General features: G+C 70.6%; 99 protein-coding genes, 1 tRNA gene and 1 pseudogene (1 of these 101 running past the window's edge). 45 read left to right on the top strand and 56 right to left on the bottom strand.

Features of this window, described 5'->3' with window-relative positions; translation table 11 throughout:
* The 7 genes from ACWGKJ_RS16955 to ACWGKJ_RS16925 all read right to left on the bottom strand — a co-directional run.
* Positions 1 to 568: the 5' portion of a class-II aminoacyl-tRNA synthetase family protein gene (locus tag ACWGKJ_RS16955; protein WP_385018186.1), read on the bottom strand. Its footprint begins 371 nt before the window's first position; 568 of the gene's 939 nt are visible here — the first part of the coding sequence; the start codon lies at positions 566 to 568; the stop codon falls past the left edge of the window.
* Complete coding sequence (locus ACWGKJ_RS16950) at positions 555 to 1,487, bottom strand: diiron oxygenase (RefSeq protein WP_385018184.1); 933 nt, start codon at positions 1,485 to 1,487, stop codon at positions 555 to 557. The genes ACWGKJ_RS16955 and ACWGKJ_RS16950 overlap by 14 nt, the downstream gene beginning before the upstream one ends.
* 136 nt (positions 1,488 to 1,623) lie before the next feature.
* Positions 1,624 to 2,982 carry an aspartate aminotransferase family protein gene (locus tag ACWGKJ_RS16945; RefSeq protein ID WP_385018182.1) on the bottom strand — a complete coding sequence of 453 codons (1,359 nt, stop codon included), beginning with the start codon at positions 2,980 to 2,982 and terminating at the stop codon, positions 1,624 to 1,626.
* Between the two features lie 102 nt (positions 2,983 to 3,084).
* Entirely contained in the window at positions 3,085 to 3,612 is a 528-nt protein-coding gene (locus ACWGKJ_RS16940) for a dioxygenase family protein (RefSeq protein WP_385018180.1), read from the bottom strand.
* A gap of 232 nt (positions 3,613 to 3,844) precedes the next feature.
* Positions 3,845 to 4,846 (bottom strand): phosphotransferase family protein, encoded by a 1,002-nt coding sequence (locus ACWGKJ_RS16935; protein ID WP_453315757.1) that lies wholly within the window; start codon positions 4,844 to 4,846, stop codon positions 3,845 to 3,847.
* 31 nt (positions 4,847 to 4,877) lie between these two features.
* Complete coding sequence (locus ACWGKJ_RS16930) at positions 4,878 to 5,822, bottom strand: ROK family protein (protein WP_385018176.1); 945 nt, start codon at positions 5,820 to 5,822, stop codon at positions 4,878 to 4,880.
* Positions 5,819 to 6,946: a zinc-dependent alcohol dehydrogenase gene (locus ACWGKJ_RS16925; RefSeq protein WP_385018174.1), complete on the bottom strand. Its 1,128-nt coding sequence runs from the start codon at positions 6,944 to 6,946 to the stop codon at positions 5,819 to 5,821. The genes ACWGKJ_RS16930 and ACWGKJ_RS16925 overlap by 4 nt, the downstream gene beginning before the upstream one ends.
* A gap of 354 nt (positions 6,947 to 7,300) precedes the next feature.
* Between ACWGKJ_RS16925 and ACWGKJ_RS16920 the strand changes: the two genes are divergently transcribed.
* Positions 7,301 to 8,167 (top strand): DUF899 family protein, encoded by an 867-nt coding sequence (locus ACWGKJ_RS16920; RefSeq protein ID WP_385018172.1) that lies wholly within the window; start codon positions 7,301 to 7,303, stop codon positions 8,165 to 8,167.
* Positions 8,168 to 8,269: 102 nt separating this feature from the next.
* Here ACWGKJ_RS16920 and ACWGKJ_RS16915 read toward each other — a convergent pair whose 3' ends face one another.
* Together ACWGKJ_RS16915 and ACWGKJ_RS16910 are read right to left on the bottom strand one after the other, a co-directional pair.
* Positions 8,270 to 9,175 carry a hypothetical protein gene (locus tag ACWGKJ_RS16915; RefSeq protein ID WP_385018170.1) on the bottom strand — a complete coding sequence of 302 codons (906 nt, stop codon included), beginning with the start codon at positions 9,173 to 9,175 and terminating at the stop codon, positions 8,270 to 8,272.
* Between the two features lie 210 nt (positions 9,176 to 9,385).
* Positions 9,386 to 10,141, bottom strand: a complete 756-nt coding sequence (locus ACWGKJ_RS16910) for a TetR/AcrR family transcriptional regulator (protein WP_385018168.1) — start codon at positions 10,139 to 10,141, stop codon at positions 9,386 to 9,388.
* Between the two features lie 88 nt (positions 10,142 to 10,229).
* Here ACWGKJ_RS16910 and ACWGKJ_RS16905 point away from each other — a divergent pair, with 88 nt between their 5' ends.
* On the top strand, positions 10,230 to 11,102 hold the full coding sequence (locus ACWGKJ_RS16905; RefSeq protein WP_385018167.1) for an SDR family oxidoreductase: 873 nt from the start codon (positions 10,230 to 10,232) through the stop codon (positions 11,100 to 11,102).
* 155 nt (positions 11,103 to 11,257) lie between these two features.
* On the opposite strand, the gene ACWGKJ_RS16900 is transcribed toward ACWGKJ_RS16905, so the two are convergent.
* The 7 genes from ACWGKJ_RS16900 to ACWGKJ_RS16870 form a co-directional block, all read right to left on the bottom strand.
* A complete protein-coding gene (locus ACWGKJ_RS16900) occupies positions 11,258 to 12,622 on the bottom strand; it encodes an NtaA/DmoA family FMN-dependent monooxygenase (RefSeq protein ID WP_385018165.1) in 1,365 nt (454 codons plus the stop codon).
* Positions 12,619 to 13,899 (bottom strand): LLM class flavin-dependent oxidoreductase, encoded by a 1,281-nt coding sequence (locus tag ACWGKJ_RS16895; RefSeq protein WP_385018163.1) that lies wholly within the window; start codon positions 13,897 to 13,899, stop codon positions 12,619 to 12,621. Before ACWGKJ_RS16895 ends, ACWGKJ_RS16900 begins: the two co-directional genes overlap by 4 nt.
* Before the next feature lie 51 nt (positions 13,900 to 13,950).
* The gene (locus ACWGKJ_RS16890) at positions 13,951 to 14,730 is read right to left on the bottom strand and encodes a GNAT family N-acetyltransferase (protein ID WP_385018161.1); all 780 of its coding nucleotides are present in this window, start codon (positions 14,728 to 14,730) and stop codon (positions 13,951 to 13,953) included.
* A gap of 53 nt (positions 14,731 to 14,783) precedes the next feature.
* Positions 14,784 to 15,806 carry a transporter substrate-binding domain-containing protein gene (locus ACWGKJ_RS16885; RefSeq protein WP_385018159.1) on the bottom strand — a complete coding sequence of 341 codons (1,023 nt, stop codon included), beginning with the start codon at positions 15,804 to 15,806 and terminating at the stop codon, positions 14,784 to 14,786.
* 92 nt (positions 15,807 to 15,898) lie between these two features.
* A complete protein-coding gene (locus ACWGKJ_RS16880) occupies positions 15,899 to 16,705 on the bottom strand; it encodes an amino acid ABC transporter ATP-binding protein (RefSeq protein WP_385018157.1) in 807 nt (268 codons plus the stop codon).
* The gene (locus tag ACWGKJ_RS16875; protein WP_385018337.1) at positions 16,702 to 17,802 is read right to left on the bottom strand and encodes an amino acid ABC transporter permease; all 1,101 of its coding nucleotides are present in this window, start codon (positions 17,800 to 17,802) and stop codon (positions 16,702 to 16,704) included. The genes ACWGKJ_RS16880 and ACWGKJ_RS16875 overlap by 4 nt, the downstream gene beginning before the upstream one ends.
* 740 nt (positions 17,803 to 18,542) lie before the next feature.
* Positions 18,543 to 19,004: a Rieske 2Fe-2S domain-containing protein gene (locus ACWGKJ_RS16870; RefSeq protein WP_385018155.1), complete on the bottom strand. Its 462-nt coding sequence runs from the start codon at positions 19,002 to 19,004 to the stop codon at positions 18,543 to 18,545.
* A 192-nt stretch (positions 19,005 to 19,196) separates the two neighbouring features.
* Here ACWGKJ_RS16870 and ACWGKJ_RS16865 point away from each other — a divergent pair, with 192 nt between their 5' ends.
* Positions 19,197 to 20,732 (top strand): flavin-containing monooxygenase, encoded by a 1,536-nt coding sequence (locus ACWGKJ_RS16865; protein ID WP_385018153.1) that lies wholly within the window; start codon positions 19,197 to 19,199, stop codon positions 20,730 to 20,732.
* Positions 20,733 to 20,875: 143 nt separating this feature from the next.
* Here the strand turns inward: ACWGKJ_RS16865 and ACWGKJ_RS16860 are convergent, their stop codons facing one another.
* Positions 20,876 to 22,354, bottom strand: a complete 1,479-nt coding sequence (locus ACWGKJ_RS16860) for an MFS transporter (RefSeq protein WP_385018151.1) — start codon at positions 22,352 to 22,354, stop codon at positions 20,876 to 20,878.
* 608 nt (positions 22,355 to 22,962) lie between these two features.
* Positions 22,963 to 23,475: a MarR family winged helix-turn-helix transcriptional regulator gene (locus ACWGKJ_RS16855; protein WP_385018149.1), complete on the bottom strand. Its 513-nt coding sequence runs from the start codon at positions 23,473 to 23,475 to the stop codon at positions 22,963 to 22,965.
* Between the two features lie 144 nt (positions 23,476 to 23,619).
* Here ACWGKJ_RS16855 and ACWGKJ_RS16850 point away from each other — a divergent pair, with 144 nt between their 5' ends.
* From ACWGKJ_RS16850 to ACWGKJ_RS16825, 6 genes are all read left to right on the top strand, one after another.
* Entirely contained in the window at positions 23,620 to 24,819 is a 1,200-nt protein-coding gene (locus tag ACWGKJ_RS16850; protein WP_385018335.1) for an FAD-dependent monooxygenase, read from the top strand.
* Between the two features lie 196 nt (positions 24,820 to 25,015).
* The gene (locus ACWGKJ_RS16845) at positions 25,016 to 27,040 is read left to right on the top strand and encodes a CocE/NonD family hydrolase (RefSeq protein ID WP_385018147.1); all 2,025 of its coding nucleotides are present in this window, start codon (positions 25,016 to 25,018) and stop codon (positions 27,038 to 27,040) included.
* On the top strand, positions 27,037 to 28,011 hold the full coding sequence (locus ACWGKJ_RS16840; protein WP_385018146.1) for an ABC transporter substrate-binding protein: 975 nt from the start codon (positions 27,037 to 27,039) through the stop codon (positions 28,009 to 28,011). The genes ACWGKJ_RS16845 and ACWGKJ_RS16840 overlap by 4 nt, the downstream gene beginning before the upstream one ends.
* An 88-nt stretch (positions 28,012 to 28,099) precedes the next feature.
* Positions 28,100 to 29,086 (top strand): ABC transporter ATP-binding protein, encoded by a 987-nt coding sequence (locus ACWGKJ_RS16835; protein ID WP_385018144.1) that lies wholly within the window; start codon positions 28,100 to 28,102, stop codon positions 29,084 to 29,086.
* A complete protein-coding gene (locus ACWGKJ_RS16830; RefSeq protein ID WP_385018142.1) occupies positions 29,083 to 29,793 on the top strand; it encodes an ABC transporter permease in 711 nt (236 codons plus the stop codon). Before ACWGKJ_RS16835 ends, ACWGKJ_RS16830 begins: the two co-directional genes overlap by 4 nt.
* Entirely contained in the window at positions 29,794 to 30,447 is a 654-nt protein-coding gene (locus ACWGKJ_RS16825; RefSeq protein WP_385018140.1) for an ABC transporter permease, read from the top strand.
* A gap of 127 nt (positions 30,448 to 30,574) precedes the next feature.
* Here the strand turns inward: ACWGKJ_RS16825 and ACWGKJ_RS16820 are convergent, their stop codons facing one another.
* From ACWGKJ_RS16820 to ACWGKJ_RS16810, 3 genes are all read right to left on the bottom strand, one after another.
* Complete coding sequence (locus ACWGKJ_RS16820) at positions 30,575 to 30,829, bottom strand: hypothetical protein (RefSeq protein ID WP_385027187.1); 255 nt, start codon at positions 30,827 to 30,829, stop codon at positions 30,575 to 30,577.
* A gap of 246 nt (positions 30,830 to 31,075) precedes the next feature.
* Complete coding sequence (locus tag ACWGKJ_RS16815) at positions 31,076 to 31,672, bottom strand: hypothetical protein (protein ID WP_385027184.1); 597 nt, start codon at positions 31,670 to 31,672, stop codon at positions 31,076 to 31,078.
* Between the two features lie 163 nt (positions 31,673 to 31,835).
* Positions 31,836 to 32,762: an SGNH/GDSL hydrolase family protein gene (locus tag ACWGKJ_RS16810; RefSeq protein WP_385027181.1), complete on the bottom strand. Its 927-nt coding sequence runs from the start codon at positions 32,760 to 32,762 to the stop codon at positions 31,836 to 31,838.
* A 254-nt stretch (positions 32,763 to 33,016) separates the two neighbouring features.
* Between ACWGKJ_RS16810 and ACWGKJ_RS16805 the strand changes: the two genes are divergently transcribed.
* The gene (locus ACWGKJ_RS16805) at positions 33,017 to 35,083 is read left to right on the top strand and encodes an ATP-binding protein (RefSeq protein WP_385027178.1); all 2,067 of its coding nucleotides are present in this window, start codon (positions 33,017 to 33,019) and stop codon (positions 35,081 to 35,083) included.
* 15 nt (positions 35,084 to 35,098) lie between these two features.
* Here ACWGKJ_RS16805 and ACWGKJ_RS16800 read toward each other — a convergent pair whose 3' ends face one another.
* Entirely contained in the window at positions 35,099 to 35,839 is a 741-nt protein-coding gene (locus tag ACWGKJ_RS16800; RefSeq protein WP_385027175.1) for a TetR/AcrR family transcriptional regulator, read from the bottom strand.
* A 199-nt stretch (positions 35,840 to 36,038) separates the two neighbouring features.
* Between ACWGKJ_RS16800 and ACWGKJ_RS16795 the strand changes: the two genes are divergently transcribed.
* Entirely contained in the window at positions 36,039 to 36,761 is a 723-nt protein-coding gene (locus ACWGKJ_RS16795) for a CDP-alcohol phosphatidyltransferase family protein (protein WP_385027172.1), read from the top strand.
* On the opposite strand, the gene ACWGKJ_RS16790 is transcribed toward ACWGKJ_RS16795, so the two are convergent.
* The gene (locus ACWGKJ_RS16790) at positions 36,721 to 37,206 is read right to left on the bottom strand and encodes an adenylyltransferase/cytidyltransferase family protein (RefSeq protein ID WP_385027168.1); all 486 of its coding nucleotides are present in this window, start codon (positions 37,204 to 37,206) and stop codon (positions 36,721 to 36,723) included. The two genes, ACWGKJ_RS16795 and ACWGKJ_RS16790, sit on opposite strands and share 41 nt — an antisense overlap.
* Before the next feature lie 187 nt (positions 37,207 to 37,393).
* Here ACWGKJ_RS16790 and ACWGKJ_RS16785 point away from each other — a divergent pair, with 187 nt between their 5' ends.
* From ACWGKJ_RS16785 to ACWGKJ_RS16775, 3 genes are read left to right on the top strand one after another with little or no spacing between them, the layout of a single operon-like run.
* The gene (locus ACWGKJ_RS16785) at positions 37,394 to 38,599 is read left to right on the top strand and encodes a glycosyltransferase family 4 protein (protein WP_385027193.1); all 1,206 of its coding nucleotides are present in this window, start codon (positions 37,394 to 37,396) and stop codon (positions 38,597 to 38,599) included.
* The gene (locus ACWGKJ_RS16780; RefSeq protein WP_385027165.1) at positions 38,596 to 40,308 is read left to right on the top strand and encodes a lipopolysaccharide biosynthesis protein; all 1,713 of its coding nucleotides are present in this window, start codon (positions 38,596 to 38,598) and stop codon (positions 40,306 to 40,308) included. Before ACWGKJ_RS16785 ends, ACWGKJ_RS16780 begins: the two co-directional genes overlap by 4 nt.
* Positions 40,305 to 41,549, top strand: a complete 1,245-nt coding sequence (locus ACWGKJ_RS16775) for an MATE family efflux transporter (RefSeq protein WP_385027162.1) — start codon at positions 40,305 to 40,307, stop codon at positions 41,547 to 41,549. Before ACWGKJ_RS16780 ends, ACWGKJ_RS16775 begins: the two co-directional genes overlap by 4 nt.
* On the opposite strand, the gene ACWGKJ_RS16770 is transcribed toward ACWGKJ_RS16775, so the two are convergent.
* Positions 41,522 to 43,060, bottom strand: a complete 1,539-nt coding sequence (locus ACWGKJ_RS16770; RefSeq protein ID WP_385027159.1) for a hypothetical protein — start codon at positions 43,058 to 43,060, stop codon at positions 41,522 to 41,524. The genes ACWGKJ_RS16775 and ACWGKJ_RS16770 overlap by 28 nt on opposite strands.
* Before the next feature lie 277 nt (positions 43,061 to 43,337).
* Here ACWGKJ_RS16770 and ACWGKJ_RS16765 point away from each other — a divergent pair, with 277 nt between their 5' ends.
* Positions 43,338 to 43,874, top strand: coding sequence for a WcaF family extracellular polysaccharide biosynthesis acetyltransferase (locus ACWGKJ_RS16765; protein ID WP_385027157.1), 537 nt, complete (start codon positions 43,338 to 43,340; stop codon positions 43,872 to 43,874).
* Positions 43,871 to 45,007 carry a glycosyltransferase gene (locus ACWGKJ_RS16760; RefSeq protein ID WP_385027154.1) on the top strand — a complete coding sequence of 379 codons (1,137 nt, stop codon included), beginning with the start codon at positions 43,871 to 43,873 and terminating at the stop codon, positions 45,005 to 45,007. The genes ACWGKJ_RS16765 and ACWGKJ_RS16760 overlap by 4 nt, the downstream gene beginning before the upstream one ends.
* A 9-nt stretch (positions 45,008 to 45,016) precedes the next feature.
* On the opposite strand, the gene ACWGKJ_RS16755 is transcribed toward ACWGKJ_RS16760, so the two are convergent.
* The 3 genes from ACWGKJ_RS16755 to gmd all read right to left on the bottom strand — a co-directional run bounded on the left by ACWGKJ_RS16755 (position 45,017) and on the right by gmd (position 49,582).
* Entirely contained in the window at positions 45,017 to 45,691 is a 675-nt protein-coding gene (locus ACWGKJ_RS16755) for a hypothetical protein (protein WP_385027151.1), read from the bottom strand.
* Between the two features lie 83 nt (positions 45,692 to 45,774).
* Positions 45,775 to 48,516: a CBM96 family carbohydrate-binding protein gene (locus ACWGKJ_RS16750; RefSeq protein WP_385027148.1), complete on the bottom strand. Its 2,742-nt coding sequence runs from the start codon at positions 48,514 to 48,516 to the stop codon at positions 45,775 to 45,777.
* A 52-nt stretch (positions 48,517 to 48,568) separates the two neighbouring features.
* Positions 48,569 to 49,582 carry a GDP-mannose 4,6-dehydratase gene (gene gmd, locus ACWGKJ_RS16745; RefSeq protein WP_385027145.1) on the bottom strand — a complete coding sequence of 338 codons (1,014 nt, stop codon included), beginning with the start codon at positions 49,580 to 49,582 and terminating at the stop codon, positions 48,569 to 48,571.
* A 125-nt stretch (positions 49,583 to 49,707) separates the two neighbouring features.
* On the opposite strand from gmd, the gene ACWGKJ_RS16740 reads away from it, so the two are divergent.
* Positions 49,708 to 50,646: a GDP-L-fucose synthase family protein gene (locus ACWGKJ_RS16740; RefSeq protein WP_385027142.1), complete on the top strand. Its 939-nt coding sequence runs from the start codon at positions 49,708 to 49,710 to the stop codon at positions 50,644 to 50,646.
* 43 nt (positions 50,647 to 50,689) lie between these two features.
* Here the strand turns inward: ACWGKJ_RS16740 and ACWGKJ_RS16735 are convergent, their stop codons facing one another.
* Entirely contained in the window at positions 50,690 to 52,093 is a 1,404-nt protein-coding gene (locus ACWGKJ_RS16735) for a sugar transferase (RefSeq protein WP_385027139.1), read from the bottom strand.
* 552 nt (positions 52,094 to 52,645) lie between these two features.
* Between ACWGKJ_RS16735 and ACWGKJ_RS16730 the strand changes: the two genes are divergently transcribed.
* Positions 52,646 to 54,253 carry a glycoside hydrolase family 71 protein gene (locus ACWGKJ_RS16730; protein WP_385027137.1) on the top strand — a complete coding sequence of 536 codons (1,608 nt, stop codon included), beginning with the start codon at positions 52,646 to 52,648 and terminating at the stop codon, positions 54,251 to 54,253.
* A 127-nt stretch (positions 54,254 to 54,380) separates the two neighbouring features.
* Here ACWGKJ_RS16730 and ACWGKJ_RS16725 read toward each other — a convergent pair whose 3' ends face one another.
* Positions 54,381 to 56,135, bottom strand: coding sequence for a coagulation factor 5/8 type domain-containing protein (locus ACWGKJ_RS16725; protein ID WP_385027133.1), 1,755 nt, complete (start codon positions 56,133 to 56,135; stop codon positions 54,381 to 54,383).
* 386 nt (positions 56,136 to 56,521) lie between these two features.
* On the opposite strand from ACWGKJ_RS16725, the gene ACWGKJ_RS16720 reads away from it, so the two are divergent.
* The gene (locus ACWGKJ_RS16720) at positions 56,522 to 59,191 is read left to right on the top strand and encodes a glycoside hydrolase family 31 protein (RefSeq protein ID WP_385027130.1); all 2,670 of its coding nucleotides are present in this window, start codon (positions 56,522 to 56,524) and stop codon (positions 59,189 to 59,191) included.
* A 126-nt stretch (positions 59,192 to 59,317) separates the two neighbouring features.
* Positions 59,318 to 60,217, top strand: a complete 900-nt coding sequence (locus ACWGKJ_RS16715; protein ID WP_385027127.1) for a sulfite exporter TauE/SafE family protein — start codon at positions 59,318 to 59,320, stop codon at positions 60,215 to 60,217.
* Here ACWGKJ_RS16715 and ACWGKJ_RS16710 read toward each other — a convergent pair.
* The 5 genes from ACWGKJ_RS16710 to ACWGKJ_RS16690 all read right to left on the bottom strand — a co-directional run bounded on the left by ACWGKJ_RS16710 (position 60,199) and on the right by ACWGKJ_RS16690 (position 63,926).
* Positions 60,199 to 60,858 (bottom strand): GNAT family N-acetyltransferase, encoded by a 660-nt coding sequence (locus ACWGKJ_RS16710; RefSeq protein WP_385027124.1) that lies wholly within the window; start codon positions 60,856 to 60,858, stop codon positions 60,199 to 60,201. The genes ACWGKJ_RS16715 and ACWGKJ_RS16710 overlap by 19 nt on opposite strands.
* A 37-nt stretch (positions 60,859 to 60,895) precedes the next feature.
* A complete protein-coding gene (locus ACWGKJ_RS16705) occupies positions 60,896 to 61,549 on the bottom strand; it encodes a GNAT family N-acetyltransferase (RefSeq protein ID WP_385027121.1) in 654 nt (217 codons plus the stop codon).
* A gap of 75 nt (positions 61,550 to 61,624) precedes the next feature.
* On the bottom strand, positions 61,625 to 62,182 hold the full coding sequence (locus tag ACWGKJ_RS16700; RefSeq protein WP_385027118.1) for a hypothetical protein: 558 nt from the start codon (positions 62,180 to 62,182) through the stop codon (positions 61,625 to 61,627).
* Between the two features lie 105 nt (positions 62,183 to 62,287).
* Positions 62,288 to 63,223 carry a glycosyltransferase family 39 protein gene (locus ACWGKJ_RS16695; RefSeq protein WP_385027115.1) on the bottom strand — a complete coding sequence of 312 codons (936 nt, stop codon included), beginning with the start codon at positions 63,221 to 63,223 and terminating at the stop codon, positions 62,288 to 62,290.
* Positions 63,224 to 63,407: 184 nt separating this feature from the next.
* A complete protein-coding gene (locus ACWGKJ_RS16690; protein ID WP_385027112.1) occupies positions 63,408 to 63,926 on the bottom strand; it encodes a GNAT family N-acetyltransferase in 519 nt (172 codons plus the stop codon).
* A gap of 177 nt (positions 63,927 to 64,103) precedes the next feature.
* Between ACWGKJ_RS16690 and ACWGKJ_RS16685 the strand changes: the two genes are divergently transcribed.
* The gene (locus ACWGKJ_RS16685) at positions 64,104 to 65,288 is read left to right on the top strand and encodes a winged helix DNA-binding domain-containing protein (protein ID WP_385027190.1); all 1,185 of its coding nucleotides are present in this window, start codon (positions 64,104 to 64,106) and stop codon (positions 65,286 to 65,288) included.
* A 40-nt stretch (positions 65,289 to 65,328) separates the two neighbouring features.
* Here the strand turns inward: ACWGKJ_RS16685 and ACWGKJ_RS16680 are convergent, their stop codons facing one another.
* A complete protein-coding gene (locus ACWGKJ_RS16680) occupies positions 65,329 to 65,919 on the bottom strand; it encodes a TetR/AcrR family transcriptional regulator (protein WP_385027109.1) in 591 nt (196 codons plus the stop codon).
* Between the two features lie 83 nt (positions 65,920 to 66,002).
* Here ACWGKJ_RS16680 and ACWGKJ_RS16675 point away from each other — a divergent pair, with 83 nt between their 5' ends.
* Positions 66,003 to 66,923 carry an NADP-dependent oxidoreductase gene (locus tag ACWGKJ_RS16675; protein ID WP_385027106.1) on the top strand — a complete coding sequence of 307 codons (921 nt, stop codon included), beginning with the start codon at positions 66,003 to 66,005 and terminating at the stop codon, positions 66,921 to 66,923.
* Between the two features lie 51 nt (positions 66,924 to 66,974).
* Positions 66,975 to 67,289, top strand: coding sequence for a hypothetical protein (locus tag ACWGKJ_RS16670; protein WP_385027103.1), 315 nt, complete (start codon positions 66,975 to 66,977; stop codon positions 67,287 to 67,289).
* A 75-nt stretch (positions 67,290 to 67,364) separates the two neighbouring features.
* Here ACWGKJ_RS16670 and ACWGKJ_RS16665 read toward each other — a convergent pair whose 3' ends face one another.
* The 5 genes from ACWGKJ_RS16665 to ACWGKJ_RS16645 all read right to left on the bottom strand — a co-directional run bounded on the left by ACWGKJ_RS16665 (position 67,365) and on the right by ACWGKJ_RS16645 (position 72,784).
* Positions 67,365 to 68,327 (bottom strand): DUF2510 domain-containing protein, encoded by a 963-nt coding sequence (locus tag ACWGKJ_RS16665; RefSeq protein WP_385027100.1) that lies wholly within the window; start codon positions 68,325 to 68,327, stop codon positions 67,365 to 67,367.
* Between the two features lie 113 nt (positions 68,328 to 68,440).
* Positions 68,441 to 68,971, bottom strand: a complete 531-nt coding sequence (locus tag ACWGKJ_RS16660) for a PadR family transcriptional regulator (protein ID WP_385027097.1) — start codon at positions 68,969 to 68,971, stop codon at positions 68,441 to 68,443.
* Positions 68,972 to 69,045: 74 nt separating this feature from the next.
* Positions 69,046 to 71,067 carry an oxidoreductase gene (locus ACWGKJ_RS16655; protein WP_385027094.1) on the bottom strand — a complete coding sequence of 674 codons (2,022 nt, stop codon included), beginning with the start codon at positions 71,065 to 71,067 and terminating at the stop codon, positions 69,046 to 69,048.
* A 242-nt stretch (positions 71,068 to 71,309) separates the two neighbouring features.
* The gene (gene cobF / locus ACWGKJ_RS16650; RefSeq protein ID WP_385027091.1) at positions 71,310 to 72,086 is read right to left on the bottom strand and encodes a precorrin-6A synthase (deacetylating); all 777 of its coding nucleotides are present in this window, start codon (positions 72,084 to 72,086) and stop codon (positions 71,310 to 71,312) included.
* Positions 72,087 to 72,283: 197 nt separating this feature from the next.
* The gene (locus tag ACWGKJ_RS16645) at positions 72,284 to 72,784 is read right to left on the bottom strand and encodes a DUF309 domain-containing protein (protein WP_385027088.1); all 501 of its coding nucleotides are present in this window, start codon (positions 72,782 to 72,784) and stop codon (positions 72,284 to 72,286) included.
* Between the two features lie 113 nt (positions 72,785 to 72,897).
* Here ACWGKJ_RS16645 and ACWGKJ_RS16640 point away from each other — a divergent pair.
* Positions 72,898 to 72,971: transfer RNA gene (locus ACWGKJ_RS16640), tRNA-Pro, on the top strand.
* Positions 72,972 to 73,067: 96 nt separating this feature from the next.
* Here the strand turns inward: ACWGKJ_RS16640 and ACWGKJ_RS16635 are convergent.
* A complete protein-coding gene (locus tag ACWGKJ_RS16635; protein WP_385027086.1) occupies positions 73,068 to 73,547 on the bottom strand; it encodes a tyrosine-type recombinase/integrase in 480 nt (159 codons plus the stop codon).
* Between ACWGKJ_RS16635 and ACWGKJ_RS16630 the strand changes: the two genes are divergently transcribed.
* Complete coding sequence (locus ACWGKJ_RS16630; RefSeq protein WP_385027083.1) at positions 73,542 to 74,072, top strand: hypothetical protein; 531 nt, start codon at positions 73,542 to 73,544, stop codon at positions 74,070 to 74,072. The two genes, ACWGKJ_RS16635 and ACWGKJ_RS16630, sit on opposite strands and share 6 nt — an antisense overlap.
* Positions 74,073 to 74,186: 114 nt before the next feature.
* Entirely contained in the window at positions 74,187 to 74,630 is a 444-nt protein-coding gene (locus tag ACWGKJ_RS16625; RefSeq protein WP_385027080.1) for a hypothetical protein, read from the top strand.
* 18 nt (positions 74,631 to 74,648) lie between these two features.
* Here the strand turns inward: ACWGKJ_RS16625 and ACWGKJ_RS16620 are convergent, their stop codons facing one another.
* Positions 74,649 to 75,899: a helix-turn-helix domain-containing protein gene (locus tag ACWGKJ_RS16620; protein WP_385027077.1), complete on the bottom strand. Its 1,251-nt coding sequence runs from the start codon at positions 75,897 to 75,899 to the stop codon at positions 74,649 to 74,651.
* Between the two features lie 151 nt (positions 75,900 to 76,050).
* On the opposite strand from ACWGKJ_RS16620, the gene ACWGKJ_RS16615 reads away from it, so the two are divergent.
* From ACWGKJ_RS16615 to ACWGKJ_RS16565, 11 genes are all read left to right on the top strand, one after another.
* Entirely contained in the window at positions 76,051 to 76,467 is a 417-nt protein-coding gene (locus ACWGKJ_RS16615; RefSeq protein WP_385027074.1) for an ATP-binding protein, read from the top strand.
* The gene (locus ACWGKJ_RS16610) at positions 76,464 to 76,625 is read left to right on the top strand and encodes a hypothetical protein (RefSeq protein ID WP_385027071.1); all 162 of its coding nucleotides are present in this window, start codon (positions 76,464 to 76,466) and stop codon (positions 76,623 to 76,625) included. Before ACWGKJ_RS16615 ends, ACWGKJ_RS16610 begins: the two co-directional genes overlap by 4 nt.
* Before the next feature lie 786 nt (positions 76,626 to 77,411).
* Entirely contained in the window at positions 77,412 to 78,887 is a 1,476-nt protein-coding gene (locus tag ACWGKJ_RS16605; protein ID WP_385029344.1) for an amidohydrolase family protein, read from the top strand.
* The gene (locus tag ACWGKJ_RS16600) at positions 78,884 to 79,996 is read left to right on the top strand and encodes a M20 family metallopeptidase (RefSeq protein WP_385029348.1); all 1,113 of its coding nucleotides are present in this window, start codon (positions 78,884 to 78,886) and stop codon (positions 79,994 to 79,996) included. Before ACWGKJ_RS16605 ends, ACWGKJ_RS16600 begins: the two co-directional genes overlap by 4 nt.
* An 85-nt stretch (positions 79,997 to 80,081) precedes the next feature.
* Positions 80,082 to 80,978, top strand: coding sequence for a GNAT family N-acetyltransferase (locus ACWGKJ_RS16595; RefSeq protein WP_385029351.1), 897 nt, complete (start codon positions 80,082 to 80,084; stop codon positions 80,976 to 80,978).
* On the top strand, positions 80,975 to 82,081 hold the full coding sequence (gene menC / locus ACWGKJ_RS16590) for an o-succinylbenzoate synthase (protein ID WP_385029354.1): 1,107 nt from the start codon (positions 80,975 to 80,977) through the stop codon (positions 82,079 to 82,081). The genes ACWGKJ_RS16595 and menC overlap by 4 nt, the downstream gene beginning before the upstream one ends.
* 76 nt (positions 82,082 to 82,157) lie before the next feature.
* Positions 82,158 to 83,813 carry a PucR family transcriptional regulator gene (locus ACWGKJ_RS16585; RefSeq protein ID WP_385029357.1) on the top strand — a complete coding sequence of 552 codons (1,656 nt, stop codon included), beginning with the start codon at positions 82,158 to 82,160 and terminating at the stop codon, positions 83,811 to 83,813.
* A 140-nt stretch (positions 83,814 to 83,953) separates the two neighbouring features.
* Entirely contained in the window at positions 83,954 to 85,228 is a 1,275-nt protein-coding gene (locus ACWGKJ_RS16580) for an MFS transporter (RefSeq protein WP_385029360.1), read from the top strand.
* 69 nt (positions 85,229 to 85,297) lie between these two features.
* A complete protein-coding gene (locus tag ACWGKJ_RS16575) occupies positions 85,298 to 86,191 on the top strand; it encodes a serine hydrolase (RefSeq protein WP_385029363.1) in 894 nt (297 codons plus the stop codon).
* Positions 86,192 to 86,382: 191 nt separating this feature from the next.
* Complete coding sequence (locus ACWGKJ_RS16570; protein ID WP_385029366.1) at positions 86,383 to 86,619, top strand: serine hydrolase; 237 nt, start codon at positions 86,383 to 86,385, stop codon at positions 86,617 to 86,619.
* Complete coding sequence (locus tag ACWGKJ_RS16565) at positions 86,616 to 89,969, top strand: serine hydrolase (protein ID WP_385029369.1); 3,354 nt, start codon at positions 86,616 to 86,618, stop codon at positions 89,967 to 89,969. The genes ACWGKJ_RS16570 and ACWGKJ_RS16565 overlap by 4 nt, the downstream gene beginning before the upstream one ends.
* Positions 89,970 to 90,137: 168 nt before the next feature.
* Here ACWGKJ_RS16565 and dacB read toward each other — a convergent pair whose 3' ends face one another.
* The 3 genes from dacB to ACWGKJ_RS16550 all read right to left on the bottom strand — a co-directional run bounded on the left by dacB (position 90,138) and on the right by ACWGKJ_RS16550 (position 93,944).
* On the bottom strand, positions 90,138 to 91,916 hold the full coding sequence (dacB, locus tag ACWGKJ_RS16560; RefSeq protein ID WP_385029372.1) for a D-alanyl-D-alanine carboxypeptidase/D-alanyl-D-alanine endopeptidase: 1,779 nt from the start codon (positions 91,914 to 91,916) through the stop codon (positions 90,138 to 90,140).
* Positions 91,917 to 91,923: 7 nt separating this feature from the next.
* On the bottom strand, positions 91,924 to 93,111 hold the full coding sequence (locus ACWGKJ_RS16555) for an FtsX-like permease family protein (RefSeq protein ID WP_385029375.1): 1,188 nt from the start codon (positions 93,109 to 93,111) through the stop codon (positions 91,924 to 91,926).
* 149 nt (positions 93,112 to 93,260) lie between these two features.
* A complete protein-coding gene (locus ACWGKJ_RS16550; RefSeq protein ID WP_385029379.1) occupies positions 93,261 to 93,944 on the bottom strand; it encodes an ABC transporter ATP-binding protein in 684 nt (227 codons plus the stop codon).
* 196 nt (positions 93,945 to 94,140) lie between these two features.
* On the opposite strand from ACWGKJ_RS16550, the gene ACWGKJ_RS16545 reads away from it, so the two are divergent.
* Both ACWGKJ_RS16545 and ACWGKJ_RS16540 read left to right on the top strand, forming a co-directional pair.
* A complete protein-coding gene (locus ACWGKJ_RS16545; protein WP_385029382.1) occupies positions 94,141 to 95,301 on the top strand; it encodes a sensor histidine kinase in 1,161 nt (386 codons plus the stop codon).
* Between the two features lie 34 nt (positions 95,302 to 95,335).
* Complete coding sequence (locus ACWGKJ_RS16540) at positions 95,336 to 96,001, top strand: LuxR C-terminal-related transcriptional regulator (protein ID WP_385029385.1); 666 nt, start codon at positions 95,336 to 95,338, stop codon at positions 95,999 to 96,001.
* A gap of 255 nt (positions 96,002 to 96,256) precedes the next feature.
* Here ACWGKJ_RS16540 and ACWGKJ_RS16535 read toward each other — a convergent pair whose 3' ends face one another.
* Complete coding sequence (locus tag ACWGKJ_RS16535; RefSeq protein ID WP_385029388.1) at positions 96,257 to 97,252, bottom strand: phospholipase D-like domain-containing protein; 996 nt, start codon at positions 97,250 to 97,252, stop codon at positions 96,257 to 96,259.
* 448 nt (positions 97,253 to 97,700) lie between these two features.
* On the opposite strand from ACWGKJ_RS16535, the pseudogene ACWGKJ_RS16530 reads away from it, so the two are divergent.
* A pseudogene (locus ACWGKJ_RS16530) lies at positions 97,701 to 97,982 on the top strand (helix-turn-helix domain-containing protein); the annotation flags it as partial.
* Positions 97,954 to 98,199 carry an ATP-binding protein gene (locus ACWGKJ_RS16525; RefSeq protein WP_453315756.1) on the top strand — a complete coding sequence of 82 codons (246 nt, stop codon included), beginning with the start codon at positions 97,954 to 97,956 and terminating at the stop codon, positions 98,197 to 98,199. The pseudogene ACWGKJ_RS16530 and the gene ACWGKJ_RS16525, both read left to right, overlap by 29 nt.
* A gap of 215 nt (positions 98,200 to 98,414) precedes the next feature.
* Here ACWGKJ_RS16525 and ACWGKJ_RS16520 read toward each other — a convergent pair whose 3' ends face one another.
* Together ACWGKJ_RS16520 and ACWGKJ_RS16515 are read right to left on the bottom strand one after the other, a co-directional pair.
* On the bottom strand, positions 98,415 to 98,915 hold the full coding sequence (locus tag ACWGKJ_RS16520) for a hypothetical protein (protein WP_385029394.1): 501 nt from the start codon (positions 98,913 to 98,915) through the stop codon (positions 98,415 to 98,417).
* A gap of 189 nt (positions 98,916 to 99,104) precedes the next feature.
* The gene (locus ACWGKJ_RS16515; RefSeq protein WP_385029397.1) at positions 99,105 to 100,037 is read right to left on the bottom strand and encodes a LysR family transcriptional regulator; all 933 of its coding nucleotides are present in this window, start codon (positions 100,035 to 100,037) and stop codon (positions 99,105 to 99,107) included.
* Between the two features lie 113 nt (positions 100,038 to 100,150).
* Here ACWGKJ_RS16515 and ACWGKJ_RS16510 point away from each other — a divergent pair, with 113 nt between their 5' ends.
* Entirely contained in the window at positions 100,151 to 100,999 is an 849-nt protein-coding gene (locus ACWGKJ_RS16510; RefSeq protein WP_385029400.1) for an alpha/beta hydrolase, read from the top strand.
* A 57-nt stretch (positions 101,000 to 101,056) separates the two neighbouring features.
* On the opposite strand, the gene ACWGKJ_RS16505 is transcribed toward ACWGKJ_RS16510, so the two are convergent.
* The 5 genes from ACWGKJ_RS16505 to ACWGKJ_RS16485 all read right to left on the bottom strand — a co-directional run bounded on the left by ACWGKJ_RS16505 (position 101,057) and on the right by ACWGKJ_RS16485 (position 106,971).
* Positions 101,057 to 103,018: an acyl-CoA dehydrogenase family protein gene (locus tag ACWGKJ_RS16505; protein WP_385029403.1), complete on the bottom strand. Its 1,962-nt coding sequence runs from the start codon at positions 103,016 to 103,018 to the stop codon at positions 101,057 to 101,059.
* Positions 103,019 to 103,134: 116 nt separating this feature from the next.
* Entirely contained in the window at positions 103,135 to 104,046 is a 912-nt protein-coding gene (locus tag ACWGKJ_RS16500; RefSeq protein WP_385029406.1) for a S1 family peptidase, read from the bottom strand.
* A 306-nt stretch (positions 104,047 to 104,352) separates the two neighbouring features.
* Positions 104,353 to 104,799, bottom strand: coding sequence for a nitroreductase family deazaflavin-dependent oxidoreductase (locus tag ACWGKJ_RS16495; protein WP_385029409.1), 447 nt, complete (start codon positions 104,797 to 104,799; stop codon positions 104,353 to 104,355).
* Between the two features lie 157 nt (positions 104,800 to 104,956).
* Positions 104,957 to 105,991, bottom strand: a complete 1,035-nt coding sequence (locus ACWGKJ_RS16490; protein ID WP_385029412.1) for an ABC transporter permease — start codon at positions 105,989 to 105,991, stop codon at positions 104,957 to 104,959.
* Positions 105,988 to 106,971 carry an ABC transporter ATP-binding protein gene (locus ACWGKJ_RS16485; protein WP_385029415.1) on the bottom strand — a complete coding sequence of 328 codons (984 nt, stop codon included), beginning with the start codon at positions 106,969 to 106,971 and terminating at the stop codon, positions 105,988 to 105,990. The genes ACWGKJ_RS16490 and ACWGKJ_RS16485 overlap by 4 nt, the downstream gene beginning before the upstream one ends.
* Positions 106,972 to 107,162: 191 nt before the next feature.
* Here ACWGKJ_RS16485 and ACWGKJ_RS16480 point away from each other — a divergent pair, with 191 nt between their 5' ends.
* Both ACWGKJ_RS16480 and ACWGKJ_RS16475 read left to right on the top strand, forming a co-directional pair.
* Positions 107,163 to 108,368: a sensor histidine kinase gene (locus tag ACWGKJ_RS16480; protein ID WP_385029418.1), complete on the top strand. Its 1,206-nt coding sequence runs from the start codon at positions 107,163 to 107,165 to the stop codon at positions 108,366 to 108,368.
* Positions 108,365 to 109,021, top strand: a complete 657-nt coding sequence (locus ACWGKJ_RS16475) for a response regulator (RefSeq protein WP_385029421.1) — start codon at positions 108,365 to 108,367, stop codon at positions 109,019 to 109,021. The genes ACWGKJ_RS16480 and ACWGKJ_RS16475 overlap by 4 nt, the downstream gene beginning before the upstream one ends.
* A gap of 139 nt (positions 109,022 to 109,160) precedes the next feature.
* Here ACWGKJ_RS16475 and ACWGKJ_RS16470 read toward each other — a convergent pair whose 3' ends face one another.
* Both ACWGKJ_RS16470 and ACWGKJ_RS16465 read right to left on the bottom strand, forming a co-directional pair.
* The gene (locus ACWGKJ_RS16470; protein ID WP_385029430.1) at positions 109,161 to 110,345 is read right to left on the bottom strand and encodes an RNA polymerase sigma factor; all 1,185 of its coding nucleotides are present in this window, start codon (positions 110,343 to 110,345) and stop codon (positions 109,161 to 109,163) included.
* 8 nt (positions 110,346 to 110,353) lie between these two features.
* Complete coding sequence (locus ACWGKJ_RS16465) at positions 110,354 to 110,761, bottom strand: YciI family protein (protein WP_385029424.1); 408 nt, start codon at positions 110,759 to 110,761, stop codon at positions 110,354 to 110,356.
* 382 nt (positions 110,762 to 111,143) lie between these two features.
* On the opposite strand from ACWGKJ_RS16465, the gene ACWGKJ_RS16460 reads away from it, so the two are divergent.
* Positions 111,144 to 112,046 carry a DUF3048 domain-containing protein gene (locus ACWGKJ_RS16460; RefSeq protein ID WP_385029427.1) on the top strand — a complete coding sequence of 301 codons (903 nt, stop codon included), beginning with the start codon at positions 111,144 to 111,146 and terminating at the stop codon, positions 112,044 to 112,046.
* A 12-nt stretch (positions 112,047 to 112,058) separates the two neighbouring features.
* On the opposite strand, the gene ACWGKJ_RS16455 is transcribed toward ACWGKJ_RS16460, so the two are convergent.
* Positions 112,059 to 112,622, bottom strand: coding sequence for a TetR/AcrR family transcriptional regulator (locus ACWGKJ_RS16455; RefSeq protein WP_385029433.1), 564 nt, complete (start codon positions 112,620 to 112,622; stop codon positions 112,059 to 112,061).
* Positions 112,623 to 112,898: the final 276 nt, after the last annotated feature.

Below are 112,898 nucleotides of genomic sequence, written 5' to 3'. Positions count from 1 at the left end.
CGGCGGAGCCGGCGCACACGATCTCCCGCATGGTGAACCCCCAGAGCCGGCGCAGTCCGTCGTGGTGGTCCTCGTTGCGGTAGCACTGCGCGACGGTGGTGATCAGGACGGGGGCGTCCGCGCTGGTGCCGGTGAGGTGCAGGAAGCAGCCGTAGCAGGCCGCCGACGGCAGCAGATGGGTGGCGTCGGCCAGGTCGGCCGCCGGGATGTGGGGGGCGTCGGCGAGGCCGTCCCCCGGGATGTGCGTGGCGCCGGGCAGCGCGGTGGCTCCGTCGGGGGCCGCTGCGTGGGCGGCCAGCCGGTCGGGGCGGATGCGGCTGACCGGGCTGCCCAGGTGCGGGAAGTTGCGGAAGTAGTCGAGGGTCCCCAGCTCCCCGGCCCGTAACAGCGGTGGGTAGCTCTGCTGCCGGGCCCCTGCCTCGGTGCCCCAGCGGGTGAACACCGCGTCGAGTGCGTCTTTCAGCAGCACCGCGGGTTCGTCGAGGGTGGCCAGTCCGTCCCGGACCGACCAGGCGGCCGCGGTCTCTCCGGCGGCCGCGGGGCCGGCCGCGGGGTCAGTGACGCGCATCGGGCACCCCGATCCGGTTGAGGAAGCCGTTGGTCTTGTGCAGGACCTTGGCGTGGGCGGCCTGCCTGGCGGGATGGGCGAGCAGCCGCCGGCGCAGCGCGAAGCCGTCCTGAAGTCCCGCGTCGCGGTAGACGGAAGGGTTGTAGAAGGACTCGACACTGGTGGTGAGGTAGCGTCCGAGATAGTCGCCCAGTTCCTGCCGGGCCGCCTCGTCCAGGCCGTTCCGCAGGAGCCGTTCCCACAGCAGCTGCACCAGGCGGCAGCCGAACGCGATGTGGCGGGATTCGTCCTGGTGGTGCAGACGGTTGATGTGCCGGATCGTCGGGTGCAGGCGCTGGTCGGCGGCCAGTTGGACGTTGTAGTGGTCCACGATCTGCTCGAAGACCAGGATCCGGGCGAAGACCAGGAAGTTCTCGATGTCCGGATCGCGCGGGGCCTCGGGCAGCTTGACCGACTTGTCGGGGTAGATCTTGCCGGCGTACTTGAGACAGAAGGTCGCGAAGAACCACATGTGGTCGTTCTCCTCACCGATGAAGTGGTGGAAGAACTCGGAGGGGAGCTCGAAGCCCGGCATGTGGACGCGGCGGGTGACCTCGATGAGCAGTTCGCGGATGCCGTGCACGTTGAGGCTGTAGAAGTTGACGCTCTCCCACCGGCTCAGGGCCTGGACCTGGGCCGGGCTCAGCCGCTCCATCTGCTCCGTGCCGTGGCAGGAGAGGAGTTCGGGGGACATCCAGAGCCCGTCGGCGGGTATCTCCGACGGCCAGTCGAAGGTGGTGAACGGGTTGTAGTAGTCCGAAGTCGCCTTGTCGGAGAGCCGGTCGAGGAGGGCCCGGAACTCGGTCTCGTCCGTTGTCGCGGGTGCGGGTGCGGGTGCGGGTGCGGGTGCGGGTGCTTGCTGGGTGTTCGGGGGACGCATGGGTGCTACTCCTCCCATCGAATGGCCGGCAGCGGGGCTCGGCCGAGTCCGGGGGTGGTTGCTCCGGGGGTGGCTGCCGCCGCGCGGGACTGTCGTACGGCGACGGCGCCCGGGTGCCCGCCGTGCTCGGGGCGGGTCATGCGGCGGCCTCGGCGGCGAAGAGGTCTTCGAGCCGGTCGCAGAGCAGATCGGCCTCGGCACGGGTGATGATCAGCGGCGGGCGGATCTTGATCACATTGCCCCGGCCGTAGCGGGAGGTACGCAGGATCAGGCCGTGGTCCATGCCGCGCCGCGCGAGAGCCTGGGCCCGTTCGCTGTGCGGCCGGCCCTGGTCGTCGCCGATCTCGATCCCGATCATCAGGCCGAGACCGCGCACATCCACGATGCCGGGGCGGCGGGCGGCCAGCGCGCGCAGCCGTTCCATGATGTGGGCGCCGACCTCCCGTACGTTCTCCAGGAAGCCGGGGCGGCCGATCACGTCGAGTGTGGTGGCCGCAGCGGCGGCGGCGAGGACGTTGCCGCCGTAGGTGAAGGAGTGGTGGTCGCTGCTGAGCCCGGACATCCGCTCGTCGGCGACGATGGCCGCGATCTGCGCCCCGGAGCCGCCGAGGCCCTTGGCGGTGGTCAGGATGTCGGGCCTGACCCCGTAGTGCTCGGCGGCGAACATCCGGCCGACACGGCCGATGCCGGTCTGTATCTCGTCGAAGACGAGGACGATGCCCCGTTCGTCGCACAGGGCGCGCAGCGCCGCCAAATAGCCGTCGGGAGGCACGATGTTGCCGCCGCTGCCGGAGACCGGTTCGACGACCACACAGGCCACACTGCCCGAACTGGCCTGGTCGATGAAGTCGTTGATGCGTTCGACACAGAGCATCCCGCAGCTGTCGGGGCCCGCCTGACGGTAGAAACAGCGCAGGCAGTACGGGTCCGGGACGTGGAGCACACCGGGCATGAGGTGGGGGAAGGGTGCCTTGCGGAACGACTCGCCCGACATCGTGGTCGTCATCATGGTCTGGCCGTGGTGACTGCGGAACAGGGTGATGACATCGCGTCGGCCGGTGGCCAGTTGGGCCATCTTGACGGCGCCCTCGTTCGCGGTGGAGCCGCCCGACACCTTGAGGTGCACCTTGGTCAGGTTCGGCGGGGTGACGTCGACCAGCCGCCTGACCAGTTCGTTGACGGGGGCGGTCTGGAAGGTCGAGGTGGTGTGCACCAGTCGCTCGGCCTGGTCACGCATGGCCTTGACCACTTCGGGGTGCCCGTAGCCGAGGCTCAGGTTGAAGGTGCCGGAGGCGCAGTCGAGGTACTCGTTGCCGTCGGTGTCGTACAGGTGGACGCCCTCGCCGTGGTCCATCTCGTACGCGCTGACCGGGTAGTACAGATGGTTCTGCGCGTAGCTCAGGGCGTCGTCGCGGACGTCGCCGCGGGAATCCCCCCGCGCATCGCTCCGTGCGTCACTCCGGGCACCGTGCTGGGCGCGCATGAGGTCGGCCATATGACTCCTGTCGACTTCCGTCCGCAGACACGGCGGACGGCGAATATCACTGCTTCCGGGCTGCGGAAGAAAAATTCACCGCAGTTCTGTGAGAACGGGAGTTCATAGGTCAAGGACAAAGGTGAACGCCGCGTCCCAGCCCTCGGACGTCTGCCGTACGTCCATCAGGCATTCTGGCCTGAAATACTTGTCGAGGTGGTTTCGGCGTTCGCCGGGGAAATAAAGCATCGTGGTCAGTACGGATCCGCCGGGGGGCTGCACCTTCACATGCACATGCCGCGTACGGCCCGGGTACATGGCGGGCAGTACCGTTTCGAGCCGCCACCGCCCATCGGCGTCCGCGAACTGATGGCCGCGCAGCCGAAATCCGTCGTCGTCGTAGACTCCGGCGTCCCCCACCTGCCAGAAGTCCAGCAGAGTACCGCCGATCGGCTTGCCGTCGGGGGTGCGCACGGCGCCGTGCAGCACCATCGGTGCGCCACCGTCCTCGTCGCCCCGGAAGCTGTTCTTGAGGGGGGTGTCGGGCTTGTAGTACGGACCTTCGCGCAGGGCGGGCGTCGGCGGTGTTCCGTTGCAGCGAACGGTTGGCGTGAGCGTCTTCAGGACATCTTCCGGACTTCCGTTCTCCATGGCGGAATTCTCCTTCGGTCAAGGATCTTTCGCTTCGGTCCAGGCAGCGTAACCGTAATTATTCGCACTGAGAAGAACGTCGTCCGGTCACCTCTCGGCCATTCCATTGTCATTTGGAGACAGGAATTCAGCGGGGTGCGGGACGGTAGATCATATGCGGGAATGGAGTGGTGCGCGGGCCGGCTGGGGGAGCGGGGGCACCTGTGACGGGCGGGGCCAACGCCGGTACCCCTCAGTGCCAGTCGGTGGCGGAGCGGTGGAGTGCGGCGTGTGCGCGGGCGAAGTAGGGCGGGTCGGTCGGGGAGGTGAGGATGTCGGCGAGCGCGAAGAGGTCCAGGGTCCGGCAGTGCCGCAGCCAGTGGGCGGGCAGCCGGCCGTTGCCGTCCCGGAAGCCCTCGACGAAGCCCGTGGTGAAGGCGGGTGGGTACTCGTGGGCGAATCGCAGCATGTTCCCCACGTCGAAGAGCGGTGAGCCGCTGAAGGCGAGCTCCCAGTCGAGTACGGCGGCCACCGCCCACTGCCCGGCGTGCCGTCGCACCAGCAGGTTCTTCGGGTTGAAGTCGCCGTGTACCAGGCTCCGTTCCCCGGCCACGGCGCTGAGCGCCCGGGGCCCGCGGCGGGCCAGAGCGCGCAGTACGGCCGAGTCCGCCGGGCTCAGCGGTCCGTCCCCGGTCGCCGTGTCCAGACAGCGGTCGACGAATGAGGCCAGGTCGCCCAGCGGGGCCGCGCCGTCCGGAGCCGGTACCAGCGACGTGTCGCCGAAGACGCCGGGGCGGTCCAGCCCGACCCGGCCGATTCGCGCCAGCACCCCGCCCACGGCCCGGCCCAGGCCCCGCGCTTCACCGTCGGGCGGGCCGTCCGCCAGCACCTGGCTGAGAGGGGACCCCTCCACGAACCGGTAGATCAGAGTGGGGCGCCCGGTGATGCGACCCTGCGGATCGGCCGCGATCACCGTGGTCACCGGCACCGCCCCGGCCGCCGCCCGGTCCAGTACGGCGATCTCCACCGCACAGGTGTTGCGCGGGAAGCGGCTGCCGCCGGGCCGGTGGCGGCGCAGCACATAGCGCTCACCGTCCGCCGCGGCCGGACGCCGGACGGTGAGCACGGCCATGTCGTTGGTGAAGCCGCCGGGCAGCGGATCCACCTTGTGCAGCCGGGCCCCCGGGAGGGCGCGCCAGGTCAGCCAGGCACGGGTCGCCGGGTCCAGACGTTCCCTCGGTTGCGGGCGGGTCACACCGGTCAGCCTGCCCGGCGCGAGGACCGCCTCATGCACGCGTTCCCTCCAATGGGTCAGTGCCGGCCCGCGGTTGTACGGCGGCGGCAGCCCCGGCCGCCAGGGCCAGCCCGCCCGCCGGCCCGGCGAGCCTGCCGAGCCGTGCCGGGACCACGAAGTCATCGGCCGCATGCTCCGGCAGCCCGGGGTACCCGGCCAGAGCCGCCGTCAGTTCGGCGCGGAGCAGCGGGAAGAGCCCCGGGAGTTCCGCGACACCGCCACCGATCACGATGCGCTGGGGCGCGGCCGTGTAGACGATGTTGCGCACCCCCGCGGCCAGATACCCCGCCTCCAGCCGCAGCGCCTCGGCCAGCGCCTGCCCGGTCAGTTCCTCGGCGGGGGCGCCCCAGCGGGCACCCATAGCCTCGCCGCCCGCCAGCCCCTCCCAGCAGTCGCCGTGGAAGGGGCAGGAGCCGGGAAAGTCGTCACCCGCGATCCGGCGCACCGCGAGATGGCCCATCTCGGTATGGACCAGGCCGCTGACCACGTCGCCGTTGATCACCGCACCGCCGCCGATCCCGGTGCCCACGGTGAGATAGACGTAGGTGTCCAGCCCGCGCGCGGCGCCCCAGCGGCCCTCGCCGAGTGCCGCACCGTTGACGTCGGTGTTGATGCCCACCGGTACTCCGAGCGCGGCAGCGAACGGGCCGGCGACGTCCACACCCGACCAGCCGGGTTTGGGGGTGGCGGCGAGATGGCCGAACCGGTCATGTCCTGGGCGCAGTTCGAGAGGGCCGAAGGAGGCGATGCCGATCGCATCCAGCTGTCCGGTCTCCGCGGCCTTCTCGCGGAAGAAGTCGACGGCCCGGTTCAGGGTGGGGCCCGGCGGGCCGGTCGGGAACCTGATCTCGGCCTCGATCCGGTCGGGGGCCGAGCCGACCAGACAGACGAACTTGGTCCCGCCCGATTCGACCGAGCCGTACCTCGGGGCCCTCACGCGCCCACCGGCCAGCCGTCGTCGCCGACCGGGCCGGAGTGCGAGCGGATGACGACCTTGAGTGCGTCGTAGCGCGGTGGCCGTACGGTGCTGCCGTCCCCGTCGTCCAGGGTGAGGCCGCCGAGCGTGGTGAACGCCTCCGCATACCGTTCGAGCGGGAACTCGTGCGTCACCAGCTGCCCCAGGACCGGTCCGGCGCCGCTCCCCGGACGCCGCGGGGTGTCGAGTTCGGCCGCCAGGTCCACGGCGACCGGGAAGGTGTCGGCCCGGAAGTCCCCGGCGCCGATCAGCCGGATGCCCCGGTTGGTGAGCTGGAGCGGGCGCAGCGGCACGGTGTAGGTGTCGTCGAAGCCCATCACCACCACCCGGCCGCCGTCGTCGATCAGCCGCAACGCCGCGTCGAGGCCGGTGCCCGTGGTCTCGAAGACGACGGAGGGACGCTCACCGGCCGCCGCTTTCACGACGGCTTCGGCCGGGTCCGTTCCGGCCACGTCCACGACGTGCGGGAACCGTTCACGGGCCTGCTCCAGGCGGTAGCCGTCCGGTTCGGCGACGACGACCCGGCGCGCCTGGCGGGAGGCGACCAGCGCGGTCAGCATGCCGATGGGGCCCGCGCCGAGCACCACGACCGTGTCGTCGAAGGTGACGGACGCCGCCTCGACGTTGTTGAGGGTGCAGGCGAGCGGCTCGATCAGGACCGCGCTGTGGAAGGGCAGCCCGGCGGGAAGCCGTTCGACGAAACGTTCCGGCAGAACCACGGTCTCCGCGTAGGTGCCGTCCCGGTCGACGCCGACCTCGGTCCCGGCCTTGTGGCGGCAGAAGTTGGTCGCGCCCCGCCGGCACGGGACGCACCAGCCGCAGTACAGCGTCGGGTTGACCACCACCCGGTCCCCGGCCCCGACCGCGCGCACCTGCGGGCCGGTCTCCCGCACCACACCCACCGACTCGTGTCCGAGTACCACGCCCGGCCGTGCCGGAAACCGGCCGAGCAGAATCTTGCGGTCGGTTCCGCAGATTCCCGTACCAACGATCTCCACCACGACGTCATCACTGTTCACGACCCGTGCTGCGGGCCGGTCCTGCAGTTCGGCCGAGCCTGGACCCACATAGACGAGAGCACGCATGTGACCTCCCCATCGGCGTTGGGAAGGCGACGCTAACGCAACCGGACACGGGCGGACACGGCGCCTCTGAGCCAATTCGCGGCTGCTGGGGCGGCCCGATCCCACGGGGACGGGCGGGATCCGTGACGGTCCCGTACGCCGGGTCCGGCTGCGGCGGACCGGGCCTGCCCGAAGGCGGGCCGTCCTGCCCGAAGAACGCCCGGCCCGGTCGGAGCCGGGGAGAACCGGTCGGAGGCGGTCAGGTCCGGTCGGCGGCGCGCCCTGCGATGAGTTACGGCCGGATGTGAAGTCTGCAGGAGGAACACCCCAGCGGGCCGTACGGCATCGCCTGCACAGGAGACCACGGAGGACACCATGACCACGTCCGGCAACACCAACACCAACACCAACACCAACACCAACACCAACACCAACACCAACACCAACACCAGCGACGGCCTTCCCGGCAAGCCGCCGGTCGTCGGCCTGGCCACCTGGCAGGCCGCGCGTGACGAACTGCTGGCCCGCGAGAAGGCCCACACCCATGAGGGGGACGCGATCGCCGCTGCCCGGCGGCGGCTTCCGATGGTCGAGTTCGACGGCACGGTCGAGGTCACCGGCGCCGACGGGCCGGTGCCGTTCCTCGATCTGTTCCAGGGGCGCGACGAACTCATGGTCTACCAGCACATGTGGTGGGACGGCGCGCCGCACCAGGGGCAGTGCGAGGGCTGCACCATGGTGGCCTGGCACCTGAGGGACGCCGTCTACCTCAACGCCCGGGGCGTCTCGTTCGCCGTCCTGACCACGGGCCCGTGGGAGGAGGTGGCCCCCTACACCGAGTTCATGGGGTACACCCAGCCCTGGTACTCGGTACGGGGTGTGGAGGCGCCGGTCGGCGGGGAGATGGGGAACCTCACCTGTTTCCTGCGCGACGGCGACCGGACGTTCCTCACGTACTCCACGACGGGCCGCGGCAATGAGGCGGCTGCCCCGTCCTTCGCCCTGCTCGACATGACGCCGTACGGCCGCTGTGAGGAGTGGGAGGACAGCCCCGAGGGGCGGCTCGTGACCGGCGACGGGGGCGAGGGGCATCCGGCCGGGGGCCGTCCGGCCTGCTGGTACTGGCGCTCGGACGCCGAGGCCGCCCCCACCTGGGGCCCGACCAGCCGGCCTGTGCCGCAGTGGACCCGCCCCGGCGCGACCCCGGTGGAGACCCTGGGACGGCAGGGGCACCACCACTGACACGGTGTATCCGCCGGTGTACGGGGCGGCGACCGGCCGGCCCGGCTGCGGCACTCCCTCCGTGTCGGCCGGGCTGCCCGGCCTGGCCGGGGGCGGCCGGTGTCAGTCCTTGCAGAGGGGCGCGGTGCGCAGATATCCGCCGAGGTTCTCGTCGTCGGTGCCGAGCAGGGCACTGGTGGATCCGTGCCGGCACTCCACTCCCTCGATCTTGTGCCCGGGGAACGTACCGAGGACGGTGGGGGATGCCGCGAGCGCGACCCGTACCCGGCCGCCGGACGTCAGGGTGACCCGGCCCGCGTCGCTCACCGCGGAGTCGAAGGGGCCGTCGTCGCCCGCGTCCGCCGCCGAACTGACGATGAGGCGGCCGGAGTCGGCCACCGAGATGTCGGAGATGTGCCGCGTCGCCTTGCCCGCCGGGTATGTGGCGCGGTAGGCGCGGTGGGTCACGCTGCCGAACTGCGGCTGCCCCCACTGGTCGAAGGTGAGCGGCGCCGCGTACAGCGTGGCGGGCCGGTCGCCGCCCTCTCCCCGGTCTGCCCACAGGGCGGCGAGATGCTTGTTCCGGGATACGAGGGCGATGCTCTCGAAGTTGTCGCCCGGTCCGATGGCCGGGAGCGGCGCGTAGTCGAGGACCTTCGCCGCGGAACCGGTGACCTCGATGTGGTAGACGATGCCCCGGCTGGCGAGCGCCAGGTACTCCGAGGGCTTGTGGGGTATGGCCTCGATGGCCTCCAGGTCGACGGGTTCCGCTCCGTCCCAGGCGATCGGGGAGACGCGGTCGTGGCCGTTCTGCCGGGTGATACGGGACAGCCGCCGCTGACCGGGCTCCTTGTTGTCGTGCACGACCAGCGCACGCAGCCCGGCTCCGTGGGAGGCGCCGCCCTCGGATGCGACACCGCTGACACCGCTGAGGATGTCGCCGCCCACCTTCTGCCATCCGTCGGCCGCTCCGGCCGGGCCGGCGCCGAGGGCCGTCAGCAGTGCGGTCGCCGCGCCGAGCCAGGCCATACGCTGCAACATCGGTTGTTTCACTGGGGTCGCTCGCCCTTCTCTCCGCCGGACGCGAGGTCACGCGTCCGGCGTCAGGGTATTGATCATGGCGGGCGAAGCCCAGGGCCCGGACGGACCGTAGCGTCCGGCGGGACGGCGGGAATGTGCGGGGGCGCCTCGTCCCGGTGGCCGGGCTCCGGCAGTCCCTCGCCCCCGTCACCGATCTGCTCAGCCGTCGGCCGCGAGGCGGGCCAGCCATTCCTTCAGCAGACGCTGCTCCGCGCCGCTGAGCGCGGTCCGGTCGGGGAGCGCGGCCCGCAGAGCGCGGGCGGCGCCCGCCGGGCCCGCGGTCCGTACGGCCGGCTCCTCGTTGGTCACGGCGGTGACCATGGACTCCCGCAGTGTGGTCAGCAGCGCCGGGTCGCGCCGGTCCTCGGGCAGTGACAGCCAGGTGAGCACCGCGCCGCGCGCCGTGGCGTGGATGACCGCGGCCGCGAGCTCCTCGTCGACGCGGAGCCAGCCGTCGGCGGCGAGCCGCCGGACCCGGCCCATCAGGATCTTCAGCCCGGCCTGGAAGGCGGCCGACGTGGCCCTGGTGGGCTCGCTGTACATCAGGGTGAAGAGGGCCGGGTTGGCCAGGCCGAACTCGACCGCGAGATCCCACCCGGCCCGCAGGCTCTCGACGGCGTCCTGCGCTTCGGGCTCGGTATGCCTGGCCTGCTTGGCCGCGAGGAACGAGGCGAAGCCGTACTCCGACACCGCGTCGAGCAGCCCTGCCTTGTCGCCGAACAGCCGGTAGATGGCCGGGGGTTGCAGCCCTGCGGCGACGGCGACCGCACGGGTGGTGACCGCGTCGCGGCCCTCGCGTGCCAGCAGATCGGCCGCTGCCTCGATGACCCGCTGCCGGGGCTCTCCCCGGTCTGCGGCCGTGGTGTCGGACTCGACGGCGTTCTCGCCGTCCCTGACGGAGGGGCGTGGTGACATGTATCAACGATACCGCTCACGCCGTTCCACCGATGCTACCAGTGATACGCTTAAAATGATTCCATTGGAACCACTGTTGGGGAGAACCATGATCATCGTTACCGGGGCCACCGGAAAGCTCGGACGCCGGATCGTCGAGAGGCTGCTGACGCGGGTACCGGCCGGCCAGGTCGGCGTGAGCGTCCGCGACCCGCGGAAGGCCCAGGCGCTGGCCGACCGGGGCGTACGGGTGCGGCGCGGCGACTTCGCTGACGTGGCCGGACTCGCCCACGCCTTCGAGGGCGCCACCCAGGTGCTGATCGTGTCCGTCGACAAGATGGGCGAGGAGACCGTACGGGACCACCGCGCCGCGATCGAGGGAGCCGTCGCCGCGGGCGCCCGCCGCATCCTCTACACCAGCCAGATGGGCGCGGGCGCCTCATCGCACTTCCAGGCCTGCCGCGACCATGCCGCAACCGAGGACGCCCTGCGCGCGTCCGGTGTGCCCTTCACCTCGCTGCGCAACGGCTTCTACGCCGCCAGCGCACTCCAACTGGCGGGCCCCGGACTGGAGTCAGGCGAGGTCGCGCTCCCCGTCGACGGTCCCGTCACCTGGACCGCGCATGCCGACCTCGCCGAGGCCACCGCCGTCATCCTGGCCGACGAGGGCCGTTTCGAGGGGCCGACGCCGCCGCTCACCGGCGGGCAGGCGCTGACCTTCACCGACATCGCACGCCTCGCCACCGAGGTCACGGGCCGCGCCGTCACCAGGACCACCGTCCCCGACGGCCAGTACCGTGAGCAGCTGGTGGGCCATGGCGTTCCCGCGGAGTCGGCGCAGCAGCTGCTGGGCATCTTCGAGGCGAGCCGCGCGGGCGAATTCACCGCGGTCGACCCGACGCTGGCCACCCTGCTCGGCCGCGAGCCCCTCGGCCTGCGCACGTTCCTGCGCGAAGAGCTGACGCCCGGCGCCATGGGCTGACCGGCCGTCCGGCGGCTGTCCGCTCTCCGGAGCGGATGCCGCCGGTCCGGCCCGAGCCGCTTCCGGCCCGAGCCGCTTCCGGCCCGAGCCGCTTCCGGCCCGAGCCGCTTCCGGTCCGGCTCCGGCTGCTTCTGTGGTCCGGCCCCTGCCGGACCTCAGCCCGTCCGGGGCCGGTGCTCCGGTGTACGCAGCCCCAGATGGTCCCGGAGCGTCACCCCTTCGTACTCCGTACGGAAGACCCCTCGCTCCTGGAGCAGCGGCACCACCGTGTCCGCGAACTCGTCCAGGCCGCCGGGGACCAGATGCGGGGCCAGGATGAAGCCGTCGGACGCCTCGCTCTGCACGGCGGCGTTCACCGCGGCGGCGACCGTGGCGGGCGAACCGATGAAGGTCTGCCGGGCCCTGGTCTCGATCACCAGCTCCCGGATGGAGAGCCCCTCCTCCTTCGCCCGCTGCCGCCACTGCGCCGCCGTGGCCAGCGGATCGCGCACCATCCGTACGCTCGCCCGGCCCCGGGTCACCGTGTGCTCGCCCGTGTCGGGGTCGATCTCGGGCAGCGGCCCGTCCGGGTCGTATCCGGACAGGTCCCGGTTCCAGACGTGCTCCAGGAACTTGATCGCCGTCCGGCCGCTGACCTGGCTGCGCCGCACCTCGTGGGCGCGCTCCTCCGCCTCGGCGTCGGTGTCGCCCAGGACGAAGGTGGCCGCGGGCAGGATCAGCAGCTCGTCGGGGCTCCGCCCGTACCGTCCCAGCCGCCCCTTCACATCGCGGTAGAAGACCCGGCCCGCCTCCGGCTCCGAGTGCCTGCTGAAGATCGCGTCAGCCGTCGCCGCCGCGAACTCCCGCCCCTGGTCGGAGTCGCCCGCCTGGAAGATCACCGGACGGCCCTGCGGGGAGCGCGGCACATTGAACCGGCCCGCGATGTCGAAGTGCTGGTCACGGTGGGCGAACGTACCGGCGTCCGGGGTACGCAGGAACCGGCCGCTCTCCCGGTCGGCCGGCACATCGCCGTCCGCCCAGGAGTCGAAGAGCTCCCAGGCGGTACGGAGGAACTGCTCGGCCCGGGTGTAGCGGTCCGCCTCCGGGAGGAAGCCGCCGCGCCGGAAGTTCTCCCCGGTGAAGGCGTCCCAGGAGGTGACGACGTTCCACGCGGCCCGGCCGGCCGACAGATGGTCGAGCGACGCGAACTGCCGTGCCACCTCGTACGGTTCGTTGAAGGTGGAGTTGATGGTGCCGGCCAGCCCGATCCGCTCCGTCACGGCGGCGAGCGCGGCCAGCACCGTGAACGTGTCCGGGCGTCCGACCACGTCCAGGTCGTAGATCTCGCCGCCCTGCTCCCGCAGCCGCAGTCCTTCGGCCAGGAACAGGAAGTCGAACCTGGCCCGTTCGGCGGTGCGCGCGAAGTGGCTGAAGGACGCGAAGTCGATCTGGCTGCCCGCCTCCGGGTCGCTCCAGACCGTGGTGTTGTTGACCCCGGGGAAGTGCGCCGCGAGATGGATCTGCTTCTGGGTGCCGCTCATGACTGTCCTCCGGCCCGGACCCGGGCGTAACGGTTGGCGGGGCGGCCCAGACCGAGCAGCCCGCGCAGCGAATCGGCCTCGTAGGCACGGCGGAAGGCGCCCCGGCTCTGGAGTTCGGGGACCAGCCCACGGGTGATCGCGGGCAGGTCGTGGCCCGTCACCGCGGGGCGCAGCCGGTATCCGGTCAGCCCCGCGCGCCGCCAGTCGAGCAGCAGATCTGCGAGCCCGGCCGGGGTACCGGTGAACACCTCGGCGTCGCTGGTCAGCGGGGCGCCCGCGGTCTCGTCGAGCCGCTGCCTGCGGTCTTTCGCCGCCGCTTCGCTCTCGTCGAGGAAGACCACCAGATCCCCGAAGACGTGGCGGGGGCCGGTGTCCCCGCCCCGCCCGGCGGCCTCCCGGGCGGCCAGGACCGCGTCGGTGGCGGCTCGCGCGCCGGAGGCGTCGTGCGGGGTGACGAACCCGACGTCCGCCGAGCTGCCCACGAGTCCGTACGGGACGGGCCCATGGGCGAGCGCGGTGACCAGCGGCTGCCCCTGCGGCGAACGCGGGGTGATGGAAGGGCCCTTGACGCTGAAGTGCTCGCCCTCGAAGTCGATGTAGTGCAGCTTCGTACGGTCGATGAACCGCCCGGTGGCGGTGTCACGTATCTCGGCGTCGTCCTCCCAGCTGTCCCAGAGCCTGCGCAGCACCTCCACGTAGTCGGCGGCCTCGCCGAACAGTTCATGGATCAGCTGCCGAGCCGCCGGGTGCCCGGAGTCCCGCGGCCGGAACTCCGGCAGCTCCCGGCGGCCGAAGTGCGCCGCCTCGTGCGCCGAGGCGGAGATCCGGACCCGCACGCCCGCGCGTCCCCTGCTCACGTGGTCCAGCGTGGCGATGGCCTTCGCGAGGTGGAAGGGCTCGGTGTGGGTGACCACCGCCGTCGGTACCAGCCCGATGTGCCGGGTCAGTGGTGCCACCGCGGCCGCGGTCAGCACCGCGTCCAGCCGGCCGCGTACCTGATCGGTGCGTTGGTCGTCCCCGGCCGGGTCGGTGGACTGGAGCGAGAGCGCGTCCTCGAAGGTCACGAAGTCGATGAGCCCGTGTTCAGCCTCCTGTACGGCGTCCAGCCAGTAACCGGCGGTGAAGAGCCCGTCCGGCCTTGACCGGGGATCGCGCCAGGCCGTGGGATGCCAGCCCGCGCCGTCCAGCGCCACGGCGAGATGAAGCGGCGCGGAGGCCGGGGGAACGGAGGAGGAGAGAGGGGCGGGGGCGGAACGGGGAGGCGGGGATGCAGACATGTCCGCTGGGGGTGCCTTTCCTGAGGGGGCGGGAGGAGTACGGGAAGGACGTCAGGTCCGGGGGAGCCGGTCCTCCGGTACGGCAGGGGAGCCGCCCGGGACGCGGACCACGACGAACAGATTGCGCCGGCGCAGCACGAAGCCCATCGAGAGATAGAGCCGGACGGCGTTCTCGTTCTCGGCCGCCGCATGCAGGAACGGGGTGTCCCCGCGCTCCCGGACGCCGTGGGCCACATGACGCACCAGCCGGCCGGCGAGCCCCTGGCCCCGGTGCCCGGCATCGGTGCAGACGGCGCTGATCTCGGTGTGGCCCGGCGGGCGCAGCCGCTCGCCGGCCATCGCCACCAGCCGCCCGCCGCGCCGGATCCCCCAGTAGGCGCCCAGTTCGATCGTGCGGGGCAGGAACGGGCCCGGTCGGGTCCGGTTCACCAGGTCCAGCATCTCCGGCACGTCCGCCGGGGTGAGCCGGACGGCCTCAGGATCGCGGGCGGTACGCAGCGTGTCGGCGACGAGCTGGACCCCCGTACCGCTGCGTACCGTCTCCCAGTGGGCCGGCACGGCCGTGACCCCGCTGACGGCGGTCTGCTCACCGGGGCCGACCAGCACGGCCAGATCGTCCCAGGCCGCGGGGGACGCCGGATCCGCCAGTGCGACGAAGGGCGCGACATCCGTGTGGTAGCGCGCCGCGCGGCCGACCGTCTCGGCGAAGCGGCGGTGCGGACCGGCGAGCGCCGCCCAGGCCGGGTTGTCCAGCAGATGCGGTGCGGGTCCTGTGGACTGTGGGACGGCGGGCAGCGGGAGGGGCCGCGGTGGCTGGAGTTCGGTGGACATGCTGCGCCTTCTCTTCTCTCTGCAGGTCTCTACAGGGCTCGTCTCTACGGGGCTCAGGAGTTGCTGACCGGCAGACCGGGCGGGTTGACCTCGGCTGACTTCACCGCCTCGTTCCCGAGGTGCCACGCCTTCAGCCACTTGGCGTACTGACCGTTCCTGATCAGGTAGTTGACGGCTTCGGCCAGGGGCTTCGCGAGGCCGCTGTCCTTCTTGGCGGTCGCGCAGATCAGCCCCTGCAACGAGGCCCCGGCGCCCGAGAACGTGCCCGCGCTCCGGGTCGCCTGCGGGGTCCGCGCGGTGCGGGTGATGTGGTACGAGAGGCTCGGGTTCGGGCCGAAGTACGCGTCGATCTTCTTCGAGTTCAGCGCCAGATAGGTGCTGTTGCTGTCCTGGTAGTACTTGACCGTCAGCTTCTTGCCCTCGGCGGCCAGCTTGGCGCGCCATTCGAGCAGCAGCTTCTCCTGGTTCGTGCCCGCGCCGACCGCGACGGTCCGGCCCGCCAGGCTCCGGTACGTGCCGTCGAAGTTCCAGTGCGAGTCCTTGCGCACCTCGAAGCCGAGGTTGTCCTCGCGGTAGCAGGCGAACTCGTACTTCTTCTTCCGCTCCTCCGTGTCCGTGATGTTGGAGAAGCCCGCCTCGGTGCGCCCGCTGTCGATGCCGACGAACAGGTTCTCCCAGGTCGCGTTCTTCACCTCGGGACGAAGACCGAGGACGGCGGCGACCAGCCGGCCGAGATCGGGCTCGGAGCCGGTCACCGTCTTCTGGTCGTCGCCGACGTATCCGAGGGGCGCCGAACCGGCCGGGAGCATGCCCAGGCCGATGGTCAGCTTCCCGTCGGCGGTTACCGACTTGGGCAGCTGAGACCTGATGGCCGCCACCTCGGGGACGCGCAGGGTGGTCCGCTCGGCCGCCCCGTTCGAGACGGCGCCGATGACCACCGACCCCTTGGCGGCGGCCTCCGGTGAACCGGGCCCGTCCTTGGCGCTGCCGCTTCCGCAGGCGCTGAGACCGGCGGCCAGGGCGAGGACGGTGCCGGTGGCGGCGAGGGCGGACAGAGGTGTTCTGCGGCGGGGCATGTCGGTTCCTTGGGAGTGGATGCGGTGGTGGCGGGCGGCGGGGGAGAGAGGCCCGCCGCCGGCCTGGGCCGGTGGCGGGGAGTGACGGCCTGTCAGGGGACCCTTCCGAGGAACTCCCTCGTGCGGGTCTCGCGGGGGTGGTCCAGCACCTGGCCCGGCGGCCCCTGCTCGACGATGCGGCCCCGGTCGAGGAAGACCACCTGGTCGGCGATCTCGCGTGCGAAGCCGATCTCGTGGGTCACCACGATCAGCGTGGTTCCCCCGTCCGCCAACTCACGTATGACAGACAGGACTTCACCGACGAGCTCCGGGTCGAGCGCCGATGTGGGCTCGTCGAAGAGGATCACCCCCGGTTCCAGGGCCAGTGCTCGGGCGATGGCCACCCGCTGCTGCTGCCCGCCGGACAACTGCCGGGGATACGCACCGGCCTTGTCCGACAGCCCCACCCGTTCCAGCAGCGCGCGGGCCAGGGCCCGGCCGCCCTCCCGGTCGGTGCGGCCGGTGGCGGTCGGCGCGGCGGCGATGTTCTCCAGCACCGTCAGATTCGGGAACAGGTTGAAGTGCTGGAAGACAAAGCCGATACGGCTGCGCTGGGCCCGGATCGTACGCTCGGTCAACTCCTTGAGCCGGCCGCGGAAATGCCGTACGCCGACGGGCTCACCACCGACCGTCACATGGCCGGTGTCCAGCTTCTCCAGATGGTTCACGGCACGCAGCAGCGTCGACTTGCCGGACCCGGAAGGGCCGATGACGACCGTGACCGAACCGGGCTCGACCGTCAGATCGATGCCGCGCAGCACCTGGTGGTCGCCGAACCACTTGTGCGCCCGGTGGATCTCCACGGCCACCGGAGTGGCGCGGACGGCGGACTCCTTGCTCTCCGGCGCGCCGACACTCATATGCCCGCTCCGATCGCGATACGGGCGCGGGCGCCGCGGACCGCCGAACGGACCCGCTGCAGCGGTGTGGGCGGTACGGTGCGCAGCGCACCCCGTGCGGAGCGGCGCTCCACATAGAACTGGACCACCGAGACCGCGCTCGTCAGGACGATGTACCAGAAGGTGGCCACCAGCAGCAGCGGTACGACGTCCCCCGGGTAGGTGCTGCCCAGGCTCTGCACGGTGCCGAAGAGGTCGAGCAGCGAGACGTAGAAGACCAGGGATGTGCTCTTGACCAGGCCGATCAGCTGGTTGACATAGGCGGGCACGGTCACCCGCAGGGCCTGCGGGAAGACGATGCGGCGGAACTGGAAGCCGCGCGGCAGTCCCAGGGCCGAGGCCGCCTCGTGCTGCCCCTGGTCGACGGAGAGCACACCGGCCCTGACCACCTCGGCCGCGTACGCGGCCTCGTTGAGGCTGAGGCCGACGACGGCGACCACCAGGTCCGTGGCGAGATGGGACTCGTCGAACCGGAAGAAGGCGGGCCCGAACGGGACGCCCAGGCTCAGAGTCCGGTACAGCGCGCTGAAGTTGTACAGGAACAGCAGGACGACGATCAGCGGTACGGAGCGCAGCAGCCAGATGTAGACCCAGGAGACCGACCTGAGCACCGGGTTGGGCGAGAGCCTGCAGAGCGCGAGGACCACTCCGCCGATGAGCCCGGCCACGGCGCTGAGCGCGGCGACTTCGAGGGTGATCACCAGTCCGTCGAGCACCACGGGTCGGACGAACCAGTACGAGAACCGGCTCCACTGGTAGAACGGGTTGCTCACCAGCCCGTGGAGGAACTGGGCGACGAGCACCACGACCACCGCGGTCAGTACCCAGCGCCAGGGGTGACGCAGCGGCAGCACCCGCTCGGCGGCGATACGGGGATCGCGCTCCGGACCGCGGGGACCACCGGGACCGTCGGCACCGGCGCCCGAAGCGGCGTCAGGGCCGGCGTCAGGGCCGGCGGCCGGACCTGCTTGCGGCTGTCCGGCAGGCGCGCTCGGTGCGCTCGGTGCCCCGGCGGGCGGCGAGCCGGCGGTCACCGGCTCGTCCGGGGGCGCGGACATCTCGGGCATGGGTACTCCAGGGATCAAGAGATGGCCGGACGGCGGGAGCCGGCACGGCTGGGCGACCCGGGCAGGGCGCCGGGAAACGGCGGTCCGGGGAAGGCCTGGGCCTGGGGGCGGGGGAGCGGGCCGGATTCCGGCCGGGCCGTCAGCGGCGGCGGTGCGGCACGCCGGCCGGCAGCCCGCCGGTACATGAACGGCGGCCGGTGTACGAACGGCGACCGGTGTACGAACGGCGACCGGCGTACGCATGACGACCGGTGTACGAACGGGGACCCGTGCACGACCGGCAACGGGTGCACGGACAACGGCGGCCGGCCGCGGGCGACGGTGTACGCGTGGAGCCGGGGCGCGGCACGGCGCGGCGCAGGCGGCCGACGGCCGCCGTCCTCTCCGGTGCGCTCTCCATGCCGGTCACCCTGGTTCTCTCTGGCCGTTCCGGGCGCGGCCGGGGACGCGCTCGGTGCGAGGGGCGGCGCACGGGAGTCGCGGCCGCTGGACCTGCGGGGGATCACCGGGCCGGTCCGGGCGTCAGTAACCCATGCGGGGAAGCCCGCGTCAATGCGCGTCCAGGGTGTGTGAACAGGTTTGCGCAGCGGCCCGGCCGGGGCCGGGGGAGTACCGGATCCACCGCTCTGAACTGGGCTTTCGCCCCGGTGATGTGGACGGTGCGCGGCTACGGCCCCGGCAGGGTTGCGGTCGGCGCGCGCCGTTCTTTTCGCGCCGCCGTAACACGGGCTTCATCCCCGAAATCCCACGTCCCGGCATGCGGACGTCCGGCCGGAGGACCCGGGTTCCGGAAGCGCCGCGTTCTCAAGCCACCTTCGCCGGAGCGCGCGGCCGTACTCGCTCCGGGACCTGGGCTTTCTCTCCGGGGATGCGGGGGCCACTTCCAGAGGCGCCGTGCCGAAGGCGAAGCGGTGGAAGGGGCACACGAGGTTCTGGCCCTCGACGGTGCCGCCGGCGCCGAAGTGGGCGCCGAGGTGGGGGCAGTACGGATGTACCGCGCGGGGACGGCCATCACGGGTGCGGTAGAGGACGATGTCCTCGTCCATGAAACGGCGGGTCAGGACCTTGCCAGGGGGCAGTTCTCGCGAGCGCGCCAGGCAGAACCAGCCACTGGGGTAGGGCAGATGCCATGCGGGCTCGTCTGCGGCGGCGTGGGGACCACGAGTTCCGGGAAGTTCGTCCCTCAACGTCATGGGCGGCATCCAAACACCGGAGAACGCACTGCATTGAGATTTTCCCGGCAAGATCACCCTGACGAGGTATCTGCCGGCCATATCACTGCGAGTGAGCATGGGTGACTCTAGGATCGTCCCTCTGAGCAAGCGGTCGGGGTGGCTCGGCATCAGCGCCGGGATGCTCACGACGCAGACAGGGGGCGCGCGCCGGTGGCCGACGACAACATCGAACGACATCATGAAGCGGAAGTCGTCGTCATCGGGGCCGGCCTCTCCGGCGTGGCCACCGTGATCGCGCTGCGCCGGGCCGGCTTCCACGACGTCGTCGTGTTGGAGAAGTCCGGTCGTCTGGGAGGAACGTGGCGCGACAACACCTACCCCGGCTGCGGCTGTGACGTACCGGCGATGCTGTACGAATACTCCTTCGCACCCCACACGTGGAGCCGGGGCTTCGCCGACCGGTCCGAGATCCTCGACTATCTGGACACCACCGCGGCAACCCACGGTGCGCACACGGCGATCCGCTACCACACCGAGGTGCTGAGCGTCCGCTGGGAGCCGGCAGCGCACCGCTGGAACCTGCGGACCACTTCGGGCCTGTACACCGCCCGAGCCGTGATCGTCGCCACCGGCCCCTGGACCCAGCCCCGCCATCCCGACATCCCCGGCCTCGACACCTTCACCGGCACCGCCTTCCACTCCGCCCGCTGGAACCACGAAGTCGACCTGACCGGACGGCGTGTGGCCGTGGTGGGCACCGGTGCGTCCACCGTCCAGTTCCTGCCCGAGATCCAGCCGAAGGCGGCTCATGTCGACGTCTTCCAAAGCACACCGCAGTGGGTCCTTCCGAAGCCCGACTACCCCCTCCCTCCAGGGCTCCACCGGTACTTCGCACACCACCCGCAAGCGCGCCGCACCCTACGCGGCCTGCACCACCGGACCCAGGAAGCCATCGGATTCCCCCTGCGCCACCCCCGCCTGCTGGGGCCCCTGGAGGCCCTGGCCCGCTTCCATCTGCGCTCCTCGGTACGGAACCGCGCCCTGCGCCGGGCCCTTACCCCTGACTACCCCTTCGGCGGCCGCCGCCTGATCACCTCCAGCACCTACTACACCGCCCTCACCCGGCCCAACGTACGGCTGCGTCCCACCCGCGTGACCGCCGTGGAGGGCTCCGACGTCATCGGCGCGGACGGCACCCGCACCCGCGCCGACGTCCTCGTCCTGGCGACCGGATTCCACATCGGCGACATCCCGCTGGCCCCCCATCTGCACGGCGCGGAGGGCACCTTGGCCCAGAGCTGGGCCAAAAGCCGCCGTGCCTACCTGGGCACCAGCGTCAGCGGATATCCCAACCTCTTCCTGCTCATCGGCCCGAATCTGCTCACCGGCACCACCGCCGTTCCCACCGTCCTCGAAGCTCAACTCCGCTACATCACCGCTGCCCTCAACCATCTGCGCGCCAGCGGGGCGTCTGCTCTGGATGTCAAGCCTGAGGCCGAAGCAGCCCATCAGCGTTCTCTCCACGAGGCGCTGCGCGACACCGCCTACAACGCCGGTGGCAGCACCGGCTACTACTTCGGCCTCCCGGGCATCAACACCTTCTGCTGGCCCTGGTCGACCGCCAGGCTCGTCAAGCGCCTGCACGCCTTCGACCCGGACGTCTACACCTGGTGGCTGCCGCTGCCCGCCCAGGCTGGTGCCGGGCGCGATGGTGTGCCCGCCCGCCCTTCGGACCGCCTCGGGTAGGCCGCTGCCTGTTCAACATCAGCGCCAGTGGCCCGGCCAGGGCCTGCGCCCCTTTCAACCCGGACGACGCCGAAGACGGCGAGGACGAGGAAGGCTGAGGGCCCGTGCCCCGGTCGATGTCATGGCCGGGGCACGGGCGGGGCTCAGTCCGCCTGGTTCCCGGCTCCCCGGGGCAAGCAGAACATCAGGGACCACATCAGCGCGAGGAGGCCGCCGGCCCACCAGAGCACGGTGAGGAACCCGTCACGATTGAGAGCCGCTTCGGACGAGCCCTTGGTGGTCGCGAAGAACACCAGGGCGCTCAGGGCGGTCCCCAGGGCGATGCCCAGGTGCATGGCGGTGTTGAAGAGGCCCGAGGCGGCCCCGGCGTCCTCCTGCGGGACCTTGGCCAGCGACAGGTCGGCCAGCGGGCCGCCGACCATACCGAGACCGAACCCGATCAGGACCACTGGAGCGGACATCCTCAGCAGGCCCAGATCCCCCTGCTCTGCGCCGGCTTGGAACCCGTAACCGGCCATCGCGGCGAGCGTGATGAGGGCCCCGGTCTGGGGGAGACGGCGGGCGAAGCGCCCGGCACTCTTCGCCGCGATGGATGCGCCGGCCAGCTCTCCGATGGAGAGCAGCACGAAGGCCAGTGCCGCAACAACAGGGCTCATGCCCAGACCCCGCTGGAGATACAGCGTCCAGGTCATGAAGAACAGCCCGCACAGCAGGCCGTGCATCAGCTGCGCGGCCATGCCGCCGGAGAACTGCCGCCTCGCGAAGAGGGGCAGGGGCACGAGGGGTGCGTTGTCCTGCCCACGCTGCTGCTGGCGCAGGAAGCCACCCAGCGCGAGGACGCCTGCGGCGAGCATGGCGAAGCACCACAGCGGCCAGTGACGCAGATGCCCCTCCGACATGGGGAAGACGATCAGAACGATGGCCAGGGCGGACAGCAGCACGCCGGTGAGGTCGAGCCGGTCGGCCCTGCGGGCGGTCGACTCGGGGATGAACCTGCGCCCCAGGACGAGCACGGCGAGGCCGACGGGCACGTTGACCAGGAAGACCGGCCGCCACGACAGGCCGAACAGATCCGCCTCGGTGAGCAGCCCGCCCATGATCGGACCCAGCACGTTCGAGAGGGACAGGACCGCCCCGTACAGTCCGAACGCCTGGCTGCGGCTCGCGCCGTCGAAGGCGACATGGATGGTGGCCAGAACCTGCGGAATCATCAGCGCTACGCCCGCACCCTGGACCAGGCGGGCGCCGATCAGCACACCCGGCCCGGCAGCGAGCCCGCACAGCAGAGAGCCCGCAGTGAACACCATGGCGCCGATCAGGAGCATCCTGCGTCGGCCGTAGAGGTCGCCGAGGCGTCCACCGGTGATCAGTCCGACAGCGACGGGCAGCGAGTAGCCGGTGGTCAGCCACTGCACCGCGGAGGGACCCGCGCCGGTCGACTCCTGGATCGCGGGCAGCGCGGTGAGCACGACCGACTGGTCGAGAAGGTTCAGGAGCTCGGCGCCCAACACCACCAGGAGGGCAATCCGGGCGGCGAAGGCCGTCTTCGGGTGTTGGGGTGATGGCTGCTCGGAGGACTGGGGGGTGTGCTGTGGCTCGTTGCCGAGCGCGGAGGAAGACAACAGGAACTCCTGATCCAAAGATCGGGGTGCCCTGCCGACTGCCACACCAGAGCCGGCAAACACGAAGCCCGGGGCAGACGGCAGAGCTGCACCCGGGAAGGAAGACTGCGGGGAAGGGTGACGCAACTCAGGCCAGCGGGACGTCCGCCCCCGAAGACGTGCGACACATCAGCACGTGGGGAACACGGACGACTGCATGGCCTGGCTGATAGGACGTCACCTCAAGATCGACACACAGAAGAAACAGGAACCGGTCACCGCCACCCAAACCGCGGCACAGCAACTGCTCCAAGGTACGGCACCGCTGGGCGCCGTCGCACACCAGGTGGCCGGCCCGCCGATTCGACGGCGCCGACGTCCCGCCCGCATCCGTCGGCTCGGACCTCACTGAGCTGCGTCTTTGCGGGGAACGGCAGAGGCGCTCGCGCAGTTGTGTGCGCGTGCGTGAGCGGTTGTCCGGCGCCGACTGCGGTGAGGAAGCCGGTCACGGGTCAGGGCTTTCTCGGCGAGCGCACCGGCGCCCCCCGGATCGCACCGACAGCGGACCGGCAGAGGGCCGACGGCGCACCGGGCCGGTGCTGCCCCGGCGCTCGATCCGCGCCGCCCGACTAGGGCGCCGACTCCGGCCCGTCGAGGAGCGCCAGCCGCTCCGTCACCTCGTCCGCGAAGCGCGTCAGCAGACGGCCGAGGTCTTGCCGGTCCTGCTCCGGCCAGTGGGCGACGGCCCCGGTGAACCACCCGATGAGCGTGTGGGCGTAACGCTCGGCGGCCTGTGCCCCGTTCTCGGTCGGCTCGATCAGACTGACCCGTCCGTCGTCGGGGTCGCCGATCCGCCGCACCAGGCCGTGCCGTTCCAACTGCTGGATCTGGCGCGTGGCATGGGGCTGGACGACCTGGACCGCCTCCGCGATCTCCTTGACCCGCAGCGGCCGGCCCGCGAAGTGCAGGGCGAGGAGTACGGAGAAGGGCGGCCGCTCCAGTGTGATCCCGGCCGCCTCCATGGCGTGCTGGGCCAGACGGCCGCGGCTGATGGCATTGCTCAGCTGTGCCAGACGCGGCATCACGGCCAGTACATCGTCCCGGCTGCCGTGCTCGGATCCATCCGGCGAGGGCGTGTTCATCCCGGCTCCATTTGCATACTTAAAACAGGTATCTATATGGTGGCGCTCGTTGATGGTGTTCGCGGGCACACCCTGTCCGCAATAAGGATACCTAAAGCAGGCATCTACTGTTCCGGGTGGGAGCCCGGACGGGGAGGACCCATGATGAACCCCACGGCCAACCGCACCATCCTGATCTCCGGCGCCAGTATCGCCGGACCGACCCTCGCCTACTGGCTCGACCGCTACGGCTTCGAGGTCACCGTGGTGGAGAAGGCCCCCGCGCTCCGCGGCGGAGGGTACGCGATCGACGTCCGGGGCACCGCGCGCGAGGTGGCGGACCGGATGGGAATGCTGCCGCAGCTCCGGCGGGCCCATGTGAACACCCGGAAGATCTCCTTCCTCGAAGCCGACGGCGGTGTCGTGGCCGCCGTGCGCCCCGAGGCCGTCGCCGGCGGCACGGAGGGCCTCGATCTGGAGGTGCGCCGCGGAGACCTGGCCGACTGCCTCTACGGTCTGGTCCGGGACCGCGTCGAGTTCCTGTTCGGCGACTCCATCGCGACCCTGGACGACCGCGGCGACGCCGTGGAGGTCACCTTCGACAGCGGCACCCGGCGCACCTTCGACCTGGTGATCGGCGCCGACGGGCTGCACTCCAACACCCGGCGGCTGGCCTTCGGCCCCGAAGAGCGGTTCCACCGCTACCTCGGTTACTGCTTCGCCGGGTTCACGCTCCCCAACGACCTCGGTCTCGAACGCGAGGCCCGGATGTGGAACGTTCCGGGCAGGGCCGCGACCCTCTACGCCCATGAGCTGGCCGACACGCTGCACGGGTTCCTGACGTTCGCACAGGAGGAAGCTCCCTTCGCCGCGTTCCGTGACCCGAAGGCCCAACGCGAGCTGGTGGCAGAGCGGTTCCCCGACGTGCAGTGGGAGATACCCCGGATGGTGGCGGCCATGAGGGACGCCGACGACCTCTTCTTCGACGTGGTGAGCCAGATCCATATGCCCGCCTGGTCCACCGGCCGTACGGTTCTGGCGGGGGACGCCGCCCACGCGACCTCCTTCATGTCCGGCCAGGGGTCGAGTGTTTCGCTGGTCGGGGCGTACGTCCTGGCGGGTGAGCTGGCGACCCACGCCGACCACACGGCGGCCTTCGCGGCCTACGAGGGGAGGGTCCGTGAGTTCGCGGAGCTGAACCAGGCGCTCGTCGTGGACGGCGCCGCCGCTACCGCACCCCGCACCCCGGAGCAGCTCGACGCGCGCAACGCGATTCTGCGCGGCAGCACCGATCTTCCTGCGGGGGGCCAGGTCACGGCTGCCAGCACCGCCCTGGTGCTGCCCGAGTACGGTCGCGCCGCATAGCGCTCCTGCCGCCGCGGCCGGGGGCGGGCGGTCATCCGCCCTTGTCGCCGGTCATAGTTACACCAGTGTGCAAATGTGGGGTGTTTACCCATAATGGGCCGCCCTATGCCTGTGCTTTTGTTCACGGTTGAACAAGCAAGTAAAACGGGGGCACTCAGGACAAACGGAATGTGAGGCTCCTCTAAGGTGCCGAAACATGAGCACTGCCACCACCGACCCCGCCCCCGCACAGCACCCCGTACGCGTCCTCCGCCATGTCTGGATCCCGCTGGAGGACGGCACCCGTCTCGCCGCCCGTGTCTGGCTGCCCGCCGACGCGGCAGGACCGGTTCCCGCGGTCCTGGAGTACATCCCGTACCGCAAGAACGACGGGACGGCCCCGCGCGACGTGACGCTGCACGGCCAGTTCGCGCGGGCCGGCTACGCCGCTGTGCGGGTCGACTGCCGGGGCAGCGGTGACTCCAGCGGCATCATGCTCGACGAGTACCACGCCACCGAACTCTCCGACGCGCTCGAAGTCCTCGCCTGGATCGAGCGGCAGGACTGGTCGGACGGACAGGTGGGCATCATCGGCAAGTCCTGGGGCGGCTTCAACGGCCTCCAGATAGCCGCCCTCCAGCCGCCCCAGCTGCGCTGTGTCGTCACCGTCTGCTCGACCGACGACCGCTATGCCGACGACGTGCACTACGCGGGCGGCTCCCTGCTCGCATCCGAGATGCTGCCCTGGGCCGCGACGATGCTCGCGTACAACGCCCGCCCGTCCGACCCGGCCGTGCTCGGCGACTCCTGGCGCGACGAATGGCTCGACCGCCTGGAGCGGACCGTCCCGTACGCCGAGGAGTGGCTGACCCACCAGCGCCGCGACTCCTACTGGCAGCACGGATCCGTCTGCGAGGACTACACGGCCATCAAGGTGCCGGTGTACGCGGTCGGCGGCTGGCTCGACCCGTACCGCGGCGCCGTCCTCCGGCTCATGGAGAACCTGCGGGTACCGGTCAAGGCCATGCTCGGCCCCTGGGCGCACACCTACCCCCACCAGGCCGAGCCCGGCCCTGCCATGGACTTCCAGGGCGAGTGCGTGCGCTGGTTCGACCACTGGATGGCCGGAGCCGACAACGGCATCATGGACGAGCCCGCCCTGCGCGCCTGGATACCCGACCCGGCCCCGGTCGGCTCCGACCTGGAGAACCGCCCCGGCCGCTGGGTCGCCGAACCCTCCTGGCCGGCCCCCGGTGTCGAGGCCGCGGTTCTGCCGCTCAGCCTGCTCGGCGGGGGCCCCGGCACGGCCGTGCTGCGTTCACCGCTCGCACTCGGCGCGTCCGGCGGCGACTTCCTCAAGTTCGGTGACATACCCGGGCAGTACGGGGACCAGGCCGCGGACGACGGCCGCTCGCAGACCTTCACCGGGCCCGCCCTCACCGAGCGTCTTGAGATCCTCGGCGTCCCCGAGGTGACCCTGCGCGTCACCAGCGACCGGCCGCAGGCGCAACTCGCCGTGCGGCTCTGCGAAGTCCGGCCCGACGGCAGTTCCAAGCTGGTCACCACGGGCTTCCTCAATCTCACCCACCGGGACGGGCACACCGACCCGCGCCCGCTGGAGCCCGGCCGCGCCTACGAGGTGACGGTGCCGCTGTTCGCCATCGGCCACGCCTTCGGCGTCGGCAACCGGCTCCGGGTCTCCGTCTCCGCCTCGCTGTGGCCGTGGATCTGGCCCTCACCGGAGCAGGTGGCGCTCGAACTGGACACCGAGTACGGCGAGCTGACCCTGCCGGTACGCGCACCGCGCCCCGCCGAGGACGCGGAGCTGCGCCCGTACGGTCCGCCGCTCGAAGTGCCCCCGCACAGCATTGAGTTGGTACCGCTGCCCGGTGCCCGGCGGGTCGGCTACGACCACGAGACCGGGGAACAGACCATCGTCACCACCCCGGCCGACGGCACCATGACCGACCGGGCCGACGGCCTGACCCGTACCGGCAGCGACCTCAACCGCTTCCGGCTGGTCGAGGGCGACCCGCTGTCCGCGTCCGTGGAGAGCGAGCGCGAGGAGTCCATCAGCCGGGGCGACTGGGCGACACGCATCAGCACCCGGTCCCGGATGACCGCCGACGCGACGGACTTCCTCGTGGTCAACCAGCTCTCCGCCTTCGAGGGCGCGGGCGACGACGAGCGCGAGGTCTTCACCCGTACCTGGTCCTTCAGCGTCCCCCGGGACCAGGTGTGAGGGGCCTTCGCCGCGCGCCCGCGGCCGTACTCCCGGCGGCGGGCCGCCGGCCGCTGCGCCGCCCCCCGGCCCGCCACTCCGCGCGGGTCCTGGCCGCCTGTCTGGCCTTCGCCCTCCTCGGCGCCCTGTCGGGCTGCGGCGCCGTCTCCGAGACGGCGGGCAAACCCACCGTGGTCATCGGGGCGAAGGAGTTCACCGAGCAGTGGATCATCGGTGAGCTGTACAAACAGGCGCTGACCAAGGCCGGTTACGACGTGGAGCTGAAGTCGAACATCGGCAGCACCACCGTCATCGACGGGGCACTCACCTCCGGCCAGATCGACCTGTACCCCGAGTACACCGGGGTCATCCTCCAGGTTCTGGCCCGGAGCGGCACGGTCCCGCACTCCGCCGCCGGGACCTACCGGGCGGCCAGGGCTTACGAGGAGACCCGCGGGCTGACGATGCTGGACCCGACCCCCTTCCAGAACCGCGACGCGATCGCCGTCAAGCCCGCCTTCGCCAAGAAGCACGGACTGAGGACCATCAGCGATCTGAGGAAGGCGGGACACGTCGTCTTCGCCGAGTACCCCGACAACATGGAGGGCGCACTCGGCTACCACGACATGGTGAAGACGTACGGGCTGCACAACACCGAGGTGAAGACCCTCAACATCGGCCTGCAGTACTCCGCGCTCGACCACGGACAGGTCCAGGCAGCGGACGTCTTCACCACCGACCCGCAGCTCGCGCGCGGGGGTTACACCCTGCTCGACGACACGAAGGGCTACTACGGCTTCCAGAACGTGGCCCCCGTCGTACGCAAGGGCGTACAGGAGAAGCAGGGCCCGGAATTCGCCAGGACGCTGAACAAGGTGGACGCGCTCCTCACTGACCAGGCGGTACGCGAGATGAACCGGGCGGTCGACACCGTGCGGCTCGCCCCCTCCGAAGTCGCGGCCAAGTTCCTGAAGGCCAACGGCATCAGCTGACGCGGACAGACCGCCGCGCGACGACCGCGGCGGCGCCCCGCCCACCCCATCCGCGACCTTCCGTCGCCCTCCAGGAGAAAAGCCCCCAATGAGCCAGGAAAGCCATAAAATTTCCGCCTCCGCGCAGGAGATCGTCTTCGACCACGTGGTGAAGACCTACCCCAACTCCGCATCGCCCGCGGTCGACGACCTGTCGCTGACGGTGCCAGCGGGGGAGATCTGCGTACTGCTCGGCCCGTCCGGAAGCGGCAAGACCACCGCGCTGATGATGGTGAACCGGCTCGCCGAGCCGACCGGCGGAGACATCCGCATCGGCGGCCGTTCCATCCGCGATCTCGACCCCATCCAGCTGCGCCGCTCGATCGGCTACGTCATCCAGCAGACGGGCCTCTTCCCCCATCTGTCGATCGCGGCGAACATCGCCACCGTCCCCAAGGTCCTCGGCTGGGACAGGAAGCGCACCAAGGACCGGGTGGCGGAACTGCTCGACCTGGTCGGCCTGCCGGCCGGCGAGTACGGGTCGCGCTACCCCAACCAGCTCTCCGGCGGCCAGCGGCAGCGAGTGGGTATCGCCCGCGCCCTCGCGGCCGACCCGCCGGTCATGCTGATGGACGAGCCGTTCGGCGCGCTCGACCCGATCACCCGCGAACACGTCCAGGACGAGTTCCTGGCGCTGCACGAGCGCATCCGCAAAACGGTGATCTTCGTGAGCCATGACATCGACGAGGCCGTGAAGATGGGCGACCGGGTCGCGATCCTCCGTGAGGGCGGCAGACTCGCCCAGTACGACTCGCCCCGTACCCTGCTGAAGAAGCCGGCCGACGACTTCGTCGCCCGGTTCCTCGGCGCCGACCGCGGACTGAAGCGCCTCTCCCTGGTCCGGCTCAGCGATCTGGAACTCACCCCGGCCACCGGCACCGACGCGCTGCCCGCTCTCCCGGGCGAGGCCACGCTCCGCTCCGCGCTCTCCCTCATGGTGGCCGAAGGTGCCGACGCCGTACGGGTCACCGGGGACGGCGGAACGGTCATCGGCACCGCGTCCATGGACTCCGTACGGAAGGCGGGCGCGGCATGAGCGCGGGACCTGTCATCCCGGACTACGGGAGCCCCAGCGCCTGCGTGGCGAACAACTCCACCTTCTGTATGGACTGGTTCACCGCGCACTGGTCGTCGCTCTTCTGGCCCGCGCTCGTCCAGCACATCGAACTCACCCTCATCGCCGTCGTGGCCGGTTTCGTGGTGGCCTTCCTGATGGCCGTACTCGCCCACTTCCAGGGGTGGTTCGCCATGCCGGCCTCCGCCCTCTCGTCGTTCCTCTACACGGTGCCGCCGCTGGCGCTCTTCCAGCTCCTGGTCCCGGTCACCGGGTTCTCGGTGCTCACCGTGGAGATCGCCCTCATCGCGTACAGCCTCTATCTGCTGTTCACCACGATCCTCACCGGGCTGCGCGAAGTCCCTGAGGACGCGGTGCGCGCGGCGCGGGGTATGGGACTGACCCGGCGGCAGATCCTCTTCAAGGTCGAGCTGCCGATGTCCCTGCCGTCCGTCATCTCCGGACTGCGGGTCACAACGGTGATGACCATCGGGACCGTCGCCATCGCCGCGTACGTCATCGACTCGGGCCTCGGCTCGCTGATCCTCAAGGCGCTGCAGTCGCCGTTCAACACCCAGTTCATCGGGGCGGGCGTACTCGCGGTCATCCTGGCGCTGGCCGCCGACGGACTGCTGGTACTCGCCGGACGGCTGCTCACGCCGTGGGCCCGGAGCAGGAAGGCCGCGTAAATGGACACCTTCGTCGGCTCGTTCACCTTCATGCACGAGCGGCTGTCGCTGATGCTGGAGAAGACGGGGCAGCACATCTGGATGTGCGCGATCGTGATCGCCGTCTCGCTGGTGGTCGCCGTGCCCGTCGGGCTCTGGCTCGGACATCTGCACCGCGGTGAGTTCGTCACCACCAGCATCTCCAACGTGGGCCGTGCCCTGCCCAACCTCGCGGTCATCGCGATCGGCCTGGGCATCTTCGGCCTCAACTTCGTCAACATCGCCGTCGCGCTGCTGATCACCGCCATCCCGCCGATCCTCAGCCAGGCGTATCTGGCCGTCGACCAGGTCGACCCTGACATGGTCCGGGCCGCACGCGGGATGGGTCTCACACCCCTGCAGGTCCTGCTCAAGGTGGAGCTGCCGCTGGCCCTCCCGCTGCTCTTCTCCGGGATCCGGATCGCGGTGGTGTACGTCATCTCCGCCGCGACCCTCGCCACGGTGGCCGGCGGCGGCGGTCTCGGGGACATCGTCCTCGGCCAGGCCAACTACGGTCTCGAAGGGGTGATCGCCGCGGCCCTGTGGGTGGCGGCCCTGGCGCTCGCCGCCGACGGGCTGATCGCGCTCGTCCAGCGGCTGCTCGTGCCCAAGGGGCTGCGGGCGTCGCGCGGCTGAGGGATGACGGGACAGCCCTCAGGGCCTTCTGTCCGGGGTCCGGGCAGCCACGGACCCCGGACGTCCGGACAGACCGACGCCCCCGGTACCGCGACGCTGCGGTACCGGGGGCGTTGGTCTGTCCTGATCAGTGAGCCAGGAACGCGAACCAGCCCTTGCTCATGTCCTTGTAGGCGCCGGCGTCCGTGATGCCCGCCGGGCCACCGAGGTTGTGGTAGTAGATGCCACTGGCTTCCTTCTCGAAGCCACCCGCGGCGGCGACGCCGTGGTGGTGGTGATGACCGTGGTCGTGGCCGTAGTCGAGGGCCGAGGCGGACGCCGCGCCGCCCAGAACCGCGGAGGCGGCGAAGGCGCCGGCGACGAGCATGCTGCGAAGACGCATAGAGACTCCTAATTCGACAACTACATGGGCAAGGACATGCATATCGGTTAGGAGGGACATCCGGAAGCCGCCCCGCCAGGCCCCAGCCGAACGGACGCACCTGTCATGCGGAAGTGGCACCGGTCAGGGCACAGGGGTGCGGTTCTCGTATGCGGAGGCGGTGCCCGGACACCGCGTCGGGAGGCGCCGGCGGGCGTCCGGGAAGCGCCGGCCGGCGCCCGGGGAGGTGCGGGCGGGCGCCCGGGATCACTCCTCGAAGTAGGAGTCCAGGACCGTGTCGAGCTGCTCCGCCCACTGCTTGAGCTCGTCCCGGCCGGACGCCGCGACATCGGCCTGGTACGTGTGGCGGTTCGGCATATGGACGAAGAGGGTCAGCCGTCGCCCGTACTTGGCGGTCCGGAACTCGACGGCGCCGATCTCGGCCCAGTCGAACTCGGCCTCCTGGTCGTCCAGTCGGAGCACCACGCCCGTACGGTTGGCGATGATCGCCGAGCGGCGGTCGGAGACCTCGAACGCCGGGGCCTCCCCGGCCCCGCTCCCGGGCTCCGTGTCGTGCGGGCCGGAGTCTCCGTGCTCACCGGCGCCGTCCCCCGCACCGGTCTCCACCGCTTCCGCGGCCCTCTCCGGCGCCTTCGTCTCCTCCGGTGCGCTGTCGCCGCCCGGGTCCTGCGGCGCCGCCGCGTCGGCTGCCGCCTCCATGTGCTCCGCAGCCTCCCCGTCGGCGGGTTCGGGCCCGGCCGTCGGGGCCTCGGCAGGCGGCGGCATCAGGCCGGGGACGTACGCCGGATCGGTCGCGGCGGCTTGCACGGGAAGCGGGCTCTTCGGACCTATGTGCTGTTCCACGGTGCGCAGTATGGACGATGGACCTGTGTGACAGCCAGTGGCCCGGAACCCCGCCCGGCGGTCCCGCTCCCGAGCGCCGGTTCCGGGTGTCCCTGCCTGATCCCGGGCGTCCCAGCCGGTGCGCCTGCCTGTCTCCGTCGGTGCGCCCCGTCAGTGTGTTTCGTCAGTGCGCCATCCTGGCGTGGATGACATCCGCGTACGCCCGCTCGCCCCGGGCGTTGGGGTGCAGCGGCGCAGCCGCCGCGGTGGGCAGGAAGCCCTCCACCCACTTGGCGTGGGGTGCCCGGCAGGCGTCGTGGCCCTTGCTCGGGGTGCGGACGTCGACGTACTCGGCGCCGTGCGCCGCGGAGACCGCCGCGATCACCCTGTTCATCCGGTCGATACCGGCCTGGAACCAGTCCGCGTCGCTGCTGAGCAGCGGCACCGCCGGCCAGCAGCCGCCCGCCCTGAGGTAATCCCCGTACCCGGTGACCAGCACCCTGGCCGCGGGCGAACGGCGGTGTACGGCGTCCAGTACGGTGGCGAGCTTCGGGCCCAGGCTGTCGATGCGGGCCGCCTCCTCGTCGACCCCGTCCCTGACGTAGGTGTCCTGGCAGTGCCCGCCGAGCGCGCTGAGCCGCACACAGCTGCCCGCGACACCCACCAGACCGGCGTCGTTCCCGCCGACGGTCAGGGTCACCAGCGTCGTACCGGGGCTCAGCGCGTCGATCTGGGGCGGCGCGGTGCCCGCGTCCGTGCCGAGGACGGAGAGCCGCTGGGGAGCGGTCATGTCGCCGGTCCTCGCGCCGCTGCAGGTGACATCGCGGAACACGTCCGCCCTGATCAGGGCGGCCAGCCGGTGCGGGTAGTTGCGGGTCGAACGTCCGCAGGCGACCGGCCCCGTGCCGCGCGGTACGAACGGGCCCGCCGCCATCGAATCGCCCAGCGCCACATAGACCTGGCGGGCCGGGCGCGCCGGGCCTCCGGCGTCGGCCGCCGCGGAGGTGAGACCGGCTGCCGTCGCCGAGGCGGTGAGCGCGGCCGCGGCGAGCACGGCCCCGATCAGCCGTCGTACTCCACGACAAGTGCCTGTGCGGCGTGCTGAGTTCACTGGGGCTCCCGGCTCCGTGGCTGTGCGGGTGGTGCGGTGGCGGCTGCGGTGCGGTGGCGGCCGTGTGCGCCGGCGGCCGCGGTGCGGTGGGCGGTGCCCACCACAACCTCCGTCACTTCCCCGGCGTTGTCGAGCACCGACGCGGCGCGGCACCGGTACCTCAACGACGCCGCGCCGGAACGGTGTTCGCCCGCTCCCTCCCGGTGACGCGCCCTGCGGTGCCGGGGGCGCCCGGAGTAGGACACACTGGTCCGGTGGCGGGCTACCTTCCCCATGAGGCCACGCGCCTCGTGGGACGAGAGAACGAGTTGGGCCATCTGCGGAACGCCCTCGCGGGGTACCGGCTGATCACGCTGACCGGGATCGGCGGGGTGGGCAAGAGCCGCCTCGCGCTCCGTGCGGCGGGCCTCGCGGCACCGGAGTGCCCCGACGGTGCGTGGTGGGCGGACCTCTCACCGGTCTCCGGCGAGCAGCTGCTGCTGCCCACCGTCTGTGATGCCGTCGGGCTCTCCGACCACACGACGCGCAACCTGGCCGACGCGCTCTGCGAATGGCTCGCCGACAAGCAGGGGCTGCTGGTGCTCGACTCCTGCGAACACCTGATCGGTTCCTGCCGTAGCCTGGTGGGGGACCTCCTCACCACGGCCCCCGGACTCACGGTGCTGGCGACCAGCCGCCAGGCGCTCGGAGTCCGCGGTGAGCACGTGGTCGAGATCGCGCCGCTGGAGGTCGACGGCGACCGGGCGGCGCTCACCCTCTTCACCGAACGGGCCGAACAGGCCGTGCCCGGACTCTCGTTGGCGGATCCGCGCACCGTCGCTGCGGCCACCGGCATCTGCCGTCAGCTCGAAGGCATCCCACTGGCACTGGAACTGGCCGTCGCCCAGCTCCGGGGCAGCTCGGTGGAGAAGGTGGCCGAGATGCTGTCCTCCCGCTTCGAGACACTGGTGCTCGGCGAGCGGGCCGGGGCGCCGCGCCTGCGGACCCTGCGGCACCAGCCCCCGCGGCACCGGACCCTGCGGACCGCCATCGGCTGGAGCCACGAACTGTGCGAACCGCTCGAACGGCTCCTCTGGGCACGGCTGTCCGTCTTCCGCGGCCCCTTCGACGCGGAGTCCGCCCGTGCCGTCTGCTCCGGCGGGCCGCTCCCGGCCGCCGAGGTCGACCGCGCGCTGCGCGGGCTCACCGAGAAGTCGGTCGTCGGCCGGGACGGCGCCCGGTACCGCATGCTCGACACCGTCCGTGAGTACGGCCGGATGTGGATCGCGGAGCTGGGCGAGGCCGAGGCGGTGGCCGAGCGTCACGCCGCCTTCTGTCTGGACCTCGCGCGCGCTGCCGACGCGGGCTGGCTGAGCCCCGGACAGAGCGAGTGGTACCGGCGGGTCGCCGACGTACACATCGACCTCTGCACCGCGATGGAACGGCTGCTGGTCACCGACCCCGGGCGCGCGCTCGAACTGATCGGTCTGGTCGGCTTCTACTGGAGCTGCTGCGGCCATCTGCACGAACTGCGCGGCTACGTGGAGCGCGCGCTGGCCCTCCACCCGGTGCCGGGGCCGGTCCGTGGCAGGGCACAGTGGGTGCTCGGGGTGAACGCGCTGCTCCAGGGTGAGCACGACCTGGCGCACGACCTGGGACTCCGGTGCGACGAGGACGCACAGCAGGGGGAGAGCACGGAGGCGTCGCTCGCCGCCGGGTATCTCCTCGGCCTCAGCCACCTGATGGCGGGCCGACCGCTGGCGGCGCACACCGTGGCCGTCCGGCTGCCGGCCTCCGCCGGTATGACGGAGGACTCGGCGTCCCGCCGCAAGTGCCGGCTGGTCGAGGTGTTCGCGCTCACCGGGCTCGGTCTGCTCGGCGAAGCACGGTTTCTCGCCACCGAGTTGCGTGACGTGTGCGCCGGGACAGGGGACTGGTGGACCCGCTCGTACACCGAGTACCAGCTCGCGCTGATCGCGCTCTTCCAGGACCGGCCGGGCGACTCTGCGGCCCATGCGCGGTCGATGCTCATGGGCAAGCGGCACATCGGGGACGCCTTCGGTATCGCCCTGGGCCTGGACGTCCTCGCGGCAGCCCTGGCGGCGCGGGGCGACGGTGAACGCGCCGCCCTGGTCTCCGGGACCAGCCAGGCGTACTGGCGCACGGTCGGACACCCGCAGCGCGGCACCCCCGAGCTCGGCCCCGTACGCGAGGAGTGCGAGCGTGCCGCGCGGGCCGCCATCGGGGACGAGGCGTACGCCGATGCGTTCCGCCGGGGTGCTTCGGTGCGGACGGCGCCGGCCCTGGCCCGCGCACTCGACGGGCAGCTGTCCCTGCGGTGAGCCGGTGCGGCGCTCTCAGCCGGACGGAGGCGTGGGCCGGGTCATGGCGACGTTGTCGACGATCAGGCCGAGGGTGAAATCGAACCGTTCATGTCCGGTGCCGGAGGTCAGCTCGGCCGCGTAGCGCCGGATCCGGGGGAACCTGTCGGCGGGCAGCGCCGTGAAACGGCGCACCAGCTCGTCGCGGCCGACGACCCAGCTGTCGTCCTGTCTGCTCTGCCGCTGCGCGACCAGCGAGGTCTCCAGTGCGTAGGCGCTGACGTAGAGCGAGAGGGCGTCGATCGCCCAGGCCGCCGTCTGCGGTTCGACACCGCCGGCGAGCAGGATGGCCAGCATCCCCTCGTTGACGCGCAGTACGTCGAGGTTGGTGGCGGCCATGGCCAGCGCGGCGCGTGAGATGCCGGGGTACTCCAGATACTGGTCACGGATCTGGGCGCAGACATCGAGGATCTGCTCGCGCCATGCGGCCGGATCGGGTTCGGGCAGGGTCAGCCGGGCACAGAGCCGGCCGATGATCAGTTCGTCGATGTCGGCCTTGTTGACCACGTGGGCGTAGAGCGAGGCGGGTCCTGTGTCGAGTACACCGGCGACGCTGCGCATCGTGAGCGCGTCATAGCCCTGGGAGGCGACGACCTGGAGCGCCGCATCGGTGATCCGGTCGACGGTGATCGGCTCCTTGCGGCGCTTCGGCTGCGCCGGGGGAGCGGCGGGCTGGGCGTGCCGGGCGGCGCGGCGCTGTTCCGGATCCATGGGCATGGGCTCACCGTACCTCGGTGCGAACTGCGTTCCCCTCATGGAGCTTAGTTCGTGGCTGAGGGACGACGTTCGTTGAACGAGCCGGGATGCCACCGCCGCCCACGACACGCCCCCACCGGCACGGCATACCGCACCGTCTTGAAGGTGGCCGGACACCTGCGATGATGTTCAGACGTTGTGAAAATGACCTGGGGGGGCCATGGGATCCGTGGGTACCGCGCTGCTCGAACTGCGGACGGCGCAGAAGTCCGCCAAGGGAGTGTCGCTCTACTCCCGCTATGTGAACCGGCCGGCCGGCCGCTGGCTGGCAGCCGGATCACACGCTCTGGGGCTGAGTCCCAATCAGGTCACGCTGGTAAGCGCCGTGTTCAGCTTCGCCGCGGTGGCCGGAGTGGCGCTGGGCGGGCCGTCCTGGGGCCAGGGCATCGCCGTCTGGGCCGGACTCGCCGTGGGGTTCGCCTTCGACTCCGCCGATGGACAGCTGGCGCGGCTGCGCGGCGGCGGCAGCGCGGCGGGGGAGTGGCTCGACCACGTCGTGGACTGCGCGAAGATCACCGCACTGCACTCCGCCGTACTCATCGCCTTCTACCGTCACCCCGGCCACTTCGGGGTGGCGGACGACGCCTGGCTGCTGGTGCCCCTCGGCTTCCAGTTCGCCGCCGTCGTCACCTTCTTCGGCGGACTGCTCACCGAGAAACTCACCCCCCGGCCGGTCCCGGGCAGCCCGGCCGCCGCACCGTCCCGGCTGCGCGCGGTCGCGCTGCTCCCCGTCGACCACGGGATCTTCTGCCTGGTCTTCCTGCTGCTCGGCGCCGGTCCCGGATTCCGCTGGGCCTACACGGCGCTCGGCGCGGCGAGCGCGCTGTTCCTGGCGGCCTTCCTCACGAAGTGGTTCCGGGAACTGAGCGCAGTTCGGCGCTGAACTGCGGCTCGGGCGCGGCCAGTACGTCGAGTGCGCGGCGCAACTGCGTACTCGACGTGTGCACCGTGTACGGGAAGTAGACGATCTCCACGCCCACCGCCGCGAAGTCCCGCTCCAGCTTCTCGCCCTTCGCGGTGCCCCGCCAGTCGTCCCCCTTGAACAGGACGTCGAAGCGGACCTGCCGCCAGGTCTCGACCTTGTCCGCGACGGTCTCCACGAACGCCGCGTCCACGTACTTGACACTGCGGACGATCTCCAGCCGCTCCACCAGCGGGATCATCGGGCGCCGCCCCTTGGCCCGCTCCGCCATCTCGTCGGACACCACCCCGGCGACCAGGTAGTCGCACTGACTGCGCGCGTGACGAAGGATGTTGAGGTGACCGATGTGGAAGAGATCGTAAGCACCGGGCGCGTATCCGACCCGGTACGGTTTGCCTGCCGTCATGACTGAACCCCCCAGCGAACCACACCCCCCGGTGTGGTGGAAGGTACTGACGATAGCGTGCACATTCCGTTCAGGATGAGTGAACGATCGGGGTGAGCAACGGGGTTCACCTCTGGGGGGAAGGATCCGCCGCGTGACACAGACGCGACGCAACGACGAACAGGCCGCGATCCGGCGCCGGCTGCTGCTGGTGTCCACCAACTACGCGCCCGAGCACGCGGGCATCGGCCCGTACGCCACACAGATAGCCGAACACTGGGCCCGATGCGGCCATGAGACCCATGTGCTCACCGGGATGCCGCACTACCCGTCCTGGTCCGTCGACCCGGCCTACGCCGGAGTCTGGCGCCGCACCGAGGAGCGCGCGGGGGTACGGGTGCACCGCAGACGGCACACCGTGCCGCCCCGGCAGACCGCCGCCCGGCGGGCGCTCTTCGAGGCCACGGTCCTGGTGCACGGGCTGGCCGCGCCGCCCCGCACCGGCCGCCCGGACGCCGTACTGGCCCAGCTGCCCAGCCTCGCGGGCGGCGTGCTCGGGGCCCGGCTCGCGGCGCGCTGGAAGGTGCCGTACGTCCCCGTGGTGCAGGACCTGATGGGCGCCGCGGCCGCGCAGAGCGGGATACGCGGCGGGGACCGCGCCGCCGCCCTCGCCGAGCGTGCCGAAGCGTACGCACTGCGCCGCGCCACCCTGGTGGGGGTGATCCATGAGACCTTCACCGAGAAGGTGCGGGCCATGGGCGTGGACCCCGGCCGGATCCGGCTCGTGCCCAACTGGAACCACATACCGGGGCCTTCGCGGCCACGAACGGAGAGCCGGGCCCGCCTCGGCTGGCGCGCGGGCGAGACCGTCGTCCTGCACTCCGGGAACATGGGGCTCAAGCAGGGGCTCGACGTCCTGGTCGAGTCCGCCCGGCGCGATCCGGCTCTGCGCGTGGTGCTGATGGGCGACGGCAATCAGCGCGGGACACTGGCCGCACTCGCGTCGGACGTACCGAATCTGGAGTTCCTGCCACCCGCCGAAGACGGCGAATTCCCGGACATTCTCGCAGCGGCCGACGTGCTGGCCGTCACCCAGCGGGCGTCGGTGCTCGACATGAGCGTCCCGTCCAAGCTGACCTCGTACTTCGCCTCCGGACGGCCGGTGGTCGCGTCCGTGGCCGCCGGGGGCGGCACCGCGCAGGAGGTGCTCAGATCCGGAGCCGGGGTGCTCGTTTCCCCGGAGGATCCGGACGCGCTGCTGGCCGCGGTGCGTAGACTCGCGGCAGATCCGGTGAACGCCGATGCTCTGGGGGCTGAGGGGCCGCGTCATGTGGCGTCCCACTTGTCGAGGGACGCGGGACTGGCGCGGATCGACGCACTGATCGATGAGGCCTTGGGGGGTCCACAGACGTGACGGACACGCACGCTTCCGCGGCGAGGGACGACGAACCGGACCTGCTGAGGGACCAGTTCAGACAACTGCTGCGCTACCGCCGTCTCATCGGCCTGGGCATCGGGGTCGGCCTGCTCGGCGGTGCCTGGCTCGGGGTGACATCGGCCCAGAGCTACGCCGCCGCCAGTGACATCCGGCTGCGCGCCCCCACCAACGACCCCTTCAACCCGGCCCTTTCGGTGGACAAGACCATCAATATGGGCACGGAGCGGCAGACTGCGGTCAGCAGCAGCGTCGCCGAAGTCGCCGTACGGGCACTCGGCCTGCCGGACAGTCAGCTGGCCGCCTTCCAGCGCGGCCTCCAGGTCACCAACCCGCCGCAGACCATGGTGCTCCACTTCACCTATACGACGTCCTCGCCCGGGGAAGCGGCCCGCCGGGCCAACGCCGTCACCAAGGCCTACCTCGATCTGCGCAAGAAGCAGTGGGGCGAACTGCGCGACAGCATGGTCAAGAAGTCCCAGAACCAGCTGAACCCGATCGCCAAGGAGCAGAACGACCTGGCCAAGCAGCTGGCCGCCGAGGGCAGCGGGGCACCCGACTCCTCCCGGGCCCGCAACGACGACCTGCTCAGCAAGGTCGGCACGCTCAACAGCCAGATAGCCAGCCTCAAGGCGCTCGACATGACGGCCGGCACCGTCATCGTCAAGGCCGTTCCCCCCAGCGCCTCCAGCGGGCTCGGCCTTGTCGTCTCGCTGGGCGTCGGCGGCGCCGTCGGGATCGCGCTCGGACTGCTCGCCGCCTGGGTCCGGCTGGTCTTCGACCCCTCGCCCCGCTCGTCGGGCGACGTCGCCCGCGCGGTACGGGCCCCCGTTCTGGGCTCCCTGCCACGCGTCTCCGACGGCGGTCCGCTGCTCGCCGTGGACCAGTCGGACTCCCGCCTCGCCGAGGAGTACCGATCGGTCGCCTTCCGGCTCGCCTACGACCAGCGTTTCGCCGACCGGCGCAGGCTGCTCGTCGCGGCCCCGCGCGGGGCCAACAGCGAAGCGGCGGCGGCCGTGGCGTCCAATCTGGCCGCGTCGTTCGCCGAGACCGGCAAGGACGTGCTGCTCGTCGAGGCCGATCTGCGTACCCCCTCCCTCACCGGCCGGCTGCGCGCCAACGCCCCCAGCCGTCCAGGGTGGAGCCTGCCGCCCGACTTCGACGAGTCCGGCTGGCCAGGCCCGCGCCAGCTCCAGGTCGACGCGGGCGAGTCGGGCGCCTTCGACCTGATCCCGGGGGAGCGGGTACGCAATGTGGCACGCGCCCTCACATCGCCCCGGGTGTCGCGGCTGATCGAGGAGGCCGACTCGCCGAACGCGACGGTCGTCGTACTCGCCCCGCCCGTCCTCGCCTACGCCGACGCCCTGGCCCTGGTCGACCGGGTGGACGGGGTGCTGATCGTGTGCGACCCGCGCGCCGTGCACCGGGCCGAACTCGTCCGCATCCGCGAGCTGATCACCGGCGCGGGCGGCACCGTCCTGGGCGCCGTCACCCACTCGGCGCCCCGCAGGCCCGGCCGCCGTACCGCCGCCAGATCCGGACACCGGGGCGGAGGCAGCCGGGCATCGGGCAGACCCCTGCCGCCGGGGACGGCGCCGCAGCTTCCGGCTGCGTACCCGGCGGCACCGCACGTTCCCGCCGGGGACGACACCGTCGCCCTGCGCACCATCCGCGCCGGGGACCGGTGAGACGCTCGGCCATCGTCGCCGCCTCGGTGCTGGACCAGGCTGCTTCCAGCCTGACCAACATCCTGGTCCTGGTGATGGCGGCGCGGGTCTCCACCACCGCCGGGTTCGCCGCGTTCTCGATGGTCTACCTGACGTTCACGGTGCTGCTCGGCCTCAATATGTCGTACGTCGGCCAGGCCGTCGTACTGGAGCGCGGCGACCCCGCGGCGCTCGCATCGGCCTGCCGGTCGGCCGCCGCCTTCACCGCCTGCGCCTCGGTTGCCGCGGGTGCGCTGCTCGCGGTGGGCGGCGCGGCCGTCGGCGGCAGTACCGGACACACCTTCCTGGCCCTGGGCCTCGTACTGCCCTTCGTGCTGCTCCAGGACGGCCTTCGCTACTCCTTCTCCGCACTGCAGCAGCCGCACCGCGCACTCGCCGCCGATGTGCTGCGGCTGCTCTGTGTGGTGCCCGCCCTGCTGCTCCAGCCCCACCACGCGGCCCCCGCCCGCCTGGTGGCCGTCTGGGGCCTCTCCGCCGTCCCGGCGCTGCTGGCCGGTCTGCTGCTGCTGCGGCCCCTGGTGCGCGGGGCCGCCACGCAGGTGCGGCGCTATCTGCGGCGCGGTCACCTCGGGATGCGGTTCGTCGTCGAGTTCGCCGTCGGCAACGCCTCCAGCCAGCTGGCCGTACTCGGCCTCGGTCTCTTCGCCAGCCCGCTGGCCGTGGGCGCGCTGCGCGGCGCCACGACCCTCTTCGGCCCGCTCAACGTGCTGTTCAACTCGGTCAACGCCTTCGGTCCGCCGGTCCTCGGCCGTCTGGGCGGCCGGCGCGCCATCGCACGCGCCGCCGCCCTCCTGGGCTGCGTACTGGCCGCGGTGGCCTTCGGCTGGGCCGCGGTCCTCTACGCGCTGCCCGACCGGATGGGGCGCCAACTCCTGGGAGCCACCTGGCAGTCGGCCTCCGCGCTGCTGCCCGCGACCGGCAGCCAGTACGCGGTGATGGCGCTGGGGACCTGCGCACTGGTCACGCTCCGGGTGCTCAGCCCGCGTGCCACCCTCTCGCTCCAGGTGGTGTTCTCGCTGGTCTCCGTGGTGCTGATGCTCGGGGGCTATCCGCTCGGCGGCGCCATGGGCGCGGCCTGGGGGCTCGCCGCGGGCTCCGCGCTCAAGGCGGTCGCCGCCTGGACGCGGGTCGCCCGGCCGGGCCCGGCGGCCGAGCCGGTCACCGGCGGCGGCGCTCAGCGCAGCGCCGCACCCCTGTCCTGACGGTAGGTGGTGACCATCGCGATACAGATGACCGCGATGGCCACCCGGCCCGACGCCTGGAGCAGCGGCCCGCGCAGCAGGATGAACGAGTAACCGGCGACGAGCGGCACCACCAGCGAGATCAGGCTCCCGGGAGGCGTACGCCGGACGGCGCGGCGGGCGTACCGCCGGTCCACCCGGGCTGCGGCGTACCCCATCGCGAGCAGCCCCAGCGTCATCCCGGCGGGACCGAAGTCGATCCACAGCTCCGCCCAGACCGGTGAGGAGAGATTGGTGTTGACCGCGTCCATCCACTCACCGACCATCACCCCGGTGTCGTGCGGCTTGCCGTGCCACACCGAGCGCGGGACCGCGAACAGGATCGAACCGGCCAGCTGTCTGCCGTAGAGGTGTCCCACCCCGGACCGCTCGAAGGTGATGGTGTTGGCGAACATACCGATCTGGTCGTAGTCCTTGAGCGCCAGCGGCTCAAGGACCGAAGTGGTCTCCACCGGGCGGTAGTTCTGCTCGTCGTAGCGGAAGCGGTCGGCGAACGGGAAGACCACCAGCGCCACCACCACCCCCAGGCTGAGCGCCGAGCGGTACATCGCCGCACTGACCGGGAACAGTGTGAAGAGCAGTGCGAGCAGAACGGTCAGGAACCAGTAACGCGGGTTGGAGATCGGGTTGTTCACCACCGTGTTCAGCCCTGCCAGTGCGATCCAGACCGCGATCACGGCGGGGGACCTCCTGGCCCGCCGCGAGGTGACGAGCCAGCGGGTGTACGCGAGCAGTGCGAAGAGCGCGGGGACCGTGCCGAAGCCGCGCAGCAGCGCCTGGCCGGCCTGGGAGTCGGCCTGCGAAATGCCCGCCTCCTCGATCCCGGCGATGATCTCCTGGCGGCTGCTGAAGAAGACGGCGGGCCCGCCCAGTTTGACGATGAGCGCCGCGCTGCACACGAAGGCCACCACGACCAGCAGATACAGCCGCCGCCTGTGCACCAGCGCGGGCCGGGTCTCACCGCGGCCTCTGCCACCGGGCCGGTGCCGGGCGAGCAGCGCGCCCACGTCGAAGGCGGCGCAGCCGATGAGGACCAGCGCCACCGCCTCCGTCACATCGGAGCGCGGCCCCACCACCGGTGTCGGCACCTTGCCGAGCACCGCCTGGGCCAGGGGCGCCACGCCCATCGCCATGTAGACGAAGAGCCAGAACGAGCCCTGGAGCAGCTTGCGGTGGCTGGTCAGCACCATCCCGGAGAGTCTGGCCCCCGCGTACACGGTCAGGGTGAGCTGGAGCCAGTACGCGGCGTCATGGGCCCCGTCGCCCGGCTGTACGGCGACGATCAGCGGCAGTACCAGCGAGAGCCCGAGCGCGAGCGGCACCGACAGGGCCCGGGAGAGCAGTGTGCGGGGCGAGACGGCGGGCGCGAAGCGGAAGGCGGCGGCGGCCACGGGAGGGCCGGGGAGCGGTCTGTGTCCGGTGGCAGCGGCCGTGGGACCCGGCCGGGCGCCCTCGCTCGTGTCCGTCGCCATCGGCCGGCCCCCGCCCCTGTTGAAACCGCCTGCCGGGCGCCCTTGCTGAACGCCCTTGCCGGGCCGCGCCGTTGAGCGGCCCCGCTGCATGTCCCTGCTGCGTGTCTCTGCTGCGTATCCCTGCTGAATGCCCCTGCCGGCGCCCCGGCCGAACACACCGGCCGGACACCCCGCCGTGCTTCCCCGCCCGCAGTCTACCGAGGCCGCGCCGCCACCACCCGGCAAGCACTAGGCTGAGCGCTCGGGCGCCTGGGGAGGCGCCAGTGGGGGTGAAGTGATGCGGAATCTACCGGCGTTCACGCTGGCCGGATACGACAAGGGCCGGGGCAGAGTGACCCAGGCGCTGTGGTTCGCCGTGATGAACACCGTCTTCATGGCGTGGTTCTGCCCGGCCCGGCTGCGTGTCGCGCTGCTGCGGGCGTTCGGCGCGACCATCGGCGACGGGGTGCTGATCCGTCACCGGGTACGGATCCTCTGGCCGTGGAAGCTGACGGTGGGCGACCACACCTGGATCGGTGAGGGCGCCTGGCTGCTCAACCTGGAACCGGTCACCCTCGGGGCGCACGTCTGTCTCTCCCAGGAGGCGCTGCTCTGCACCGGCAGCCATGACCACCGCGCCGCGGACTTCCGCTACCGCAACGCCCCGATCGAGGTGAAGGACGGCGCCTGGATCGCCGCCCGCGCCACGGTCCTCGCGGGCGTCACCATAGGCGCGCAGGCGGTCGTCGCCGCGGGCACCGTCGTCCACCGGGACCTCCCGGACCTCACCCTCCACACGGCCGATGGCCGCCGCCCGGTGCAGGAGCCGGTATGAGAGTCCTGCACGCCGTCACCCTGCACAGCCCCACACACGCCTTCGGCGGCCCTGTACGGGTCGCGCTCAACCTCTCCCGGGGGTTGCGGGCCCGCGGCCACGAGGCGCGGCTGACCGCCCTCGGGGACGGCTTCGAAGGCCCGCTGCCCACCGAAGTGGAGGGCGTGCCCGCCCGGCTCTTCCCGGCCCGCCGGATGCTGCCGCTCGGCTTCAGCGGGATCACCTCGCCCGCCCTGGTCGCAGGCGCCGGACGGCTGGTCCGTGACGCCGACATCGTCCATGTGCACCTCGCCCGCGATCTGGTGACCCTGCCGGTCGCCCTCGCGGCGCTGCGTGCCGGCAGGCCGCTCGTGCTCCAGACCCATGGCATGGTCGACCCCAGCGACCGGCTCCTCGCCCGAGTGCTCGACGGGCTCGCCGTCCGCAGGGTGCTCCGCGGGGCAGCGGCCGTGCTCTGTCTGACCGACCATGAACGCAGGGGCCTCGAAGCCGTGGCGCCCGCCGGCCCGGGGCGGCCGCTCCGGCTCACCCGCCTCGTCAACGGCGTACCGGCCCAGGAGCCGCGCCCCGCCCCGTCCGGAGCCCCGCGCATCCTGTACGCGGCCCGGCTCCAGGCCAGGAAGCGCCCGCGGGACTTCGTGGCGGCGGTCCCGGAGATCCTGCGCCACCACCCGGCGGCCGAGTTCGTGGTCGCCGGGCCCGACGAGGGCGAACTCGCCTCCGTACAGGCGCTCATCGACCGGCTCGGCCTCGGGGAGCGCGTGCACTGCCCCGGTGCGCTCTCGGCCGGTGAGATGCTCGCCGAGCTGCGGCGGGCCCATGTCTATGTGCTGCCATCGGTGGACGAGCCGTTCCCGATGTCGGTCCTGGAAGCACTCGCGGCCGGGACACCCGCCGTGGTCACGCGCTCCAACGGCCTCGCCCGGGACATCGCGGAGGCCGGCGCCGGACGCGTGGTCGACGGCCCCGCCGGTCTGGCCCCGGCCGTACGGGAGCTGCTCGACCCGGCCGTCGGCGTACCGGCCTCCGCCGCGGCCCGGAAGCTGGCGGCGGAGGCGTTCTCGATGGACAGCGTGCTCGACACACTCGTCGGGGTGTACGAGGGCTGTACGGGGAGCGCGCGGGGGGTGTGACGGAGGGGCCTACGCGGGCACCCAGGCGTAGCAGCCGGACGAGGTGAACTCGGCAGCGCCCGCCGGGATGCGGGCCCTGACCGTGCCCTTGGCGCCCGTGCCAGGCCCGGACGCGAGCACCTTGCCGTGGCTGTCCGAGACCCGCCAGGCGCAGTCGTCGGAGTGGGTCAGGGCCCGGTAGGTACCGGCTCGGGGCTTCTTCCGGGTGCCGTCCGCGAAGCCCGCGTCCGCGGCTCTGAGCACCGGCTTCTGGCCGGGGCAGAGCAGCGTGATGGCTGCCTTCGCGTCGGGGATGTCGCCCGCGATGACCGCCCCCACCGCCGCGTCCTTGTCGTGCGCTGCGGTCCTTGCCACCCGCTGGCAGTTCTCCTGCCCGGTCTGCAGCACGGCGGACGGATCCATGTCCTGCGGTACCCGCCCGCTCAGATACTTCTTGTCCTTCTTGCTGAACGAGCCGGTGGCCGGGGTGAGCCGGGAGTCCGGCAGCACCGGCTCACTGGCCGAAGGGGTCGACGAGGGGCCTGTCGCGGTCTGCGGGTCCGGGATGGTCGCCGCCGGGGCCGGGCTGTGCCGGGCCCCGCTCCTCCCGTCATGGGCGGTACCGGACGAACCGCAGGCGGAGACGGAGACGAGGGCGGCCAGCGCGGCCGCAACGGCCGCGGTACGCCGGTGGAGTGGACGCATGAGAGAGCTCCTGTGGTACGGGTGGTGCGGGGCCCGGCCGGCCGGGCCCCGCACGCTGTCAAGGCGGTGGTGTCACCCGCGGATCACGGTGCACCGAAGGTCAGCACCAGCTGCGGGGTTCCCTCGGCCGCGGTGGCCTCACGGGACCACAGCCAGAGCGGGTCCGTGCCGGTGCTCGTCAGCGCCAGGCTGTAGGGGCTGCCCAGTGCCGGGGTGAGCGCGGCGGTGTCGAGCGGGGCCGAGTAGACGGTGGAGCCGTCCGTGGCCCCGCTCAGCGTCCCCAGCGTGCCGGTCCCCGGCGCGGGCCGGTTGTTGTACGTCAGGGCCGACTCCGTCCAGTCTCCGGTGACCGGCACCACGGACTGGCTGTCCGTCGAGCCCGCCCCGGTCTGCGTCGAGGTCTTCACCGACAGCCTGGCGCTCTTCAGTACTGTGCCCGCCGGGGCGGACGGCAGCGTGAACCGCAGATACGACGCGTACGCCGATGTGCCGCGTACGGCAAGGGAGCTCGATGTGCCGTAGTTCGTGCTCGGGGCACCCGCGTTGACATAGCTGTCCTCGGACGCCCTGACCGTGGAGACGGTGTCGGCGGGCGCACTGGCCAGCGTGTAGTGGCCGGCCACCTGCTGGGCGGTGAGCACCGAGGGGTAGATGGCCGTCTCGTCGATCTGGCCCGCGAAGAAGTTGCTGGTGGGCTGCTGCGGCCAGCCGTTGAGCTGGTCACCGCCGACCCGCCAGTAACCGGAGTACGCCTGATTGCCCGTCACCTTCGAGGACGCCTTCAGCGCACCGTCGACGTAGAGCGCCATACCGGACGAGCCCTGGGTGGCGACCACATGGTGCCAGGCGCCGTTGTTGTAGGTGCCGGGGGTGGTGACGGTCTGCGCCGACCCCGGGTACACACCGAAGACCAGATTTCCGCTGTCGGTCAGGTAGATCTGCTTGTCGTAGTTGCTGCTGGTCTTCGTGGTGTTGTTGCCGAACCCGACGAGCTTGCCGCCGCGGTCGGTGGTCGTCCTGAACCAGGTCTCGATGGAGTAGTCACCGTCCACGGTCGTCCTGCGGTCGCTGTACACCACCTGGTCGGTGCCGTCGAAACCCATCGCCGTACTGGGGCCGTTGACCGCGGCCGGCGTCTGTCGCAGCGCGGGCCCGCCCAGCTGGATGCCGCTGCTGTCGGACGCGGACGAGTCGCCGGTGAACGGGGAACTCGCCTCGTCGTAGCGCCAGTACTGGGTCGCCCCGTCCTTCAGCACCGCCGACGGATACGCCTCGGCCGACGAGGGGACGGTGACCGTCGCGGTGGGCGAGAGCCCGCTGGTGTTCCCGGCCGCGTCCGACGCCGTCACCCGGTAGGTGTAGGTCTGGCCGGCGCTCACGCCGGTGTCCCGGAACGACAGCTGCGGGCGCGACCAGGGCAGCGAGTCGCCGTCCACGGTGTACAGCGGGGTCGACGAGCCGTTGCGGTAGACCTTGTACGTCAGTCTGCTGTCGTCCAGGTCGGTGCTGGAGCGCCACCGCACCTGCACCTCACCGGGCTTGATGCTGGACGCACTGGCCTGCGGCACCCCGGGCACCCCGGTGTCGGGGCTCGCCGCGAACCTGGTGAGTCCCTGGGCGGGGGCCGCGTTGACGGTGGTGAACTCGCCGCCGACCCACAGGTACTTGTTCGACCCGGTCGCCGACACGGCCAGCGCACGCGGGCCGATGCCCTCGCCCAGGCCGTCGTTGGTGTTCGGGAACCAGCCGAGCTTGCCCACACTGGTGGTCGGCTGGGCCAGCAGATGGTTCCGCGGGCCGTCCGGGAACTCGCCCACGCTGGAGCAGTCGTGCGCGTGCGACGCGCTGTAGAGGACGTTCTCGTACGAGAGCACGGCCTGGGTGGCGCCCAGGCAGGTGTCACGCCAGCGCTGACTGAGATCGCTGAGGTTGAGCGCGATCCGCCCGTCGAAGACGCCTCCGCCGGTCCCTTCGTTGCCGGTGTAGAAACCGGTCGCGTCGGTCCCGATGGTCTTGACGACCGAGTTGGTCTCGATGAAGCCCGGATAGGTCTTCACATTGTCGCCCGACGCGGCGTCGACCACGGCGAGCGCGTGCGATTCGGCGCCGTTGACGGTGAAGAAGTCACCGCCGAGCAGGACGTCGTGTCCGTCAGGCGTGACCGCAACGGCCCGGCCCGGCAGATCGGCGTCGGCGCGGAACGGCCGCAGCGCCCCGGTGGCGCTGTCCACCGCCGCGAAGCGTTTGCGGGTCTCGCCCGCGACGGTCCCGAAGTCGCCGCCCGCGTACACCGTGTCGTCGGTGACGGCGAGCGCCCGCACCGTCGCCGGGAAGCTCGGGTGGAAGTCCGCCTTCGGGGCGCAGGTGGCGATGTCGATCGCGGCGAGGCTGCTAGCCTGTACGCCGTTGACGGCGCCGAAGTAGCCGCCCGCGTACAGCGTCTTCTTGTCGGGCGAGACCGCGAGCGCGCGTACCGTCGCGGTGCCGCTGCCCACGGTGAACGACAGCTTGCAGGACGTGGGCGCCCCGGTGGCCGCGTTCATCGCCACGAAGTTGACGGCGTCCTGCGGGGTGCCGCTCGCCCCGTCCGGCGGCCTGACCTGCGAGAACGTACCGCCGACGAAGACGGTCCCCTGCGCCTCGGCAAGGGCCCAGGCGATCCCGTTGGTCTGCCAGGTCGGCAGCGAGTCGGCGGTGAACGCCACCGGAGGCGTGACCGCCGCGGCAGGCGCCGCCGCCGTCGCTCCCAGGCCCGCGGTGGCCGTGAGGACGAGGGCGCCCGAAAGCACCCCGGGCCTCCGCAAGAGTCCTCTGGATCTACGCATGAGCCCTCCGGATCTACGCACTGCATACCCCCCACACCTGAAGTCGTGCATGTCAGCGGTCGATGCGGACGTTCGCACCGGCCAGTTCGTCCGCCACCTGACGCATATCGGCGTCGACCATGATCCGGGCCAGCTCCTCGACGAGCACCTCCGGTTTCCAGCCGAGCAGTTCGTTCGCCTTGGCCGGGTCCCCGATGAGCGCGTCCACCTCGCTGGGGCGCTCGTACTTCGGGTCGTAACGGACGTATCTGTCCCAGTCCAGACCCGCGTGCGCGAACGCCGTCTCCACGAACTCCCGTACCGTCGCCGCTACTCCGGTCGCCACCACGAAGTCGGTCGGCTCGTCGTGCTGGAGCATGCGCCACATCGCGTCCACATACTCCGGGGCGTACCCCCAGTCGCGTACGGCGTCCAGATTGCCCAGGTAGAGCCGGTTCTGGAGGCCCGCCTTGATCCGCGCCACCGCGCGGGTCACCTTCCGGGTCACGAAGGTCTCGCCACGGCGCGGCGACTCATGGTTGAAGAGGATGCCGTTCACCGCGTACATGCCGTACGCCTCACGGTAGTTGACCGTGGTCCAGTACCCGAAGACCTTGGCCGCACCGTACGGGCTGCGCGGATGGAACGGTGTGCCCTCGTGCTGCGGGGGCGGGGTGGAGCCGAACATCTCCGACGAGGACGCCTGGTAGTAACGGGTCTCGATACCGCTCGCCCGGATCGCCTCAAGGAGCCGCAGCGCCCCGAGGCCCGTCACATCACCCGTGTACAGGGGGGCGTCGAAGGAGACCCTGACATGGGACTGGGCTCCCAGGTTGTAGACCTCGTCAGGTCTGAGGTCGCGCAGCAGGTTCACCAGCGCCACCCCGTCGGCGAGGTCCGCGTGGTGCAGTACGAAGGACCGATCGGGCTGCTGCGGGTCCTGGTAGATGTGGTCCACGCGCTCCGTGTTGAAGCTGGACGAACGCCGGACGAGCCCATGGACCGTGTACCCCTTGGAGAGCAGCAGCTCCGCCAGATAGGAACCGTCCTGACCGGTGACTCCGGTGATCAGTGCGGACTTGCTCATATGGACTGTCCCTCTCTGGCGGACCGTGCCGGGACCGGCCCGGAGACCGCGGTTATATGGTGGTTCAGGAAATAAGTCAGCTTCTTGTGCACAGTGATGGGCTTCGTCCTGGCATGATCCGGTTCATGACTGAATCGCTGTTCCTGCCCGAAGGCGCCCGCATATTCGTCGCCGGCCACCGCGGCCTCGTCGGATCGGCCGTGGCCCGCCGGCTCACCGCCGACGGACACCAGGTCCTCACCCGTACCCGAACCGAGCTGGATCTGCGCGACGCCGGGAGCACCGCGCGCTATCTGGACGACACCCGCCCCGACGCGGTCGTCCTGGCCGCGGCCAAGGTCGGCGGCATCATGGCGAACAGCACCCATCCGGTCCAGTTCATCGAGGAGAACCTCCAGATCCAGCTGAGCGTGATCGCCGGGGCGCACGCGGCGGGCGTGGGCAGGCTCCTCTTCCTCGGCTCCTCCTGCATCTACCCCAAGCTCGCCCCGCAGCCGATCAGTGAGGACGCCCTGCTGACCGGGGCGCTGGAGCCCACCAACCAGGCGTACGCCCTGGCCAAGATCGCCGGAATCGTACAGATCCAGTCCTACCGGCAGCAGTACGGCGCGGCCTACATCTCCGCCATGCCGACCAACCTCTACGGGCCCGGCGACAACTTCGACCTGGAGACCTCGCATGTGCTGCCCGCGCTGATCCGCCGCTTCCACGACGCCCGCGAGGCCGGGCGGGACGAGGTGGTGCTCTGGGGCTCCGGGACCCCGCGCCGCGAGTTCCTCCATGTCGACGACCTCGCCTCCGCCTGCGCGCTGCTGCTCCGCTCGTACGACGGCGACGACCCGGTCAACATCGGCTGCGGCACCGACCTGACCATCCGGGAACTCGCCGCCACCGTCGCCGAAGTGACCGGCTACCAGGGACGGATCGGCTGGGACACCGCCAAGCCGGACGGTACCCCGCGCAAGCTGCTCGACATCTCCCGTCTGAGCGCACTCGGCTGGAAGCCGGACATCGCGCTGCGCGACGGTATCGCCGCCACGTACGCCGCCTGGCAGCGCGGCTGACGGCCGGTACGTCGGGGCCCGGGTCCGCACGGGCAGCGGCCGGTCAGTACGCACCGCGGCCGTCGACCACGGCGCGGAGCGTACGGGCCATCACATCGACATCGCTGGTGAACGACCAGTTGTCGACGTACTGGAGATCGAGCTGGACCGTCTCGTCCCAGGAGAGGTCGGAGCGGCCGCTGACCTGCCAGAGCCCGGTCATCCCGGGCCGTACGGCGAGCCGCCTGGCCTCCGTCTCGTTGTAGCGGGCGGCCTCATCGGGCAGCGGCGGGCGCGGCCCCACCAGGGACATGACACCGCACAACACATTGATCAGCTGGGGGAGTTCATCGAGTGAGGTCCGGCGCAGCAGCCGCCCGGCCCGGGTGACCCGGGGGTCGCGCCGGATCTTGAACATCGGGCCGTCGGTCTCGTTCGCCGATGCCAGCTCGGCCTTGCGGGCGTCCGCGTCCAGCCGCATCGTACGGAACTTCCACATCACGAACGGTGTGCCGCCCTGGCCGATCCGCTGCTGCCGGTAGAAGACCGGACCGGCCGAACTCAGCCCGACCGCAAGGGCTATGGCCAGGAAGAGCGGCGAGAGCAGCAGCAGCCCGGCAGCCGCGCCCGCCCGGTCCACGACGGACTTCAGCACCGGCTGGGCGCCGCGCCGCACCGGCGGCACGATCCGCAGCAGTGCGAGACCGGCTGCGGACGAGGGTTCGAGCCGCTTGACGGAGATCTCCACCAGGCCCGGGGCCAGAGCGAGTTCGACCCCCGCGTCATGCAGGGCCCAGGAGAGCCGCCGCAGTCTCTCGCCCGACATCCCGGAGCCGGGCGCGACCAGGACCACATCGGCCGACAGCTCGCGCGCCGCGCTCAGCAGGGGCACGGTGTCGTCCGCCGTGACCACCGGGGCGTAGGGCGCCAGCCGGCCGGCCACCCGGGATCCGCTGCCCACCTCGCCCGCGCCCACCGCCACGATGCCGACCACGACGTACGGGTGGTCGGTGCGGCCCGCCAGATGGCCGGCCACGTCATCGGCCGCCACCGGCTCGCCCACCACCAGCACCCGGGTCACCACCTGGGCCTTCCGCCGGGCCGCGGCCAGATGCCGGTAGGTGGCCCGGCGCCAGACCAGGGTGGCGAGCAGCGACGGAAGGAGCACCAACAGGCTGAGCAGCGGCGGGTGGTGGAGTTCGGCGGCGCTGCGGATCACCGCGAGCACGCCCAGCAGGATCAGCCAGTCGTGCAGCACGGGCAGCGCGCCCCTGGACTCACCCAGGGCGCGCCTCGTGTAGCGGCGCCGGAACGCCTGCACGCCCAGCCAGGCCACCGCCGTGACGGCGGCCGACCGGAGTGCGTACGGCTGCCCCTGGGCGCGGAAGGCCAGAGCCACCGGCAGCGCCGTCGCGGCGACGTCGGCGAGCAGGGCCGTCGGCAGGTACCACGGTGCTTTCAGGCGCATCCCATGCGGGATCGCGCCTGATGAAGTGCTGATGTCGGACGCACTTGTCTCAGGCGTTCGGACATGCCACATGTACCCCCCCCGGCACGTGTTGACTGGTGCGTCCCGCTGGTCGATTCCCCGATCGACGAACTGGAGTCGCAACAGGGAACAGTACGACAAACTTCAGGGCGCACCATGCCGTTTACGTAATCGTTGCGACCGATTGGCCCGGCATATATCGGGAGACCGTGTGAGGAAGAGGTGTTGGCCTCGTGTAATCGATCGTGGCGCCTTCTCTGTCCCGACCGCCGTGTGCAGCCGGATTCACCCCACGGTCATGCGTGCGAACGAACCTGCCCCGGTGCGGCGGCATTTCACGGTACGGGATGCGGAGCGACAGCCTCAGCGACTGCGCCGCTGGTCACGGCGGGCGGCGGCCGGACGGCCCGGGACACCCGGCCGCCGCGTACCGCCGCCTCCGGCGCCGACCCCTGTTGTCCCGAAGCGGCATTTCGGTTCTACTACTGCGCAACCCCCGCACTGCGGGCGGTTTTCCGGGAAGGAACGACGATGGCAGAAGCGCCGGTACGACCGTTGGCGCACCACCGCCGCAGCACCACCGGGCGGCGCATCCTGCTGCCGGGGGCCGGTCTCGGGCTCGGCCTGCTGCTGATCTGTCTGCTGGCCACCAGCGGAATGGCCTGGTCGCCCTTCGGGGCGGACGGCGGGCCCGCCGGAGCACCCGCCGCCGGGCCGTCCGCCCAGGGCCCGGATGTGCGGGCCGGGGCCAACACCCCCCGGCCGCAGCGCACCACCGGCAAGGAACTCCCCTTCGACCTGCCCTCGACCGCGGCGCTGCGCACCGGCCACCACCTGGTGTTCGCCCACTACTTCACGCCGTATCCGCTCTCCCTGGACAACAAGCCGGCCGGGCAGGACTACTACAGCCGCAACTATCTGACCAGGCAGGGTGAGAACGGCAAACACGCTTCGTACGGGGGCCTGTTGCGGGACCGGCCCCTTCCGGTCGCACCGCGCGGCGGCGACTGGCAGCTCGCCAACCTCCAGCAGGAGGTCCGTACGGCGAGGGCCGCCGGTATCGACGGGTTCAGCGTCGACATCCTCTCGCTGACCGGACCGAACTGGCAGCGCGTCAACCTCCTGATGAGAGCCGCCGCTTCGGCCGCCCCGGGGTTCCGGATCATGCTGATGCCGGACATGACGTCGCTGCACACCGACCCGACGACGCTGGCCGACGCCCTGGCCGGACTGGCCGCCTCGCCCGCCGCCCACCGGCTCGGCGACGGACGGCTGGTGATCTCCCCCTTCAAGGCGGAGGCACACGACCCCGGCTGGTGGTCGCAGCTGACGACACGGCTGCGGGCACGCCACGGCATCCGTACGGCCCTGGTCCCGCTCTTCCTCGACTTCCGGGCGAACGCACAGCGGTTCGCCCCGATCAGCTACGGCTTCTCGGAGTGGGGCAACCGCAGTTACACCGCCCAGGCGGGGGCCGCGGGCGATGTGGCGCTGGCCCACCGTCTCGGCAGGACCTGGATGCAGCCGGTCTCGGTGCAGGACGCCCGGCCGAACCAGGGGGTGTACGACGAGGCGGGCAACACCGCGACGCTGCGCGCAGGCTGGGGCCACGCCATCGACGACGGTGCCGACTGGGTCCAGCTCACCACCTGGAACGACTACTCCGAGGGCAGCCAGTTCGCCCCATCGCTGCACAACGGCTACGTCTACCTCGACCTGTCCTCGTACTACCTCACCCGGTTCAAGACGGGGCAGTGGCCGAAGATCGTGCGGGACACGGTCTATCTGACCTCGCGGGTGCAGTTCGCAGGGGCGCGCCCGGCGCCCGGCGCGCAGCAGAAGCTGATGAGCCCGCGCGCGGGGACGGCCGCGCCCCGCGACATGGTGGAGGCGCTGACCTTCCTGACCGCGCCCGCCGATCTGGAGACCGTGGTCGGGACCGACCGGCGGAGCCACCCGGTCCCGGCCGGGGTCCTGGCCACCCTGGTGCCGCTGCGCCCGGGGTGGAGCGCGGCCACGGTGCGCAGGGACGGCAGGACGGTGGCGGAGGTGACCTCGCGCCACCCGGTACGGAGCCAGGTCCAGGTGCAGGACCTCCAGTACTACGCGGAGAGCAGCGGCCGCCCGGACACTCCCTGAGCCGGACACTCCCTGGGCCGGACACTTCCGGAGCCGGATTCGTCCGAGGCCCTTCCCCTTACGCAAGGGGAAGGGCCTCGGGCGCTGTCCGGTCAGGTGCGGGTACCCCCGGCCGCTGCGGCGATCCTCACGGGTACGAGACGACGGTGGACGGCACCGTCGACGTCCCCGATGTGGCGGAGCCGGTGTTGTTGATGACGTGGTTGTACTGGCCCTTCCCGCCGAGCGACACCACCAGCAGATCGTGGAACTTCACCCCCGCCTTGTCGGGGGCGGCGAAGCCGTGGTCCTGCTGGATGGTCGGATCCGCGGTGAAGTTGCAGTAGCTCCCAAGACCCCAGCCCTCATGGGTGTTGACCGAGTCGGCGACCTTGTAGGCGGCGTATCCCTTGGTGGCGCCGTCCTGGACGGCGGCCTGGTTGGGGGCGTCGTACGCCTTCTCGTTCTGGAAGAAGATCGTCTTGCCGTTCTCGCCGTTCCACTGGACGTCGTACTTGTTGAAGTGCTCGACGAACAGCCCGGTGGCGAGCACATTGTCGCCGTTGACCGTGAGCCCGTAGTCGGCTCGGTTGGTGTCCCAGCCGACCCCTTCACCATGGTCGGCGCGCCAGAGCCAGGTGTGGTCGACGATGGTGTTGTTGCTGTTGATCTCCATACTGGTGGTGGCCTTGCCGGGGCCCGCGCCGCCGATCCGGACGAAGACGTCCTGCACGGTGGTCGGGTTGGCCGAGTGGTCGGCGGACGAGCCCTCCGGGCCGACCTGGAGCAGCGTGTCCGAGTTGGTGGTACCCGCGTCGATCAGCAGACCCGCCAGCTTGACGCCGTCCACGTCGGCGACCTTCATCGCCGTCACCCCGTTGTCCGGGACAATCGTCGCGTACCCGAGACCCAGCACCACGGTGTTGGCCCGCTTCACGTTGATCGTCTGGTCCACGTGGTAGATGCCGGGCGTGAAGAGCAGGTTGAGCCCCTGGTCCAGCGCCTGGTTGATGGTCGCGGCGCTCGCGCCGGGCTTGACCACGTAGAACTGGTCCAGCGGGATCGAGTCGCCCTTCGGCGTGCCGTTCTCCCAGGTGGTGCCGCTGGCGTTGGTGCGCTTCTCCGGCGTGAACACCTTGTAGTCGTTGCCGTCCAGGTAGAGGAACGGCTTCTCGCGGGAGACCGGGGTCGTGTCCAGGGTGGTGTACGTGGGGTCGGGGAAGCCCTGTGCCGGGGCGCCCTTGACACCCGAGAACACCATGTTCCAGACGCCGTTGGCCCAGCCGCCCACCGAGCTGTCGCGGGTGTACCACTGCTGCTGGGAGTAGGGGCTGACCGTGCCGTCGATCTTGCTGTCGGCGATATAGCCGCCGCTGGCCCAGCCGTAGCCGTCGGGGGTCAGGTTGAGGCCGCCCTTGACGTGCATCCGGCGGAAGGGGGCGGCCTGGGCCACCGCCCAGCGGTCGGTGCCGTTCGCCGGGGTGAGGGCGAGGTTCTCCGCCGAGCGCCAGAAGTTCTGGGTGGCGTTCCCGTTGAACCAGCCCGCGTCCACGGTGACATCGCCGTTGATGTTGGTGTCGTCGGGGGAGAGGCCGAGTCCGGCGATCGAGGTGTAGAAGCCGAGCTGGGCGTTGATGTTGCTGTAGTTGCCCGGCTTGAAGAAGAAGGCGTCCCGGCCGGTGCCGAACTGCGCCGACTCCTGCTGTTTGAAGACCGAGTCCAACTGGCCCTGGATATCGGGGGTTGAGGGGTCGAAGACATGCACATTCGGTCCGAGGTCGCCGCCGCCCGGCAGGTCGGCGGCGTGTGACTTCGACGGGGCGACGACGAGCAGCGCGGCGGCGAGCGCGGCCGCTGCCACCACCGACACCCTTCTCCTGCGTGCTGTGGGGGGAACAAGCATGGGGAAATCTCCCGCAGTTGGTGGCTCGACGGCGAGCCTTCAAGAAATGAAGAGCGAAAAGCTCTGGGAGCGCTCTCTGATGGGTTGGATCGTTCCTCCGGGCATGCGCCACGTCAAGAGTTGTGCAAAAAGTGGTGGAGATGACCCGGATTTCTCCAACTCTGTTGAATAAGGCGGCAGATGAGGGTCGGCGCTTCTGGCGCCGGACGCCGGTGACGAGGGCGGCAGCCGCAGTGGAGCCGCTCCGGACGAGGGGTGCGGATCGCGCCGAAACGTTGACATGTACTGACCGCAAGGTGAATTGTGATGCTCGAATTTCCAGTGTTCCAAGCATGTCTGCGCAGGCATTGCACATTTTGCTGTTCGGTACGAACGGAGAACACTCCTTGCGAATCCTCAGAAGCCGCCCCCGGCAGGGCGCGGCCGCCGCGGTGTCGGCGCTGGTACTCGCCCTCACCACCCTGACCTTCCCGGCATCACAGGCACACGCGGCCGCGATCCCGTCGGGCCGCCTCGACAGCGGGACGAAGACGGTCACCTGGCAGAGCCCCGTCTACGCCAAGGGCACCGTCGACGGCCCCGACAAGTGCGGTACGGCGGCCGACGATCCGGACCAGGCCAAGTGCGCCCGGTTCGATCTGACCGTGAATCCGCCGGCGGGCGAATGGGACGACAACCCCGAGGGCGGCGTCCCGGTCTCCATCCAGTGGCAGACCCCCACCGACGACTTCGACATGTACATCTACGACAAGGACAACAAGCAGGTCGCGTCGAGCGCCGGGACCGCCGACCCCGAGGCGACGGTCATCCCCAAGGCCTCGGGCACCTACCACGTCGTGGTCGTCCCGTACACCGTCCACAACAACTCCTTCACCGGCAAGGCGTACCTCCCCGAGTCCACCGACGCGGGCAACCTCACCGGCTTCAAGGGCTCGCACGGCACCTACGACATCGCGGCCGGCGGCCTCAAGGCCCGCGCCTCATTCTTCACCGACGAGACGATGCGCCTCCAGGCGTCCCCGGACGGCGACCTCTCGGGTCCCGCCGGCAGCCATATGATCCAGCAGCAGCCGAAGGTCCAGTCGCACACCTCCTCCTTCAACGCCGGCACCTACTACGGGATCCGGTCCAAGGGCACCGTGCTGCGCATCTACAAGAAGCCGCTGAAGTTCGCCCTCTACAAGGCGGACAACCGTACGGCGATCTGGGCCGAGGCCGACCCGCTGCGCTGGACGACCGGCGGAATGCGGCAGAGCCTCAAGCGCGGGTCCAAGGAGCAGTTCTTCGGCGGCGGTGAGCAGAACGGCAGCTTCTCCCACCGCGACCAGGTCATGAACGTCGGCAACAACACCGACTGGGACGAGGGCGGCTACAACAACTCCCAGCCGTTCTACATCTCCACCGCGGGATACGGCGTCTTCCGCAACACCATGACGGCCGGGGTGTACGACTTCGGCTCACCGGTCAGGACCGGCCAGCAGGAACGCCGCCTGGACGCCTACTACTTCACCGGCGACACCAAGTCGGTCATCGGCCAGTACACCTCGCTCGTCGGCAAGCCCTTCATGCCGCCGGTGTACGGCCTCGAACCGGGCGACGCCGACTGCTATCTGCACAACGCCAACCGGGGCGAACGCCACACCCTGGACTCGCTCAAGATCGCGGACGGCTACGACCAGAACCAGATGCCGCTCGGCTGGATGCTGGTCAACGACGGCTACGGCTGCGGCTACGAGAACCTGCCGCAGACCGGTGCGGGGCTGAACAAGACCCACACCCAGCTCGGCCTCTGGACCCAGGACGGTCTGCCGAACCAGGCCGACGAGGCCAAGGCCGGAGTGCGCGTCCGCAAGCTGGACGTCGCCTGGGTCGGCAACGGCTACGGTATGGCGCTCGACGCCTGCGACCAGGCCAAGGCCGGTATCGAGGACAACAGCGACGCCCGCGGCTTCGTCTGGCTGCCCGTCTCCTGGGCCGGTGCCCAGCGCTGCGGTGTGCTCTGGAGCGGCGACCAGAAGCTGTCCTGGGACTACCTGCGCTGGCAGATTCCCACCTACGCGGGTGCGACCCTGTCGGGCATCGCGTACAACACCGGTGACGTCGGCTCGATCTACAGCCACGACCCGAAGATGTACGCACGCGACCTCCAGTGGAAGGCGTTCCTCCCGGCCATCATGACGATGGACGGCTGGGCCACCGACATCACCACCAAGAAGCCGCACGACCAGCAGCCGTGGCTCGACGGCGAGCCGTACACCTCCATCAACCGGAAGTACCTGCAGCTGAAGGAGCGGCTGCTGCCGTACATGTACACGCTCTCCAAGGACGCCACGAAGACCGGTGTCGGGTCGGTGCGCCCGCTGTCGCTGGAGTACCCGGGCGACCCGGCGACGCTCGGTGCCAACGCCAAGTACGAGTTCATGTCCGGCTCGGACTTCCTGGTCGCGCCTGTCTACAGTGACACCGACGTCCGCAACGGCATCTATCTGCCGAAGGGCACCTGGACCGACTACTGGACGGGCAAGACTTACCACGGCCCGACCACGGTCAACGGCTACAAGGCACCGCTCGACACCCTGCCGCTCTTCGTCAAGGGCGGCTCGATCGTCCCGATGTGGCCCAAGGGCACGACCTCCTGGGAGACCCGGAACAAGAGCGAACTCGACTACGACATCTACCCGAAGGGCACCACGGACTACACGCTGTACGAGGACGACGGCGTGACCCGGAAGTACGCGAAGGGCTCGTCGGCCACCCAGCACGTCCAGGTGAAGGCCCCCACGCACGGCAAGGGCACCACCACCATCAAGGTCGGTGAGAGCAAGGGAAGTTACACGGGCAAGCCCGCCTCCCGTTCGTACACCTTCACGGTGCACGCCAAGAGTGCGCCCTCGCAGGTGGTCATGGCGGGCGGCAGGCTGCCCCGGCTGACCTCCGCCAAGGCGTTCGCCGCGGCGAAGTCCGGCTGGTACCGGGACCCGGCCACCGGAGTCACCGAGATCAGGACGCCGTCGCTCTCCACGGGCCACGGCTTCTCGGTGACCCTGCGGAAGTAGCGGCCGACGGGCAGCAGTGAGGCAGGTAGGGGGCCGTCCACCGGGCGGCCCCCTACCTGTGCCCGCAGCCACGGACGCACCCGGAGAGCATCCGTTCGAAGGCCGTGGCATAGCATCTCCAGTTCTATGGACACGCTGAGCATCATGGGGAACCCCGGAGCCATGGCCGCCCTCGCCGCGGCGGCGATGCTGGTCGGTTTCTCCAAGACCGCCGTCAGCGGTGCCAACACCGTCAGCCTCGCGGTCTTCGCGGCGGTCCTCCCGGCCCGGGAGTCGACCGGGGTGCTGCTGCCCGTACTGATCGCCGGGGACGTGCTCGCCGTCCTCACCTACCGCAGACACGCCCACTGGCCCACCCTGCTGCGGCTGTTCCCCGCCGTGGCCGTGGGGGTGGTGATCGGCACCGGGTTCCTGTTCTGGGCCGACGACGCGGTGGTCCGGACCTCGATCGGTGCGATCCTGCTGCTGATGGCGGGCGTCACCCTGTGGCGGCGGCGCTCCACGGAGACGGCACGGAGCGGGGCGGCCACCGCCGTCCGAGCGGAGGGAAGGACGGCCGGCGGAGCCGGACCGGTCGCCGACGGGGGAGGCGAGGAGGGCGCTGTCCGGGAAGCCGGAGCGGGCGCTGCCCGGGAGGCAGACGGGGGAGCGGCGGCGAGCAACGCGGGCCGCGGCCGGTTCATGGCCCGCTCGTACGGTGTGCTCGGCGGGTTCACCACCATGGTCGCCAACGCGGGAGGCCCGGTCATGTCGCTCTATCTGATCTCCGCGGGCTTCCGGAAACTGGGCTTCCTCGGCACCTCGGCCTGGTTCTTCCTGATCGTCAACACGACCAAGGTCCCCTTCAGTGTGGGGCTCGGCCTGATCGACGCCAAGTCGCTGCTGCTGGACGCCGTCCTGGTGGTCTTCGTCATCCCCGGCGCCTTCATCGGACGGGCCTGTGTGCACCGGATCAACCAGCGGCTCTTCGAGCGGCTGGTGATCGGCGCGACGGTCCTGGGCGGCGCTCAGCTGCTGCTGCGCTGATCCGCCCCGGCCGGCTGATCCGCCCCGTCCCGCAGGTCCATCACCATGACCGACCCCCACTCCTGCCGCTCGGCCTCGGTGAAACCGAGCGCCAGATAGAAGGCGCGCGCCCCCGGATTCCCGCCGCCCACGCCGAGGTGGAGGCCCCGCACCCCGCGCGCCCGCAGCGCGTCCAGCACGGCCGACATCAGCCGGCGGCCGAGCCCGGCGCCCTGGCCGCGCGGCAGAATGTCGATGTGCAGATGGGCCGGATGGCTCTCGTACAGCGGATCGCCCTCCCTGACCGCTGTGCGGTGGAGCTGCGCCACCCGCTGCCAGTCCCTGCTGCCGTCCCCCGGATCGTCGGCCATGGACTCCGGGTAACGGAGCCGCAGCGGGGCGTACCAGTGCTCGTCCCGCCACCTCTCGTACGCCGCGGAGTCCGCGGTCGCCACCACGTAACCGACCACCCCGGACGCGTCGGACGCCACGAAGGTCAGGCCCGGATCGGCGGCCGGGTAGGGGCCGGCGTACACATGGCCCAGCAGATCGGGGTCGTGGTAGTGCGTGGTGGCGTCGCCGCCGGAGTCCCCGGTCAGCAGGCACACCCGGTACATGCCCGGCAGGTCGAAAGGGTGGAACGGTCGTACGGCGGTGCTCATCGGGCGGTCACCGGCCGGCGCGAGGCGGGTTGGGATGTCATCCCGCCAGAGTAGGCGGACGGTCGGACACCCGGTCGCCGGTGCCCCGGCCGAGATAGGTCAGCGGGCCCGGGTCCAGCACGGGGATCACATGGAACCCCAGCCCGTCGTAGAACGCCCGCGCCGGGGTGTTCGCCGTGACCATGCCCAGATGAACCGCGGGCACGCCCTGCTCGGCCAGCGCGCCGATGAAGCGGGTCATCAGTGCGCGCCCGAACCCGGCACGCTGGTGGCCCGGGAGCAGATCGATGTGCAGATGGGCGGGGTACGCGGCCAGTTCGGGCACCAGCATGCGCTCGGGGCGGTGCAGCAGCGCGGCCATCTGGTCGGCCGGCGTCCGCAGCGGACCTGCCGGGTCCGGGTAGCGCCCGGCGAGCCGGGGCAGCCACTCGGTGCGGTACCGCTCGACGAACAGCGGGGTGTCCGCGGTGCCGAGTACATATCCGACGGCGCGCCCGCCGCCGTCGTCGACCACGAAGGTGAGACCGGGTTCGAGCTCCGCGTAGGGCCCGGCGAAGACACTCGGCAGCAGCTCGTGGTCGGCGTACAAGTGCCGTGCGTCGCCGCCCTCTTCGCCGGTCCGTATACAGATCTCGTAGAGCGCCGGCCGGTCGTCGGGACGGTAGGGGCGCACGAAGGGCTGAGGATTCACAGCAGCCACTATGAAGTGTGCGGGAGCGCTCCCACAAGCGGATTGGGGGCAGGCGGGCGGGGGACGCCCCGGGCGTCACTCGTAGTGGCGCAGCCCGGTCCACACCGCGCCCCAGGGCCGGCGGGGCCCGGTGCAGACGTAGACGTGTCCGCCCCATTCGATGTTGTGGACGCCGTACGGGTTCGACAGCGAAGCGGCCACCCGGACATGGGCGAAGTACCGCCGCAGATAGGCGGCGTAGTCGGGCGCGTACTGGGGTCCCGGCGCGACGGCCACCACGGTCGTGGCCCGCGGATTGCCGGGGCCCCACCACCACGCGGTGTTCTGGTTGCTCACGGCTCTGGGCAGCCCGGTGCCGCGGCCCAGTTCGTTGATGGCGCCGGCCTCGCTGTAGTCGGCCGTGAACACGACGGCGTCGGAGCGCTCTTGGGCCGGCAGTGAGTTCCACACGCCCCCGACCGTGCCGACCAGCTGCGGCCAGCCGATCGTCTCGCCCGACACGGCGCTGACCCGGTAGGCCCAGGCCGCGTTCGACGGGGGCAGCACCGGCAGCACGACGAGAGCCGACACCGCGGCCGTGACGGCGGTCGCGGCCAGCAGGCGGTGCCGCTGGGCGGGCTGTGCGTGCAGCACCCCGTCGAGGCCGACCGCACCGGCGGCCAGCAGACAGACGTACAGCCCGCCCAGGTAGTAGGTCTGGGTGCCGGTGTTGACCGCGAAGACGACGAACAGCAGGCCTTAGACCGTCGCCAGGGACCGCCACAGCGGATTGCCGGACCGCCACAGGAACTTCAGCCCCGCCGCCCAGACCACGACCATCGCCAGGCAGGACATGCCGAGTTGGCCCACGATCCAGGTCACGATGTTCCCGGCGCCGCCGTGTTCGGCGTTGAGAGCCCGGGTCATCGCGAACATCGCCCAGTCGTGGTGCGCCTGCCACCACAGGTCGGGCAGCACACAGAGCACGGCGATCACGGCGCCCGCCGCGAGCCAGCGGTTGGCGAGCGAGCGGCGCGCCCGGCCGGCCAGTACGGCGATCAGCAGCGCGACCGCGAAGATGCCCGCGAGATGGTTGAACTCCGCCCCGACGCCGACGAGTACGCCCACCACCGGCCACCAGCGGGTGTCCCCGGTGCGGCCGATCCTGGCCACCACGAGGGCGGTCGCGGCCCACGCCAGGATCTCGTACGGGGTCGTGTTGGCGATGTGCCCACTGCTCAGCAGGACGGGCATGGTGGCGGTACCGACGGCCGCGAGCAGCTGCGCGCGCCGTGCCCCGCCGAACTCGCGGGCGGTGAGCCCGCCGACGACCACCGTGCAGGCCGCCGCCAGCGCGGCCCAGAGCCTCAGTCCGGCGACCGAGACACCGAACAGCGAGAGGGAGAACCGGGCCAGCAGGGGGGCCAGGACCGGCTGGTCGACATAGCCGGTCTGGAGATGCCGGGCGCTGTCCAGGAAGTACAGCTCGTCCCGCTGGAAGCCGTACCGCTTCGAAAGGGCCATGAGCACACAGAGCACGAGCCCCGCGACGACGTACACCCGCCGGTCGAACCGGGCCGGAGCGACCGCAGGCTCCGCCCGGGGAGCGTCGTCCGCCCCGGAACGCACGCTCTTGCGGATGCTCTCCTCCCTGGCCGGTACTTCCGGCACTTCCCCGACCGCCCGATCCCCCATAGCCCGATCCCCCCTGACGCTCAGTCCCGCGCCCTGCCCCGTGCCGGGCCTCGTGGCCGAGTCGATGTGGGTTCCGGCGCGCCGACGGCCGCCGGACTCCGGGACCCGGACAGGTGCCCCGCCCGAACCATACGGACCCGGGAGCCTGGACGGACAGCTTCCGGACGCCCGCCCCGCGCCCGGTTCAGCCGGCCGTCAGCGCGTAGGCCCAGAGGCCGTCCAGATCGGCGAGCCGGGTGAACCCGGCCCGGCGCAGGACTTGCTGCGACGGCAGGTTGCCCGGCTCGGTGGTGGCCAGCACGGTCTGTACGTGGGGGAGTTGGAGCGTCCAGCGGGAGAGTGCGATCACCGCGTCGGTGGCCCAGCCCGCGCCCCGCGCCGACTCCGTCAGGTCGTAGCCGATCTCCACCGTCCCCTCGGACGGCGGCCCGTGGAACCCGATCCCGCCCAGCGCGGCTCCATCGGTGGCCCGCTGGATGACGAACAGGCCCCACCCGGACACATACGCCCCGGCCTCGGCCGCCATCGCGACCATCTTCCCGGCGATCTGGGTCCCGCTCCCCGGTGCCGCGTCCAGCCAGTGGAGTCCCGCCGTACCGCCATCGGCGAGCACGGCGGCCGCCGCGGGCGACTGCTCACGCAGGACGAGCCGGTCCGTCTCCAGAACGAGCAGGCCGTTCTCTCGGTAATAGCGCAGGGTCATGGCGTCGGGCCACCTCGATACGGTGAGTGGAGACCGGCGCCTCCGTGAACACGGCCCGGACAGTATCTCCCGGTGTGCGGACGTAGTCGGCCCTCTTCGTCCGTACGCTGTCCACCCCGTGGGCAAGAAGCCCGCAACGCGGCACATGGCACAGAGGAGTGACGGGCAGTGCGACGAATCGACGTGGCGGAACGACGGGCACGGCTCGGTGTACGGCACCGGTTGGCGCCCGTCGCCCGCGCGGAAGGTCCGGTCGAGGTGGCGCGGGACCTGGTCGCCCTGCACAGCACCGACCCGTCCTCCGTGTACGTCGCCATCTGGGCGCGGACGAACGGCGGTTCGGTCCAGGACGTGGAACGCGCGCTGTACGAGGACCGCACCCTCATCCGGCTCCTCGGAATGCGCCGCACCGTCTTCGTCACCTCCCTCGACGTGGCTCCGGTGATGCAGGCAGCCTGCTCGCAGGCGGTTGCCGCGCGAGAACGCCGCAAACTCCTCGGGTTCCTCGCCGCGTCCGAGGTCGCGGACGACGAGGCGGGCGTACGGAAGTGGCTGGCCGAGACCGAGGACATCGCCGTACGCGCGCTCGCCGCCCGGGGCGAGGCCACGGCCGCAGATCTCGCCGGGGACGACCCTCGCCTCAGTACGACGGTCGTGCTCTCGGCCGGCAAGAGCTACGAAGGCACACAGAAGGTCGCGAGCAGGCTGCTGCTTCTGCTCGCGGCCGAGGGGCGCGTGGTACGCGGCCGGCCGCGCGGCTCCTGGACCTCGCACCAGTACCGCTGGGCGCCGCTGACCGACTGGTTTCCCGGCGGCCTCGCCGAGTGGGATGTCCACCGCGCGGAGGAGGAACTGGCCCGGCGCTGGTTGCGGGCCTTCGGTCCGGCCACGGCGGACGACCTGCGGTGGTGGGCGGGTTGGACGAAGACCCAGGTCAAGCGGGTGCTCAGGGAACTGAATCCCGTCGAGGCCGATCTCGGCAGCGGCGCGACGGGCCTGCTCCTGCCCGATGACCTGGAGGAGACCGCGCCGCCCGAACCGTGGGCGGCGCTGCTGCCCGCACTCGACTCCACCCCGATGGGCTGGCATGAACGCACCTGGTTCCTGGGCGATCACGGCTCACGCCTTTTCGACCGGGCCGGGAACATCGGGCCCTCGCTGTGGTGGAACGGCCGTATCGTCGGCGGCTGGGCACAGGACCGGAGCGGCGAGATCGTGTGCCGTTTCCTGGAGGACGTCGGCTCGGACGCCGAGGCGGTGGTGCGTGCCGAGGCGGAGCGCCTCGCCGTCCCCCTGGGCGAGGTCAGGCTGAGCGCCCGCACCCGGGGGCGTACGTGGCTGGAGGACGAACTGGCGGGCTAGTTCCGGCAGGTCAGGCGGGGAGATCCCCGTATGGATCCGGTTACGGGTTCTGTGCGGAAGGACCCAGGCGCGCGGCTTCGGCGCGTACCGCGGCGAGCGCCTGCCGTGCCAGCGCGCCGAAGCCCTCGCCGGTGTCGGTGCCGATCCACCGGTCGTAGGCGATCTCCCAGACGAGCGCGCCCAGTTGAGCGGTCACGCGCGCGGTCAGGCCCGGGACTCCGCGGCGGTCGAGGGCCTCGACCATCGAGGCGGTGAGGTCGATCCTTTTCAGGGCTTCGCGTTCGCGCAACTCCGTATGGGCGTTCAGCACGGCCTGGCGCCGGCCGCTGAACTCGCGGCGGTCGGCGGTGAAGAACGTCCGGCCGAGTGCGTCGAGTGCCTCCGCCACCGCGTCGAGCGGCCCGGCCGCCGGCGGCGCCGATGCGATCCCTTCGACGAGCAGACCGGCCACCGTGCCCCCGCCGAAGAGCACCTCGCGCTTGTCCGGGAAGTACCGGAAGAACGTGCTCTTGGTGAGCCCCGCACGCTCGGCGATCTCGATGACGGTCGTGTCCTCGTAGCCGCGCTCCTCGAAGAGGTCGAGAGCGGCGGCGGCGAGTCGTCCTGGTGCGTCGGGTTGCCAGCGAGCCATGGGAGCAGTGTACGGGACTTGGTCCCATCACTGGTGTACGGTCGATGAGACCAAGTCCCATCACTGGCCAGGAGAGGTCACCGATGAGTAAAGCTGTCCGTTACCGGCGTTTTGGCGGTCCCGAAGTGCTCGAACTGCAGGAGATACCCGAGCCGCACGCCGCACCGGACGAGGTCCGCGTCCGGGTCACCGCCGCCGGGCTGAATCCGATGGACTGGCAGATCACCACACAGCCCGACATGGCGGCGCGGTTCGGCATCACCCTGCCGGCCGGGTTCGGCAGCGACTTCGCCGGAGTGGTGGACGAGGTGGGCGCCGAGGCCACGGGATTCGCTGCAGGCGACCGGGTGTTCGGGGCTGCGATTGGCCGGTCCGTCGCCGATTTCGTGCTGGTCAAGACACCCGCCGCAGATCTGTGGCCCACCCCGGAGGGCGTCGCCGACGAGGTGGCGGGCGCGCTTCCGGTGTCCGCCCTGACGGCCTCCGCCGCGCTCGACGCGATCGGACTCCGCGCCGGGGACACCGTCCTGATCGGCGGGGCGGCGGGTGGCGTGGGCATCTTCGCGGTGCAGCTGGCGAAGCTCGCGGGTGCCCGGGTGCTCGGCACCGCCTCCGAGCGCACCTTCGGATTCCTGCGCGGGCTCGGCGCCGAACCCGTGACGTACGGCCCCGGCCTGGCGGACCGGGTGCGGGCCCTGGCGCCCGAGGGGATCACCGCCGCGACCGACCTGTTCGGAAGGGAGGCGGCCGAGACCGCGCTCAAGCTAGGCGTGGCACCCGAGAGGATCTCCGTCGTGGCCGATGGCCCCGCCCCGCCGCCCGGTGTGCGCACGGCGGGCGCCCTCGACGCGGGCCCGGGCACCATGGAGCGGATCGCCGACGCGATTCATGCCGGCGAGATCACGGTGCCAATCGCGGCGACCTTCCCGGTCGAGCGGATCCGCGAAGCCGTGACGACGCAGGCCGAGAGGCACGTGCACGGCAAAATCGTGATAGCCCTGTGAACCGGCACGGGGTGGGGTCGTAGACCGCGCCCTCCGTTACGATTCCCGCTCATGAGCACTCCTGACCAGAGCGAAGCGGTGGACACGGATCCGACCGAGCCAGGGAGGCCGGGCATGACGCCCCGTCAAGCCCGGCGGATACGGATAGCGGTGGCGTCCGTCATGATGGCCGCGGTCGCGCTGGTGCTCGCGGAGCGGCTCACCAGCAGGTCGTCCCTGCTGGTGGTGGCCGACTACGGGATGGCGCTGATCCTCTGCGGTGTGGTCATCGAACTCAGCCGCAGCGGCCGTACCAGGATTGCCAGCTGGCTGCTGTGCGTGGGTCTGGTGGCCGCCGTCGCCGCGGACTGGCTCGTACTGCCCTGACCCCGCGCCCCGCCGCGTGCGGCGCGCCCTGACCCCGTACCCCGCACGCGGCGGCGCACCGCACCGTGTCCGGGGTCAGGCGCCCTGGCCCGAGCCGGTTCCCGAACCCGAAGTGGACGCTTCCTTGATGCCCTTGGTGATCTCGTCCATCACCGAGAGCGCGGGAGCCTTGGCGTTGACGTCGAAGCCGGAGCGGACGACGATCAGCTCGCCGTCGGCCTGCGGGGACGGGAAGGCGAGCGACTGGACATATCCGTCGTCACCCTTCTTCGTCACTACCTTCCAGCGCACCAGATAGCCCTGCTGCCCGGCCACGGTCACCGCCTCGGACTTCAGCAGCTGGTGCGAGGTGATCCCCGAAGAGGTCTCCCCGTACGACTCCTTGGCGTTGCCCGCGATGTCCTTCTTCGCCACGGTCTTCGGGTCGGTCGCCGATATCTTCAGGGCGATCGCGGGTTCGGAGAACACCCCGCCGCGTACGCACTGGGCGGGCTTGCCGTCCGTGTCCTTACCGTCCGGGCAGGTGTACTTGCCGATGGTCACGCCCGCGCCGACGGTCCCCGACTGGCCGGTCCAGCCCTTGGGTACGGGGATGCTGATCCCGCTGGCCGCGTCGGTGGCGTAACCGTCCTCGGTCGGCGGTGCCTGCTGCCCGGGGTCCTGGTCTCCGCCGCCCTGGCCACCACCGTCCTGGTTTCCGCCGTTCCCTTCGCTGCCGCCGCCGTTCTGGCCGCTTCCGCCGCTGCCGCCCGGCATGCCGGGGCGGCTGGGTGCGCCGGACGGTGCGGTGGCCGCGTCCGGTGTGTGCCCGGAGTCCGATCCGTTCGTCAGCAGATAGATGCCGCCTCCGACGGCCGCCAGGACCACCACGGCCGCCGTGACCGCGGCGCCGATCCGCAACCGGCGCCGCCGGGTGTCGGCAGGCGGCACACGCAGCTGGTCGGTCCACTGGGCGCCGTCCCACCAGCGTTCCTGGACAGGGCCTATTCCTGTATACCCGGGGTCTCGGTGCCAGCCGGGCGGGCTCATCTGGGTCACAGCCGCCACCGTAGCCGGGCTCCGTGAAAATCACATGAATCGGGACCAGGGGGCCCCGATGCGTGCCATGCGAGGGCTGCACGGGCTGCGCGGAATGCCGGGCCGGCCGGATCTCAACGGCCGGGGATCTCCGCCAGCGCCTCGGTGAGCCATGCGATCCAGTACTTCTCCAGATCGATGCCGCCCCGGAGCACCAGATGCTGGAGGCGGTCGTCGGCGGACAGGCCGGGGCGCGCGAAGTCACGCTCCTCGATGGCCAGATATTCCGCCAACTGCTGTTCGTGCAGGCGCAGATGACGGCTCAGTTCCGCTCCGAGGCCCGCTGTTCCGACCACGGCGGCCGCCCGCAGCCGCAGCAGCAGGGGATTGCGTGACGGCCTGGGATCCTCCTGGGCCGCGACCCAGGCCGTCAGCTCCGCACGCCCCTCGGGCAGCACCTCGTACTCACGCTTGCGCCCACGAGAGGGCTGCTGGGGGAGTGGCCGGATCAGACCGGACTTCTCCAGCTTGCCCAGCTCGCGGTAGATCTGCTGATGCGTCGCCGACCAGAAGTAACCGATCGACCTGTCGAAACGCCGGGTCAGTTCAAGACCCGACGACGGCTTTTCGAGCAGGGCGGTGAGGATCGCGTGCGGGAGGGACATGCGGGCATCCTAAGGAGGTCCCGGCGGGGCGGGTGCTGCCGCGGGCCGGCCGGGTGGTGTCGCGATGCGGTGGCTCAGACCCGCGCGGCGAGCTCGGTCCCCTGCCGCACGGCCCGCTTGGCGTCCAGCTCGGCTGCCACGTCGGCGCCTCCGATCACCCGCACCGGGTGCCCGGCGGCGCGCAGCGCCTCGTACAGCTCCCGGCGCGGTTCCTGACCGGTGCACAGGACGACGGTGTCGACCGGGATCACCTGACGGGCTCCGTCGACCGTGATGTGCAGGCCCTCGTCGTCGATCCGCTCGTACGTCGCGCCCGCGACCGTGGTGACGCCACGGTGCTTGAGCTCCGTACGGTGGATCCACCCCGTCGTCTTCCCGAGCCCCGCGCCGACCTTGCCGGTCCTGCGCTGGAGCAGATGCACGGTCCGCGGTGCGGTGGGCCGGACCGGGGCGCACAGGCCGCCGGGTGTGCGGTGCTCCGTGTCGACGCCCCACTGCCGGAAGAAGACCGCCGGATCCTGGCTCGCCGAATCGCCGCTGTCGGTGAGGAACTCCGCCACGTCGAAGCCGATGCCGCCGGCTCCGATGACCGCGACGCGCTGCCCCACCTGCGCGCCGTCCCGCAGGACGTCCAGATAGCTGACCACGCTGGGGTGGTCGAGGCCGGGGATGTCGGGGGTGCGCGGGACGACTCCGGTGGCGAGCACGATCTCGTCGAAACCCTCCGCCGTGAGCATCTCCGCCGTGACCAGGGTCTTCAGCCGGACGTCGACACCGTGCATGCCGAGCTGGACACGGAAGTAGCGCAGGGTCTCGTCGAACTCCTCCTTGCCCGGTACCCGCCGCGCCACGTTCAGCTGTCCGCCGATCTCGTCCGCGGCGTCGAAGAGCACCACCGTATGGCCGCGCTCGGCGGCCGACACGGCGAAGGCGAGGCCGGCGGGGCCCGCGCCGACCACACCGATGCGCTTGCGGTGACGGGTCGGTGACAGGACCAGTTCGGTCTCCCGGCAGGCCCGGGGATTGACCAGGCAGGAGGTGACCAGACCGCTGAAGGTGTGGTCGAGACAGGCCTGGTTGCAGCCGATGCAGGTGTTGATGGTCTCGGAGCGGCCCTGCCCGGCCTTCGCGACGAACTCCGGATCGGCCAGGAAGGGACGGGCGAGCGACACCATGTCCGCACCGCCGCCGGCCAGCAACTCCTCCGCCAGCTCAGGGGTGTTGATCCGGTTGCTGGTGATCACGGGAATCGTGACCGCGTCCATGACCTTCTTCGTCACCCAGGTGTACGCACCGCGCGGCACCGAGGTCACGATGGTCGGGATCCGGGCCTCGTGCCAGCCGATACCGGTGTTGATGAGGGTCGCGCCGGCCGCCTCGATCTGCCGGGCGAGCGCGACCACTTCCTCCTGCGAGGAGCCGCCGGGGACCAGGTCGAGCATGGAGAGCCGGTAGATCAGGATGAAGTCGGGCCCGACCCGTTCGCGCACCCGGCGCACGATCTCCAGGGGGAAGCGGACACGGTTCTCGTACGATCCGCCCCAGCGGTCCTCGCGGTGGTTGGTGCGCGCCGTGATGAACTCGTTGATCAGATAGCCCTCGGAGCCCATGATCTCGACACCGTCGTACCCCGCGTCACGAGCAAGTCCGGCCGCCCGTACGAAGTCCTCGACAGTCCGCTCGACCTCGTCGTCCGTGAGGGCGTGCGGTGTGAAGGGGCTGATCGGTGCCTGGACCGCGCTCGGCGCCACCCCGCCGGGGTGGTGGGCGTACCGGCCGGAGTGCAGGATCTGCATCGCGATCCGGCCGCCCGCCCGGTGGACGGCGGCGGTCACGACCGCATGCTGTGCGGCCTCCGCCGCATTGGTCAGCTTGGCGGAGCCGTCCCGTGTCCGCCCCTGCTCGTTGGGGGCGATGCCGCCCGTCACGATGAGCCCGGCCCCGGCTTGTGCGCGCGCCGCGTAGAACGCGGCCAGCCGCTCGAAGCCGTCGGGCGCCTCTTCCAGCCCGAGGTGCATCGATCCCATCAGGACGCGGTTGGGCAGCGTCGTGAAGCCGAGGTCGAGGGGGCTCAGCAGGTGGGGGTACGGGCTCATCCGGCGCCTCCGGTGCGCAGTGGTGGTCAGCTCTTTCTAGACCAGCCGCACTTATTTGTGCAACAAGTTGCATAATGGGCTGCGTCACTCTCGGCGCCGGGTGGGCGGGCCGGTGGCGGTGGCCGGGTGAGCCTGTACGCCGTCCCGGTCCGGGGGCCGTTCGGTCTCCTGGTCCGGTCCGTACCCCGGGGCCATCCGCAGGTCCGCGTCCCGGCCGTACGTCGTTCCGTATCCCGGCCCGTTCAGTCCTGTCGACGGTCCCTGCGCAGCAGATAGGTGTCCATGATCCAGCCCTTCCGGGCCCGCGCATCGGACCGCAGTTCCTCGATCCGCCCGGCGACCTCCGACAGCCGACCGGAGACCAGGATCTCGTCCTCAGTGCCCAGATAGGCGCCCCAGTGGATCAGCGGATCCTCCGCGACGTAATGACGGAATGCCTGCTCCGCGTCGAGCATGACGACGACGTCGTCCACCCCGGGGGGCCAGCCTTCGGCGAGCCGGCGTCCGGTGGTGATCTGCACCGGACGCCCGACCCGGTTCAGCCCCGTGCGATGCCGGGCAGCCAGCGCCGACACGCTGCTGATGCCCGGGGTCACCTCGTACTCGAAGGCCACGGCCCCGCGTTCCAGGACCTCTTCGAGCACGGCGAGCGTGGAGTCGTACAGCGCCGGATCGCCCCACACCAGGAAGGCGCCGCACTCGTCCTCGCCCAGGTCCTCCCTGAGCATGCGCTCGTAGATACGGGCGCGGGCCCGCCGCCAGTCGTCGACGGCCGCCGCGTACCCGGAGCCGCCGGCCGTACGGTCCCGGTCGGGATCCCGCGCCTCGACGAGCCGGTATCCGCGGCCGGGCTCGATGTGCTGCTGCAGGATGGTGTGGCGCAGCCGGATCAGATCGGACTTCTCCGCGCCCTTGTCGAGAAGGAAGAAGACATCCGTCTTGTTGAGGGCCTTCACCGCTTGAATCGTCAGATGGTCGGGGTCACCCGCGCCGATGCCGATCACATAGATCTTTCTCACCCACCGAGTCTGACGCATGACCACGGGGCCCGGGCCTCCGCCGGGTTGTCCACCGGCCCCGGGTCGCTCCGGGTTCACGCGGCCGGGCCGTCACCGGGCCACGGTCGGCCGCCGACCGAATGCGGCCCTGGAGGCGGAAGACGGATGGCCGCGTCCCGGCGTGGCCGGAGACCTGTCCAAGCACAGGTCGGACCTGTTCAAGCAGCGGTCGTCAGGCGCGGGGCCGAGGCTTTCGCGTCGACCGGTCCCACGAGCCCGCCCGCGAGTTGCTCGGCCCAGGCCGTCAGCCCGCGGGTGTCGATCCCGTACGGCCTGGGCTCCGGGTACGCGGCGAGTCCGCCCGCACCCCTGAGCAGCAGACGCGCGCCGCCCGTGGTGTTGCCGCGTGCGGCGTGCGTCAGCCCCACGGCCAGCTGTGCCAGCCCCCGCCACAGGGCGCGCTCCGACTCGGGCCCCGCCTTCCAGGCATCCTCGAACACCTCGTGCGCGTGGAAGGGCATCCCGGCGTCGAGCAGCCGCTGGGCCTCCCGCAGAGTCTCCGCAGGGGTGCGTGCCACTCCCTCCGGCTGCCGCTCCACCCCTTCGGCCCCGTACGGAAGCGGCCGCCCGAGCCCGTCCCGGGGCCGGGCATTGCGTGCCCGGCCCTCCGCGTCGCGATCCCTGGGGGTGTCGCGTGAGCCGTCGCTCTTCTCGTCCATCCGGTGATTGTGCCCCTGTTGCCGCCCCTCATGGCGGAGTCGGTCCGGTGGCCGGAGTGGGGTATGGTTCTCATGCAGGTCAGGCCGGGGGAAACCCCAGGTCAGCCAGGCATCGGGACGTGGCGCAGCTTGGTAGCGCACTTGACTGGGGGTCAAGGGGTCGCAGGTTCAAATCCTGTCGTCCCGACGGTGAAGTACAAGGTCAGAGGGGTCCTTCGGGGCCCCTCTTGATCGTTTCCAGGGCCGCCGTCTCACAATTTCTCACAAACGCTGTTGATCAAGGTCAGCCGAGCAGTTCGGCCAGCTTCTCCGAACCCGCCTTGAGCGGCTGCGGGTCGGAGTGCACGTAGGTTCGCTTCGTGACCCCGAGGTCCGAGTGACCGGCCCACGCGGAGACCACCGTGTCCGGCACCCCGTTGTTCGCCATCCACGACAGGCAGGCGTGCCGCGCGTCGTACAACCGCACCTTCCGTACACCCGTGGTGGCCATCAGCTTGTGCGCCTCACGCCGGAGCTTGTCCGTCTTCCACGGCCGACCGAGGTCGTCCACGAGGACGTACCCGCTGTCCTCGTACGCCTCCCCGGTGGCCAGCTTCTCCGCTGCCTGCGCGGCGCGGAACGCCTTCAGCGCCCGCAGGACCGGCTTCGGCAGGGGCAGCGTGCGCTTCCCGGCCTCGAGGACGGCCGCTGCACGGCGCGTACGCGGTCCGGCGGCCGGTGTCGCGGCATGGCGGTCACCGGGGCGACCGTGTGCCCGATGCACGGTGGCGCAGCACCACAGGTGCGGACCGCCGCGCAGCGCAGGGAGGCCACGGCCGAGTTCCTGCGCACCTACGGGGACGTGGACGGCTCGCAGGAAGATCCGGCGGTCGTCGTCTCCCGGCTCATCCGGCAGGCGTCCGGCCACGTGGCGTGGCTGCTGGAGCGGGTGCAGGAGACCGAGGCCGAAGCCCTGGTGTGGGGCATGACCTCCGAAGTGGAGCGCCAGGGAGGGGAGTTCCCCGGCGTGGACACCACGTACAGCGCGGCCGTGAACGGCTGGGTGCGGTTATACGGAGAGGAACGGGACCGGCTGCTGAAGATGTGCGACCTCGCGGCCCGCATGGGCGTGGAAGAGCGTTTGGTGACGCTGGCCGAGGTCCAGACGAAGATCATGTACGAGGCGATGAACCGGGCGCTGGACGCCCTGGAGCTGACGGTCGCGCAGCGCGCCCGCGTCCCAAAGGTGATGCTCGGTCTCCTGCGCGGCATGGCCGCCGAGGGGCGGCCGGAGTTGCCCACCGCCTGAACGCCAGGAAGCCGCAGCTCGTGTGAGCTGCGGCTTCCTAGGGTGTAAACGGTCAGCCGGCCTGCTACTACCGAACCAGAGTCCGACGTTGCGGGCCCTGGTTACGATCCCCCGATGGAATGGTGGAAAACGATCGCGCCCCTGGTCGGCGTGATTCTGGGAAGTCTCGGCACGCTGCTCGGACAGAAGCTCTCCGACGGTCGCACGCTCCGGCGTGACCGGCTGCTGGCCAAGGAAGAGGCGAAGGAGCGGCTGGCGGCGGAGCGGGTGACGCTTCAGCGGGAAACCATCATGGAGATTCAACAGGCGCTCGAAGGCGTCATGGCGGCCAACGTCCCCGCACGAGGGCGCACGCTGAGTCCCGAATTCAGAGCAGCAGCCACGCAATCAGCACTGCACCTGCACGCGCTCATAGCCCGACTCGAAAACCGGGAGCTGGCCACCAGCGTGCATGAGTGGCTGGGCGCGCACCAGAACGCTGAAGCAGCCCGGACGGCGCTTGACGCCCTTCAGGACCGGTTGAGTCATCATCTCCGTGGGCTGTACGCGGACCGGTAAGGAGGGCGACCGCTGCGATCAGGCGAGCAGCAGATGCCCGTAGTCGGTGAGCACTTCGCGCGCCTCGGGCACGTCCTCGTACTCCTTCAGCCGGTGCAGGACCGTCCGGGCCCGCTCCGCCGTGCGCTCCGAGGAGAGATCGCCGGACGTGTCGATGACGCGGCGGGCCTCTTCGGCGGCCTGCTCGGGCTCGTTGGCGTCGGCCAGCGCCACGGCCAGCCATGAGCGATACAGCGCGACTTCCCGGGCGTGGGTGGCGTCGTAGCGTCCCAGCACGTCCTGGAGCAGCGGCACCGCGCGCAGTGGGCGACGCAGCTCGGTGAACACCCGGGCGTCCATGATCTCCAGCTCCTCGCGGTTCACCCAGTAGGCCCACGTCGGCGCGGGAGGGCCGCCCGTGGCGTCCAGGACGGCGTGGGCCTCCCCGAGCGCCCGCAGGGCCGGTTGAGCCTGTCCGGCACGCGTATGCGCCCACGCCACGCGGTCCAGGAACAGGGCGCGGGTTGTGGCCGGAGCGTCCGGCCCGGCCTCGGAGATCGCTGCCTTCGCCAGTTCCAGGCCCTCCCGTTCCCGGCCGCTGTTCGTCAGGTGGTAGGCGAGGCTGCCCGCGAGCTGTGCCACCAGCGGCGCGTCCCCGGCCTGTCGGGCGGCCGAGAGACCGAGTCGGTAGGCGTGCTCCGCGTCCTCACCCCGACCGGCGTCGGAGGCGATCCATCCGGCGATCTGGCCCAACTCCCCAATCTGCACGAGCAGGCCGCGCCCCGTCTCCTCGGAGTGCTCGGACTCGCGGTACAGGCGGACGGCGGCGCGCAGCTCACGGAAGGCAGGGGCGATCAGGTCACCGCCGGACAGCACATCGTCCGCGAGCCGGAGGCCGTGGACGCGTGCCGCCAGGCCGTCCACGGTGGTGGCGCCGATCCGACGGCCACGGGGGGTCGCCAGGGGCTCCAGAGCGCCCCCGTCGGGCAGCAGGTCCGCGAGGGTGGCCGCGACCCCGGGAAGGGTGGCCTGAGCATCCCCCCGGGCGTACGCGGCGGCCTGCTCCAGCTCGCGCAGCGGCACACCGAGTACCTGGGCGAAGGTGGGGAGCCACACGTCCGGGATGCGCTCCCCGCGCTCCCACCGGGAGACCTCGTTCCGCGTGATCGACTGGGCGCCGGACACGGCGCACAGCACGGCGGCGAACTGCCGCTGCGAGCGGCCGGAGTGGCGCCGTAGACCGGCGAGGTAGGCGCCGAACTCGCGGCGTCGCTCGGTGGTGTCGCTCATGGTGGCCCCCTTCCATATCTAGTGTGGCCCCTCCCTGGCCCCCTGGTTGGCTCCTCCGCATGATCACGCACCCCGGTTACCTGAACGCGAAGCGCCCCGGCGACCGCGCGAACGGCCCCGGGGCTGGCCGATCTGAAGGAAGCAGACCGACATGCCGCAACCTACAACCCGGGCCCGTCAGATCGGACACCCCGGGTACAGCGAGACCCTGCCGAGGCAGCCCGAGAGCGCAGCCACCGCGCGGCGCCTGCTTCGTACCGCCTGTGCCGTCTGGGGGCTGGACGCATTGGCCGAGGATGGGGCGCTGATCGTCTCGGAGCTGGTGGCCAACGCCGTGCAGCACGCCCGGCGGGAGTCCATCCGGGTCGTCATCGACCGTCCCGGCGCTGCGCGGGTACGTGTCGGCGTCGCGGATCTCTCCCGGGCGCGGCCGGTGCAGCGCGAAGCCGACGACAGTGAAGAAGGCGGGCGTGGTCTGCGCCTCGTGGCGGCGCTGGCCGCCGACTGGGGCACGGATGAGCGGCGCTGGGGCAAGATCGTGTGGGCGGACCTGGAGGGGCGCGGGTGACCACGGGAGAGACACCCGGCCGCAGCGCGGCGCGCGCCCATCTGTCGCAGTTGATCGAGCTGTTCGGCACGGACGGATGCCTGCGGATCACTACGGCCCCGGCTGAACCCGAGCCGCCCGCCGTCGGCGCACAGGCCGAGGGTGACGAGCAGAACTGACCGCCCCCAGGCGTGGCGAAGCCCCGGCCGGTGAACTCCACCGAGCCGGGGCTTCGCCGTCTCACGCAGATCTCACGCACTCCGTGGAACGAGCCGGAAAAGCTGGCCCTGACCTGGACGTTTGCGCACTCCCCGGAACGCACAGACCCCTGTGGACGGTGTTTCGTTCACTGGGGGTCAAGGGGTCGCAGGTTCAATCCTGTCGTCCCGACTCTATGGAGTCGCAGGTGAGGGGCGGTTTCGGAGGAATCCGGAACCGCCCCTCGATCATTTCTGGGGACCAGGGGGTCCTGCCGCACAGTCCGGACGCGTTCGGCCTTGGTGCCCTTGTCGGTCAGTCCGCCAGGTGCGGGTATGGTCCGACGCCGTACTGTCCAGATGCACTGACTGGTGTCGATGTCTGCGACGCGGCACCCGGAGATTTCTCCGATTCGGGCGGCGGTACTCGCGGCGAAGAGGACGACATCTCCCCAGCCTCAGTACTGGCTTTGAGGAGGCGGCCACGAACGCCTCGGCCTGCTTGTAGAGCTTCTGCCGGCCGGTTGCCGCCTGTCTGCCCACGCGTGCGCTGCTCCGCGGCCACCTCACGGAAGCGGCGGCCGGACGGCAGTGGGCGTTCACGTGCGACCCGGGATTCGCGGTGCTCCGGGCCGGGTTCGTCGGCGCGTATGAACAGGCGGCCATGGATTCGTCGGCATGGACCAACAGCGGTGCCTGATCCCCCTCCTAGGGTCGCACTGGAGACCAGCAGGTGCTCCAGTGCGTCCTCGACAAGGAGACGAAAGCGTGCAGACACTTTTGCGTGGCGGTCGTGTCATTGATCCGGGAACAGGGTTCGACGGCATCGCCGACGTCCTCGTGTCCGACGGCGTGGTCAGAGCTCTGGCCGCGGGGCTCGACGCGCCACCGGGATGCGAGGTCGTCGACGTCTCGGGATTGGTCGTCGGTCCGGGGTTCGTCGACCTGCACAGCCACGTGCACTCCATCGCGGGTCAGCGGCTGCAGGCCATGGACGGTGTGACGACGGCCCTCGACCTGGAGTCGGGCCTCATGCCCATCGGGCGCGCGTACGCCGAGGCCGCTGCGGACGGACGGCCGCTGCACTACGGCTTTTCCGCCTCGTGGGGTGGTGCCCGGGCCCAGGTGCTCGCCGGCATCCAGCCGGACGCACAGATCGGGAGCGGCCTGGCGGTCCTGGGAAACCCGGCATGGCAGCGCTCCTCCACCGAACGTGAACTCGCGGAGTGGCTGGCCGTGATCGAAGGTGAGCTGGCCGCCGGAGCGCTCGGTATCGGAGTCCTCCTCGGGTACGCGCCGCACAGTGATCCGGCCGAGTTCCTCGCCGTCGCCCGGCTCGCCGCGAAGGCCGGTGTGCCGACGTACACCCACGTCCGTGAGCTGGTCGAGGTGGATCCCGGCACTCCGGCGGACGGCTCCGATGAGATCGTCATCGCCGCGGCCGAGACCGGCGCCGCGATGCACCACTGCCACGTCAACAGCACGTCGGGCCACCACATCGACCGGGTACTCGGCGCGTTGGACGGCTCACGGCGGTCGGGATCCCGGGTGACGGTCGAGGCCTACCCCTACGGGGCGGGCAGCACCGCGATCGGCGCGGCCTTCCTCGACGCCGAACGCCTGCGGATGAAGGGCCTGTCCCCGTCGAGCGTCGTGATGCTCGAATCGGGCGAACGCATCGCCGACGAGGGGCGCCTGCGGCAGTTGCGCAACGCTGACCCCGGCGCGCCCTGCATTCTGGAGTTCCTCGACGAGGGCAACCCGCGCGATCTCGCCATGCTGCAACAGTCGTTGGCCTTCCCGGACGCGATCGTGGCCAGTGACGCGATGCCGGTCTACTGGCCCGACGGCAGCAACGACAGCACCGAGTGGCCGCTGCCGCCCGGGGGAACGACGCACCCACGCACCGCGGGAACGTTCACCAAGACGCTGCGCGTGATGGTGCGGGAGAGCGGCGCCTGGGACTGGCCGGAAGCGTTCCGGCGCTGTGCCCACCTGCCGGCGCGCGTCCTCGACGAGGTGGCGCCGGGCGCGCGGGGGAAGGGACACCTCGGCGTCGGCGCGGACGCCGACATCGTCGTCCTCGACCCGGTGACGATCACCGATTGCGCGACCTACTTCGACTCCACGCGGCCGTCCGTGGGCGTGCGGCACCTGTTCGTCGGTGGTGTTCCGGTGGTCAGTGCGGGGGAGCTTCAAGTCGACGCGCTCGCCGGACAGCCGCTGCGAGGTGAGCCGCGATGACGGCGACGCGTTGCGAAGTGACGGTGGAGGCGCTCCTCGCCGACATCGAGACCCTGGTGCGGTGCGAGTCGCCGTCCTCCGATCATGAAGCCGTCGCCCGCAGCGCAGACGTCGTGGCGGCGCTGGGGCGCAGGCTGCTGGACGCGGAACCGGACCGCGTGGTGATCGACGGGTGTACGCATCTGAAGTGGCGCTTCGGCGAGGCGCCGCGTGTGCTGCTGCTCGGGCACCACGACACCGTGTGGCCCACCGGATCGCTGGAGACGCACCCGTACTCCGTCCTGGACGGAGTGCTGCGCGGGCCGGGCTGCTTCGACATGAAGGCGGGCGTCGTGATGGCGCTGCACGCCGCCGCGGCCGCCGGGAACCGCTCGGGTCTTTCGGTCCTCGTCACCGGCGACGAGGAGATCGGCTCCCCGTCGTCGCGGTGCCTGATCGAGGATGAGGCTCGCGGCTGCGAAGCGGTCTTCGTGCTGGAGGCGTCGGCCGACGGCGGAGCGCTCAAGTGCCGCCGTAAGGGCGTCTCCCTGTACCGGATCGACGTGGACGGCCGGGCTGCGCACGCCGGGCTCGAACCGGAGAAGGGTGTGAACGCCGGAGTGGAGGTGGCGCACCAGATCCTCGCCGTCGCCGGACTCGCCGACGCCGAACGGGGTACGACCGTCGTACCGACGGCCCTGTCCGCCGGTACCACGACCAACACCGTTCCCGCGCGTGCCGGTGTGGCGGTCGACGTACGTGTGTGGGACGAAGCGGAACAGCGGCGGGTCGATCAGGCCGTGCGGGACCTGAGGCCCGTACTCGACGGCTCTCGGATCCGGATCTCGGGTGGCATCAACCGCCCGCCGCTGCAGGCGGACGCGTCCTCGGGGCTGTTCGACCTCGCCGCGACGCTCGCCGGCGAACTCGGCCTCGGAAACCTCACCGCCGCCGCTGTCGGCGGTGCCTCGGACGGAAACTTCACCGCAGGCCTTGGGGTTCCCACCCTCGACGGCCTCGGCGCCGTGGGCGGCGGCGCGCACGCGGACGACGAACACGTCGTCGTCGCCGAACTGCCGCGGCGCACCGCCCTGCTGACGGCTCTGATCGACGCTGTGTTGGCGAAATGAGCTCCGTGCGCCACGACGAACGCGGCGGACAACCCTGGCGCGCCACCACCGTGGCCCGCCGGGCAAGCCCGGAAAGGACAGTCCCGTGACCGACCTTGTGACACCTGAGGCAGCTCTGGTTTCCCCGGCCGTGAGCGTGGCCGCGCTGGCCGCCGCGACCGCTGCGGCCGCCGCCTCACATGTGGATATCCGGGACCTGACCGAGGTGTCCGACCTGACCGAGGTCTGCCGGCTCTTCGCCTCGATCTGGCAGCCGGGCGCTGCCGCCCAACCGGTGACGACCGAGCTGCTGCGGGCGATGGCCGCCGCGGGGAACTATGTCGCGGGGGCGTATGAAGGGGACGAGCTCCTGGGAGCCTGCCTCGGCTTCTTCGGCAGCCCGGCCAAGGCGAGCCTGCACAGTCACATCGCCGGGGTCGCGCCGCGAGGCCTCGGCCGGGGAATCGGGTTCGCCCTCAAACTGCACCAGCGCGCCTGGGCGTTGCGCCAGCACGTCTCGCTGATCACCTGGACGTTCGATCCCCTGGTCCGGCGGAACGCGCATTTCAACCTGGCCAAGCTCGGCGCCGGTCCGGCGCGCTACCTGCCCGACTTCTACGGGCCGATGCGCGACGGCATCAACGGCGGTGGTGACACCGACCGGCTGATGGTCCGTTGGGACCTGTCAGGCCCGGCGGCCTCCGCCGCCTCGCTCGGTGAGCCCGCCCGGGTCGATGCCGCCGCGCTGCGGGAGCACGGTGCGGCAGCTGCCCTGTCCGTCGCACCTGACGGGGGCCCGTTGACCGCAGTGGCCGACGGGCCGGTCGTCCTGGTCGGTGTGCCGCCGGACATCGAGGCACTCCGGCGCATGGACCCGGGTCAGGGCCAGGCATGGCGCGTGGCGCTGCGGGAGGTGTTGGGAGGCCTGATGGCGGAGGAAGCCAGGGTCATCGGATTCGATCGTGCCGGCTGGTACGTGGTCTCAAGGGAGAAGTCGTCATGAAGCCCAGTGGTGTGGAACTTCTGCGTGTGCAGATGCCGTTGGTGGCACCGTTCCGAACGTCGTTCGGTACGCAGAACGTACGGGAACTGCTCCTCGTGCGCGTCGTGACGCCGAACGGCGAGGGCTGGGGCGAGTGCGTCACCATGGGAGGGCCGCTCTACTCCTCGGAGTACGTCGACGGTGCCGAACACGTGCTGCGGAACTTCCTGGTCCCGGCCCTGATGGAGGCGGGCGAGGGCACCGCGAGCCGGGTCGCGCCCCTTCTGGCCAGGTTCAAGGGGCACCGGATGGCGAAGGCCGCGCTCGAAATGGCCGTGCTCGACGCCGAACTGCGAGCACACGACCTGTCCTTCGCCGCCGCGCTCGGGTCCGCACGGGACTCCGTTCCGTGCGGGGTCTCGGTCGGCATCATGGACTCCGTCCCCCAACTCCTCGATGCGGTGGGCGGCTATCTCGACGCCGGCTATGTGCGGATCAAGCTGAAGATCGAACCCGGTTGGGACGTCGAGCCGGTGCGAGCGGTGAGGGAGCGTTTCGGCGACGACGTGCTGCTGCAGGTCGACGCCAACACGGCGTACACGCTGTCCGACGTGTCCCAGCTCGCCCGTCTGGATCCCTTCGAGCTCCTCCTCATCGAGCAGCCCCTGGACGAGGAGGACCTCCTGGGCCACGCCGAGCTGGCCCGTCGGATCCGCACGCCGGTCTGCCTCGACGAGTCGATCGTGTCCGCCCGGTCCGCTGCCGACGCGATCACGCTCGGCGCCTGTCGCATCGTGAACATCAAGCCCGGCCGGGTCGGCGGGTACCTGGAGGCGCGGCGGGTGCACGATGTCTGCGCCGCCCACGGGATCCCCGTGTGGTGCGGTGGCATGATCGAGACCGGGCTCGGCCGGGCGGCCAACGTCGCGCTCGCCTCGCTGCCCGGGTTCACCCTGCCAGGAGACACCTCGGCGTCGGACCGGTTCTACCGGACCGACATCACCGAACCTTTCGTCCTGAAGGACGGACACCTGCCGGTGCCCCAGGGGCCGGGCCTCGGTGTCACGCCGATTCCCGACCTGCTGGCGGAGGTCACGACCTCGAAGGTGTGGCTCGGTTCGTAGCACGCGACGAATTCGCTGTGAAATCCGGTCGGATCGGACCAACAGGTTCCGGTGCGTCCGGAGTTACCTTTGGGCGGTGCTGACACCGACGTCCGGCAAGCCACACACAAGCCTGGCGCGCGTTCTCGACGACCTCGGGGACGTGCTGCTGGAGTCGATCGCCGGCGGCGGGAGTACGCGCCGGCAACTGAGCGGCGTAGTCATCCACGACCCGCTCGACGAGGCGCAGTTCCCGGCGCGGGCAGTCGTCCTGGGTGTGGGCGTCCACGAACCGGACGACGTGGTCCGCCTCCTGTACGACCTCGGCAGCAAGGGCGCGGCAGCGCTCGTCGTCCGGTCACCGTTCACCGCGACCGTGGAGATCCGGCGGGCCGCCGACGAGTCCGGCGTCGCCCTGCTCGGACTCACCCGCGGAGCCTCCTGGGCGCAGGTCGCCGCGATGCTCCGCACCCTGCTTGTCGAGGGAGACATCGGCGACATCTCGCCGCAGACGTTGGGCGGCATGCCGTCGGGCGACCTGTTCGCGCTGGCCAACGCCGTGGCCGCGCTGCTGGACGCGCCGGTCACCATCGAGGACCGCAGCTCACGGGTGCTCGCCTTCTCCGGCCGCCAGGACGAGGCGGACCAGTCCCGCGTGGAGACGATCCTGGGGCGCCAGGTCCCGGAACGGTTCACCCTCGGCCTGGCGCGCAACGGCGTCTTCGAGCGACTTCATCGACGCCATGCGCCCGTCTACGTCGATCCGCTCCACGACGAGTCGATGACCGTGCCCCGGGTGGCGCTCGCGGTACGGGCCGGCGACGAGATCCTCGGCTCGATCTGGGCGGCCGTGCCCGGGCCCTTGTCCAAGGAGCGGACGCAGGCCCTGATCGACGCCGGCAAGCTGGTCGCACTCCACCTGCTGCGTCTGCGCGCGGGCGCCGACGTCGAACGCCGACTTCGGGCCGACCTGGTGAGCACCGCACTCGAAGGCGGCAACGGAGCACCGGAGGCGATTGCGCGGCTCGGGCTCGTGGGACAGCCCGCGATCGTTCTGGCCCTGGGGCTGTTCGGCGGTTCGGACGCCGAACCGTCGACGGAGGACGGTCTGCGCCGGGTCGCGGACCGCCAGCGGGTCGCGGACGCGCTGGCCATGCACCTGAGTGCGGTCCAGGCGCACTCGGCCGTGGCACTGGTGGGCGACGTGGCCTACGGCATCGTGCCGATGCCGGGGAGCCAGGCGGACTGCCGGGAGCGGGCGGTCCGCGTCGCGTCGACCTTCCTCGAACGCACCGGGCAGCGCGTGGACGCGGCGATCGGCATCGGCCCGCCCGCTCCCGACGGCTCCGTGCTCAGCCGCTCGCGAGACGGCGCGGACCGGGCACTGAGAGTGCTGCTCGCCCACGGGGGCGCCCGGCGCGTGGCCACGGCGGAGGAGGTCCACGTCGACGCACTCATGCTGGACCTCGCCGATCTGGCCGCCGCGCGCGGGGACGTGGCGACCGGGCCCGTCGCCCGCCTGCTCGACTACGACGCCCGCCACCAGTCGCAGCTCGTCCACACACTCTCGTGCTGGCTGGACGCCTTCGGTGACGTGGCCGCCGCGTCCGCCGCGGCCTACGTGCACCCCAACACTTTCCGGTACCGGCTGCGACGGGTCGCGGAGGTCGGTGAGATCAACCTCGACGACCCCGGCGAGCGGTTCGCGGCGATGCTGCAACTCCGGCTCCACCCCGCCCACCACCGCTCGTAGCAGCCGGACATCGCAACGACACGACGTTCGTCCCCACCGCCCGAACACCACCTGAAGGTTCGTGGAACTCCACGAACCCGCTGCGTCACCTGATGTCCAGGATGGGCCATCAACCCCGACGCAACGGTACGGAGGTAGTCATGACGGCGGTGATCACCGAGGACACCTGGACACCGAAGCGGGTCAACCGGACGGCAACGATCACGATGGTGGTCATGCTGTGCGCCTGGTCGATCGACTACATCGACCGTTTCTCGATCAGCATGGCTCTGCCGTCGATCGGAGAGGAGTTCCAACTCGGCAAGACGGCACAGGGCTCGCTCGTCACCGTCTTTGCGCTGGTCTACATGATCTGCCAGATACCCGCGGGTTTCCTGGCCGATCGGTACGGCTCCCGCGGACCCATGCTGATCACGCTCGTGCTGTGGTCGCTGTTCACCGCGCTGACCGGGACGGCCGGCACATTCGGTCTGCTCCTGCTGTTCCGCGGTCTGTTCGGTGCCTGTCAGGGCGCTTTCCCGGCGGCGTCGTTCAAAGCCGTCGCGGAACGGACGACACCGGCGGGACGGGGGACCGCCACGAGCGTGATGCTGTCCGCCAGCGGGATCGCCGGCCTCGCGCCCCTGCTCGTCGCCCCGCTGCTGACGGGCATCGGCTGGCGGCACACCTTCCTCTGGATGGCGGGTTGCGGTGTGGCCATCGGCATCGGGTTGTGGGCGCTTCTGCCCAAGGCACTGCCGGAGCGGCTGAGCCGGCTTCCGCAGACGACGGCGACGATGCCCGCAGTCTCGCGCGCACAAGTACTCAGGTCCCCGGCGGTGTGGAAGTTCGCGGTGCTGTTCTGCGCGATGAACATGCTCAGCTACGGCCTCGTCACCTGGGTGCCCAGCTATCTGCTCGAGGCCAGACACCTGTCGCTGAACGAGACCGGGGTGCTGTCGGCGATCCCGAGTCTGGTGGGCTTCGCGACGACCATCCTCGGCGGCCGGCTGTTCGACCGGTACTTCCATGACAAGGCCAGGTGGTACCTGGTGTCCATCGCGACGGTGACCGCGGTCCTGCTTGTCCTGATGGTGTCGGCGGACAGCGCGGCGACGTTCACTCTCTACGAGACCTTGGCCGTCGGAGTGTTCGGGCTGGCGATGATGTGCGTCTTCGGCCTTCCGCTGCGCGTGCTTCCCACGGCGGTGGCCGGCCTGGGCTCCGGGGTGACGAACTTCGGCGGCCAGGTCGCCGGCGTGATCGCGCCGCTGGTGATGGGCCGGCTGGCGGACGCGTTCTCCTACACCGCCGCGTTCGGCTTCCTGATCTGCACCACGCTGCTCACCGCGGTGATCGCGTTCTGGGTCCCGCAGCGAGCCGAACAGTTCAACTTCCCGCCGGCCGGAACCAAGGAGTCTGCCGGCACCAAGTAGTCGACCGGTGTACCCGGGAAGCAGATCCCGTCCGGACAGAAATCCACCCCGACAGAGAGAAGGGACCCCATGGCCACCGAATCGGAACTGGTCGAGACAATCACCGGGCGGGCGGCGGAAGCCGGCGTCCGGGTATGGCTGCACGCGGCCGATCTGGACAGCCCACGACAGGTGGGCATCGACGCCGACGAACCGGTGGTCACCGCGTCCGTGTTCAAGGTCCCCGTAGCGGTGGAGCTTGCCCGGCAGGCGGCCGACGGTGAACTCGACCTCGCCGAGCGGATCACGGTGCCGCCGGGACATCCGACCGCCAGTCCGTACGGCCTCGCGACGTTCCTCCACGCCGTCACGATGTCCTGGTACGACCTGGCCGTCCTGATGATCGGCATCAGCGACAACGTCGCCACGGACCTGATCCTCGGCAAGGTGGGAAAGGCCGCGGTGGCCGAGACGCTGCGCCGACTCGGCCTCCCGCAGACGGCCGTCCCCCATGGCTGCGGGGACCTGTTGCGCACGATCGGGGAGGACCTCGGGATCGACTACCAGGACGACGAACGGATCCTGGCCGCGATGCCTGCCGGACAACTCGCCGGGCTGCGCGCGTTGACACCCGAAGAGACCTGCCGGACCACCGCCGCGGAGAGCACCCGCCTGCTGGGCCTGATCTGGCGCGACGAAGCGGCGCCCGCGGCGGCATGCGCCGATGTCCGGCGCTGGCTCGAACTGCAGGTGTGGCCGCACCGGCTGCGCTCCGGCTTCGCGGACGACGACGTCAGGATCAGCGGCAAGACCGGCACGCTGCCCTCGCTGCGCAACGAGATCGGCGTGGTGGAGTACCCGGACGGTGGCCGGTACGCGGTCGGCGTCTTCACCAGGGCCGTCGACGCCCGTTCGCGGGTTCCCGAGCGTGACGCCTTCATCGGGTTCGCGGCCGCCCAGGCGGTCGACTGGCTCAGGCGGTAACCGATACCGGCGGCCCGGTGTTTCGTCGGCCACGATGAAGGTTGCGCCTTTTCTCGTCGCTTCTCACGAATCGGCCATGGGCGCGCAGGTCATACCCTCCCGGAATCACCCGTTCTCCCTCGCCGAGACAAGAGGTGCACATGTCCGAACTCAATGAACGCTGTGGCTGGTTGGAAAGTCGCCTCCCCGACTTGCTGGCCGAACACAAGGCGCCGGCCGCGTCGATCGCTGTATACGCGCACGGCGAGACGATCGACCGGGCGGCCGGGGTGCTGAACAAGAACACGGGCGTCGAGGCCACTGCGGACTCCGTCTTCCGGATCGGTTCGATCACCAAGGTCTGGACGGCCACCTTCGACTGGCCCGGTGGCATGGTGGTCGGCCACGACGGAGGCACGCTCGGCCAGCGAGGAGGTCTCCTGCGATGACCCGACGCCTTGGCATTGATGATCTGTACGAGTTGGCAGTCCCCGAGCAGCCGAGCGTTTCCCCGGACGGAAGTCGGATCGTGTACGTGCTGCGCGCCGCCGACCGTGACGGCGACCGGGACGTACGGGCGCTCTGGCAGGTCGCCGCCGCGGGCGGCGAGGCGCGGCAGCTCACCCGGGGCACTGCCGACGCGGCACCGGCGTGGTCGCCGGACGGCACACACATCGCGTTCCTGCGCGCCGGGGACTCGGCCCCGCAACTGTGGCTCCTGCCCGCCGCCGGAGGGGAGGCCGAGCAGGTGACACAACTCCCGCTGGGCGCCGGCGCGCCGGTCTGGAGCCCGGACGGCAGCAAGATCGCCTTCGCGGCGCCGGTCGACCTCGCCGCGGCGGACGGCGAGGACGCCACCGCACGCGCACGCCGGGCGAATGCCCCGGTGGTGGCGGACCGGCTGGACTTCAAGGCCGACGGCACAGGTCTGGTACGGACCCTGCGCAGGCACGTGCACGTCCTCGACGTAGGCACACGGGAGATCCGGCAGGTCACATCGGGAGACTGGAACGCGGGCGATCCCGCCTGGTCGCCCGATGGCACCCGGCTGGCGTTCCCCGGCGCCCGGGAGCCTGACGCCGACCTCACGCTGCGGTCCGCCGTCTACGTCCTCCACCTGAGCGGGTGCACCACCGAGCCGCAGTCGACGGGCTCCGGCGACGGCACGGCAGCCACGGTCACCTGGACCCCTGACGGTCGGGCGCTGCTGGTCGTCGGGCGGGGGGACACCGAGATCGGGCACACCAAACTACTGCTGGTGCCGCTGGACGGCGCCGACACCATCGACCTGACGGCCGCCCTCGACCGGAACGTGATGCCGGGCGGCCCCGGCTATCCCGGCGCGGCGCCACGCCCGACAGCGGACGGCCGCGTGCTGTTCTGTGTGCGGGAGCGCGGCTGCACCCACCTCTACTCGGTCGACCTCGACGGCGGCGTGCCGCGACCAGTCGTCGGGGGCGCGGGGAACACCGTCGGCGACCTGGCCGTCGCGGGCGACACCGTGGCGATCCTCCTCGCCACGCCGTCCTCGTTCGGCGAGATCGCGACGGTCGGCCTCGCCGACAGGACGGTCGAGGCGCGCACACACCATGGCGAGAGCGTCGCCGACGTGGAGCTGTTCGCCCGTGAGGAGCGGGAGTTCACGATCTCCGACGGCACCGTGGTCCATGGCTGGCTGGTCCGTGACCCGGCCCGTACCGGCCCCTCGCCTCTGCTACTGGACATCCACGGCGGCCCGCACAACGCATGGAACGGCACAGCCGACGCCACCCACATCTACCACCAGGTGCTGGCCGCGCGCGGCTGGGCGGTGTTGCTGCTCAACCCACGCGGCAGCGACGGCTACGGTGAGAAGTTCCTCACCGCGGCGCTCGGCGCATGGGGGCAGGCGGACGCGCCGGACTTCCTCGAACCGCTGGACCATCTCGTCGCCGAGGGCGTCGCCGACGCCGACCGGCTGGCCGTGTCCGGTTACAGCTACGGCGGCTTCATGACCTGCTACCTGACGAGCCGCGACAACCGGTTCGCGGCTGCGGTCGCGGGCGGGGTGGTCAGCGATCTGACCAGCATGGCCGGCACCTCGGACGAAGGCCACCACATGGGCGTGCGCGAACTGGGCGGCACTCCGTGGGCGGAGGAAGGGGCGTACACGAAGCAGTCGCCACTCACCCACGTCGACCAGGTCCAGGTACCGACGCTCATCGTGCAGGGCGCCGACGACGTGCGCTGTCCCGTGGGTCAGGCGGAACAGTGGTTCACCGCGCTGCGTGAGCGGGGCGTCCCGGCCCGGCTGGTGCTGTACCCCGGCAGCTCGCACCTGTTCATCCTCGACGGCAGGCCCTCGCACCGCGCGGACTTCAACCGACGCGTCGTCGACTGGGTGGAGCGCCACGCAAGGCCCAGGGGGAGCGCGGCGCGGGTGCCGATCGACGCCCACTGGCAGCGCCGGCTGAGCGAACTGGCGCGCGCACATCGCGTACCCGGAGCAGCGCTCGGCATCCTGCGCGTCGGCCCCGACGGCGCCGACGAGCTGGTGCAGGCGCGCCACGGTGTCCTGAGCACGAACACCGGCGTCGACGTCACCGACGACTCGCTGTTCCAGATCGGCTCGATCACCAAGGTGTGGACGACGACCGTCGTGATGCAACTGGTCGACGAGGGGCTGCTCGACCTCGACGCGCCGATAGCGGACGTCCTGCCCGAGCTGCGACTGGCCGATCCGGGGGTGGCGAGGAGGGTGACCATGCGCCACCTGCTGACCCACACCAGCGGCATCGACGGCGACGTGTTCACCGACACCGGCCGTGGCGACGACTGCCTGGAGCGCTACGTCGACCAGCTCGCGGGCGTCGGACAGAACCACCCGCTCGCGGCGACCTTCTCCTACTGCAACTCGGGATTCGTCCTCGCCGGCCGGGTCATCGAGAAGCTGACCGGCAAGACCTGGGACCTCGCGATGCGCGAGCGGCTGTTCACCCCGCTCGGCCTCAGTCACACGATCACGCTGCCGGAGGAAGCGCTGCTGTTCCGCGCGGCGGTCGGCCATGTCTCGCCCGGCGGCGGCGAGCCGACGTCCGCGCCGGTCTGGGGGCTGCCGCGCTCGGTCGGCCCCGCCGGTCTGGTGAGCGCGGCGACCGCGGACGTCCTGGCGTTCGCCCGGCTGCACCTGACCGGCGGGCTGGCACCCAACGGCGAGCGCCTGCTCGCGCGGGCGTCGGTGGACGCGATGGCCGACAGGCAGACGAACCTGCCCGATCCGCACAGCATCGGCGACTCCTGGGGCCTGGGCTGGATACGTTTCGACTGGGACGGGCACCAGATCATCGGCCACGACGGCGGCACGATCGGCCAGGCGGCGTTCCTGAGGCTGCTCCCCGAGCATGGACTCGCGGTGGTGCTGCTCACCAACGGCGGCAGTCCACGCGACCTGTACGAGGAGCTGTACCGGGAGATCTTCTCGGAGCTGGCCGGGGTGGCCATGTCGCGTCCACTTGAGCCGGCCGCCGAACCTCCCGCCGTGGACGCGCGGCGGCACGCCGGTGTGTACGAGCGGGCCGGGGTGCGCGCCGAGGTTCTGCTGACCGGGGAAGGGCTGCGCCTGCGCCAAACCCTCACCGGCCCCCTGGCCGAACTCGCGCCGGATCCGACACAGGAGTACGACCTGGTACCGGTCTCCGACAGCCTGTTCGTGTTCCTCGCGCCGGAATCACGGACCTGGACCCCGGTCACCTTCTACACGCTGCCCACCGGCGAGCCGTACGTGCACTACGGGGTGCGGGCGGCCCCGAAGGTGGCCTGACCGTTCACGGCCGGCGTCTGCGGCTGCGATGTGGGAGGGCCCGCCCGACCAGCTGTCCTGCCGACTGGTCGAGCGGGCCCGCGCGGACGCCCTGGAAGGAGGTGAACTCATGGAGAGTCCGCTCGCATGACACGGAGTTCGAGCATCGCTTGAGTGGGATCGTGCTTCTCAGGGATTGGGGTTCCGGTAGATGCTTGCGGCCATGGCGCCCAACTGCTTGTTGGCTTTCAGCGCCAGGTCGATGGCTCCGTTCACGGTGTTACCCGGTGCGGGGATGTCATTGACGTAGATGGCGAAGGCGTAACGGCGGCCGTTCTCCGCATCGACGTATCCGGCGAGTGCCTTGGTGGTCAGGGCCAGCTTCCCGTTGGCGGCACCGATCAGGGTGCCGGTCTTGGCTCGGATGTGGCCTGCGGCCGGGTCGGTGCGCTTGATGACGCCGGCCAGCGAGCCGTCCACGCCCATGGTCGGCATGGAGTCGTGCAGGACGCCGAAGTAGTTCTTCCCGGAGAGATTCCGCAGTAGATGTGTCTGGGCGGCCGGTGTGGCCCTGTCACGGGTGAGGCCCTGGGCGTCCACGAGATCGAAGGAATCACGGTCGATGCCGGCACGCGTAAGAAATTCTCGTTCGGTCTTCATGCCGTCGGCGTAGGTGTGCTTGCCGTTGTGGACGGCCATCAGGGGCGGCAGAAGGTTGGCGCCGAGGTTGTGACTGACCTTGTTGATCAGTTTTGCGTATTCCTTGAAGGGGGGTGACGTGTAACTTGCGGAGACGGGCAGCCTTTTGACCTTCTGCACCGGCGGGAGTTTGCTGCCGGGATTGTCCCCCAGGGTGGGAGAGGCGACGGAGACGCCATGCTTGGCGAGTGCTTCGATGAGTACCGTGCGGGCGAACGCGGCCGGGTCGGGCACTTGGTACGTCGCGATGAAGGGCGCGGTGGCGTCCGCCGGCACGGAACCTCGTATCCGGATGCGTCCTGCAGCGGGAGAGTCGGTCTTCACGGCCGGCTTCGTCCCGGCGGGAGTCGTGGTGACGCGCGAGTCGACGGTGAACGCGGCTGTCTTGGGGCGCCAGTCGACGGTTGCCTGCCGGCCGGGTGCTGCGGGGGTGATCAGCAGGTCGATGAGGTTGTCGTTGACGACTGTTGGCGTGATGGGTGTGCTTCCGATCGTCACAGGGGCCCAGAGGCGGTCGTCGATGACCACGTCTCCGTCGATGTGCCGGATGCCGCTCGCCGCGACCTGTCGGGCGAGGTCGTTGATGCCGGCGAGGGGGTCTTCACGCGTGAGGGTGGCCATACCGGGCACGGCATTTGCATCGGTGTGGTCAAAATCCGGGATGTCGACCTTTCCGAGCGCGTTGGTCCGCCCGCCGAGTGTCAGATCGCCGCTTCCCACCATGATGAGGTTTCCGGAGAGTCGGCCGTTGCGCGATACCGAACCGGAGCGAACAAGGGGGGTGCGGAACCGATGGCTGCTCCCGAGTGTGTCGAGCGCGGCACCGACGGCGAAGGTCTTGGCGGTCGAGCCTGTCACGAACTTGGACGTGGCGTTCTCGGACTGCACGACCTTGCCGGATTTCAGGTCGGTGACCTGAAGACCCCACTGTCCCGAGGACCATGGGGCACCTCGCATGAGTCTCTGCAGCTCTGCGCTCACTCCAGCAGCGCTCGATGATCCTGGAGCCGGAGGATGCTTGCCGGTTGTGTCGGTGTGGCACGCGGAAGCGGTGAGCGCGGCGACCGTCGAGGCGGCGACGACGGCTACGGTGCGGGACCGTCGTCGTGCCTTCGGCCTGACGGCGTGGGCGCCGTTCATGAGAGGGCGCTCCTGCAAGGCGACGCCTTGGCGGTCCGACGGGGTATGACGGCGCACGAAGCCAGTGATCCTGGAGAACATTTGGGGTTGATCCTCATCTTGTTGCGCGGCGGTGACGCGCGTGGTCATGCCGGATTTACGAACGCAGGGCCCGGGCCGCGACCGTGCGTGATGCGCGGGCAGCCTGGAGGGCCAGGGCGAGGCAGGTGGTCAGGAGGGTCACAGCGGCGAGAGCGCCGAGCGTCTCCCACGGGAGACCGTTCAGAACGCGGGCGATACTGATCCTGGCTCCCGCGGCGATGGTGGCACTCGTGACGGCGATGGAGATCACGCCGAAGAGGATTGCCGTCCCGGCGTAGATGGCTCCCTCGAAGACCGTTGACCGGGTGACCACGCCCGGTCGTGCGCCGGCGACCGTCACGACGGCGGAGTCACGGGTGCGCTCCCGCCCGACCAGGGCGATCACGGCGAGGCCGCCGACCCAGGACACGACGAAGACCCAGCCCAGAACGACCATGACGTCACCCAGCCCGGCGGTGCTTCCGGGCATGACGTTCCCCATCACCATGAAGAGCCCGACAAACGACAGGGAGAGCGCGAAGGGCAGCACCGTGGTGACGCTTCGAGCTGCCCGTGCACGGCACGATTGCACGGCAAGGTGCCAGGTGACGCTGCGCGACGGTACGAGTGCGGTCCAGAGCTTCATCAGGGGCGTGAGAACCCACGGCCCCATCAGCAGCGCCAGGCAGATGAGGAACAGGTCGCCGGCGAAAGCGAAGGCCGTCCGCTGTTCGACACCGCCTTCGAGTTCCAGCCCCAGCCCGGGAATCCACATGCCGACCACTCCGGCGAGGAGACACAGGGCGAGAACGCTGCGTGCGGCGCCCGGCCGGGCCGGCGGATCCGAGTGGTCCCGGAAGGCGCGCATCTCCGGTGTCTTGGCGGCGCGGCGTGTGACTCCCCAGCCGCCGAGCAGACACGGAACCACCCCGAACAGCACAGCTACGCCCACGTGCGAGAGCTCGAAGCCGACCGTCGCTCCGTGCAGATCGAGTCCCGTGGCCGTCCACTGATCGAGGGAGATACCCGCGACCAGAGGAGCCAGCGGCACCGCCAGCGCACCGGCAATCGTGCCGAGCACCATCAGTTCGGTGCGCAGGATGCGCCTGACCCGATTGCGGGGGATCCCGAGGATCACCCACAGGGCGTGTTCGCGTCGCTGGGTCTTCAACGTCAGACCGACCGCGGACGCGACGATGCCCACGGCGGCGAGCAAGGTGAAGAAGACGATGTTTCCGCCCAGCGCGATCGACGCCGAGGACATGCGTGTATCGCCTGCTGCGCGCGCCGCCGAGACAGCGGTGAACATGGCAATGACCGAGCCGGCTGAGCATGCCGCGCCGACCGCCGCACACACGAGCGTCCACAGCCACATGGATGCCTGCATGCGGATGTCCGACAAGACGAGTCGCATCATGCTGCTTCGTCACCTGCCTCATCCACGGACTGCGCCGCGAGGACGGCATCGCTCACCGTGCGGGAGTCGCCGCCGGGAATGACTGCGTGAATGCGCCCGGACCCCATCACCACGACCTGGTCGGCCCGTGCGGCCGCGTGAGGGTCGTGCGTGACCATGAGGACCGTGGTTCCCTGCGCGGGAAGCGCCTGGAGCCAGTCGAGCACGACATGACCGGACTTGAGGTCGAGCGCCCCGGTCGGCTCGTCGGCGAAGACGATCCGGGGCTGATTCGCGACGACTCGGGCCACTGCGACGCGCTGGCGTTCCCCGCCGGAGAGGCGGTCGGGACGTCGCCGGGCGTGCTTGGCGATGCCGAGCCGCGTCATCGCGTCGTCAACACGGGACTTGGGCACACGGTGGCCGGCCAGCCGCGCCGGAAGGGAGATGTTGTCCTCGACGGACAGAGAACTGACGAGGTTGTACTCCTGGAAGATGAAGCCGACGTTCTCGCTGCGGAATGCAGCCTGCTTGCGCGGCGAGAGCGAGAGGATGTCCGTCCCGAGGATCTCGATGGAGCCTGAGGTCGCTCGCTCCAGGCCGGCCGTGCACAGCAGGAGCGTCGACTTGCCGGACCCGGACGGCCCGACGACGGCGGTCAGCCGGCCTTCTGGAACGTCAAGGTCGATAGCGTGCAGCACACGTGTTGTCTCGCGTCGACGCCCCGGGACCGGAAAGTCCATCTGAAGTCCACGCAATCGAATACACGGAACAGAGGAGGAAGCTGAAAAAAGCATGTCTCAAGCCAAGCAGCGCGCGAGGGCCGATGCACGGGTGCCTGCACTGCTTGAAGGTAGACCTGGGTCTACCTTCCGGCGGTGTGCGACAATGCTCGCCATGGCGCAGATTCGCTTGGCCCGGAGGGTACTGACAGAACTGGTCGCAGCAATAACCTTCCCGATTCTGCTGCTTTCTCTCCTTGTCGTCCCGGTAGCGGCCCCAGTGGTGGCAGAGGTAGACCGTTCACGAGCCCATTGGTGTGGCGCTGAGGTACTGCCGCTGAGGCCCGCTGCTCAGAGCTGGACGCGATGGGTGACACTCCGGCTGCGTTCAAAGTCGGTATGGAGAACCGACCTCCCTGTTTTCCTCGCCACGTTGCTCCTTTCCGCGCTTTCACTGTTGATTTCCTTCTTCGGGTTCATCGGCGCCGCCGCCTTGGTTTTCTCTCCCGTATTCTGGGCCTTTGGTATCGCAGCACAGGTCGGTCCTTTCACGCCGAAGTCAGTACAGCAAACCCTTCTGGCCGTGCCCGCAGGAATCGCTCTGGGTGCAGTCACCGTGAGTGCGTTGACCGGAGTTTCCCTTCTTCGTGACCTTCTCCTGCGCGCTTTCTCGAGAAGCCGGGACTCGGACCTGCTGGCGAAACTTGAGGAGCTCCGCAGCAGCAGGGCGTCCCTGACTGCGGCCTTCGAGATCGAGCGACAGCGAATCGAACGCGATCTGCACGACGGAGCCCAGCAGGAGCTCGTCGCCGTCGTCATGCGCCTTGGGATGCTGGAGGCGGCAGCCGCCGACCACGAGCGAACCGTGCAGTTGGCACGCCAGGCACAGGCCCATGCGGAACGCGCCCTGGAACGGCTGCGGGAAACGGTGCGTGACATCCACCCCCGTGAGCTGAGCGACCTCGGCCTCATCGCAGCTGTCCGGGAACTGGCTGCGCGATCACCCCTGAGTGTCGAGTTGACCAGCAATGGCGACGACTCTCAGCTTTCGTCGCCAACAGCGACGGCGGTATACTTCACGGTCTCCGAAGCTCTGACGAACATCGCGAAACATGCAGATATGGGCACCGCGCAGATCGACATGAAATGCGCTAAAACTGGCGTGAAAGTGCGCGTTCGTGACGACGGTGTCGGCGGTGCGAGAATCGACGCGGGTTCCGGACTCGCAGGACTGCGTGAGCGAATGCGGAGTGTCGGCGGGGATCTCGAAATCCTCAGCCCGGCCGGTGGCGGAACAGAGGTTACAGCGTCCGCCCCCAGCCAACCCCCATGGTAAATGAGACAGATTGAGCAACCCGATAGGGGCGGGCATGAGAATTGTCCTGGCGGACGACAGTGTGCTGATTCGTGCAGGTATCCGAGAAATCTTGGCCTCCAACGCCCATGATGTGATCCGCGAATGCGAAGACGCCGATGAGCTGGTGGCCGCTGTCGACGCATTGGCACATGCCGGGACCGCTCCAGACATCGTCATTACGGATGTTCGCATGCCACCGGGAAACACAGATGACGGGCTCCGTGCTGCGATCGATCTGCGCTCCCGGTACCGGGATCTGCCGGTGGTGGTCCTTTCCGCGTATGTCACGGGACCATACGTGCGAGAGCTCCTCAATGGGCCAGGCGCTGACGGAGCCGTCGGGTACCTGCTCAAGGAGAAAGTGGGAAGAATCGCAGACTTCCTACGGGCTCTCGAAACGGTCTCCAGGGGCGGAGTGGTGATCGACCCCGAGGTCGTCCGCCACGTCACGCGCGCTCACTCTCCCCAAGGGCCGCTTGCCCGACTCACCGCCCGCGAGCGAGAGGTGCTCGCCCTCATGGCTGAGGGGAGTTCCAACGCGGAGATCGCATCGAAGTTGTTCCTTTCGGGCGCTGCTGTCAGCAAGCATGTGGCGAATGTTTTCGCGAAGCTCGGCATGGCTCCCGGCGAAGACAACAGAAGAGTCAAGGCCATTCTCACCTGGTTTGAATACAATTGAATCGATGCCGATACCAGCCGGTGAGCGAGTCCCTGAACTTCTGGTACAGGCTCGAATCCGTCGACGTTGAGCCGGCCTTCTGCTCGAAGCAGTCTGTGCGGCGGCGGCGTGGTCCGGATGCATGAGGCGACCGCCGCACGCAACGAAGGCCGTCGTACGTCTCGTCTCCGGCCGCACCAAGGAGACCTGAGAATCGACCCTGACCAGGAGACACACGCCTCACCCGCTCTCAGTGAGCTGCTCAGGCCGGGGACATCAGTGTGCCCGAACCACGGAGCTCTTCTGGAAGTCGGCGCCGAACGCCTTCTCGATGCCGTTGATGACCGCGGAGTCGCTCACGATGAGGCCGAGTTCGCGGTTGTGGCCGAGCGAGTTGGCGGAGAAGTTCTCCGAGCCGGCGAACACCTTTGCTTCGGACGTGCCGTAGTCGGTGACGATCGCCTTGGCATGGATGTAGAAGCCGGTGGAACTCGTGTACGTGGTCACCTTGCCACCGGCGGCAGTGACCTTCGCCAGCTCCTTGCTGTACTTCGATGACTCGTTCTCGGCGACGACGCGAACCGCGACACCGCGCTTCGCATCCGCGACGACCGCGTTCACCAGCGTGGAGTCCTCGAACTCCTCCTCCTGGACATCCAGGCTGCGCTTCGCCCCCTTGACCAGGGCCAGCAGGCGGCTCTGCGAGTCGGTGGGCGACCAGACGAGGTCGGTGCCGTCGGACGGGGTGACGGCGGTCTTCGCGTAGTCGGCGTCGAAGACCTTCTCGACTGCCGCGACATCGGCCTTGTCTGAGTCGAAGACGCCGTAGTCACGTGAGGTCGCGTAGTACTTCGTGTCGAAGTTGCCGGTGCTGATGTACGACCTGGCGCCGTCGACAGTGATCGTCTTCTGGTGGGTGTAGACGTACGAGGAGGACGAGTACGTGACCCCGGCGCCGGCCGCGGACAGCGCCTTGTAGGCGGCGCCGTCGATGGACGCGTGCTGGGAGTCGAAGACCACGCGGACCTTCACGCCTGCCTTCTGCTTCTTGACCAGGTCGTCGACGAGGGTGGTGTCGCGCAACTCGTAGATCGTCACGTCGACCGATTTCTTGGCCGAGTTGACGAAGTCGTAGATCGCGCCCTCCTTCTGGTCCGGAAGGACCACGAGGGAGTAGGCGCTCGCGGCGTGGGCGGAGGCGGGCACGAGGGCACATACGGCGGCCAAGGCGCCTGCGGCCAGGGCGGGCATCAGACGGTGTGTGGGGTTCACCGGGGGCTCCTGACGTAGTCGAGGAAGCGCGCAACGCGCGTAGCACACCCAGTAGGACACAGCGCCAGGGTTCACTGAAGCTCAGTTGAACGAAAGGAGGGGCAGGGTTGAGCAAAGCGATACTTCACCCTCTCTTGGGTGTCAACTCCCTCGAAACATTGTGCAGATGGGGGCTTTCTGTCCGGTGCGTACGGGGTACCGGCCGTCGTCCTGTACGAACTCACCTGGGAGCCGGTGCGTGGCCGCAACCGGCCTTCACGGTGCCGGAAGCGGGTCCGCCGAGACCGGGCTCAGTCGCACCGTCGCCGCCGCGACGTTCTCCTCCGGGTGCGCGGTCGAGGACGTACCGGGGATCGGCGCCAGGGAGATCCTTTCAGTAAGCCTCCCTGGCTCACGAAACTGCCTGCTGCTGAAGAAGCACCGTAGCCCGGCGGCGTACCGTGGCCAGGTGGCAAACGAAGACCTGGGACGGACCCTGCGCCGCTTGCGCCGTCTGGCCTCCATGACTCAAGAACAACTGGCCGAGGGCTCCGGCGTGTCCGTCGATGTGATCCGTCAGCTTGAGCAGGGGCGTAAGCACTCGGCCCGCCTCCCTACGCTGCATGCTCTGGCGAACGGCCTCGGTGTGGAGCTGACCACGCTCCTGGGCGACCCGCCCGGGGTCTCCACCACCGGCGAGAACGACGGCCCTCTCCGAGCTGGTGGCCAATGCCGTGCAGCACGCCCGGCGGGAATCCATCCGCGTGGTGGTGGAGCGCACGGCCGTGCGGAGGGTCCGCGTGGCCGTCGCGGACTTCTCACGGGCGCGGCCCGTGGTGCGCGAGGCGGGCGACGGTGACGAGGAGGGGCGCGGCCTGTTACTGGTGACGGCGCCGGCGGCCGACTGGGGTACGGATGAGCGACGTTGGGGAAGGGTCGTGTGGGCGAACCTGGAGGGGCGCGGGTGACCGCCGGAGAATTCTCCGGCCGCAGTATGGCCCGAGCCCACCTGTCGCTGTTGACCGAGATGTTCGGCACGGACGGATGCCTGCGGATCGATACGGCCTCCGACACCGACACGACCGATTGGGGCCCAGTCCTCGCCCGCGCATGCCCGTTCTGCTGCGGCCGCCGGTGCATCCCGCTGGGCCGGCGCGCCGAGCCTTTCCGGCGGGGATCCGGGTCAGGATCGCCCCGGAGTCGCCGCGGGGCCGCCTGAACCAGCTGATCCGGCCGCTTCCAGGATGACGGTGCGCGCTGTCTGGATGAGGCGCTCCAGCGACAGAGCCGCTGTGGGCCGGACGCTGTACGTCATCAGCCGCAGGGCCTCGATCCGGGTCCGGTCCTCGACGGGAAGTCCCTGGGGGAGACCGGAGAACAGTTCGTGGCGCGGGCGGGAGTTGAGGTCCTCCGCCAATGTTTGAAGCGGCATTCCGCCCAGGACGTTCTGCGAGGTCGCGGGTGGTGCTGCGGCACGCTGGTCCTGGAGCTGGGCATGGATCGCCAGGCCGATGAGCGTGGTGGTGAGTGCTTCACCGGATTCCGTACTGATCTTCCAGGTGCGGAAGCGGTCATGGCGACCGGCGGCCGCGTCAGGGGCGTGAGCATCCCCAGCCCTGCGGATGCTTTCCGCGCATGCCCGGCACTCCCTCCACGCCTCCGGTGCTGCTTCGCTCGTCCCCATGAGGGCAGTGTGCCGGGGCGCTGCCGACTTGGGCAGCGCCCCGGTGGCTGCGTAGCTGGGAACGGGCCGCTGAGCCGACGACGTCCCGCGCGAGACTGCGCAAGCGTTCTCGCCCTGTTGTCGGGTGCGACGCTCAGGTCGCGCCGGAAGGCCGGTCAGCGTGCGTGCGGAGGATGACCGCCCCGGAGATCAGGCAGAGAGTCGGAGCCGGTCGTCGAGTGCGGTGCCGACGGCCGGGCAGTTCTTCCGGATGGTGTCGAGGAAGGCGTGCAGCACCGGGGAGTGGTCGCGGACCGTGAAGGACAGGACGAGATCGGGCAGGGGCGTGCGCGGGGTCACTTCACAGAACCGCGTCCCCGGACGGGGGACCGCCCTCATGCGGGACGGCCCCAGGCCGACGCCCACGCCGGAGGCGGCGAGGCCCATGATCGTGTGCACGTCCCTCGCGACGGTCGCACCGCCGAGAGCCGATGAGTCCGCGCCCAGAAGGGCACGCAGTCCGGCTACGACGGCGGGCTCGTCCTCGCCGGCGGAGACGATCAGCGGCTGTCGCCGCAACTGCTCGACGCTCACGGATGGTTGCCCCGCGTACGGGTGCACCGTACTCACCACGGCGATCACATGGTCGCGTCCGATAGGGACGGATACGAGACGCTCGGCCCCGGAGCCCCGTGGCGGGCCGAGAGTGATGGCCACATCCAGCTCCCCGGCGACGAGAGCGGTGCTGCTGCGGCCGGTCGACATCTCGTGCAGTTCCAGCCGCACATCGGGCCGTTCACGGCCGAACCGGCTCAGGACGCCCGGCAGCGGGTCGAGCAGCGCCGAGGCGATGAAGCCGAGGCGTAGCCGTCCCGTCTCGCCACGCGCGGCCCGGCCCGCGTCGACCGTGGCCGCGGCGATCTCGTCCAGCGCCCGGCGCGCCCGTACGAGAAACGCCTCGCCGGCGGCGGTCGGGAACACCCCCTGACGTGTGCGGTCGAACAGCCGGGCCCCGACCTCGCGCTCCAGATCGGCGATCTGCTTGGACAGCGGCGGCTGCGCGATGCCCAGCTCGCCCGCTGCCCGGCCGAAGTGTTCGTGAGCGGCGAGAGCAACCGCGTACCGCAGATGTCGCGCCTCCATGACCCCCCTCTACCCGTCGGCTGCCCTCTTCCGGCGATACCTCAGAGATATTGCCATGCCGCTTACCAGATCTAGGAATGGATGACGCTGAGGTTCCTGTCTGGAATGGAGCCATGAAGAACGCAACTCCGAGGACGGGCACCGTCTTCGTTCTCGTGCACGGCGCCTGGCACAGCTCCGCTCAGTGGTCGGCGACACAGCGTGCGCTGGCCGGTCTGGGCGCTGCGAGCCTGGCCGTCGACCTGCCGGGGCACGGTTTCGACGCACCCCTGCCCTCCGGCTACCTGCTGCCAGGCCAGCCCGGCCTGCTGACCGAGAAGTCACGGCTCGCCACCGTGACGTTGGACGACTGCGCCGAGGCGGTGCTGAGGGTCCTGCGCCAGGTACGCCACCACCGCACCGTCGTGCTCGTGGCGCACAGCGCGGGTGGCGGTCCCGCGTCCCTGGCCGCGGAGTGGGCGCCCGAACTGGTGGACCGGGTCGTCTACCTGTCCGCGTTCGTCCCGGCCGGCAGACCGCGGTTCTCCGACTACCTGGGCTCACCCGAGAACGCCACCGCGCTGGGCCAGAACCTGAACCTCGGCGACCCCGGGGCCCTGGGCGCCGTACGGATCAATCCGCTCTCACCGAGCCCCGCCTACCTCGACGAACTGCGGGAGACCCACTACCACGACACCCCCCTGGACCGCTTCGACCGGTGGCGGTCCGCGCTGAGCCCCGATCTGCCGCTGGCGATCCCGACGACTCCGGTCACCGTGACCGCAGCGCGGTGGGGGCGGCTCCCGCGCACCTTCCTGCGCTGCGCAGAGGACCGGGCGCTGGCACCGGCCGTGCAGGACCTGATGATCGCGGAAGCCGACCGGGCCTTCCCGCGCAACCCGTTCACCGTACATACGCTGCCCGGCAGCCACAGCCCGTTCGCCGCCAGGCCGGGTGAGCTCGCCGCGGTCCTGGCCTCGTGAGCGGTTCTCGCGTCGCGAGCGGTCCTCGCTCGGTGAGCAGGAACGGCGCGCGTCGGGTCAGTCCACGAGATCCGGCGCCCGCAGTACGGCCGAGGGGATGCCCCACGCGTCGACGAGGTCGACCGCGAGGGGGCGGACCTTGCGGCAGAGGGCGTTCACCTCACGGCTGATCGCCTTGGAACGCTGGACGGTCAGCCGCCCGTGCTCCATGAACCAGGCCCGGTCCGCCTCGATGGTCGACAGGGCGAACAGGTCGCAGAGGAGGGCGAGCACCGTCTTCTCGGCGCCTTCGGGCAGCGCCCGCACGCGGTTGACGAACGCCTCTGTCACCAGCCGCTCGACGTGCGCGCGGGCCAGTGCGATGACGTGGTCCTGCACTTCGGAGAAGACGGCGCCGGGATCATTCTTCTGGTCGATGCCGCGTTTGATCCGCCGGGCCAGGCCGGCGAGCATGTGCTGCTCGCGGAAGCGGACCATGGCGAGCTGGTACTCCGAGTCGAGCAGGCCGGCCTCCCGGTCCCACTCGTCGCCGCCGGGCAGCAGGTCCCGTACGCGTTCGAGCAGTTTGTGGGCCGACGTGCGCTCGATGACCGTCTCGACGGCGAGATTGGTGACATAGCGGACCGTGCCGAGCTGGTCGAGGTCCTCGAACTCGCTCGCGTGGTCGGTGAGCAGCCCCTTTGCCACGAGCTGCAGCAGGACATGGTTGTCGCCCTCGAAGGTGGTGAAGACATCGCTGTCGCTCTTGAGGGCGGCGAACCGGTTCACGGCGAGATAACCGGCGCCTCCGCACGCCTCGCGGCACTCCTGGACGACCCGGGTGGCGTGCCACGTCCCCAGTGCCTTGATACCCGCGGCCTGTGATTCCAGCCGGCGCCGCGCCTGCGCGTTGTCCTCGATGCCGGAGAAGACCTCGTGCAGCTGGGTACGTACCTCGTCCTGCGCGAAGTGCAGGGCGTACGTCCGGGCGATGAGCGGCAGCAGACGGCGCTGATGCAGGCCGTAGTCGAGGAGCACCTGCTCGCCGGTGTCCGGTGCGGCCTCGAACTGCCGTCGCTGTACGGCGTACTTCGTGGCGATCGTCAGGGCGACCTTGGCGACGCTGATGCCCGCACCTGCGACGCTGACCCTTCCCTGCACCAGAGTGCCGAGCATGGTGAAGAAGCGCCGGTTGGGATTGTCGATCCCGCTCTCGTAGACGCCCTCGGGCGTGACGTCGGCGAACCTGTTCAGCAGCGCCTCGCGTGGCACCCGCACGCCGTCGAACCAGATGCGGCCGTTGTCCACACCGTTGAGCCCCATCTTGCGGCCGTCGTCCTCGATCCGGACGCCGGGCACCGTCTTCCCGCCGGCGCGCAGGGGTACGACGAAGGCGTGCACGCCCTGGGAGTCGCCGCCCACCTCCAGCTGGGCGAAGACGACCGCCAGTTCGGCATGGCGGGCCGCGTTGCCGATGTAGTCCTTGCGCGCCTGGTCGTGGGGGGTGGTGATGACGAACTCCCGGCTCGCGGTGTCGTACCGCGCGACGGTGGAGAGCGCCTGGACGTTGGAGCCGTGCCCGGTCTCCGTCATCGCGAAGCAGCCCATGAGCTCCCCGGTGATCAGGTCCTGGAGGTAGGCGTCGTGGTGGCGTCCGGTGCCCAGTTGCAGGATCGCGCCGCCGAAGAGTCCGAACTGCACGCCGACCTTCACCAGGGCCGACAGATCGCCGAAAGCCATTGTCTCGAACGCGGCGATCGAGGCGCCGACATCGCCGCCCCCGCCGTACTCCGTGGGAAAGCCCATGCCGGTCTGGCCCGTCGCGGCCATCTTGACGACGACCTCACGCACCCGCTCACGGAAGGCGTCGATGCCGAGCTCGTCGGCCTCTTCGAGGAGGGAGGCGTACGTCGTCAGATTGGTGCGGACGAGGTCGCGGATCCCGGCGTACTCGCCGTCGAGTACGCCGGTCAGCGAGGAGACGTCGATCTCGGGCTGCACGTAACCGGTCTCAGGAGTGGAAGCGTTCTCGGGGGCCATGCCACTCCGCTACCCCGCCCTCGGGTGATCAACCAGGAACGAGCTGGTGGCAGAGGCATGGGGGGAGGAGGGGAGCCGGCCGGAACCGGAGCCTTCCCCTCCCCGCCCCGCTCGATTCAGCGTGCGGAAGCCGGTCGTGCCGCTGCCGGCTTCGGCAGTGTGCAGCCCGCGGCCGACAGGTTGAGTTTGTTGCCCGTCGTGAAGCAGGCGGGTATGCCGTACGTCTCCTCGGCGTATCCGATCCCCTCGCGGACGGTGACGGCACCCTGCTCGTTCACCTCGCAGGGGTTGTCGAGCGTGCAGCGCTCACCGCTCTCGTTGATGGTGTTGTTGACCGCCGTGACCTGCCCGGTCGTCGTGTCGATGACCGGGGAGCCCGAGGTGCCTCCGATGACCTGGCACTGCGGGGTGTAGCGGACGGAGTCCTTCCAGGTCCACTGGTCTTCCTTGAGGCGGTACGCGAATCCGTCGACGGAGCAGGAGTAGACCCGCTTCCAGTAGCCGGAGACCACGTTGATCGCGTGCCCCTGCACCGGGTGGCCGGCGGACAGGGTCAGCGGCGCGATTCCGGTGGACTGCTGTATCTGGGCGTAGGTCTTGGTCAGTTGGTAGAGCGTGACGTCCGTGTCGGTCATCGTCGAGTAGACGACCTTGTTCGCCTTGAGCGTTCCGGCTGTGCCCGCCGAGGCGTTGAGCAGGGTGAAGCTGCGGGTGGAGGACTGGCCGGTGATGACCTGACCCGCGCTCGGGAAGCCGGTTTCCAGACAGTGGCCGTTCGTCAGGACCAGGCCCGGGTCCGAGGCCTGCGAGTTCGGCATGCGGATCAGGGAGCCCGAGCAGTTGCTGAGCGCCACGGTGCCCGCGAAGGAGGCGGCTGCCGCCTTGGCGGGCGCGGTGGCGGGGTGCGCGGCGGTGGGGGTTGTCCCGTCCGCTCCGGCGGGTGCTGCGGCTGCCGTGCCCGTGGTGCCCGCGAGGGCGGCGGCACCGAGGGTCACGGCGGTGAGGGTGGCGAGGAGAGGCTTGCGCATGGTGGTGGTCGGTCCTCTCGGTTCGGCCCCGGGAGCCCGGTGGCCCCCGGACGGCGAAGGGTGACCGCATTGTCGGCGTACAAACAATGTCTCCGCTACCCCACCACCACGTCCTGGCTCTTTCTGCTCCCTTGACGGCTGCCGTACCGGGACTCTCTTCCTCACCCCCGGCCTCCCCGGGGGAGGCCGCAGCACGGCGGGCGGGCCGGCCACGGGCACCGTCACACCGGCCGTGGCCGTCGTGCGCGCGATCCGTGGTTGCCCCCACCAACTACTCGCCGTGCTGCGCTCGCTGGGATGCTGGGATCAGCTGCCGTCGCCCACCGGCTCCAGTACGAAGACCGGGATCACCCGGTCCGTCTTCGTCTGGTACTCGGCGTAGTCCGGCCAGACCTCGACCGCGCGGGACCACCACAGCTCCCGCTCGGCGCCCACGGCCTCGCGGGCCGCCATGTCCTGCCGTACGCCGCCGTCCTGCAGCTCCACCTGCGGGTGTGCGGCCACGTTGAAGTACCAGGTGGGGTGGGTGGGCGCACCGCCCTGCGAGGCCACCACGGCGTACGTCCCGCCGTGCTCCACCCGCATCAGCGGGGTCTTGCGGATCTTGCCGCTCCTGGCCCCGAGGGTGGTGAGGACGACAACGGGCACACCCTTCATGGTCGTTCCCTCGGTGCCCCCGGAACTCTCGTACAACGCGACCTGGTCGCGCACCCACTGGTCCGGGCTCGGCTGGTATTCGCCGCTGAGAGGCATGCTGTTCTCGTCTCACTAGCAGAGGGCCCGGAGCGGCTGACCTGGTGTCAGCCCGCTCCGGGCCCTCGGTCGGATCTGCCGCCCTCATGATTCACCACGGGACGCCACGCCGGTAGCGGGCGGCGTGGCGCCGGGGGAGTCCGCCGGAGGCAGCGGCTCACAGGAGTCGCTTGCGGCCCCAGAAGATGACGAAGGTGACGATGGCGGCGGTGGCGGCGAGCATGATGCCTGCTCCGAGCCACTGCATCGTGTGCATCTGGGACAGGGGGAGGTAGTCCATGGAGTAGCCGATGACGTGCTTGGACTCCAGGCAGGCGGTGTGCGCCTTGTCGTTGTCGATCTTGTCGAGGCAGGCGGTCCAGTCCAGGCGGCCTCCGGAGCTGGTGAGGAAGTAGGTGCCCTGGCCCTGCTGCACCGCCTCGGCGGGCAGCTTCGGCTGGGGGGCGTCGGGGCCGACGCCCTTGTCGGTGCTGACCGACAGCACATGCCCGAGGCTCAGCCGGAACCGGTCCCAGACGACCCCGATCGCCACCACGATGCCAAGGGTGACCACCATCGACACCAGCGTGCGGCGCAGCAGCATGCCGACCGCCACGCCCACGGCGAACGTGAGCAGCGCGTAGGCCACCGGCAGGACCCAGGTGACGTCGAAGAACGCGCCGCTGGTCCAGTCCAGCGTGTTGTCGACTCCCTTGACCGGCCCCCACCACCAGGTGAACACCACGGCGAGCACGGCGGTGGACAGCGCGATCAGCACGGCGGGGATGGTGAGCTTCGCGGCGAGCCACCGCAGCCGGCTGACGGACTGCGAGGTCACCAGCTTGGCGGTGCCGGACTCCAGATCGCCCGCGATGAGCGGGGCGCCGAGCAGGACGCCCGTCAGAAGAGGGACGTAGCCCAGATAGCCCCCGAAGCTGAACAGTCGGGTGGAGTACTCCTCAAGACCGGACGGCGGGCTGCCGTGCTTCTGCGGTGCCGAGTCCAGGAAGTCCACCAGTTGCCCGCGCAGCCAGACCATGGCGATCACGGCCAGGAGGGTGAGGCCGATGAGGGTCCAGAACGCGGCGCGGTGCTGGCGCCAGACGAGCCAGACCGGGCCGCCGAGCCGGGGACCGGTACGCCGGGGAGCGCGGCCGTTCCGCGGGCGGCCGGTGGGCGTCGGGCGGGCCGGGCCCTGGGTGAGCGTGGTCATGCGGTCACAGCCTTCTGGCGGTCGCGGGTGATGATGTCGTGGATGTCGCCGACGCGGGCGCTGGGGGCGATCAGCGCGGGCGCGTCGGGTGAGCGCAGATAGCCGAGCAGAAGCTCTTCCAGGGTGGGGGGCTCGGCCCGCCCGCCGTACTCGGTCCGGCCGTCGCGCCGCACCAGGAGGCCCGGACGGCCTTCGTCGCTGCGGGACTCGATCACCGTATGCGGGGCGACTGCGGGGAACGAGCCGCCGTCCGGGGCCAACAGGGCGTGTGCGGAACGCAGTTCGTCCACGCTGCCGGCGAGACGCAGCCCGCCGTTGGTGATGACGAGCAGGTAGTCGCAGATGTTCTCCAGCTCGGCGAGCATGTGTGAGGAGACGAGCACCGTCGTACCGTGCTCGGCGGCCTCCGCGGTCAGGGTGGCCATCAGCTCACGGCGTACCAGCGGGTCCAGATCGGACATCGGCTCATCGAGGATGAGCAGATCCGGGCGCTTTCCGAACGCCAGTGCGAAGGCGACACGGGTGCGCTGCCCGCCGGACAGCGTTCCGGTCTTCGCTTCCAGCGGTACCTGTCCCGCGGCGACGATGCTCTCCGCGACCTCCTGGTCCCAGCGGGGATTGAGCTCGTGGCCGAGCCGCAGGGTCTCGGCCACGGTGAAGCGCTTGAACAGCGGCTTCTCCTGGGTGAGGAACGCGGTACGCAGGACCGCCTCCGTCGACCCCGGCTCCGTGCCGAACACCCGCAGGGCGCCGGTCGTCGGCCGGATCATGTGGGTGGCCAGGCCCATCAGAGTGCTCTTGCCGGCGCCGTTGGGGCCGACCAGGCCGCAGACCCGTCCGGTCGGCAGCCGGAAGGAGACGTCCCGCAACGCCCAGCCGCGCCGGTACTTCCTGCCGAGGCCATGGGCCTCGATCGCCGACTCACCGGCGGGGTGCCCGTACCCCGTTCCACTTCCGTGGTGTGTCTGCGTATGGTCCATGTGTGGCTCCTGTGCGGGTCGCGGGTGGGGAACGGCCGTGGTGCACGCAGATGAGGGATGCACTGGATGGGGAACGCCGTCCGGTGGACACCACTCTTCTCCACCGGGTCCCGCGACGGATCGGGCGAAAGACAGATCCTTGCCGGCCGGCTGCGACTTTCGGCCGGTCGGCAGGGGGAACGACGAAAGAGATGGCGAAGGCGATGAACGGCACGGCCCCACCCATGGCCACCGGAGGGAAGGGGCGTGAGCGGATCATGCCCGTCACGGCGTGGCTGCTGCTGTTCCTGTGCCTGGCCGGGCTCGTCCCGCTGGACCTGGCGGGCGGCTTCTACGTGATCGACAGCTACGCCCACGCCAAGCCGTTCGTCGTGCTGCCGGCCGTCGTTCTCGTCGCTGCCTCGCCCCGGCTGGGCCGCCGGGCACTGCCGGTGGCCGCCTGCGTACTGGCGTGCCTCTCCCTGGGCCTCTCCGTCCTGTTCAGCCTCAGGACGGCGCCGGCCTCGCAGCCCCTGGGGTTCGCCGAACCGGCGGCGCTGGTGTGGCTGCTGCTGGTCGTCGCCCGACGGGGACAGCCCTCGTGGACGACGGCGGCCGTTCCGTTGCTGTTCATGGCGATCGTGGTGCGGCCGGTGTCGGTCTCGGTGCGGCAGTCCACCACCATCATGGCGCTGTTCTTCGCCCTGGCGGCTGTCATGGCGCTGGGGATCGGCCTCGGGATGCGCCTGCTCCTGGAGGACCGGCGGCGGCGGGCGGCGGCCCTGCGGCTGGAGCAGCGTACGGAGTTCGCCAGGGACCTGCACGACTTCGTCGCCCACCATGTCACCGGCATCGTGGTCCAGGCACAGGGAGCCCAGGCGATAGCGGACCGGAAGCCCGAACTGGTGCCACCCGCGCTCCAGCGGATCGAACAGGCCGGCTCGGAGGCGCTGACCTCCATGCGGCACATGGTGGGGATGCTGCGCGATGCCGAGGGCGAAGTGACCCTGACGCCGCTGGCAGGGCTGGGTGAAGTACGTACGCTCGTCGAGGAGTTCTCGGCCGTCGGCGGCGCCCACGCCCGGCTGGAGCTGGAGGGGAGCTTCGGCGATCTGCCGGTCGAGGTCTCCACGACCGCGCACCGGGTGGTGATGGAGGCCCTCACCAACGTACGCAAACACGCCCACGGCTGCACCGAAGTGCGGGTGCGCGTGGACCGCACGGGAGACCGGATCACCGTACGGATCAACGACGACGGACGGCCGCGTCATGTCTCCCACAGCGGTTTCGGGCTGAAGGGTCTGGACGAGCGGGTGGGCCTGATCGGCGGAGAGATCCAGGCAGGCCCGGTGACGGGCGGCGGCTGGGGCGTCGAGGCGACGCTCCCGGTCGCCACGGCAGGGGTGGCGGCGTCATGACGATCCGGGTGCTGATCGCGGACGACCAGGCCATGGTCCGTGCCGGGTTCGCGATGATCCTCGCGGCTGAGGACGACATCGACGTCGTCGCGGAGGCCACGGACGGGGTGCACGCCGTGGAACTCACCGAGCGCCACCGGCCCGACGTGGTGCTGATGGACATCCGTATGCCCCGGATGGACGGTCTTGAGGCGCTGCGCAGACTGACCCGCCCCGGCACCGTGAATCCGCCGAAGGTCGTGGTGGTCACGACGTTCGACGACGAGGAGTATGTGCAGCGCGCCCTGAGCGAGGGCGCGTCCGGTTTCCTGATCAAGGACTCGGGCCCGGCCCTGCTGGTCGAGGCCATCAGGGCCGCCGCCTCCGGCGAGGCCCTGGTGAGCCCGGCCATCACCGTCCGGCTGCTGCGCCGCCTCAGCGAGTCCGCGCCCGCCGCCCGGGAGCCGCACACCTCGCTCTCGGCGCGGGAGAAGGACCTGGTACGTCTGGTGGCCAGAGGGCTGACCAACGCCGAGATCGCCACCGGGCTGTCCATCTCGGTGGGCACGGTGAAGACCCACCTCGGCAATGTGCAGAGCAAGCTCTCGGCCCGTAACCGCGTGGAGGTCGCGGCCTGGGCCTGGGAGTCCGGCCTGGTCGAAGGGCGGAGGTAGGCCCTCCGGTCAAGGCGCGGGGCAGGGCCTCCCGGACGGTCGAGGGGCGGGGGAGGCCCTCCGGTCGAGGGGCGGGGCAGGCCCTCCCTGACGGTCGGAGGGCGGGCCGGGCCCTCCCGGACGGGCCGGGCCCGGCCCGTCAGCGTGTCAGGCCGGAGTTGAGGCGGGCCGCCTGGCGTGTCAGATGGTCCCGTTCGGCGAGGTTCGACGCCGTACGGGCCGCCTCCGCGTACAGCCGTGCCGCCTCCGCCGTATCGCCGTCCCGCTCATGGAGGTACGCCGCCACGGCGGACCGGCGGGGCAGTGATTCGTCCAGCTCCCTGAGGGCTGCCAGGCCGGCGCGCGGCCCGTCGGCCTCGCCCACGGCCACCGCGCGGTTGAGCCGGACGACCGGGCTGTCGGTCAGGTGTGCCAGCTCGTCGTACCACTCGACGATCTGCACCCAGTCCGTCTCCCCGGCGGTCGGCGCGTCGGCGTGGAGAGCCGCGATGGCGGCCTGCGCCTGGAACTCGCCCAGCCGGTCCCGGGCCAGGGCCGCCTGCAGAATCCCGACGCCCTCCGCGATCGACCGGGTGTCCCACCGGGTACGGTCCTGCTCGGCGAGCGGCACCAGGCTGCCGTCCGGCGCGGTCCGGGCGGCGCGCCGGGCATGGTGGAGCAGCATCAGGGCGAGCAGGCCCGCCACCTCGGGGTGGTCGATGGCGGCCGCGAGCTGCCGGGTGAGCCTGATGGCCTCGGACGCGAGGTCGACCTCGCCCGAGTAGCCCTCGTTGAAGACCAAATAGAGGACGCGCAGCACGGTGGCGACATCGCCGGGACGGCCGAACCTTCCCCGGGCGCCCGGCCCCGCTCCACCGGCGGGGACCCCCTGGCCGGAGACGGTGCGCTTGGCCCGGCTGATGCGCTGCGCCATGGTCGCCTCGGGCACCAGATAGGCATCGGCGATCTGGCGGGTGGTCAGCCCGCCGACCGCGCGCAGGGTGAGCGCGACCGCCGACGACGGGGTCAGCGCCGGGTGGGCGCACAGGAAGTAGAGGTAGAGCGTGTCGTCCACCGCGGACGTGGGTCCGGGCGGTGGTTCCTCGTGTACGGAGTCCTCACGCCTGCGGCGGGCGGTGTCCGCCCGTGTCGCGTCGAGGAACCTGCGCCAGGCGACGGTGACCAGCCAGCCCTTCGGATCCCTCGGTGGGTCGGCCGGCCAGCTGCGGACCGCCTCGACCAGCGCGTCCTGCACGGCGTCCTCGGCCGCCGCGAAGTCGGCTCCGCGGCGGACGAGGATCCCGAGCACGCTCGGTGTGAGGCTCCGGAGCAGGGCCTCGTTCACCTGTTCTGTCACTCCGTGATGGTGGGCGGCTCGGTCAGGAACGGGCGCAGCTCCAGCCACTCGTGGATCGGCTTCCCGCCCGCCCCGGGAGCGGCCGACAGCTCCCCGGCCAGCTCGATCGCGCGCTCCTGGCTGTCGACGTCGATCACCATCCAGCCCGCGATGAGGTCCTTGGTCTCCGCGAACGGGCCGTCGGTGACCGGCGGGCGCCCCTCGCCGTCGTACCGGACGAACATCCCGTCGGGTGCCAGCGCCTGACCGTCGACGAACTCGCCGGTCCCCTCCAGGCGGTCCGCGAAGTCCTGCATGTACTTCACATGGGCCGTGATCTCATCGGGCGTCCACTGGTCCATGGGGATGTTGTTGACCGACGCCGGGGCGCCTCGGTAGTGCTTGAGCAGCAAGTACTTGGCCATGGTGGTTCTCCTCGGTGCTGGTGCGGCCTGTTTCGGCTGCGTTCATAGCGGGGACGGAGCCGGTCACGCGTTCTCGACATCGCCGCCGGATTTTTTTCCGGATCCGGTCCGAAGCCGGAGTGGGCGGCTTTCCAGGACCGGCAGCCACCGGGCGGCCGAGCCGGGAGAATGCCTCGGGTGCGACTTTACGGTCTGCGGGTCCGGGTCTCATGGCGGCGGGCCCGGCGGACCGGACGGGGAGGGCCGCGGGCCCCTCCGGGAGGGGACCGCGCCCGGGTGGCCCCTCTCTGCGCCGGGTGTTATGTCCCGGTATCGTCCAGTGGGTCAGCGGGTGAGGAGGGCCGGTCGCGGGCCGTGGCCGGCGCGGGCATGAGGAGCGCGGATGTACGGACCGAAAGCACTCCGGGCGGCCGCGGCCGCGGCCCTTGTCGTGGGACTCGCTGTGGGCTGTTCGACCGGTGGTGGTGGCGGTGGTACATCCCGTTCCGTCCTCACCGGGAAGAGCGGGGCGGCCGGACGGGTGCTCGCCGTGAAGGTCGACAATGTGCGCGCCGCCAGACCGCAGACCGGGCTCAACGACGCCGACCTCGTGTACGCCATCGAGGTCGAAGGCGGGCTCTCGCGGCTCATGGCCGTCTATGACAGCGGCCATCTGCCCCCGACGGTGGGGCCGGTCCGCAGCGCGCGGGAGACCGACCTCCAGCTGCTCGCCGCGTACGACAGGCCCGCGCTCGCCTTCTCCGGAGCCCAGAGCAGACTGCTGCCCGTGCTCAGGAGCTCGGACATCGTCGTCCGCACCGGCACCGGCGCGTTCTTCCGCGACCCGGCCCGGCCTGCCCCGCACAACGAGTACGTCCGTACGAAGGGCCTCGCCGACGGCGCCGGAGTGGCCCGGGACATCGGGCTGCGCTTCGCCTCGAAGGCGCCCGGTGGCGGTCGGCAGGCGCCCGCCACATCGGTTTCGATGCCCTCCGCCGCCTTCACCTTCAGATGGGACGCGCCGCGGTACCGGGTCGTCATGGACGGCTCGGACTCCCCCTGGACCGCCGACAACGTCCTCATCCAGCGGGTCCGGGTCAAGGAGTCCCGCTTCCACAGCCGTACGGGGTACGTCCCGTTCTCGGAGACGGTCGGCAGCGGCTCCGGTGTGGTGCTGCGGGACGGGCGTGCGTACGACGTGCACTGGAGCAGGCCCACGTCCGGCGCCGGGACGACGTACACGCATGACGGCCGGACCCTGCCGCTGCGGCCTGGCAGGACCTGGATCGTGCTCGCACCCGCCTGACAGCCCGGTTCCTCAGGGCCTGCCGGTGACGCCGAGCAGCCGCGCCGCCGCCGACCGGGCCGACGCCAGGGCCGCCCGGCGGTCGGCGCCCCGCTGGCCCAGTGCCACCCGGGTGCTCAACCCGTCGAGCAGCGCCAGGAGTTCACCGGCGCGGCCCGGTACGTCGTCCACCGCGAAGCGGTGCTCCGCCACACCCCTGGAGAGGACCGCCTCAAGGTCCTCCTGCCAGCCGTGGTCCAGCTCCTCCTGGGCGGTACGCAGCTGTTCGTCCGAGCCGGCGCGCGCCCACAGCTCGATCCAGAGCATCCAGCGCGGGTCCCGCGGACCCTTGGGCAGATACAGCTGGAGGAAGCGGTCGAGCCGGCGCGGCGCGGCGGTGCGGCCCGCGAGCAGCGTCCTGCGTTCCCCGGTGAGCGCGTCCTCGCTCCAGCGCAGCGCCTCAAGGAGGAGCCGGTCCTTGCTGCCGAAGTAGTACAGGATGTGGCCGCCGCTGGTCCCCAGGCGTTCGGCGAGCGCGGACATGGTGAGTGCGGCGAGCCCGTTCTCGGCGATGGCCGTCATGGCCTCTTCGAGCATCCGGTCCCGTGCGATCCGCCCGTCCTTGCGATGTGCCACTTCCGCCCCGCTCACGCTGGTCTGCTCCGGACACCGACGACCCTATCCCCGGCCGGGGGCCGTCAAGTCGGCCGGAGGTCTTGACGTTCCACCGGTGCGGGGCGCATCTTGAATGCCGTTCTAACACTTAGAACGGCATTCAAAGTGTGGCCGCGGAAAACGGAGGCTCGTATGGCGCGACAACCGACGGACGTCACCGACCGGAGCGCACGGCCGGGCGACGCGCCGGGCGAACCG

Source organism: Streptomyces sp. NPDC054757 (genome assembly GCF_053612185.1).
This window is presented reverse-complemented; position numbering and strand designations above follow the sequence as displayed.

Excerpts from the sequence above, each read along its gene's own strand:
- ACWGKJ_RS16950 (WP_385018184.1), bottom strand. The coding sequence starts at position 1,487 with ATGCGTCCCCCGAACACCCAGCAAGCACCCGCACCCGCACCCGCACCC.
- ACWGKJ_RS16945 (WP_385018182.1), bottom strand. The coding sequence starts at position 2,982 with ATGGCCGACCTCATGCGCGCCCAGCACGGTGCCCGGAGTGACGCACGG.
- ACWGKJ_RS16940 (WP_385018180.1), bottom strand. The coding sequence starts at position 3,612 with ATGGAGAACGGAAGTCCGGAAGATGTCCTGAAGACGCTCACGCCAACC.
- ACWGKJ_RS16925 (WP_385018174.1), bottom strand. The coding sequence starts at position 6,946 with ATGCGTGCTCTCGTCTATGTGGGTCCAGGCTCGGCCGAACTGCAGGAC.
- ACWGKJ_RS16920 (WP_385018172.1), top strand. The coding sequence starts at position 7,301 with ATGACCACGTCCGGCAACACCAACACCAACACCAACACCAACACCAAC.
- ACWGKJ_RS16915 (WP_385018170.1), bottom strand. The coding sequence starts at position 9,175 with ATGGCCTGGCTCGGCGCGGCGACCGCACTGCTGACGGCCCTCGGCGCC.
- ACWGKJ_RS16910 (WP_385018168.1), bottom strand. The coding sequence starts at position 10,141 with ATGTCACCACGCCCCTCCGTCAGGGACGGCGAGAACGCCGTCGAGTCC.
- ACWGKJ_RS16905 (WP_385018167.1), top strand. The coding sequence starts at position 10,230 with ATGATCATCGTTACCGGGGCCACCGGAAAGCTCGGACGCCGGATCGTC.
- ACWGKJ_RS16900 (WP_385018165.1), bottom strand. The coding sequence starts at position 12,622 with ATGAGCGGCACCCAGAAGCAGATCCATCTCGCGGCGCACTTCCCCGGG.
- ACWGKJ_RS16895 (WP_385018163.1), bottom strand. The coding sequence starts at position 13,899 with ATGTCTGCATCCCCGCCTCCCCGTTCCGCCCCCGCCCCTCTCTCCTCC.
- ACWGKJ_RS16890 (WP_385018161.1), bottom strand. The coding sequence starts at position 14,730 with ATGTCCACCGAACTCCAGCCACCGCGGCCCCTCCCGCTGCCCGCCGTC.
- ACWGKJ_RS16885 (WP_385018159.1), bottom strand. The coding sequence starts at position 15,806 with ATGCCCCGCCGCAGAACACCTCTGTCCGCCCTCGCCGCCACCGGCACC.
- ACWGKJ_RS16880 (WP_385018157.1), bottom strand. The coding sequence starts at position 16,705 with ATGAGTGTCGGCGCGCCGGAGAGCAAGGAGTCCGCCGTCCGCGCCACT.
- ACWGKJ_RS16875 (WP_385018337.1), bottom strand. The coding sequence starts at position 17,802 with ATGTCCGCGCCCCCGGACGAGCCGGTGACCGCCGGCTCGCCGCCCGCC.
- ACWGKJ_RS16870 (WP_385018155.1), bottom strand. The coding sequence starts at position 19,004 with ATGACGTTGAGGGACGAACTTCCCGGAACTCGTGGTCCCCACGCCGCC.
- ACWGKJ_RS16855 (WP_385018149.1), bottom strand. The coding sequence starts at position 23,475 with ATGAACACGCCCTCGCCGGATGGATCCGAGCACGGCAGCCGGGACGAT.
- ACWGKJ_RS16850 (WP_385018335.1), top strand. The coding sequence starts at position 23,620 with ATGAACCCCACGGCCAACCGCACCATCCTGATCTCCGGCGCCAGTATC.
- ACWGKJ_RS16845 (WP_385018147.1), top strand. The coding sequence starts at position 25,016 with ATGAGCACTGCCACCACCGACCCCGCCCCCGCACAGCACCCCGTACGC.
- ACWGKJ_RS16835 (WP_385018144.1), top strand. The coding sequence starts at position 28,100 with ATGAGCCAGGAAAGCCATAAAATTTCCGCCTCCGCGCAGGAGATCGTC.
- ACWGKJ_RS16830 (WP_385018142.1), top strand. The coding sequence starts at position 29,083 with ATGAGCGCGGGACCTGTCATCCCGGACTACGGGAGCCCCAGCGCCTGC.
- ACWGKJ_RS16825 (WP_385018140.1), top strand. The coding sequence starts at position 29,794 with ATGGACACCTTCGTCGGCTCGTTCACCTTCATGCACGAGCGGCTGTCG.
- ACWGKJ_RS16820 (WP_385027187.1), bottom strand. The coding sequence starts at position 30,829 with ATGCGTCTTCGCAGCATGCTCGTCGCCGGCGCCTTCGCCGCCTCCGCG.
- ACWGKJ_RS16800 (WP_385027175.1), bottom strand. The coding sequence starts at position 35,839 with ATGCCCATGGATCCGGAACAGCGCCGCGCCGCCCGGCACGCCCAGCCC.
- ACWGKJ_RS16795 (WP_385027172.1), top strand. The coding sequence starts at position 36,039 with ATGGGATCCGTGGGTACCGCGCTGCTCGAACTGCGGACGGCGCAGAAG.
- ACWGKJ_RS16790 (WP_385027168.1), bottom strand. The coding sequence starts at position 37,206 with ATGACGGCAGGCAAACCGTACCGGGTCGGATACGCGCCCGGTGCTTAC.
- ACWGKJ_RS16770 (WP_385027159.1), bottom strand. The coding sequence starts at position 43,060 with ATGGCGACGGACACGAGCGAGGGCGCCCGGCCGGGTCCCACGGCCGCT.
- ACWGKJ_RS16765 (WP_385027157.1), top strand. The coding sequence starts at position 43,338 with ATGCGGAATCTACCGGCGTTCACGCTGGCCGGATACGACAAGGGCCGG.
- ACWGKJ_RS16760 (WP_385027154.1), top strand. The coding sequence starts at position 43,871 with ATGAGAGTCCTGCACGCCGTCACCCTGCACAGCCCCACACACGCCTTC.
- ACWGKJ_RS16755 (WP_385027151.1), bottom strand. The coding sequence starts at position 45,691 with ATGCGTCCACTCCACCGGCGTACCGCGGCCGTTGCGGCCGCGCTGGCC.
- ACWGKJ_RS16750 (WP_385027148.1), bottom strand. The coding sequence starts at position 48,516 with ATGCGTAGATCCAGAGGACTCTTGCGGAGGCCCGGGGTGCTTTCGGGC.
- gmd (WP_385027145.1), bottom strand. The coding sequence starts at position 49,582 with ATGAGCAAGTCCGCACTGATCACCGGAGTCACCGGTCAGGACGGTTCC.
- ACWGKJ_RS16740 (WP_385027142.1), top strand. The coding sequence starts at position 49,708 with ATGACTGAATCGCTGTTCCTGCCCGAAGGCGCCCGCATATTCGTCGCC.
- ACWGKJ_RS16735 (WP_385027139.1), bottom strand. The coding sequence starts at position 52,093 with ATGCGCCTGAAAGCACCGTGGTACCTGCCGACGGCCCTGCTCGCCGAC.
- ACWGKJ_RS16730 (WP_385027137.1), top strand. The coding sequence starts at position 52,646 with ATGGCAGAAGCGCCGGTACGACCGTTGGCGCACCACCGCCGCAGCACC.
- ACWGKJ_RS16725 (WP_385027133.1), bottom strand. The coding sequence starts at position 56,135 with ATGCTTGTTCCCCCCACAGCACGCAGGAGAAGGGTGTCGGTGGTGGCA.
- ACWGKJ_RS16715 (WP_385027127.1), top strand. The coding sequence starts at position 59,318 with ATGGACACGCTGAGCATCATGGGGAACCCCGGAGCCATGGCCGCCCTC.
- ACWGKJ_RS16710 (WP_385027124.1), bottom strand. The coding sequence starts at position 60,858 with ATGAGCACCGCCGTACGACCGTTCCACCCTTTCGACCTGCCGGGCATG.
- ACWGKJ_RS16695 (WP_385027115.1), bottom strand. The coding sequence starts at position 63,223 with ATGGGGGATCGGGCGGTCGGGGAAGTGCCGGAAGTACCGGCCAGGGAG.
- ACWGKJ_RS16690 (WP_385027112.1), bottom strand. The coding sequence starts at position 63,926 with ATGACCCTGCGCTATTACCGAGAGAACGGCCTGCTCGTTCTGGAGACG.
- ACWGKJ_RS16680 (WP_385027109.1), bottom strand. The coding sequence starts at position 65,919 with ATGGCTCGCTGGCAACCCGACGCACCAGGACGACTCGCCGCCGCCGCT.
- ACWGKJ_RS16675 (WP_385027106.1), top strand. The coding sequence starts at position 66,003 with ATGAGTAAAGCTGTCCGTTACCGGCGTTTTGGCGGTCCCGAAGTGCTC.
- ACWGKJ_RS16670 (WP_385027103.1), top strand. The coding sequence starts at position 66,975 with ATGAGCACTCCTGACCAGAGCGAAGCGGTGGACACGGATCCGACCGAG.
- ACWGKJ_RS16660 (WP_385027097.1), bottom strand. The coding sequence starts at position 68,971 with ATGTCCCTCCCGCACGCGATCCTCACCGCCCTGCTCGAAAAGCCGTCG.
- ACWGKJ_RS16655 (WP_385027094.1), bottom strand. The coding sequence starts at position 71,067 with ATGAGCCCGTACCCCCACCTGCTGAGCCCCCTCGACCTCGGCTTCACG.
- ACWGKJ_RS16645 (WP_385027088.1), bottom strand. The coding sequence starts at position 72,784 with ATGGACGAGAAGAGCGACGGCTCACGCGACACCCCCAGGGATCGCGAC.
- ACWGKJ_RS16630 (WP_385027083.1), top strand. The coding sequence starts at position 73,542 with ATGCACGGTGGCGCAGCACCACAGGTGCGGACCGCCGCGCAGCGCAGG.
- ACWGKJ_RS16625 (WP_385027080.1), top strand. The coding sequence starts at position 74,187 with ATGGAATGGTGGAAAACGATCGCGCCCCTGGTCGGCGTGATTCTGGGA.
- ACWGKJ_RS16620 (WP_385027077.1), bottom strand. The coding sequence starts at position 75,899 with ATGAGCGACACCACCGAGCGACGCCGCGAGTTCGGCGCCTACCTCGCC.
- ACWGKJ_RS16615 (WP_385027074.1), top strand. The coding sequence starts at position 76,051 with ATGCCGCAACCTACAACCCGGGCCCGTCAGATCGGACACCCCGGGTAC.
- ACWGKJ_RS16600 (WP_385029348.1), top strand. The coding sequence starts at position 78,884 with ATGACGGCGACGCGTTGCGAAGTGACGGTGGAGGCGCTCCTCGCCGAC.
- menC (WP_385029354.1), top strand. The coding sequence starts at position 80,975 with ATGAAGCCCAGTGGTGTGGAACTTCTGCGTGTGCAGATGCCGTTGGTG.
- ACWGKJ_RS16580 (WP_385029360.1), top strand. The coding sequence starts at position 83,954 with ATGACGGCGGTGATCACCGAGGACACCTGGACACCGAAGCGGGTCAAC.
- ACWGKJ_RS16575 (WP_385029363.1), top strand. The coding sequence starts at position 85,298 with ATGGCCACCGAATCGGAACTGGTCGAGACAATCACCGGGCGGGCGGCG.
- ACWGKJ_RS16565 (WP_385029369.1), top strand. The coding sequence starts at position 86,616 with ATGACCCGACGCCTTGGCATTGATGATCTGTACGAGTTGGCAGTCCCC.
- dacB (WP_385029372.1), bottom strand. The coding sequence starts at position 91,916 with ATGACCACGCGCGTCACCGCCGCGCAACAAGATGAGGATCAACCCCAA.
- ACWGKJ_RS16555 (WP_385029375.1), bottom strand. The coding sequence starts at position 93,111 with ATGTCCTCGGCGTCGATCGCGCTGGGCGGAAACATCGTCTTCTTCACC.
- ACWGKJ_RS16545 (WP_385029382.1), top strand. The coding sequence starts at position 94,141 with ATGGCGCAGATTCGCTTGGCCCGGAGGGTACTGACAGAACTGGTCGCA.
- ACWGKJ_RS16540 (WP_385029385.1), top strand. The coding sequence starts at position 95,336 with ATGAGAATTGTCCTGGCGGACGACAGTGTGCTGATTCGTGCAGGTATC.
- ACWGKJ_RS16520 (WP_385029394.1), bottom strand. The coding sequence starts at position 98,915 with ATGGGGACGAGCGAAGCAGCACCGGAGGCGTGGAGGGAGTGCCGGGCA.
- ACWGKJ_RS16515 (WP_385029397.1), bottom strand. The coding sequence starts at position 100,037 with ATGGAGGCGCGACATCTGCGGTACGCGGTTGCTCTCGCCGCTCACGAA.
- ACWGKJ_RS16510 (WP_385029400.1), top strand. The coding sequence starts at position 100,151 with ATGAAGAACGCAACTCCGAGGACGGGCACCGTCTTCGTTCTCGTGCAC.
- ACWGKJ_RS16505 (WP_385029403.1), bottom strand. The coding sequence starts at position 103,018 with ATGGCCCCCGAGAACGCTTCCACTCCTGAGACCGGTTACGTGCAGCCC.
- ACWGKJ_RS16500 (WP_385029406.1), bottom strand. The coding sequence starts at position 104,046 with ATGCGCAAGCCTCTCCTCGCCACCCTCACCGCCGTGACCCTCGGTGCC.
- ACWGKJ_RS16495 (WP_385029409.1), bottom strand. The coding sequence starts at position 104,799 with ATGCCTCTCAGCGGCGAATACCAGCCGAGCCCGGACCAGTGGGTGCGC.
- ACWGKJ_RS16490 (WP_385029412.1), bottom strand. The coding sequence starts at position 105,991 with ATGACCACGCTCACCCAGGGCCCGGCCCGCCCGACGCCCACCGGCCGC.
- ACWGKJ_RS16485 (WP_385029415.1), bottom strand. The coding sequence starts at position 106,971 with ATGGACCATACGCAGACACACCACGGAAGTGGAACGGGGTACGGGCAC.
- ACWGKJ_RS16480 (WP_385029418.1), top strand. The coding sequence starts at position 107,163 with ATGGCGAAGGCGATGAACGGCACGGCCCCACCCATGGCCACCGGAGGG.
- ACWGKJ_RS16475 (WP_385029421.1), top strand. The coding sequence starts at position 108,365 with ATGACGATCCGGGTGCTGATCGCGGACGACCAGGCCATGGTCCGTGCC.
- ACWGKJ_RS16465 (WP_385029424.1), bottom strand. The coding sequence starts at position 110,761 with ATGGCCAAGTACTTGCTGCTCAAGCACTACCGAGGCGCCCCGGCGTCG.
- ACWGKJ_RS16460 (WP_385029427.1), top strand. The coding sequence starts at position 111,144 with ATGTACGGACCGAAAGCACTCCGGGCGGCCGCGGCCGCGGCCCTTGTC.
- ACWGKJ_RS16455 (WP_385029433.1), bottom strand. The coding sequence starts at position 112,622 with ATGCTCGAAGAGGCCATGACGGCCATCGCCGAGAACGGGCTCGCCGCA.